The 115,343-nt window shown below is 61.0% G+C and carries 98 protein-coding genes and 7 pseudogenes (1 of these 105 running past the window's edge); 53 read left to right on the forward strand and 52 right to left on the reverse strand.

Going from position 1 to position 115,343, the window contains the following annotated elements; all coding sequences use genetic code 11:
* From ORL50_RS22040 to ORL50_RS22055, 4 genes are all read left to right on the forward strand, one after another.
* Positions 1-288 (forward strand): hypothetical protein (locus ORL50_RS22040; RefSeq protein WP_266018013.1); only part of this gene is annotated, 288 nt, incomplete at its 5' end.
* A 55-nt stretch (positions 289-343) separates the two neighbouring features.
* Entirely contained in the window at positions 344-1,633 is a 1,290-nt protein-coding gene (locus ORL50_RS22045; protein ID WP_266018015.1) for an NAD(P)/FAD-dependent oxidoreductase, read from the forward strand.
* 25 nt (positions 1,634-1,658) lie between these two features.
* A complete protein-coding gene (locus ORL50_RS22050; RefSeq protein WP_266018017.1) occupies positions 1,659-2,213 on the forward strand; it encodes a helix-turn-helix domain-containing protein in 555 nt (184 codons plus the stop codon).
* 22 nt (positions 2,214-2,235) lie between these two features.
* Positions 2,236-3,582, forward strand: a complete 1,347-nt coding sequence (locus ORL50_RS22055) for a glutamine synthetase family protein (RefSeq protein ID WP_266018019.1) — start codon at positions 2,236-2,238, stop codon at positions 3,580-3,582.
* A 281-nt stretch (positions 3,583-3,863) separates the two neighbouring features.
* Here the strand turns inward: ORL50_RS22055 and ORL50_RS22060 are convergent, their stop codons facing one another.
* From ORL50_RS22060 to ORL50_RS22110, 11 genes are all read right to left on the reverse strand, one after another.
* Complete coding sequence (locus ORL50_RS22060) at positions 3,864-4,658, reverse strand: ABC transporter ATP-binding protein (RefSeq protein ID WP_266018021.1); 795 nt, start codon at positions 4,656-4,658, stop codon at positions 3,864-3,866.
* A gap of 12 nt (positions 4,659-4,670) precedes the next feature.
* Positions 4,671-5,432: an ABC transporter permease gene (locus ORL50_RS22065; protein ID WP_266018023.1), complete on the reverse strand. Its 762-nt coding sequence runs from the start codon at positions 5,430-5,432 to the stop codon at positions 4,671-4,673.
* Positions 5,433-5,441: 9 nt separating this feature from the next.
* Positions 5,442-6,203: an ABC transporter permease gene (locus ORL50_RS22070; RefSeq protein WP_266018024.1), complete on the reverse strand. Its 762-nt coding sequence runs from the start codon at positions 6,201-6,203 to the stop codon at positions 5,442-5,444.
* A gap of 228 nt (positions 6,204-6,431) precedes the next feature.
* Positions 6,432-8,894 (reverse strand): TonB-dependent receptor plug domain-containing protein, encoded by a 2,463-nt coding sequence (locus ORL50_RS22075; RefSeq protein WP_266018026.1) that lies wholly within the window; start codon positions 8,892-8,894, stop codon positions 6,432-6,434.
* A 136-nt stretch (positions 8,895-9,030) separates the two neighbouring features.
* Positions 9,031-11,301: a TonB-dependent receptor gene (locus ORL50_RS22080; protein WP_266018028.1), complete on the reverse strand. Its 2,271-nt coding sequence runs from the start codon at positions 11,299-11,301 to the stop codon at positions 9,031-9,033.
* A gap of 274 nt (positions 11,302-11,575) precedes the next feature.
* Positions 11,576-12,634 (reverse strand): ABC transporter substrate-binding protein, encoded by a 1,059-nt coding sequence (locus tag ORL50_RS22085; RefSeq protein ID WP_266018030.1) that lies wholly within the window; start codon positions 12,632-12,634, stop codon positions 11,576-11,578.
* A gap of 36 nt (positions 12,635-12,670) precedes the next feature.
* Entirely contained in the window at positions 12,671-13,723 is a 1,053-nt protein-coding gene (locus tag ORL50_RS22090; protein WP_266018031.1) for an ABC transporter substrate-binding protein, read from the reverse strand.
* 20 nt (positions 13,724-13,743) lie between these two features.
* Positions 13,744-14,904: an LLM class flavin-dependent oxidoreductase gene (locus tag ORL50_RS22095; RefSeq protein WP_266018033.1), complete on the reverse strand. Its 1,161-nt coding sequence runs from the start codon at positions 14,902-14,904 to the stop codon at positions 13,744-13,746.
* Between the two features lie 304 nt (positions 14,905-15,208).
* Positions 15,209-17,077 (reverse strand): ABC transporter ATP-binding protein, encoded by a 1,869-nt coding sequence (locus ORL50_RS22100; protein WP_266018035.1) that lies wholly within the window; start codon positions 17,075-17,077, stop codon positions 15,209-15,211.
* The gene (locus tag ORL50_RS22105; RefSeq protein WP_266018037.1) at positions 17,070-18,851 is read right to left on the reverse strand and encodes an ABC transporter ATP-binding protein; all 1,782 of its coding nucleotides are present in this window, start codon (positions 18,849-18,851) and stop codon (positions 17,070-17,072) included. Before ORL50_RS22105 ends, ORL50_RS22100 begins: the two co-directional genes overlap by 8 nt.
* A gap of 62 nt (positions 18,852-18,913) precedes the next feature.
* Complete coding sequence (locus ORL50_RS22110) at positions 18,914-20,182, reverse strand: acyl-CoA dehydrogenase family protein (protein WP_266018039.1); 1,269 nt, start codon at positions 20,180-20,182, stop codon at positions 18,914-18,916.
* Between the two features lie 449 nt (positions 20,183-20,631).
* On the opposite strand from ORL50_RS22110, the gene ORL50_RS22115 reads away from it, so the two are divergent.
* The 7 genes from ORL50_RS22115 (at position 20,632) to ORL50_RS22145 (ending at position 29,101) form a co-directional block, all read left to right on the forward strand.
* The gene (locus ORL50_RS22115) at positions 20,632-21,687 is read left to right on the forward strand and encodes an ABC transporter substrate-binding protein (RefSeq protein WP_266018041.1); all 1,056 of its coding nucleotides are present in this window, start codon (positions 20,632-20,634) and stop codon (positions 21,685-21,687) included.
* A gap of 16 nt (positions 21,688-21,703) precedes the next feature.
* On the forward strand, positions 21,704-22,435 hold the full coding sequence (locus ORL50_RS22120) for a class II aldolase/adducin family protein (RefSeq protein WP_266018043.1): 732 nt from the start codon (positions 21,704-21,706) through the stop codon (positions 22,433-22,435).
* A gap of 181 nt (positions 22,436-22,616) precedes the next feature.
* A complete protein-coding gene (locus ORL50_RS22125; protein ID WP_266018046.1) occupies positions 22,617-23,804 on the forward strand; it encodes an LLM class flavin-dependent oxidoreductase in 1,188 nt (395 codons plus the stop codon).
* Positions 23,805-23,814: 10 nt separating this feature from the next.
* The gene (locus tag ORL50_RS22130; RefSeq protein WP_266018047.1) at positions 23,815-25,383 is read left to right on the forward strand and encodes an ABC transporter substrate-binding protein; all 1,569 of its coding nucleotides are present in this window, start codon (positions 23,815-23,817) and stop codon (positions 25,381-25,383) included.
* Positions 25,376-26,437 carry an ABC transporter permease gene (locus tag ORL50_RS22135; protein ID WP_266018048.1) on the forward strand — a complete coding sequence of 354 codons (1,062 nt, stop codon included), beginning with the start codon at positions 25,376-25,378 and terminating at the stop codon, positions 26,435-26,437. Before ORL50_RS22130 ends, ORL50_RS22135 begins: the two co-directional genes overlap by 8 nt.
* Positions 26,438-26,447: 10 nt before the next feature.
* Positions 26,448-27,293 carry an ABC transporter permease gene (locus ORL50_RS22140; RefSeq protein ID WP_266018050.1) on the forward strand — a complete coding sequence of 282 codons (846 nt, stop codon included), beginning with the start codon at positions 26,448-26,450 and terminating at the stop codon, positions 27,291-27,293.
* A complete protein-coding gene (locus ORL50_RS22145) occupies positions 27,290-29,101 on the forward strand; it encodes a dipeptide ABC transporter ATP-binding protein (RefSeq protein ID WP_266018051.1) in 1,812 nt (603 codons plus the stop codon). The genes ORL50_RS22140 and ORL50_RS22145 overlap by 4 nt, the downstream gene beginning before the upstream one ends.
* A 176-nt stretch (positions 29,102-29,277) precedes the next feature.
* On the opposite strand, the gene ORL50_RS22150 is transcribed toward ORL50_RS22145, so the two are convergent.
* The 6 genes from ORL50_RS22150 to ORL50_RS22175 all read right to left on the reverse strand — a co-directional run bounded on the left by ORL50_RS22150 (position 29,278) and on the right by ORL50_RS22175 (position 36,222).
* Complete coding sequence (locus ORL50_RS22150) at positions 29,278-29,652, reverse strand: RidA family protein (RefSeq protein ID WP_266018052.1); 375 nt, start codon at positions 29,650-29,652, stop codon at positions 29,278-29,280.
* Positions 29,653-29,685: 33 nt separating this feature from the next.
* Positions 29,686-30,387, reverse strand: a complete 702-nt coding sequence (locus ORL50_RS22155) for a DUF3726 domain-containing protein (RefSeq protein WP_266018054.1) — start codon at positions 30,385-30,387, stop codon at positions 29,686-29,688.
* Complete coding sequence (locus ORL50_RS22160; RefSeq protein WP_266018056.1) at positions 30,387-32,093, reverse strand: hypothetical protein; 1,707 nt, start codon at positions 32,091-32,093, stop codon at positions 30,387-30,389. The genes ORL50_RS22155 and ORL50_RS22160 overlap by 1 nt, the downstream gene beginning before the upstream one ends.
* Positions 32,094-32,119: 26 nt before the next feature.
* Positions 32,120-33,673, reverse strand: coding sequence for a BCCT family transporter (locus tag ORL50_RS22165; protein ID WP_266018058.1), 1,554 nt, complete (start codon positions 33,671-33,673; stop codon positions 32,120-32,122).
* A gap of 106 nt (positions 33,674-33,779) precedes the next feature.
* Positions 33,780-34,766 carry a dipeptidase gene (locus ORL50_RS22170; protein WP_266018059.1) on the reverse strand — a complete coding sequence of 329 codons (987 nt, stop codon included), beginning with the start codon at positions 34,764-34,766 and terminating at the stop codon, positions 33,780-33,782.
* A gap of 13 nt (positions 34,767-34,779) precedes the next feature.
* Positions 34,780-36,222 (reverse strand): aldehyde dehydrogenase family protein, encoded by a 1,443-nt coding sequence (locus tag ORL50_RS22175; protein ID WP_266018061.1) that lies wholly within the window; start codon positions 36,220-36,222, stop codon positions 34,780-34,782.
* A 92-nt stretch (positions 36,223-36,314) separates the two neighbouring features.
* Between ORL50_RS22175 and ORL50_RS22180 the strand changes: the two genes are divergently transcribed.
* The 4 genes from ORL50_RS22180 to ORL50_RS22195 all read left to right on the forward strand — a co-directional run bounded on the left by ORL50_RS22180 (position 36,315) and on the right by ORL50_RS22195 (position 40,350).
* Positions 36,315-37,196 carry a LysR family transcriptional regulator gene (locus ORL50_RS22180; RefSeq protein ID WP_266018062.1) on the forward strand — a complete coding sequence of 294 codons (882 nt, stop codon included), beginning with the start codon at positions 36,315-36,317 and terminating at the stop codon, positions 37,194-37,196.
* A 174-nt stretch (positions 37,197-37,370) separates the two neighbouring features.
* Positions 37,371-38,327 (forward strand): Bug family tripartite tricarboxylate transporter substrate binding protein, encoded by a 957-nt coding sequence (locus ORL50_RS22185; RefSeq protein WP_266018063.1) that lies wholly within the window; start codon positions 37,371-37,373, stop codon positions 38,325-38,327.
* Position 38,328: 1 nt separating this feature from the next.
* Positions 38,329-38,823, forward strand: a complete 495-nt coding sequence (locus tag ORL50_RS22190) for a tripartite tricarboxylate transporter TctB family protein (protein ID WP_266018065.1) — start codon at positions 38,329-38,331, stop codon at positions 38,821-38,823.
* Positions 38,824-38,841: 18 nt separating this feature from the next.
* The gene (locus tag ORL50_RS22195; RefSeq protein ID WP_266018067.1) at positions 38,842-40,350 is read left to right on the forward strand and encodes a tripartite tricarboxylate transporter permease; all 1,509 of its coding nucleotides are present in this window, start codon (positions 38,842-38,844) and stop codon (positions 40,348-40,350) included.
* A gap of 6 nt (positions 40,351-40,356) precedes the next feature.
* Here the strand turns inward: ORL50_RS22195 and ORL50_RS22200 are convergent, their stop codons facing one another.
* The 3 genes from ORL50_RS22200 to ORL50_RS22210 form a co-directional block, all read right to left on the reverse strand.
* Positions 40,357-42,798: a TonB-dependent siderophore receptor gene (locus tag ORL50_RS22200; protein ID WP_266018069.1), complete on the reverse strand. Its 2,442-nt coding sequence runs from the start codon at positions 42,796-42,798 to the stop codon at positions 40,357-40,359.
* A 103-nt stretch (positions 42,799-42,901) separates the two neighbouring features.
* Positions 42,902-43,870, reverse strand: a complete 969-nt coding sequence (locus ORL50_RS22205; protein WP_266018071.1) for a FecR domain-containing protein — start codon at positions 43,868-43,870, stop codon at positions 42,902-42,904.
* Positions 43,867-44,373: a sigma-70 family RNA polymerase sigma factor gene (locus ORL50_RS22210; protein ID WP_266018073.1), complete on the reverse strand. Its 507-nt coding sequence runs from the start codon at positions 44,371-44,373 to the stop codon at positions 43,867-43,869. The genes ORL50_RS22205 and ORL50_RS22210 overlap by 4 nt, the downstream gene beginning before the upstream one ends.
* Before the next feature lie 202 nt (positions 44,374-44,575).
* On the opposite strand from ORL50_RS22210, the gene treS reads away from it, so the two are divergent.
* Positions 44,576-46,642, forward strand: a complete 2,067-nt coding sequence (treS, locus tag ORL50_RS22215; RefSeq protein ID WP_266018076.1) for a maltose alpha-D-glucosyltransferase — start codon at positions 44,576-44,578, stop codon at positions 46,640-46,642.
* A gap of 406 nt (positions 46,643-47,048) precedes the next feature.
* Here treS and ORL50_RS22220 read toward each other — a convergent pair whose 3' ends face one another.
* Positions 47,049-47,837: an AraC family transcriptional regulator gene (locus tag ORL50_RS22220; RefSeq protein ID WP_266018078.1), complete on the reverse strand. Its 789-nt coding sequence runs from the start codon at positions 47,835-47,837 to the stop codon at positions 47,049-47,051.
* A gap of 82 nt (positions 47,838-47,919) precedes the next feature.
* Here ORL50_RS22220 and ORL50_RS22225 point away from each other — a divergent pair, with 82 nt between their 5' ends.
* Positions 47,920-48,918, forward strand: a complete 999-nt coding sequence (locus ORL50_RS22225; protein WP_266018080.1) for a bile acid:sodium symporter family protein — start codon at positions 47,920-47,922, stop codon at positions 48,916-48,918.
* Positions 48,919-49,476: 558 nt separating this feature from the next.
* On the forward strand, positions 49,477-50,577 hold the full coding sequence (locus tag ORL50_RS22230) for a polyamine ABC transporter substrate-binding protein (RefSeq protein ID WP_266018082.1): 1,101 nt from the start codon (positions 49,477-49,479) through the stop codon (positions 50,575-50,577).
* A gap of 60 nt (positions 50,578-50,637) precedes the next feature.
* Here the strand turns inward: ORL50_RS22230 and ORL50_RS22235 are convergent, their stop codons facing one another.
* Positions 50,638-52,809: an ATP-binding protein gene (locus ORL50_RS22235; protein ID WP_266018084.1), complete on the reverse strand. Its 2,172-nt coding sequence runs from the start codon at positions 52,807-52,809 to the stop codon at positions 50,638-50,640.
* A 361-nt stretch (positions 52,810-53,170) separates the two neighbouring features.
* Here ORL50_RS22235 and ORL50_RS22240 point away from each other — a divergent pair, with 361 nt between their 5' ends.
* Both ORL50_RS22240 and ORL50_RS22245 read left to right on the forward strand, forming a co-directional pair.
* Complete coding sequence (locus tag ORL50_RS22240) at positions 53,171-53,671, forward strand: Hcp family type VI secretion system effector (RefSeq protein WP_266018086.1); 501 nt, start codon at positions 53,171-53,173, stop codon at positions 53,669-53,671.
* Entirely contained in the window at positions 53,664-54,362 is a 699-nt protein-coding gene (locus ORL50_RS22245; RefSeq protein WP_266018088.1) for a DUF4225 domain-containing protein, read from the forward strand. The genes ORL50_RS22240 and ORL50_RS22245 overlap by 8 nt, the downstream gene beginning before the upstream one ends.
* A gap of 736 nt (positions 54,363-55,098) precedes the next feature.
* Here the strand turns inward: ORL50_RS22245 and ORL50_RS22255 are convergent.
* On the reverse strand, positions 55,099-56,010 hold the full coding sequence (locus ORL50_RS22255) for a LysR family transcriptional regulator (protein WP_266018090.1): 912 nt from the start codon (positions 56,008-56,010) through the stop codon (positions 55,099-55,101).
* A gap of 136 nt (positions 56,011-56,146) precedes the next feature.
* Between ORL50_RS22255 and ORL50_RS22260 the strand changes: the two genes are divergently transcribed.
* The 3 genes and pseudogenes from ORL50_RS22260 to ORL50_RS22270 all read left to right on the forward strand — a co-directional run bounded on the left by ORL50_RS22260 (position 56,147) and on the right by ORL50_RS22270 (position 58,672).
* Positions 56,147-57,157, forward strand: coding sequence for a zinc-dependent alcohol dehydrogenase family protein (locus ORL50_RS22260; protein WP_266018092.1), 1,011 nt, complete (start codon positions 56,147-56,149; stop codon positions 57,155-57,157).
* A 134-nt stretch (positions 57,158-57,291) separates the two neighbouring features.
* Positions 57,292-57,471, forward strand: a pseudogene (locus ORL50_RS22265) (hypothetical protein); the annotation flags it as partial.
* Between the two features lie 256 nt (positions 57,472-57,727).
* The gene (locus tag ORL50_RS22270) at positions 57,728-58,672 is read left to right on the forward strand and encodes an MBL fold metallo-hydrolase (RefSeq protein ID WP_266018094.1); all 945 of its coding nucleotides are present in this window, start codon (positions 57,728-57,730) and stop codon (positions 58,670-58,672) included.
* Between the two features lie 136 nt (positions 58,673-58,808).
* Here ORL50_RS22270 and ORL50_RS22275 read toward each other — a convergent pair whose 3' ends face one another.
* A complete protein-coding gene (locus ORL50_RS22275; RefSeq protein WP_266018096.1) occupies positions 58,809-59,045 on the reverse strand; it encodes a hypothetical protein in 237 nt (78 codons plus the stop codon).
* 195 nt (positions 59,046-59,240) lie between these two features.
* On the opposite strand from ORL50_RS22275, the gene ORL50_RS22280 reads away from it, so the two are divergent.
* On the forward strand, positions 59,241-59,582 hold the full coding sequence (locus ORL50_RS22280; RefSeq protein WP_266018185.1) for a YajG family lipoprotein: 342 nt from the start codon (positions 59,241-59,243) through the stop codon (positions 59,580-59,582).
* 93 nt (positions 59,583-59,675) lie between these two features.
* Here the strand turns inward: ORL50_RS22280 and uraH are convergent, their stop codons facing one another.
* Positions 59,676-60,086 (reverse strand): hydroxyisourate hydrolase, encoded by a 411-nt coding sequence (gene uraH, locus ORL50_RS22285; RefSeq protein ID WP_266018098.1) that lies wholly within the window; start codon positions 60,084-60,086, stop codon positions 59,676-59,678.
* Positions 60,087-60,096: 10 nt separating this feature from the next.
* Entirely contained in the window at positions 60,097-60,597 is a 501-nt protein-coding gene (locus ORL50_RS22290) for a GlcG/HbpS family heme-binding protein (protein ID WP_266018099.1), read from the reverse strand.
* Between the two features lie 146 nt (positions 60,598-60,743).
* Here ORL50_RS22290 and ORL50_RS22295 point away from each other — a divergent pair, with 146 nt between their 5' ends.
* Positions 60,744-61,415: a heavy metal response regulator transcription factor gene (locus ORL50_RS22295; protein WP_266018100.1), complete on the forward strand. Its 672-nt coding sequence runs from the start codon at positions 60,744-60,746 to the stop codon at positions 61,413-61,415.
* Positions 61,412-62,782: a heavy metal sensor histidine kinase gene (locus ORL50_RS22300; RefSeq protein WP_266018187.1), complete on the forward strand. Its 1,371-nt coding sequence runs from the start codon at positions 61,412-61,414 to the stop codon at positions 62,780-62,782. The genes ORL50_RS22295 and ORL50_RS22300 overlap by 4 nt, the downstream gene beginning before the upstream one ends.
* 22 nt (positions 62,783-62,804) lie before the next feature.
* On the opposite strand, the gene proP is transcribed toward ORL50_RS22300, so the two are convergent.
* Positions 62,805-64,307: a glycine betaine/L-proline transporter ProP gene (proP, locus tag ORL50_RS22305; RefSeq protein ID WP_266018101.1), complete on the reverse strand. Its 1,503-nt coding sequence runs from the start codon at positions 64,305-64,307 to the stop codon at positions 62,805-62,807.
* Positions 64,308-64,699: 392 nt separating this feature from the next.
* On the opposite strand from proP, the gene ORL50_RS22310 reads away from it, so the two are divergent.
* From ORL50_RS22310 to ORL50_RS22320, 3 genes are all read left to right on the forward strand, one after another.
* A complete protein-coding gene (locus ORL50_RS22310) occupies positions 64,700-64,927 on the forward strand; it encodes a hypothetical protein (RefSeq protein WP_266018102.1) in 228 nt (75 codons plus the stop codon).
* A gap of 143 nt (positions 64,928-65,070) precedes the next feature.
* Positions 65,071-65,907, forward strand: a complete 837-nt coding sequence (locus ORL50_RS22315; RefSeq protein ID WP_266018103.1) for an AraC family transcriptional regulator — start codon at positions 65,071-65,073, stop codon at positions 65,905-65,907.
* Between the two features lie 50 nt (positions 65,908-65,957).
* A complete protein-coding gene (locus ORL50_RS22320) occupies positions 65,958-66,554 on the forward strand; it encodes a LysE family translocator (RefSeq protein ID WP_266018105.1) in 597 nt (198 codons plus the stop codon).
* 115 nt (positions 66,555-66,669) lie between these two features.
* On the opposite strand, the gene ORL50_RS22325 is transcribed toward ORL50_RS22320, so the two are convergent.
* The 3 genes from ORL50_RS22325 to ORL50_RS22335 form a co-directional block, all read right to left on the reverse strand.
* The gene (locus ORL50_RS22325) at positions 66,670-67,230 is read right to left on the reverse strand and encodes a hypothetical protein (protein ID WP_266018106.1); all 561 of its coding nucleotides are present in this window, start codon (positions 67,228-67,230) and stop codon (positions 66,670-66,672) included.
* 83 nt (positions 67,231-67,313) lie between these two features.
* Positions 67,314-69,440, reverse strand: coding sequence for a TonB-dependent receptor family protein (locus ORL50_RS22330; RefSeq protein WP_266018107.1), 2,127 nt, complete (start codon positions 69,438-69,440; stop codon positions 67,314-67,316).
* Positions 69,441-69,550: 110 nt separating this feature from the next.
* Complete coding sequence (locus ORL50_RS22335; RefSeq protein WP_266018108.1) at positions 69,551-70,000, reverse strand: hypothetical protein; 450 nt, start codon at positions 69,998-70,000, stop codon at positions 69,551-69,553.
* 290 nt (positions 70,001-70,290) lie between these two features.
* Between ORL50_RS22335 and ORL50_RS22340 the strand changes: the two genes are divergently transcribed.
* Positions 70,291-70,716, forward strand: coding sequence for a universal stress protein (locus ORL50_RS22340; protein ID WP_266018109.1), 426 nt, complete (start codon positions 70,291-70,293; stop codon positions 70,714-70,716).
* 347 nt (positions 70,717-71,063) lie between these two features.
* On the opposite strand, the gene ORL50_RS22345 is transcribed toward ORL50_RS22340, so the two are convergent.
* The 5 genes from ORL50_RS22345 to ORL50_RS22365 form a co-directional block, all read right to left on the reverse strand.
* Positions 71,064-72,266 carry an NAD(P)/FAD-dependent oxidoreductase gene (locus tag ORL50_RS22345; protein WP_266018110.1) on the reverse strand — a complete coding sequence of 401 codons (1,203 nt, stop codon included), beginning with the start codon at positions 72,264-72,266 and terminating at the stop codon, positions 71,064-71,066.
* A gap of 145 nt (positions 72,267-72,411) precedes the next feature.
* Positions 72,412-72,783, reverse strand: a complete 372-nt coding sequence (locus tag ORL50_RS22350; protein ID WP_266018111.1) for a response regulator transcription factor — start codon at positions 72,781-72,783, stop codon at positions 72,412-72,414.
* A 308-nt stretch (positions 72,784-73,091) separates the two neighbouring features.
* On the reverse strand, positions 73,092-73,730 hold the full coding sequence (locus tag ORL50_RS22355; RefSeq protein ID WP_266018113.1) for a response regulator transcription factor: 639 nt from the start codon (positions 73,728-73,730) through the stop codon (positions 73,092-73,094).
* Complete coding sequence (locus tag ORL50_RS22360) at positions 73,727-75,310, reverse strand: sensor histidine kinase (RefSeq protein ID WP_266018114.1); 1,584 nt, start codon at positions 75,308-75,310, stop codon at positions 73,727-73,729. Before ORL50_RS22360 ends, ORL50_RS22355 begins: the two co-directional genes overlap by 4 nt.
* A 152-nt stretch (positions 75,311-75,462) precedes the next feature.
* Positions 75,463-76,479, reverse strand: a complete 1,017-nt coding sequence (locus ORL50_RS22365) for a GlxA family transcriptional regulator (RefSeq protein WP_266018116.1) — start codon at positions 76,477-76,479, stop codon at positions 75,463-75,465.
* Positions 76,480-76,746: 267 nt separating this feature from the next.
* Between ORL50_RS22365 and ORL50_RS22370 the strand changes: the two genes are divergently transcribed.
* From ORL50_RS22370 to ORL50_RS22380, 3 genes and pseudogenes are all read left to right on the forward strand, one after another.
* Positions 76,747-78,213 (forward strand): catalase, encoded by a 1,467-nt coding sequence (locus ORL50_RS22370; protein ID WP_266018117.1) that lies wholly within the window; start codon positions 76,747-76,749, stop codon positions 78,211-78,213.
* A gap of 41 nt (positions 78,214-78,254) precedes the next feature.
* Positions 78,255-78,818, forward strand: a pseudogene (locus ORL50_RS22375) (cysteine hydrolase family protein).
* A 131-nt stretch (positions 78,819-78,949) separates the two neighbouring features.
* Positions 78,950-79,903, forward strand: a complete 954-nt coding sequence (locus ORL50_RS22380) for an AraC family transcriptional regulator (RefSeq protein ID WP_266018118.1) — start codon at positions 78,950-78,952, stop codon at positions 79,901-79,903.
* 4 nt (positions 79,904-79,907) lie between these two features.
* Here the strand turns inward: ORL50_RS22380 and ORL50_RS22385 are convergent, their stop codons facing one another.
* Entirely contained in the window at positions 79,908-80,315 is a 408-nt protein-coding gene (locus tag ORL50_RS22385) for a helix-turn-helix domain-containing protein (RefSeq protein ID WP_266018119.1), read from the reverse strand.
* 250 nt (positions 80,316-80,565) lie between these two features.
* Between ORL50_RS22385 and ORL50_RS22390 the strand changes: the two genes are divergently transcribed.
* Positions 80,566-81,390, forward strand: coding sequence for an alpha/beta fold hydrolase (locus tag ORL50_RS22390; protein WP_266018120.1), 825 nt, complete (start codon positions 80,566-80,568; stop codon positions 81,388-81,390).
* A 15-nt stretch (positions 81,391-81,405) separates the two neighbouring features.
* Here the strand turns inward: ORL50_RS22390 and ORL50_RS22395 are convergent, their stop codons facing one another.
* On the reverse strand, positions 81,406-82,206 hold the full coding sequence (locus tag ORL50_RS22395) for a helix-turn-helix transcriptional regulator (RefSeq protein WP_266018121.1): 801 nt from the start codon (positions 82,204-82,206) through the stop codon (positions 81,406-81,408).
* A 105-nt stretch (positions 82,207-82,311) separates the two neighbouring features.
* On the opposite strand from ORL50_RS22395, the gene ORL50_RS22400 reads away from it, so the two are divergent.
* The 9 genes from ORL50_RS22400 to ORL50_RS22440 all read left to right on the forward strand — a co-directional run bounded on the left by ORL50_RS22400 (position 82,312) and on the right by ORL50_RS22440 (position 93,789).
* On the forward strand, positions 82,312-83,268 hold the full coding sequence (locus tag ORL50_RS22400; RefSeq protein WP_266018123.1) for a threonine dehydratase: 957 nt from the start codon (positions 82,312-82,314) through the stop codon (positions 83,266-83,268).
* 211 nt (positions 83,269-83,479) lie between these two features.
* On the forward strand, positions 83,480-84,784 hold the full coding sequence (locus ORL50_RS22405) for an Nramp family divalent metal transporter (RefSeq protein WP_266018124.1): 1,305 nt from the start codon (positions 83,480-83,482) through the stop codon (positions 84,782-84,784).
* Positions 84,785-84,997: 213 nt separating this feature from the next.
* Positions 84,998-86,728: a PAS domain-containing sensor histidine kinase gene (locus ORL50_RS22410; RefSeq protein WP_266018126.1), complete on the forward strand. Its 1,731-nt coding sequence runs from the start codon at positions 84,998-85,000 to the stop codon at positions 86,726-86,728.
* Entirely contained in the window at positions 86,713-87,102 is a 390-nt protein-coding gene (locus ORL50_RS22415) for a response regulator (RefSeq protein ID WP_266018127.1), read from the forward strand. The genes ORL50_RS22410 and ORL50_RS22415 overlap by 16 nt, the downstream gene beginning before the upstream one ends.
* A gap of 9 nt (positions 87,103-87,111) precedes the next feature.
* A complete protein-coding gene (locus ORL50_RS22420) occupies positions 87,112-89,226 on the forward strand; it encodes an EAL domain-containing response regulator (protein ID WP_266018129.1) in 2,115 nt (704 codons plus the stop codon).
* 175 nt (positions 89,227-89,401) lie between these two features.
* Positions 89,402-90,712, forward strand: a complete 1,311-nt coding sequence (locus ORL50_RS22425) for a sensor histidine kinase (protein WP_266018130.1) — start codon at positions 89,402-89,404, stop codon at positions 90,710-90,712.
* An 89-nt stretch (positions 90,713-90,801) separates the two neighbouring features.
* Positions 90,802-92,244, forward strand: a complete 1,443-nt coding sequence (locus ORL50_RS22430) for an ATPase domain-containing protein (RefSeq protein WP_266018131.1) — start codon at positions 90,802-90,804, stop codon at positions 92,242-92,244.
* Between the two features lie 24 nt (positions 92,245-92,268).
* The gene (locus ORL50_RS22435) at positions 92,269-92,631 is read left to right on the forward strand and encodes a response regulator (RefSeq protein WP_266018133.1); all 363 of its coding nucleotides are present in this window, start codon (positions 92,269-92,271) and stop codon (positions 92,629-92,631) included.
* Positions 92,632-93,489: 858 nt separating this feature from the next.
* Positions 93,490-93,789, forward strand: coding sequence for a hypothetical protein (locus tag ORL50_RS22440; RefSeq protein ID WP_266018135.1), 300 nt, complete (start codon positions 93,490-93,492; stop codon positions 93,787-93,789).
* A 47-nt stretch (positions 93,790-93,836) separates the two neighbouring features.
* On the opposite strand, the pseudogene ORL50_RS22445 reads toward ORL50_RS22440, so the two are convergent.
* The 3 genes and pseudogenes from ORL50_RS22445 to ORL50_RS22455 all read right to left on the reverse strand — a co-directional run.
* Positions 93,837-93,989, reverse strand: a pseudogene (locus ORL50_RS22445) (carboxymuconolactone decarboxylase family protein); the annotation flags it as partial.
* A gap of 23 nt (positions 93,990-94,012) precedes the next feature.
* A complete protein-coding gene (locus ORL50_RS22450) occupies positions 94,013-94,390 on the reverse strand; it encodes a c-type cytochrome (protein WP_266018137.1) in 378 nt (125 codons plus the stop codon).
* Positions 94,391-94,435: 45 nt separating this feature from the next.
* A pseudogene (locus ORL50_RS22455) lies at positions 94,436-95,264 on the reverse strand (helix-turn-helix domain-containing protein).
* A gap of 162 nt (positions 95,265-95,426) precedes the next feature.
* Between ORL50_RS22455 and ORL50_RS22460 the strand changes: the two are divergent.
* Positions 95,427-97,286, forward strand: a complete 1,860-nt coding sequence (locus ORL50_RS22460; RefSeq protein WP_266018138.1) for an ABC transporter ATP-binding protein — start codon at positions 95,427-95,429, stop codon at positions 97,284-97,286.
* Positions 97,287-98,198: 912 nt separating this feature from the next.
* On the opposite strand, the gene ORL50_RS22465 is transcribed toward ORL50_RS22460, so the two are convergent.
* From ORL50_RS22465 to ORL50_RS22480, 4 genes are all read right to left on the reverse strand, one after another.
* Complete coding sequence (locus tag ORL50_RS22465) at positions 98,199-98,741, reverse strand: DinB family protein (protein ID WP_266018140.1); 543 nt, start codon at positions 98,739-98,741, stop codon at positions 98,199-98,201.
* A 65-nt stretch (positions 98,742-98,806) separates the two neighbouring features.
* On the reverse strand, positions 98,807-99,172 hold the full coding sequence (locus tag ORL50_RS22470) for an avidin-fold protein (RefSeq protein WP_266018141.1): 366 nt from the start codon (positions 99,170-99,172) through the stop codon (positions 98,807-98,809).
* A gap of 83 nt (positions 99,173-99,255) precedes the next feature.
* Positions 99,256-100,500 (reverse strand): serine hydrolase domain-containing protein, encoded by a 1,245-nt coding sequence (locus tag ORL50_RS22475; RefSeq protein ID WP_266018142.1) that lies wholly within the window; start codon positions 100,498-100,500, stop codon positions 99,256-99,258.
* 126 nt (positions 100,501-100,626) lie between these two features.
* Entirely contained in the window at positions 100,627-101,181 is a 555-nt protein-coding gene (locus ORL50_RS22480) for a YdeI/OmpD-associated family protein (protein ID WP_266018144.1), read from the reverse strand.
* Positions 101,182-101,339: 158 nt separating this feature from the next.
* Between ORL50_RS22480 and ppk2 the strand changes: the two genes are divergently transcribed.
* Together ppk2 and ORL50_RS22490 are read left to right on the forward strand one after the other, a co-directional pair.
* Positions 101,340-102,161 carry a polyphosphate kinase 2 gene (gene ppk2 / locus ORL50_RS22485; protein WP_266018146.1) on the forward strand — a complete coding sequence of 274 codons (822 nt, stop codon included), beginning with the start codon at positions 101,340-101,342 and terminating at the stop codon, positions 102,159-102,161.
* A gap of 48 nt (positions 102,162-102,209) precedes the next feature.
* On the forward strand, positions 102,210-103,988 hold the full coding sequence (locus tag ORL50_RS22490) for a SulP family inorganic anion transporter (protein WP_266018148.1): 1,779 nt from the start codon (positions 102,210-102,212) through the stop codon (positions 103,986-103,988).
* 16 nt (positions 103,989-104,004) lie between these two features.
* On the opposite strand, the gene ORL50_RS22495 is transcribed toward ORL50_RS22490, so the two are convergent.
* The 3 genes from ORL50_RS22495 to ORL50_RS22505 all read right to left on the reverse strand — a co-directional run bounded on the left by ORL50_RS22495 (position 104,005) and on the right by ORL50_RS22505 (position 105,911).
* Entirely contained in the window at positions 104,005-104,373 is a 369-nt protein-coding gene (locus ORL50_RS22495; protein ID WP_266018150.1) for a DUF5064 family protein, read from the reverse strand.
* 132 nt (positions 104,374-104,505) lie between these two features.
* On the reverse strand, positions 104,506-105,012 hold the full coding sequence (msrA, locus tag ORL50_RS22500; RefSeq protein ID WP_266018152.1) for a peptide-methionine (S)-S-oxide reductase MsrA: 507 nt from the start codon (positions 105,010-105,012) through the stop codon (positions 104,506-104,508).
* A gap of 113 nt (positions 105,013-105,125) precedes the next feature.
* Positions 105,126-105,911, reverse strand: coding sequence for a helix-turn-helix transcriptional regulator (locus ORL50_RS22505; RefSeq protein ID WP_266018154.1), 786 nt, complete (start codon positions 105,909-105,911; stop codon positions 105,126-105,128).
* A gap of 133 nt (positions 105,912-106,044) precedes the next feature.
* Here ORL50_RS22505 and ORL50_RS22510 point away from each other — a divergent pair, with 133 nt between their 5' ends.
* The 5 genes from ORL50_RS22510 to ORL50_RS22530 all read left to right on the forward strand — a co-directional run bounded on the left by ORL50_RS22510 (position 106,045) and on the right by ORL50_RS22530 (position 111,945).
* A complete protein-coding gene (locus tag ORL50_RS22510) occupies positions 106,045-106,878 on the forward strand; it encodes a carbon-nitrogen hydrolase family protein (RefSeq protein WP_266018156.1) in 834 nt (277 codons plus the stop codon).
* A gap of 117 nt (positions 106,879-106,995) precedes the next feature.
* The gene (locus ORL50_RS22515) at positions 106,996-108,105 is read left to right on the forward strand and encodes a polyamine ABC transporter substrate-binding protein (protein ID WP_266018158.1); all 1,110 of its coding nucleotides are present in this window, start codon (positions 106,996-106,998) and stop codon (positions 108,103-108,105) included.
* Between the two features lie 66 nt (positions 108,106-108,171).
* Complete coding sequence (locus ORL50_RS22520) at positions 108,172-109,305, forward strand: DmpA family aminopeptidase (protein WP_266018160.1); 1,134 nt, start codon at positions 108,172-108,174, stop codon at positions 109,303-109,305.
* A 320-nt stretch (positions 109,306-109,625) separates the two neighbouring features.
* Positions 109,626-111,023, forward strand: coding sequence for an amino acid permease (locus ORL50_RS22525; RefSeq protein ID WP_266018162.1), 1,398 nt, complete (start codon positions 109,626-109,628; stop codon positions 111,021-111,023).
* Between the two features lie 49 nt (positions 111,024-111,072).
* Entirely contained in the window at positions 111,073-111,945 is an 873-nt protein-coding gene (locus ORL50_RS22530; protein ID WP_266018163.1) for an NAD(P)/FAD-dependent oxidoreductase, read from the forward strand.
* Here the strand turns inward: ORL50_RS22530 and ORL50_RS22535 are convergent.
* Positions 111,932-112,120: pseudogene (locus tag ORL50_RS22535) on the reverse strand (MFS transporter); the annotation flags it as partial. The gene ORL50_RS22530 and the pseudogene ORL50_RS22535 sit on opposite strands and share 14 nt — an antisense overlap.
* A gap of 106 nt (positions 112,121-112,226) precedes the next feature.
* On the opposite strand from ORL50_RS22535, the gene ORL50_RS22540 reads away from it, so the two are divergent.
* Positions 112,227-112,592 (forward strand): histone-like nucleoid-structuring protein, MvaT/MvaU family, encoded by a 366-nt coding sequence (locus ORL50_RS22540; protein ID WP_266018165.1) that lies wholly within the window; start codon positions 112,227-112,229, stop codon positions 112,590-112,592.
* 116 nt (positions 112,593-112,708) lie between these two features.
* Here ORL50_RS22540 and ORL50_RS22545 read toward each other — a convergent pair whose 3' ends face one another.
* The 3 genes and pseudogenes from ORL50_RS22545 to ORL50_RS22555 form a co-directional block, all read right to left on the reverse strand.
* On the reverse strand, positions 112,709-113,557 hold the full coding sequence (locus ORL50_RS22545) for a 3-hydroxybutyryl-CoA dehydrogenase (protein ID WP_266018167.1): 849 nt from the start codon (positions 113,555-113,557) through the stop codon (positions 112,709-112,711).
* Positions 113,554-113,952 carry a carboxymuconolactone decarboxylase family protein gene (locus tag ORL50_RS22550; protein ID WP_266018168.1) on the reverse strand — a complete coding sequence of 133 codons (399 nt, stop codon included), beginning with the start codon at positions 113,950-113,952 and terminating at the stop codon, positions 113,554-113,556. The genes ORL50_RS22545 and ORL50_RS22550 overlap by 4 nt, the downstream gene beginning before the upstream one ends.
* 32 nt (positions 113,953-113,984) lie before the next feature.
* Positions 113,985-114,335 (reverse strand): annotated as a pseudogene (locus tag ORL50_RS22555) (OprD family outer membrane porin); the annotation flags it as partial.
* A 300-nt stretch (positions 114,336-114,635) separates the two neighbouring features.
* Between ORL50_RS22555 and ORL50_RS22560 the strand changes: the two are divergent.
* Positions 114,636-115,001, forward strand: a pseudogene (locus tag ORL50_RS22560) (DUF2252 family protein); the annotation flags it as partial.
* Between the two features lie 298 nt (positions 115,002-115,299).
* Here the strand turns inward: ORL50_RS22560 and ORL50_RS22565 are convergent.
* Positions 115,300-115,343, reverse strand: partial view of an FdhF/YdeP family oxidoreductase gene (locus ORL50_RS22565; RefSeq protein WP_266018170.1) — the end only. Its footprint extends 2,263 nt past the window's final position; only the last 44 of its 2,307 coding nucleotides appear in the window; its start codon lies beyond the right edge, outside the window; the stop codon is at positions 115,300-115,302.

A 115,343-nucleotide genomic window follows, 5' to 3' on the forward strand; every position in this document is an offset into this window, starting at 1 on the left:
ATCGCCATCGCCGGCAAGCCGGGCTCCTACGGACTTGCGCCGAACCCAAATCCCGCGTACCCCCCGGCCCCTGTAGGAGCCTGGCTTGCCAGCGATGGCGTCCACCAGATCGCCATCGCCGGCAAGCCGGACTCCTACGGATTCGAGCCAATCCCAAATCCCGCATACACCCCGGCCCCTGTAGGAGCCTGGCTTGCCAGCGATGACGTCCACCAGATCGCCATCGCCAGCAAGCCGGGCTCCTACGGGCCCGAGCTGCGCCAAACCATCCCGTGCTTGCCTGTATGAAATAACTTGTGTAAATTTTCATGAAATTTAAATAATAAAATTTCATGAGGCCCGCATGTTTCACCAGTCCCCCCAGCACATCCCCAGTTATTACGCCCACACCTGCGCTGACCGGTTGGTGGACCGCGACCCGCTTGTGGGCGAGCAGGACACCGAGGTGCTGATCATCGGGGCGGGGTTCAGCGGGTTGCACACGGCCCTGCGCCTGGCGCTCGCCGGCAAGCGCGTAACCTTGCTGGAAGCCAGTCGGGTGGCGTGGGCGGCGTCCGGGCGCAATGGCGGGCAGGCCATTCTTGGCTGGTCTTGCGACATGCCGCCGCTGGAGGCCGCGCTGGGTCATGAGCGTGCGCGGCGGCTGTGGGACAGCATGCGCTGGGCGGCAAGGGAGCTGCGTGATCTGCCCGGTCGGCATTACTTCGACTGCGATTACCGCCCCGGTCACCTCTGGACCTCAGTGATGCCGCGACGGGTCAGCCTGCTCACGGAGTGGCAGCACGAGGCCAGCCATAAATGGGGCCACGACGCCTTGCAGTTTATTCCCCGGGCGGAGTTACCCAGCTGGGTGGCGAGTGATCGTTATCAGGCCGGGCTGTTCGACCCCGAAGGTGGGCACCTCAACCCGTTGAAACTCGCACTTGGCCTGGCCGCTGCCATCGAGCGGGCTGGCGGACGTATCCATGAACAGAGCAAGGCGCTCAATTATCGCCAGGAGCGCGACGGGTATGTGGTCACCACCGAGCGCGGACGCATTCGTGCCGATGTACTGGTGCTGGCGTGCAATGCCTACCTTGATCAGCTGGATCCGCAGCTGTCGAGTTGCGTGCTGCCGGTCGGCACCTATCAGGTGGCAACCGCGCCGCTGGCAGAGCAGCAGGCCATCGCACTGCTGCCGCGCAATGTGTGCGTGACCGACAATCAATTCGTCCTCGATTACTTTCGCCGCACGCCCGACCACCGCCTGCTGTTTGGCGGCGGCTGCACGTACCTGGGCGGCATGCCCAAGGATATTGCCGCCGCGACCCGACCGTTCCTGGAGCGAGTCTTTCCCCAGCTCAGGGGAGTCGAACTGGAGTTTGCCTGGGGCGGGCACATCGATCTGACCCTCAAGCGCACGCCCGACATCGGTCGCCGTGGCGATCTCTACTGGCTGCAGGGCTACTCCGGCCACGGGGTGCTGCCGACACTGGCGGGCGCCCGCGCGGTTGCCGACGCGATACTCGGCCAGCCCGACGACCTGGCGCTGTACCAGGGCCTGATCAACGAGCGTTTCCCCGGCGGCAAATACCTGGCCGCACCGCTGGAAGCCGTGGGCAAGGCCTGGTATCGCCTGCGCGACAGCCTGTGAACCGCACCATTTCCGGAGTTTGCTGATGGACATGCAAGAAGAGATATCGGCGCTGGCAATCCTGATCCAGGACCTGCGCAAACACAAAAAATACACGCTCAAGGAGCTGGCGGACAAAATCGGCCGCTCGGTGGGTTTCCTCTCCCAGGTCGAGCGCGGTTTGTCCCGGCCAACGGTGGCAGACCTGACAGCCATCAGCGAAACCCTCGGCGTGCCCACCACCTATTTCTACAGCCTGCCCAAACCCATGGCGCTGCCTTGGGTCACTCGCCCGGACGAGCGCCGCACCCTGTACTACGCCGATGGCATTACCGACATCCTGGTCTCGCCAAAAATGCGCGCTTCGTTCTCGATGCTCGAAAGCCGGCTGGAGCCGGGGGCGAGCAGCGGCGACCGGCACATGAACGACAGCTCGGAGCAGGGCGGTTATGTGCTCGAAGGCGAGCTGACGTTATGGCTCGATGACGCCCAGCCCGTGACGTTGCGCACCGGCGACAGCTTTCAACTGGCCAGTCACACCCACTGCCGCTACGGCAATCTGGGCGACGTGCTTACCCGCGTGCTCTGGGTCTACACCTGATAAAACAACAAGGAACACAATGATGGATGCTGTGTGCTCTGATCTGCTTGCTGAAGTCCGTGCGTTTCGGCAGCGTTTTCCCGACGTGCGTTATGTCGACTTGATCGCCCTGGATATCCCCGGGCACTTCTATGGCAAGCGCTACCCGATCGAGATGCTCGAAAAGGTCGCGGCCGGAAGCGTCCTTAAGCTGCCGCAGAACTGCGTGCTGTTGGGCACCCAGGGGGGCCTGTTCAAGATCGGCGACTACTGCTTCAACGACGGTGATCCGGATGCCGCTCGCCGGCTGGTGCCTGGAACGCTGAAGCTGGTGAACTGGGAAAAACAACCGCTGGGGCAGATGCTGATCACCTCGGACGGCACCGCCAAGCCCATCGAATTCGAGCCGCGTGAGGTCCTGGCGCAAGTGCTGCAACGGCTCAAGGGCAAAGGCATTTTTCCGGTAGTGGCCTTCGAACTGGAGTTCTATCTGTTCGATCGCCAACTGCGCGACGGCCTGCCGCAGTTTGCCCGCGACCCGCTCAGCGACGATGCCGATGATCAGCCGAACATGCACATCGAGCGCCTGTCGCGGTTTTCCACGGTGCTGGACGACATGGTCGAGACTGCACGGGAACAAGGTATCGAAACCACCGTGATCACGGCCGAGTTGGGACCTGGCCAGTTCGAGATCAACTTCGGTCATCTCGATGACGGCCTGCGCGCTGCCGACTGGGCTGCCCTGTTCTGTCGCAGCACCCGGGGTGTAGCGCTCAAGCACAACTACCGCGCCAGCTTCATGGCCAAACCCTATGTGCAGCATCCCGGCAGCGGCATGCATGTGCACGTCAGCCTTTACGATGAGGCCGGCAACAACCTGCTCGCAGCCCATGACCAGCAACCCTTGCGCCATGCAGTCGCCGGCTGCCTGGAAGTCTTGCCGCACTGCATGCCGATCTTCGCCCCGAACCACAACGCCATGCGCCGCCTCAGTGGCACGGTCAACACGGCCACCCACGCCAGCTGGGGTTATGAAGACCGCGACGCGTGCCTGCGCGTGCCGGATTCGGATGCCAGGAACTTGCGGGTTGAACATCGCCTGGCCGGCGCCGATGCCAATCCGTACCTGGTGCTGGCGGCGATTCTGGTGGGGATGGAGCAGGGCCTGGAGGCTGGCCGTGAACCGATCGCGCCGCTGAACGAAGATCGCAGCAGTGGCATCGATTTCCCCACGCAAATGCTCGAAGCCGTGCAGGCCATGCAAGGTCACGCAACCTTGCGCGAAGGCTTGGGAGCGGAGTTTGTGGATGTTTACTGTGAGAACAAGCGCCAGGATCATTTGGCATTCATGAACGAAATCAGCGCGCGGGAATATCGCTGGTTCATGTAGGGCATCCTTAAAAAACATGTGGATATATAAGGGCTTAGAAACCTTAGTAACTTTATGGTTAATTAAAACATCTTGTTACAGTGGGAAATATTAAGTAATATTCGTCCCGCGTTCACCACCACGGTTTATGCATTTTTAAGTCCCAGGCGTCCATCAGCTGCCTGGGATTTTTTTTTGCCCGGGATTTAATCCGTCCGGTCAGCGGATTTGAAATACAGGCGATTGGCGGCGTATCAGTTACACCGCAGCGGCCCGATCGCCAGCAAGCGGGCTCCTACTGATCAATGCCCCACCAGCTCTTCCAGCAACTGTTCCTTATACCCCTGCAATACCCTTGAAGCCCGGTCCCGGGGATGTGCCAGGTCGACTTTGATCTCATGCTTGATCCGCCCAGGATGAGCGTCCATGACAATCACCCGGTCGCCCAGGTACAGCGCTTCCTCGATGTCGTGGGTGACCATGATGACCGTGCACCGCTGTTGCACCCAGATGCGCTGCAACTCGTGCTGCAGGCGCACCCGCGTCAGGGCATCCAGGGCGCCGAGGGGTTCGTCGAGCAACAGCACCTTGGGTTTGTTGATCAGTGCCCGGGCGATTGCTGCGCGTTGCGCCATGCCGCCGGACAGCTGGTGCGGGTAGGCATTTTCAAAGCCTTCGAGGTTGACCAAGGCAATGTGCTCGGCCACCAGCCGGTGTTTTTCCGCCGGCGACAGGGGATGGTTCTTCAGCGCCAGGGCAATGTTCTGGCTCAGGGTCATCCAGGGGAACAGTCGGTGGTCCTGGAACACGATCCCGCGTTCCAGGCTGGTGCCGACCACGCGTTTGCCATCCAGCAGGATCTCGCCTTGATAGTCAGCCTCCAGCCCGACAATCAGCCGCAGCAATGTCGATTTCCCGCAACCGCTGGCGCCGACGATGCTGACGAATTCGCCGGGACGCACGTCGAGATTGATCTGCTGCAACACCGGCAGGGGGTGCCCTTCAATCCGGTAGGCCTTGCTCAGACCGCGGATCTGCAGGGCCCCGGTGTGCAGTGGGGTGCTGTGGGGAACAGCGTGTTGGGCGAATGCATTCATGGGTATCGGCCTTCAGCGAGTGTTGCGCCAGCGCAGCAAATGGCGGCTCAGGAGAGTGAATAGCAGGGTCATCAAGTAGCCGCAGAGGCCGATGCACAGCACGCTGAGGACGATGACTTCCATGCGTGAACCGGCCTCGGCGTTCATCATCAGGTTGCCCAGGCCTGCGCCGGAAGACAGGAACAATTCGCTGCCCACTGCCGTGACCCAGGCAAATGCCAGGGCATGCAACACGCCGGTGGCAATGCTCGGCAGTGCCGCCGGCAGCAGCACATGGCGCAAGCGTTGCCAGCGAGTCAGCACCAGCACCTGGCCGACCTCGCGATAGCGTTGCTCGACATGGCTGAAGCCCTGGTACGTGTTGAGCACCATCGGATAAAACGCCGCGAGACTGACGATCAGCACCTTGGAAAATTCACCGTTGCCGAACCACATCGCGATCAGCGGAATCCAGCCGAGCATCGGCACCTGGCGTATGGAATGAAACAGCGGGCCAATCAAGCGATTGGCCAGCGCCGACTGGGCCATCAACACGCCCAGCAGCACACCGAAGAACATGCCCAGGGCCAAGCCAGTGCTGGTGCGCGCGAGGCTGGCCCAGAGGTTCACCAGCAGTTCGCCGTTGGCCAGCATTTCGACGAGCGCCGAGCCGATTTGCGCCAATGGCACGAAGGCGTAGGCGCCAGCCGCACCCTGGCGCGACAGGTACTCCCAGGCGCCGAGCAACAGGAGTGGCAACAACAGGCCACGGGCTTTGCCAGGTAATCGAGACATCAGTGGCTCCTAGCGGGTCTGCCAGCGAAACAGCCGCTGTTCAAGTTGGCGAAAGGTGAAGTCCAGGGCGAAACCGATGATGCCGGTGACCACGATGCCGACCATCACCACATCGATGCGCAGCATCTGCCGGCTCATTTCGATCATCTGTCCCAGGCCACTGTCGGCGGCGAGCAATTCAGTCGCCACCAGCACTACCCAGGCACGAGTCAGGCTGATGCGGAACCCGGTGATGATCGGCGGCGCGGCGGCGGGCAGGGCGATCTCGCGAACGAAAGTCGGCCAGCGCAGGCGATAGACGTCGGCCACTTCGAAGTAGCTGCGGGGAATCGCCTTGACACCTTCGCTGGCGGCCAGGGCCACGGGGAAGAAGGCGGTCTTGGCAACGATGATGATCTTGAAGGTTTCGTCGATGCCAAACAGCAGCACAAACATCGGAATCAGGGCGATGCTGGGGATCTGGCGCAGGGTGTGGAACAGCGGTGCGCAGTAGACCTCGACGGTCTTCGACAGCGCCATCAGCACGCCGAAGGCGAGGCCTGCCAGCGATCCGATGCCAAATCCCAACCCCAGCCGGGACAGGCTGTTAAGCAGGTGATCAAGCAGTTCGCCGCTGGCGGACAGCTCTTCGAACGCCTGCCACACCTGGGCAGGTGGGACTAGCAAGTTGCGTGGGAAAATCCCGGCCTCGGCCACCGCCGCCCAGAGCAATAACAGGGCAGCGGGGGAGATGAGCCAGGTCAGGCAGTACAGCAGGCGTTGGGTGCGCATGGCGGTTCTTATTTCGGCGAAGTACCTGGGGGGTATCGCAAGAGGTGTGCCAGTGTCGTGGGATTGCGCTGTTGCGTTTGACGCCATCGCCGGCAAGCCAGGCTCCTACAGGTTTTGCGCGATCCCTGTGGGGGCTGGCTTGCCAGCGATTGCGTCAGCCAAGGCCGCGGCCATTGGTGCCCCATCAACACCCCATTGCTGCCCCAGCAACACTCCAGCAGCAGTCCCTCAGAACTCGTAGCTGACGCTGGTGTAGTAGAACGCTCCCTGCGCGCCTTCCGGACTGGTGATCGAATACTTCGGCACGCCATACAACTGCGCGCCTTCGGCCTTGTCCGGGTGGGTATCGAACAGATTGATCGCGCCTACCGACAGCTTCAGCGTCTTGTCGAAGGTGTACGACACATCCAGGTCGGTCACCCACTGCGGGCTGTAGATCTGGTCCAGGTTCGGGTTGCTGGCGTTGAGGCTTTTCCATTCACCGTAACGACGCTGGGCCACGGTCACTCCCCACTCCTCAAACAACCAGTTGGCACTCAGCACCAGCTTGGTTTCGGGCGTGCCGTCCTCGATCAAGCCCTGGGTGGTGCGCCCGACTATCTGTGCGCCCCTGATGCTGCCGACATCGCGCAACCCGGTGATTTTCGTATTGTTCTGGCTCAGCCCGCTGCTCAGGTTCAGGCGTCCCCATTGCTGCAGGTCGAGCTGGTAGTTGCCGGTCAGTTCGATCCCGTCGGTGCGGGTGTCGGCGACGTTGGTGTAGAACGCGGCGCTCTGGATATTCGCGTAGGGGGTGCCGGCGAAGATCGGCGAGACCACCGCGGCCGGCAGTTGGTCGGACAGGGTGATGCGGTTGTCGATGTCGATCCGGTAGGCATCCAGGGTCACCGAGGCATTGGGCAGTGGGCGCCAGACCAGGCCGAGGGAATAGCTGGTGGATTCTTCCGGTTTCAGCGAGGTGCCGCCCAGCAGTGCCGCTTCCGGGCTGTCGGCGCGCAGGGTGCGTTGCTGCACTTCGACGTAATTGCCACTGCCCGGAGGCTGCTCGACCACCTGCACGCTGAACGAAGACAAACCGCTCTGGACCAGCGATGGCGCGCGGTAGCCGGTGCTGGCGGTGGCCCGGGCAGCGATCTGCGGGGTGAAATCATAGCGCAGGGACAGCTTGCCGTTGGTGGTGTCGCCAAAGTCGGAGTAGTGCTCGGTGCGCACCGCGACGCCGGCCTGGAACTTCTCGGTGACCTGGCCTTCGACGTCGACATAGGCGCCCAGTACGTTGCGGTCCAGCGATGCCGCATCGACCTGGGTGATGCCCGAGTAGTACCCGGGAATACGCCGCCCGGTGAACGGGTCGACTGTGTTGAACAATGGCCCGTTCTGCCAGCCAGCGGCTTCGCCGGCGCTCAGTTGGTAGTTTTCCCGCCGCCAGGCCAGGCCGGCGGAGAGGGTCAGGGGTTTGTACAGCAGGTCGGTGGGGAGATCCCGGACCCAATCGAGGGTGACGTTGGTCTGGTCGGCCTCGCGCTTGCCGGTGTAGATGTTCTGCGGGCTGTTGAAGCCCCAGCTCGGGTTGATGGCGTTGCGGTCGTCAGACTCCAGGGTGTTGTTGCCATGGTTGACGGCGAAATCGAACTTGCCCAGTTGCTCGTCTTCGTAGCGCAGGCCGCCGGTCAGGGCATAGTCTTCCAGGGAGTAGCGAGTGACCGGCAGGCGTCCGTCCGGAAAGCGTTGCAACGCGGTGCTGCTGTAGTTGTTGCGCAGCGTCGTGGGCGGATCGAAAAAGCCCTCGGCGTCAGTGTTCTTGTGGGAGTAGGTGGCAAAACCGTAGGCCGTGAGTCCTTCGCCGATGCCGATTTCACTGTTGGCGGCAAAGTTGTACTGGTCCGAGACATTACCCGAGCCCCAGCGCCAGGTACGGTAGCGGTTGTCCTGCTCGCGTGGGGTATTGATGCTGGTGGAGCCGGGATAGAAAATCCGGTTATCCGGGTTGGTGTCGCTGGCCGGGTCCTGGCTGCCGGCGTCGAAACTCAAGGTGAGGAAGCCGTCGTTGGGCAGGGTGAAACCTTTCCAGCCGCTGAGCTTGCGCTGCAGCCCATCGCCCTTGTCGTAGCCGCCGAAGCGATAACCTAGATTGCCGCCTGTGTCCTGTTCCTTGAGCACGATGTTGATCACCCCGGCGATGGCGTCGGAGCCATATTGGGCCGCCGCGCCGTCGCGCAGAATCTCGACTCGCTGGATCGCGCTCAGGGGGATCAGGCTGAGGTCGACAGCGGCGGCGCCACGGCCATTGACCAGGCTTTGCCGGGTGACGTTGGCGCTGGTGTGACGACGCTTGCCGTTGACCAGCACCAGTACCTGGTCCGACGCCAGGCCGCGCAAGGATGCGCCTTGGGCGATGGACCCGGCGAACGCGCCCTGGGGCGCTTGCGGGTAGGAGAATGACGGCGACAGTGCGGTCAAGGCGCCGGACAGATCGCTGGCGCCGGTCTGTTGCAGCTGCTCGCCAGACAGTACGTCGATCGGCGCGGCACTTTCGAGCGCCGTCACATCACTGCGACGGGTGCCGAGCACCACCACCGTATCCAGGTGTTCATCGGCGGCGGTGGGCCTGGATTCGGCAGCCATCACGGGCACGGCAAAGCTGCCACTGGCCAGGGCGATAGCCGCGGCCAACAGGGTTCGTTGGAACATGCAGGAATTCCTTCTGAAAAAACGCGGCCCTCGTAGGAGCCCGGCTTGCCGGCGATGGCGGTCTTCAAGGCGGTGCATGGTTCAAGACCGATCGCCAGCAAGCAGGCTCCTGCAGGGGGTGTTGTATGCCGTGAGGTCAGAACCGGCTCGTGACGCTCAATCCGACCGTGCGCGGGTCGCCGTAGGTGATGACGTACTGGCCCAGGGTGCCGTTCGGGCGGCCATGCACCTGATAGCGGCGATCGGTCAGGTTGTTGACGAAGCCGGTGACGCTGAGTTTTTCATCCGGGCTGAACCACGTCAGGCGAGTGTTCGCCAGGGTGTAGTGCGGCTGGCTGAGGGTCTTGTCGGCGCTGCTCTGGCGATCGGCGAGGAAATATTCCTTGTCGCGATAACTCACGTCGCCCCCGGCCACCAGCTTGCCGCCGATCTCCAGCGGGAAGGTGTAGTCGGCGCCCAGGGACACCACGTTGCGCGGTGAGCGCACAAAGCTGTTGCCACTGTAGTCACCGGTTACCGCCCCGGTATTGGGGTTGGTGTTCTTGAAGTCGGTGTATTCGGTGTCGAGGAACGACACCGCCGCCCGCAAGTGCAGGTAGTCAGTCGGCTGGGCTTCGAGCTCGAGTTCCGCGCCCTTGACCGTGCCCTTGGCACCGTTGGTCAACGCCGTGGTCAGGACGCCGTTGTTGACCGTCAGCAGGTTCACCTGAATGTCCGAATAGTCGTAGTAGAAAATGTTCGCGTTGGCCGTCAGGCGATGATCGAACCACTCGGACTTGAGCCCGATCTCGTAGGCGTCGAGCTGTTCCGGATCGACCGTGGTCAACTGCGCCAGGCTGGTGGAAAGCCCGGTGTTGAAACCGCCGGAGCGGAAGCCATGGGCATACCGAAAGAACACCCGCACGTTGTCATTGATCCGGTACTCCGGCGTCAGGTCGTAGGTCCAGGCTTCCCAGGTCTTGTCTTCCTGGCGATTGCCATTGGTGCCCGCACCGCCCAGCGGCACCAGCGGACCGTTGGCGGTGATGCGCGTCAGTTGGGTCAGGTCGAGATCGATGTCTTTCTTTTCCTGGGTCCAGCGCAAGCCACCGGTGACGGTGAAGTTGTCGGTGAAATCGTAGGTCAGGTTGCCAAACAGCGCATAACTGTCGGTGGTGTGATCGAAGTTCAGGTCGCGGAAATCGGTCACCCCGCCGATCTGGTTCGAACCGGTGCCATTGGGTGTCGGGCCGGGGGTGATGATGCGCTGGGCGGAACTGTCGAGGTCCTCATGGAAATAGTGCGCGCCTGCCAGCCAGCGCAAGGTTTCCTGCTGGGGCGAGGCCAGGCGGAATTCCTGGGAGTACTGCGAGTATTTGTTGTCGGAAATTGCTGCGCCGTTGACCTCGTAAGGCGTGTAGTCGGCGTCACTGGTGGATTGCCCGCGGATGTAGTCGTAGGCGCTGATCGAGGTCAGGGTGTAGTCGCCCAGGTTCCAGTTGAACGTCAGCGAGGTGCCGTCGTGATTGAGCTTGGCATCTTCGTCGACGTTGAGTGCAGTGTCACGTCCGTTGGGCCGCTGATAACCGACGTTGTAATAACGCCCGACCGCCAGCGAACCGTTGCTGCCATCGCCTTTGTACTCGCGGCTGTGCACCTTGAGCAGGGCCTCCAGGTCCGGGTTCAACTGGGCGAGGAACTGCAGGCGCACGGCTTTTTTGTTGACGTCGCCGTAGGTGTGATCATCGACCAGATTCTTCTGGAAGCCGTCACGTTCCTCGGAATACAGCGCCACCCGTGCCGCGAGTTTCTCGTCGACCAGGGCACCGCCCAAAGCGCCACTGACGATCCGTTCGTTCTTGGTGCCGACGCCGAGCGTGCCATAACCATCGGTATCGAACGTCGGCTTCTTGGAGATCACGTTGACCGCGCCGGCGGTGGTGTTCTTGCCGTACAGCGTGCCTTGCGGGCCGCGCAGAATTTCAATGCGCTCCAGGTCAAACAGCGGTCCGCCACCGGCGATTGGAGCGTTGAGGTAGACGTCGTCGGCGTAGATGCCCACCGGGAACACCGTCGCGGCGCCCGTGTCACCGGTGCCCAGGCCGCGGATGTACCAGCGCGGGCGGCCATCGCCATCGGGATTTTTTGCCGACGCGTTCGGCACGAATGTGGTGATGTCGCCCATGTTGCGCACGCCATCGACGACGAGGTTGGTGCCCTGTACCGCCGACACCGCTACCGGAACCTCTTGCAGGGTTTCTTCCCGGTGTTGCGCCGTCACGGTCACGGTCTTCAACGACGGCTCCGTGGCGCTCTGGTTGCTGTCGACTGGCACTGCTTCTGCGGCCAGCAATCCCTGGCTTGCCCCACCCCCGGCCAACAGCAAGGATAACCAGATACCTTTGGTGATTGGATTAAGTTTATGCATTTGAATCTCCCCCGATAAAGTTTCACTAAGAGGGATAGAGCAGAGATCGTGCCAAGTGGATTTTTGGTTTTGTTAGTTTTATTAAGACATTGATAAACAAAGGTATTGTGCTGTTTATAAGTTCTATTTAACTGTGATCCTTAAGCGCGGCGTTAGTTGGATCCACAGCCTGTCGATAATTCAGCAGTTAGTTGCTTGAGAGGTGTTGCTGGAGCAGCAGGGGGTAGTTTTTCATGTAGGAGCGAGCTCGCTCCTACAAGGGCACGCTGATGCATCAAACCGCCAGGCGCGAAGTCGAACCAATCACCTCTTCCAGCACGCTGAACTCGATCCACTCACGCACATCGAACCGGCGCGGAATGAAATCCCAGCGGTGCAGGAAGTCGGTGAAATCCTGCAGTGCCTCGATCGAGCGCGCATCCAGCGTAGTGCGCAAACGTCGATGCGCATCTTCTCCATACGCCGCTGCAACCCAGTACTCGCTGGTATTGAGTTCTCGCGCCAGGAAGCGTCGTGTTTCCTCCGGGTTGGCCCAGGCCCATTGCTCGGTACGCAGCACGGTATCGACGATTTTCACGCTGGCATCGAAATGCTCGTGCAGCAGGTGCGTGTCGACAGTCAGCGTGCGCGGGGTGCCGTTGTTGGAGCGAATCAGCGGGTCAGGGTGCGAGCCGGTATCGACCACCACCTGCAAACCGAATTCATTGGCCAGGTGCACCGCGTGCGCACCCTTGAGGAAAATCGCATCGATGTCGCCGCGCAGCAGACCGATCAGCTCGTTGTTGCGCTTGCTGAACCGGGTGACGCCCAGGCTGACCTCGGAGCCGAATACGTGTTGCTTCTGATCGTCGCTGTAGGTACCGCCGTAGGGGTAGTCCACCAGCTCGACATCGGCCACTTCCAGGCCTTCGAGTTTGAGTGCGTTTTCCAGCCCGCGCAGGGCCTGGGCGCGGGTGAAATCGATTTGCACATTGGCCCATTTCGGCAGGCCGAAGCGGCGGTTCTTCAAGTCGCGAATGCTCTTCACACCGCTTTCGGCAGTGGTCAGGATCAACTGCACCTCATCGCTCCAGGACAATCCCAGCACCCGGGTTTGCACGCCACTGGCGTAGGCCCAGATGGCCGGGATGTTGCCGCCGTGGCGTACCGAGTTTTTCAGGTGATGGTCGTAATGGGCTTCGCGAACTTCGCGTTCACTGGACTCGCGCAACGACTGGATGTTGGTGCCGAACGGCGCAAAGGCTTGCGCCAGCCGCCCGGACTGCACAGCGATGCCAAGCCCGGTAGGCACCGGGCTGTGGGTGTACCAGAGCGTATCAAGTGGTTTGGTCATAGTGATCTTCAGTTCCAATCCATGAAAGCTGGCGGGTTAGCCTGCCAGTGCGGTGGGGGTTTCCATCAGTGCTTGCAGCGGCCGTGGATCAATCCATTGGCGCACGTCGAAACTGGTCGGGATGAAGCGCCAGCGATGCAGGAAGTGGGTGAAGTCCTGCAAGGCGACGATGGCCTGCTCGTCGAGTTCGGTGCGCAGGCGCAAGTGCGCGTCGTCGCCGTAGGCAGCCCCCACCCAGTACTCGCTGCTGTTGGTTTCCCGGGCAAGATAGCGACGGGCTTCGTCCGGGTGAGCGTGAGCCCACTGTTCGGCGCGCAGCACCGAATCCAGGATGCCGGTGGCGACATCGAAATGCTGATCCAGCAGATTGAGATCCACGGCCAGCGTGCGCGGGGTGCCGTTGTTGCTGCGAATCAAGGGTTCCGGGTGCGAGCCGGTATCGATCACCGTGTGCAGGCCGAACTCATGGGCCTGGCGGGCGGCACTCGCGCCTTTGAGAAAGATCGCATCGACTTCGCCGCGCAGCAGCCCCAGCAGTTCCAGGTTGCGCCCCTCGACCCTCTGGGCACTCACCGGAGTGCCGTTGACTGTCTGCACCTGAGGGTCACTGAAGGTGCCGTCGTAGCGGAAGTTCACCAGTTGCACGTCGCCGACTTGCAGGGCCTCCAGTTTCAACGCGTTTTCCAGGCCGCGCAGGGCCTGGGCGCGGGTGAAATCGATCTGCGCGCCGGCCCAGTCCGGCAGCCCGAAACGCCGGCCCTTGAGGTCCTTGACGGTCTTGATGCCGCTGTCGGCGCGGGTCAGGATCAACTGCACCTCATCGGCCCAGGACAGGCCGATGACTCGGGTTTCCCGGCCCTGTGCGCGGGCCCAGATCGCCGGAATATTGCCGCCATGGCGCACCGAGTTGCGCAAGGTATGGTCGAAGTGCGATTCGCGCACGGCCTTGTCGCTGGACTCGCGCAGTGATTTCACTTCGGTGCCAAGGGCGCCGAGAGTGTCTTGCAGCCAGCCTTTTTGCACGGCGATGCCGAGCCCGGTGGGAACGGGGCAGCGGGTGTACCAGAGGGTGTCGAGTGGGTGGCTCATGAGCAGTTCTCCGGCAGCGCTCAGGCGCTGGCCTTCAGGTGAGGTTGAGGAGTGGCGAGCGCGCGTTGGTGCACCAGCGGCAGCACTTCCTGGCCGATGCGCAGGGCTTCCTCAAGGTGCGGATTGCCGGCGAGGATGAACGTCGAGAAGCCTGCATCGCGGTACTCGCAGAGGCGTTCGGCGATGTTCTGGTGGCTGCCGACCAGGCCCACGGTCGGTCCGGGTTTGGCCTTGGCGAAACCGGCCCACAGGTTGGGGCCAATGATCAGGTCATCGAAGCGGTCGACGTTCTGGTGGTAGGCCGTCTGCCTCGCACCACCGACCGAGTCGGAGCCGCTGGTGAAGCCCTTGGCAACCACGCTGCTCTTGCCTTCGAGCTTATCGAACTGGCGCCGCAGATCTTTCCAGGCCTGCTCTTCGGTCTCGCGGGCGAACAGGTCGACGCGCAAGCCGAATCGCACGCTGCGTCCTTGCTTGTCTGCCAGTTCACGGACTCGCTCGATGTGCGGCTTGAGCTTGTCGATCGGCTCGGCCCAGTTCAGGTAAACGTCGGCATGTTTGGCGGCGACACCCAGCGCGGCATCGGAAAATCCGGAGAAGTACACGCCGGGTTTGCGCTCGTTTTGCAGGCCAGGGGGCAGGGCGCCGTTCTCCAGTTGATAGATATCGCCATCGTAGGAGAAGCGTTCGTTCTGCCACAGGCCCTGGATGATGTCGAGGAACTCGCCGGTGCGCTTGTAGCGCAGGTCATGTTCGAGGAAATCGCCATTGGCGCGCTGGCTGGCGGGGTTACCGCCGGTGATGATGTTCCACTCCAGGCGTCCGCGACTGAGGTTTTGCAGAATGGCGGCCTGTTGCGCCGCGTAGGCGGGCAGGGTCCAGGTGGCCTGGAACGCGATCAGGAACTTGATCCGCCGGGTTTCCCGCGCCAGGGCGGCGGCAGCGATCCACGGCTCCGGGCCGGTGGGCAGCAAGGCGCCTTCGAAACCGGCGAGTTCGGCGGCCTTGGCGACCTGGGCGATGTAGTCGATGTAGGTGAAATCGTCCGGCTCGCCGTTAGGCAAGCGCCCAGGGGCGATGTTGCCGGGGCGATACTGCGGGTTGCCGCGGTTATGGTTGTCGGTGGTCAGCTGCGGACCGTCGGTGCCCAGCGGCAGACGCCAGAAAAATTCAGTGCTCATGGGATGCTCCTGATTCAAGTACGCGTTGCGCCGCGCTGATGCGAGGACGCCTTGGCAGGGGTGGTTGCAACGGACATGCCATGCTCGGTGACGTGGGTTGCGGACAGCGGGCGCGGGTGTTTGGTCGGCGGTGGGCAGGGCTGGGCCGCAGGGGGTGCTGCTGTAGCAGCAGTGGGTCAGCAGTGGTTGTTCGGGGTGCAGCAGGGAGGGTGTAGCGATTTGCAGATCGCCATCGCCAGCAAGCAGGCTCCTGCGGGTTGGGCGTGGCCTGCAGGAGCCGGGTTGCTGGCGATGGCGGTGCTGATCAGGCCGGTGCGGTGGCGACGATGTCGTCGATTGATGCACCTGCTTCGGCGCTGCGCAGGTAGGTCTGGTACAACGCCGCGTACGCTCCACCCTGGGCGATCAACTGGCGGTGTGGTCCCTGTTCGACCAGGCGACCATGGCGAATGACCGCAATGCGATCGGCATCTCGAATGGTTGCCAGGCGGTGGGCGATGATGATCGCGGTGCGGCCCTCGCACAGCCGGCGAAAGGCTCGCTGGATGCGCCGTTCGGTGTGGATGTCGACAGCCGAGGTGGCTTCGTCCAGCACCAGCACAGCCGGGTCGGCGAGGTAGGCGCGCACCAGGCACACCAACTGGCGCTGGCCATGGCTCAAGTGCCCGCCCAGTGGCCCGACTTCGGTCTGGTACTGGCGCGGCAGGCGCTCCAGTACCTCGTCCGCTCCCAGCTCCCGCGCCGCTGCGATCAGCCGCGCGTCGTCGGCTTGCGGAGCGGCCAGGCGCAGGTTGTCGAGGATGCTGCCGCTGAACAACACATTGTCCTGCAGCACCACGCCGACATTGCGCCGCAGTTCGTGCTGGGTGAGGTGGCGCACATCAATGCCGTCGAGCTTGACCGCCCCCGACTGCACCTCGTAGAACCGCGTGAGCAACTGCACCAGGGTGCTTTTGCCATGACCCGAGGGGCCGACTATCGCCACCACTTCACCGGCGGCAATCTGCAGGTCGAGGTCATTGATTACCGGGGTAGTGCTGCTGGCATCGTAGGCAAATCGCACCTGCTCGAAGCTCACTGCACCGCGGGCCTTGCCCAGGTGTTGCGGGGTGGAGGTGTCGTTGATCTGTGGTTGCGTGTCGAGCAGCAGGAAGATCCGTTGCGCCGAGGCCGAGCCGGTGGCGTAACGCTCGAACAGGTCGGAGAGTTCCTGCAGCGGTCCGAGAAACAGGAACACGTAGAACAGGCTCTCCGCGACCTGGCCTACCGTCACCTGCTCTTGCGCCAGGCCATAGCCCCCCACCAGCAACAACAGCGCCATGCCGGCAGAACTCAGCAGCGCAGTGAATGGCGCAAACCAGCTGGAGCGCAGGCTGCCGCGAATCAGCGCCTGGTTGAAATCCTCCAGCAGGCCACGATAACGCCGCAGATTCGGTGCTTGTTGCACGCATTGCTGCAACATTCGCGCACCGCTGACGCTCTCCACCAGATGGGCGGTGAATCGACTGCGATTTTCCGCGACTTTGGCCCAGTTGCGCTGGGAAATGCGCTTGAAACTCCAGGTCGCCAGCACCAGCAGCGGTACGGTGGCCGCCAGGCTGAGAAAGAATCGCGGGTCGATGCGCCATAACATCACCGCCGCCAACCCACAGCGCAGCAGCGCGCCCAGCAATTCCGGCGGGCCCTGGATCAGCAATGGTTCAAGGGCGTCGACGTCGCGGTCGGCGCGGGAAATGATGCGCCCGGCCTTGGTCCGGTCGAAGTAGCCGACACTCAGGCTCTGCACATGGGCAAACACCCGCACGCGCAACTCGTTGAGTACGCGGATCGCCGCGCTGCCGGCGATGAACTGCGAGACGCCCGCCAGCAGGAAGCGCCCCAGCCAACTGGCGGCCAGGCCCAGGCCGAGCCACAGCACCAGGCGCTCGTCCAGCAGCCAGTGATCGTGCTGCTGGATCAGCCCGCGGTCGAGCAACTCGCGCACGAACCACGGTCGCAGGAACACCGTAAACACCAGCAGTATCTCGATGCCGATGACCCCGAAGATAGGCCGGCGGATCGGTCGCAACAGTGGCAACAGCCGGCTGAACATGCTGCGGTCGAGGGCCTTCCTGGCAAGCACTTCTTCAATTTCAATATCGCTCAAGGCCTTGCCGGCGATTGGGTTAGCCATGGTCGATCCCCAGCAGGTCGCGGTAGTCCGGATTGGTGGTGAGTAACTCTTCGTGACGGCCACTGGCGCTGATTTTGCCGTCCTGCAGCATCAGCACGCGGTCTGCCAGGAGGATGGTCGAGAGCTTGCTGGAGATCACCAGCAGTGTGGTGGCCCGGCCCTGGTCGCGACGCAATTGGCGAATGTTGCCCAGCACCTGGCGTTCGCTGATGGCGTCGAGGGCGCTGGTGGCATCGTCCAGGCACAGAATGTCCGGCTCGCCGAGCAGTGCGCGCGCCAGGCTCAAGCGCTGGCGTTGCCCGCCGGACAGCGTCACGCCGCGATCGCCCAGGGGTGTGGCCAGGCCTTGCGGCAGGCGTTCCAGTACGTCCTCGGCAGCGGCCAGGCGCAATCCCTGGCGCAGCTGGTCATCGCTGGCGTGGGGGGCGGTCAGTCGCAGATTGGCCGCCAGGGTGTCGGAAAACAGAAAACTTTCCTGCGGCACCACGTGTACCCGGCGCCGCAGTTGCTCCAGGTTGACCTGGCGAATGTCATGCCAGCCGGCGCTGTCCGAACCGATCAGCACGCGTCCGCTACTGACGTCGCTGAGGCGTGGCAATAAGCTCGCCAGCAGGCTTTTGCCGGTGCCGGTAGCGCCGACGAGGGCGACAATTTCGCCGGGCTGCACGCTCAGCGAACAGTCGCGCAAAATGTCCAGGCCACCGCCGGGAGCACTGACGCTGACCCGTTCCAGTTTCAGCCCCAGCGGCGTGTCGGGGAGGCTGGCGCTGCCGCTGCGGATCGCCGCCGGTTCGTCGAGCAATTGCCAGATGCGCTCGGCGCTGGAGCGCGCATCGGCGAATGTCTGCATCACGCGGCCGATGCCTTCGATGCGAAATACCAGGGTGGTGGCAATCAGCAGCGAGGTCACCAGTTCACCGATGCCCAGCTGCGCGTTTGCCACCAGGTGCGCCCCGTACACCAGAATCCACACGTGTCCCAGCGCGACCACCGCCTGGGGCAGGGGAATCCGCGAACTGGAGTAGGCGAGGGCCTGGCGGGCATGCTCGGCGAACACGCCCACCTGCTCGGCGAAGCGCTGGATGCGGCTGTGCTCCAGGCCAAAGGATTTGATTACCCGCACGCCACCGATGCCTTCGCTGAGGTCCTGATTGACCCGGTCATAGGCTTCACCCACGGCGCGGTCGAGGCTGACCAGGCGATCGGTCTGACGCACGAATATCCACAGGCCGAACACCGTCAGCAATAGCGGCACCGCACCCAGCAGCGGGTTGTACCAGCTCAGCAGGCCAACGGTGGCCAGGACCACCAGCGGAGTTTCCACCACCTGGCGCCAGAAGCTGATCAGCGCATCGCGCACCTTGTCGGCATCGCGAGTAGTGCGGGTGATCATTTCGCCCATGCCGTGCTGCCAGTGATAACCCAGGTGCAGGGTTTGCACCTGCTGCAGAATTCGTTCGCGCAGGCGGGTCAGCAGTTCCTGGCTGAGCACCAGCGACAACACGCTGGCGGCGTATTGCAACACGCCCCGGCCCAGGGCCACGGCCAGCATCAGCCACAGCCAGGACCAGCCCAGGCTGGCGTCGAGACTGCCGTCGGCGTGGCGAACCACCGCGCGGCCGGCGCTGACGTCGTTGACCGCGTGGCCGATCAGCCATTGCTGCCAGACCAGTCCGAGGTTCACCGCGATGTACAACGCCGCCACGAGGGCGAAGCGCCAGGGCATCTCCCGGTAGATCGCCAGGCTGCGCAAGAGAGGGTGTTTTTCGATCATGAAAAAGCTCTGTGTGGTGTGCGCGGCAAGCCGCGCCGGATATTTCCAGGGGTATTTGCGGATCACCGAACCTCGGTGGTCGCACCCTGTTTTTCCTTGGCATTGAGGATCGCCGTGTACTCGCCCGGGTCCACTGCGTTGAGGTAGAAATTGCCCACGTGGTGCAGACGCCAGCGAATCGGATCGTGGGTGGTATGCACCCTCGCATTGCGCCAGAAGCGGTCCAGGTTCCATTTGCTCAACGACGAGCTGGCGCCGAGCAGGGAGAAAATATCGCTGGAGATCTTCAGTGAAGCCGCGTCGGAGTGAGCGCGGGCGGTGGCCACCGACAGGATCAGCTCGTCCTGCAAGGCTTTGTTGTCGGGGTCCAGTTCATGCTGGTCGAACACCCGGGCGGCGTCGCGCAGCAACGACTGGGCGCCACGCAGGGCCACGGCGTATTCACCAATCTGCTTGATGATGTGCGGCTCCTGATTGGCCTGGTCGACGCCGCTTTCCACCCATGGGCGGGCGTGGTGATTGAGATAGTCCACCGCCGCAGACAGTGCGCCTTCGGCAATGCCGGTGTCGATCGCCGCGTGGAGGATCTGCGGGAAGGTCAATCCGGTGCGTTTCATCGGCCCTTTGCGCTGGGAGACAAAACCTTCATCGAGTTCGATGTTGTCGAAAATCACCGTACCGCTGACCGAATTTTTCTGGCCGAACGCTTCCCAGTCGTCCACCAGCGTCAGGCCCGGTGTATTGCGATTGAGCAGCACCCCGGCGCCGCCGTCATCACTGGCAGCGGTCAGGGAGATCCACTCGGCCAGGTACGAACCGGTGGAGTAGAACTTGCTGCCATTGAGGATCAGCTTGCCGTCGGCGCGGCGTTCGACCCGGGTCTTGAGGGCGAATTTGTTCTTGCCGCCCACCTCCGCCAAGGCATTGCCAAAGCGTTTGCCGGCCAGCACGTCGCGAACCAGGCGGTCGCGAATTGCGTCAGGGTAGCCGCTGAAGATCCCTCGCAGCATCACGTTATGAATTTGCAGCAGTTGCCCGACACCGCCGTCGGCCACCGAAATCAGGCGCACGGTTTCCACAATGGTTTCCACCGACGCACCAAGTCCGCCAAATGCCTTGGGTACGCCAATGGCGGTCAAGCCACTTTCCGATAGCAGTTGCGCCTGACGCCGTGGCAGCTGGCCGTTCTGACTGGCGTCGGCGGCGATTTCCGCGATTTCCAGGGCGACTTCCCTGGCCACCGCAATGGCTTGGGCTTCGCTGTCCAACAGGCGGATTGGCGCCTGCTCTTGAATGAGTTGTCCGGCGGGATCGTGTTCAACTTTGCTCATTGTTATACCTCTGATAATTGGTTTGTTGAGTCGCGGGCGCCATCGCTGGCAAGCCAGCTCCTACAAAAGCTGCGTAATTCCCTGTAGGAGCCGGCTTGCCGGCGATGGCGTCAGAAAGATCGATGCAAGGCTCAAGGGCGCCATCGCTGGCAAGCCAGCTCCTACAAGGGCAGGCGTTATCAGGCCTTGAGCAAGTTCTGCGCCAAACGCCCGAACGCCCACTGCGCGGGGGGCAGCGGGCGGTGGGTGTTGCTGCAGCAGCACCCTCGGCGAGGCGACTGCTCGGCCAGCAGCAGTCACCGCGCAATTGTTGCTGGCAGGCCAGCAATCAGCGCCTGGCGGGGCTTCGGTGGCAGGCGCAACCCCGCGCAAACCGGGCTTTTCAGCTGTTGGCACGAGCGCTGCAATGGCTTGGCAACAGTCGCTTGCCCAACTCAACGGAGCTGCCCATGACGCTTGCTGCCAAACAATCCCTACCTGCTGTCCAGGCCGAACTGGAGCAGATCTGGTTCACCCGCTGCCCGGTGCCGACCGCTTCCGGTATTGCCTACAAACTCGGTTGGCTCAGCGAAGAATTTGCCGCTGATGGCCTGCCCGTATCGACCCTGCAGGAAGCCCGGCAACTGGGGCACCATCACTACGATCACGAACTGCCAGGCCTGTTTCGCGAAGGCGGCAACGTCCCGGCCCTGGCGGCGCGGGCGGCGGGCGCGCCGAGTCGCCTGATTGGCCTGACCTGGATCGAGGAATGGCAGACCATCCTGGTCCGTCCCGACTCCGGCATCCGTGGTCCGCAAGATCTCAAGGGCAAGCGCCTGGCGCTGCCGGCCTGGGGTGAGAACCGTCCTGGCAGCATCGCTCGCGCCATGAGCCTGCACGGCTACAAAGGGGCGCTAAGCCTGGCGGGGCTGGGCTTCGACGACGTGGAACTGGTGGAAGTTGCCCTGCAGAATCAGGAGCAGGCGGCAAATCCCCAAGAGGGTCTGCAACGCCTGTGGTCGGGCCTCGACTACCTGGTGCGCGGCGAAGTCGATGCGGTGTACGTCAAGGGCGCCTCTGCGGCCGATGCGGCGCGGCGCCTTGGCCTGGTGGTGGGTATCGACCTCGACCAGATCAGCGACCCGCGCTACCGGATCAACAACGGCACGCCGCGGCCAATCACCGTGCACCAGAGCCTGCTCGGCAACCATTTTGACTTGGTGGTGCGCTTCCTCGCGCAAACCCTCAGTGCTGCCGACTGGGCCGCCAGCAACCGCGACGCGCTGAACGCGATCCTTGAAGAAGAAACCCGGGCCGGCAGCGCCGGAGTCGCCGAGGCCTATCGCGGTGACTTCCATACCACGCTCGCCCCGGACCTGTCGGCGCAGCGCCTGGAGTTCCTCGATATCCAGAAAGATTTCCTCTACCTGCACGGGTTCCTCGAACGCGATTTTGCCATCGCCGACTGGGTCGATCCGCGCCCGTTGCAAGCCGCCCATGAACTGCTGGCCAAGCGCCGCGCCTGATTCGGAGAACACCGCCATGACCGTCCTCATCAACGAGCAACTGATCAGCGAAGAGCTGAAAAACTTCATCGACAAGGTGCTGGTCGAGGCCGAAGAAGCCTTTACCGTGTTCCGTGAAACCAACACCATCACCGCCAATGGCACCGTCGGCTTCATCGAGCGCGTACCGGGCCAGGAACTGCTGGTATCGGTGAACTACGGTGGTCCGTGGAATTACCGCAAGCCCCTGCAGGCCACGGTCACCGACTTCGCCGGCAAGGTGATCTACGGCAAGGGCAAGGGCGGATTGGGCCGCTACACCAAACTGTTCCAGCAACATCCTGACGTCACCACCGTGTCCCATGTGCACTCGCCCTACCTGGGCGCCTGGGCGCAAACCCACCGCACCTTGCCCTTCCATTACGTGCCGGTGCAGCGTTATCAGCTCGCCCGCGAACTGCCGGTGTACATCGACCGCCGCCAGCCGGAAGTGGATTTCATCCTCGACAAGATTGCCGAAAACCCCTTCAACCTGGCGATCCTCGAGGCCAACGGCGGCTCTACCGTGTGGGGCAAGCAGGGCCTGCGCGCCACTGCGAAATTCATCCTGCTGCTGGAGGAGGGGGCGCAACTGCAACTGCTGGCCGACGCCCTCGGCGGCTCCCGTGCTTATGGCCCTGGCGTGCTGACCCAGCAATGGAAAATGAGCGGGCTGTATGACCAGGCTACCGAACTGGGACTGGTGCCCGCCTTCGATCGAAGCAGCTAACCGGCGATTTTTTCGGCGGGTAAAACCCTGAATCCCCGGCCGGCGCAAACCCTGTAGGAGCCTGGCTTGCCAGCGATGGCGTCCGCGAGATCGACGCCAGGCTCATCGCCGGCAAGCCGGCTCCTACAAGGGCGCATTTACAGCGCTGCAAGCTCGCTACACCTCTCAAAGGAACACCCCTATGGCGGTAAAAATTCTCTGGTACCTCACCACCCCCGACGGGCCCTATCCGTGGGAGCCCGAGGGCCGCTGGAAAACCGATTTCGAACACCTCAAGCAGCTCGCCATCGCCAGTGATCGCCTCGGTTATTACGGCTCGCTGCTGGGCTCGAGTCCCAACGAAAGCCTGGCCGTTTCGGCGGCCCTGATCGATGCCACCAAGCGCCTGCGCTTCCTGGTCGCGCAACACCCCGGCGAACTTTCGCCGGCGGTGTTGGCGAAGTGGGCGCTAACGTTCGATCAGTTCTCCAACGGTCGCCTGCTGTTCAACGTGGTCAACGGCAATGACGCCGGTCTGGCGACCCTTGGCGTGCACTACCCGCATGACGAACGTTATGCCTTCAGCCTCGAATACTGGCGCGCGTTCCAGCGCTTCTATGCAGGCGACACCTCGGGGTTCGAAGGCCAGTACGTCAAGCTCGCACCGCGTTCGCCAGCTGCCGCCAATCACCCGCTGGGTGGCTGGCATCCGCCGCAGCAAAGGCCCGGTATCCCGCTGTGGGGCGCCGGGACGTCAGGGCCCGGTGTCGCGCATTCGGTGCAACTGCTCGACGTCTACCTGAGCTTTGCCAACACCCCGCCGAAACTTGGCGAGAAATTTCGCAAGGTCGCCGCTGAAGCCGCAAAAATCGGCCGCGAACTGACCTTCGGTACGCGCCTGCAAATCATCGTACGCGAAACCGCGGAAGAAGCCTGGGCCCACGCCGAAAAACTCTTGCAGCGCACCTCGCTGCAGACTGCGCGTACGGCCATCGAGCGCCAGTTGCCAGCGGGCGAAACCCTGGACAGCTTTCACAGCGAAGACCCGCAGATCCAGCGCAACGTCGAGACCATTCGTGCCGGTCGCCTGCCCAGTGCCCGGGACCTGGAGATCTACCCGAACGTCTGGCTCGGCCCGAGCCTGTTCGGTTTCAACATCCTCGGCCCGGCTGCCGGCACCTACCTGGTGGGCAGCGCCGAGCAGGTCGCCGAACGCATTCGTGAATACGAAGCCCAGGGCACATCGGCGTTCATCCTGTCCGGCTTTCCTTTGATTGACGAGGCGCACCGGGTCGCGGACCTGCTGTTTCCGCTGCTCGACCTGGATCACGGCTTCGAAGTGCCGGCCCTCGGCGTACACCCGCGGGCGCCAGCGGTCGAGCCGGTTTGAGGAGCTAACCATGAACGAATTTTCCCGACGCCAGTTCCTGGGCAGTGGCCTGGCCGTCAGTGGTGGGCTGCTGCTCGGCAGCAGCTTGCTCTCCGGTTGCGACAGCGGGGCACAGGTCAGCGGCGCGGCGGCGTTGGCGAGCACCCCGGTGCGCGGCGGGCGCTTGCGCGTGGGCATCATCGATGGCGACCAGTCGGGTAACCTCGATGCGCACAAACCCGTGGGCGGCGGGATCATTCGAGGCTGGGCGCTGTACAGCAAATTCTGGGAATGGAACACCGACGTCAGTACCCGCCTGGCCCTGGCCGAGTTCGCCGAACCCAATGCCGACGCCAGCGCCTGGACCATCCGGATCAAACCGGGCCTGGAGTTCCACCACGGCAAGAGCATTGGCGCCGATGACATGCTGTTCTCCATCCTGCGCCTGACCGATCCGCAACTGGCGTCGCCGTTTGCCGGCCTGGTCGGGGCGATCGACCGCAATGCGCTGCGCAAACTGGATGCACGCACCATCGAAATCCGCTTCAAGGAAGGCCAGAGTTTTTATCCGCTGGATGAAACCCTGATCAGTTTCGGCGGCATCGTCCCCACCGATTATCATCCCGTGAGCAATCCGGTGGGCGCCGGGCCCTATAAGCTCAAGAGCTTCATTCCCGGGCAGCGCTCGCTCTACCAACGCTTCGACAATTACTACAAGCCCGGCCAACCCTACGCCGATGAACTGGAGATCATCGAGTTCAAGGACCAGGTGTCCCGCGCCGCCGCGCTGCGTGCAGGGCAGATCGACGTGGCCAGTGGCGTGCAGGCGGAACACAGTGCGCTGCTCAAGGCTGATTCGCGGCTGCGGTTATACGCCTCGCCCAGCACTTCGTTCACCGGGTTCAATCTGAACCTGGCCAAGGCGCCGTTCCAGGACCCGCGGGTGCGCCAGGCGTTTCGTCTGCTGGCCGACCGTCGCGAGCTGGTGGATCGCGGCCTCAATGGTTTCGGGCGCATCGCCAATGACCTGTACTCGCCCCACGACCCCACCTACAACCACGGCATTGCCCAACGCCCGTACGACCTGGAACAGGCGCGCTCGCTGTTGCGTCAGGCCGGGCAAAGCGACCTGCGCGTCGAGTTGACCACCACTCCCGGGCCGGGTGTGAACGCGGCACTGGTGTTCGCGCAGCAGGCGAAGAAAGCCGGGGTCGAGATCAAGGTCAACCAGGTGGATGGCTCGGTGTTCAATGGGCCGCAACGGGAAAACTGGCTGCTGTCGCCGGGCTCCACACCGGCCCGGGGCTTCCTCGCCTCGGCGCTGCACAACGACGCGCCCCAAGCCATCTACAACCGCAGCAACTTTCACGATGAGCGCTTCAGTGCGTTGTATCGCCAGGCCCTGGCTCAGCCTGATCTTGCGCAGCGCAAGGTGCTGGTGCATGAAGCGCAGGCCATTCAGCACGAGCGCGGTGGCCTGCTGATCTGGGGTTTTAATGATGTGCTCGACGCGGCCTCGGTCCGGGTCGGTGGCCTGCAACCGGAACAGACGACTTTTGCCTCTTGGCGTTTTGACGAGATGTGGGTGAACCATGCCTGAGGCTTCCTGCAAGCAACCGCGCACTCCGGCCTGGCTGCCCTGGTTCGTCGGCCGCCTGGCCTACGGCGTGCTGACCGCATGGGTGATCAGCCTGGTGGTGTTCATCGCCACCCAGGCGCTGCCATCGGACCCGGCCCGGGTCATCTTGGGTCCCGATGCGCCGCTGGAAAGCATCCTGACCCTGCAACGCCAGTTGGGCCTGGACCGACCGATTCTCGAACAATACCTGCGCTGGCTGGGGCAGGCGCTGAGTGGGGAACTGGGCGTGTCGCTCGACTCCAATGCGCCAGTGGGCAGCATTCTGTTCGGCCGATTTGGCTATACCCTGGCGCTGCTCGCCGGGGTGATCGCCGTGGTGGTGCCGGCGGCGTTGTCGCTCGGGGTGTTCCTGGCGTTACGCCGGGACAGTCGCCTGGACCGCTGGAGCCTGTCGCTGCTGATCTTCCTCAAGGCCACACCGGGTTTCCTCCTGGCCATCGGCCTGGTGCTGCTGTTTTCCATGCCGCATATGGACGTGCTGCCCGCCGTGTCGATCCTCGATCCGGACAAATCACTCCTGCACCAATTGCAATTCCTGGTGCTGCCGGTGGTGGCTTTGAGTCTGTCGGCATTGCCGTATCTGACGCGCATGGTGCGGGCGTCCATGATCGAGGCGCTGGAGTCCGATTACGTGGTGGCCGCACGCCTGCGCGGTGTTCCAGAGTGGCGCATCGTCTGGCGCCATACGTTGCCCAACGCACTGATCCCGGCAATCCAGGGTGTGGCGCTGACGCTGCGCACGCTGATAGGCGGGGCGTTGCTGGCCGAGGTGATCTTCAGCTATCCAGGCATTGGTACTTCGCTGAATTCGGCGATCCAGATGCGCGATTTGCCGATGGTCCAGGCGATCGTGCTGGTGATCACCTTGGGCGTGGTCCTGATCAACCTGCTCGCCGACCTGCTGACCGTACTGCTCACGCCAAAATTGCGCACCGCGCGCCGCGTCACCCTGATCCAGCGCAGCCGCCGGGGCATTCTGCCGTGGTGGCGCCGCTCCCCATCCAAAGCGCCTTGAGAGGTACAACATGACTGATACCCGACGTTCGCGCTGGCGAATCTGGCTGGCGGAACCGCAAACCCGCAAAGGCGCGCTGATTACTGCAGCGGTGGTGGCGCTGGCGCTGTTCGGCCCCTGGTTGGCACCCCACAGCCCGACGCAGATGCTTGGCTCGGTGTACGGCGCCCCAGTTGGCGCGGCGGTGCTGGGCTACGACTTTCTGGGGCACGACGTGCTGTCGCGTTTGCTCAGCGGTGGCCTGTCGGTGTTGTGGATGTCCGTGGCGGCGGCTTCGATTGCGTTGCTGGTCGGCAGTGCGTTGGGGCTGCTCGCGGGATTTTCCCGGCGCCGGCTGGATCACCTGATCACTTGGCTGGCGGACGTGTCACTGGCGTTTCCCGACTTGATCCTGGTGTTGCTGATCGTCTCGATGCTCGGCCGCGAGCCGTGGTTGATCGTGCTCACCGTGGCCATCGCCTTCACCCCCGGGGTAATTCGCCTGGCCCGTGGCAGCGCGGTGGCGGTGGCGGGGCAGGAGTTCGTCGAGGCGGCGCAGATGATGGGTTACTCGCGGCGGCGCATTCTGTTCCGGGAGATCCTGCCAAACATTCTGACGCCGCTGCTGGTGCACTTCGGCAACATGTTGACCTGGGGCGTCGGGATGCTCTCGGGCCTGAGTTTCCTCGGCTACGGGGTGGCCCCACCGACCGCTGACTGGGGGCTGATGATCAATGAAAACCAGGCCGGGTTGCTGGTGCAACCCTGGGCGGTGCTGGCACCCGCCATCCTGATCGGTATTTTCGCCTACGGCACCAACATCCTCGCCGAGGGCATCGGCCGCAGCAGTTCACGAATCGGAGAAAAGCAGTCATGAATGGGCTTGCCGCGATCGAATCCCGTGCGCCGTTGAGCGCGGCGGGGGTATTGCAGGTTCGGGATCTGCGGGTGGAGTTGGCGGGGCAGATCGATGTGCTGTCCGGGGTGTCGTTCAGCCTGGAGCCGGGGGAGATTCTCGGGTTGGTTGGCGAATCCGGCTCGGGCAAGACCACCCTCGCCACGGCGTTGCTGGCCCATGCCCGACGAGGTGCGCGGATTGTTGGCGGGCACGTCGAGGTGGCCGGCCAGTCATTACTGACGCTGCACGGGGAAGCGTTGCGCCGGGCCCGTGGCAGCCTGATCGGCTACGTCGCCCAGGACCCGGCGACGGCGTTGAATCCAGTGCTGCGCATTGGCAGCCTGCTGCGCGAAACCCTCGCGGCGCACCAGGTTGAGCTGGACCGCGAAGCGCAACAGCAGCGCATCGTCGACACTCTGCGGGACGTGGGCCTGCCAGACGACCCGGCGTTCCTGCGGCGTTTTCCCCATCAATTGTCCGGCGGGCAGCAGCAGCGAGTGATGCTGGCGCTGGCGTTTGTCCTGCGTCCGCGCCTGATCGTGCTGGATGAGCCGACCACTGCGCTGGACGTCACCACCCAGGCGCATATCCTCGCCACCTTGCGCCGCTTGTGCAAAAACCTGGGCGTGGCGGCGGTGTATGTGTCCCACGACTTGGCGGTGATCAAGGAATTGGTGGACCGGGTGATGGTGATGTACGCCGGGCGAATCGTTGAAGTCGCCGACCGGCAGGCGTTGTTCGCCAGGCCGGCGCATCCGTACACCCGCGGTCTGCTGGCGGCGATCCCGGATGTGGCGCAGCGTCGCGATCTGCAGGCGATAGCGGGGCATGCGCCGGCACCGGGGCAGCGACCACAAGGCTGCGCGTTTGCGCCCCGGTGTTCGCGCATTATGCTTGAGTGCGCGCAGGCTGAGCCCGCCTTGCGCGACCTGGCTTCTGGCCAGCGAGTGGCGTGTTTTGATCCGTATCTTCAGAACCTGCAGTTGCTGGCCCATGCGCCGTTGCCGACTGTCGATGTGCCGGTGGAGCGGGCGCCTTTGCTGGAGGTCAGGGATCTCAACGTGGCCTACGATCGCCAGGTGTTGTTCGACGTGTCCCTGCGGGTGGCCGCCGGGGAATGCCTGGCCCTGGTGGGCGAGTCCGGTTCCGGCAAGACCAGCCTGGCTCGGGCGATTGCCGGGCTGGGGGAGAATGCCGAAGGCCAGTTGCTGTATGCGGGTAGGCCGCTGAGCCTGGCGGCCCGCCAGCGGGATGGCCGGCAACGGCACCAGATTCAGTACATCTTCCAGAATCCGTACCGTGCGCTGAATCCGCGACAGACCGTGTACCAAACGCTGAGCGCAGCGCTGCAGCACTTCTTCGGCATCAAGGGCGCAACAGCGCGCGAGCGCGTGAACGCGGTGCTGCAGCGGGTATCGCTGGCGCCATCGGTGGCCGACCTGTTCCCCCACAGTCTGTCGGGCGGCGAGCGCCAACGCGTGGCAATCGCCCGGGCGCTGGTGTGTGAACCGAAATTGCTGATCTGCGATGAAATCACCTCGGCGCTGGACGTGTCGGTCCAGGCGTCGATCCTGGGGTTGCTGCGGCAACTGCAGCTTGAAGGCCTGACCTTGTTGTTCGTCACCCACGATCTTGGAGTGGTGCGCGCCATTGCCGATCGAGTGCTGGTGTTGAAGTTGGGCAGGGTGGTGGAGCAGGGATTGGTGGACGCGGTGCTGGATCAGCCGCAAGCGGCCTATACGCGCACGTTGCTTGAGCATTCGCCGACGTTGGCGGGCCGTCCGTAGGAGCCCGGCTTGCCGGCGATGGCGGTCTTGCGGACGTCATCGCTGGCAAGCCAGGCTCCTACAATTATTCGGGTGTATGGGGGATTTGGGTTCGGCACACATCCGTAGGAGCCCGGCTTGCCGGCGATGGCGGCCTGACATTCACCAGCGCAATCGCCGACCAGCCCCCAGGGTATTCATTCAACGCAGGCGTACACCACTAATTCCACCAACATCTCCTCCCTTGCCAACCCCGCTACCACCACCGCGGCCCGGTTGGGGAAGGGCGCCTTGAAGTAGTCGGTGTACAGGCCATTCACCGTCGCCAGGTAGCTGCGGTCGGTGACGTAGATCAGCACCTGGGTCACGGCGTCCAGCGAGCTGCCGGCCGCTTCCAGGGTGTGGCGCAGGTTGTCCAGGGTCTGGCGGGTCTGGGCTTCGATGCCGCCCGGCACCACCTGACCCTCGCGATCGATGGGGATCTGCGCTGTGTACAGCGTGCCGTTGCCGACAACGGCCCATTCCAGCGGGGCGCGAGAGGCGAACAGATCGGTCTTGACTGCGTATTTCATGCAAATATTCCTGAAGCATTGGTAAAGAGGGGATCAGCCGTCGCTGCTTTCACCGGCACCGCGCCGTCGGGACTCTTCGGTGCTTTCCACCAGCACTCGCTCGCCGAGTTTTTTCAACAACAGCCACACTTCATCATCCACCTCCAGCCCTCCCGGCGGCTGCGGGCTTGGTCTGGCGGTGAGGCTCAGGCGTGGCAGCAGGGTGAAGTGGCGGGAGATCAACACATTGATACTTTGCTCATCGGCCATGGCCGGTTGCGGCAGATCATGCACCCGCAAGGACGGCTGGCTGTCGCCAGCACTCAAGGTGGCCACCAGTTCCTGCCGAGCATCGCGCCAGTACACGCAAAAATTCAGGCCTTGATCGGCGCAGCGTGCCAGGTAGCCGAGCAGCAGGATGCGGTTGTGGCAATGGCGAATGCGGATGAATGCGCTGCCACCGCGCAACGCTTTGCTCACTCCCAGCTCGACGGCCTGGGCGGCGCAGCGCAGGACGCTTTGACCGTGGGCATCGAGGGTCAATTGCGCGGCATCTTCGTAGTGGGTTTCGATAGGTCGATCGACCTCGTCATGCAAAAACGCCAAGGCTTTTTTCAGCGCGCCGATGCCGTCCAGCCCTTGCAGCTGCAGGCGGGCGATCATCTCGGCGGCGTCGTCGCAATCCCCTGGGGCAAAGCCCAGGCCTTCGAAGGCCTTGCGGCAGATCACCTGTACTTCATTGAACGAAACACGCATCAGACTTCTCCGTCCAGTGTGGGCATGACCGCGAAGTTCCAGTCGTCGTCGAAAGGCTGGCCGATCTCGCTGACCAGGGGCGCACCCTGGAATAAGGTGATGCGCACCCAGCGGCTGGATTTCGGATCGAACTTGCCAGCGCCGAAGAACGCCAGCTTGCAGCGCAACAGGTCGATGGGCAGCATGTTGCGATCCATCAGGTTGGCGCGGATCTCACCAAAAGCGCAGCGGGCCATCCCTTGCAGACGGCACACGGTGCCCTTGAAGTGCGGTCGGGCGAGCAGAAAGTGCGCAGTCAGCTGCTGCGGGTGTTGCTCCATGTAGACCAACAGTGCCGCGTGGCAACGCTGGATGTTGTGCGCGATACCCAGCTGCATTTCCTTTTCCGCACCAGGCTCCAGGGCACGCTCACCCAGGCGCGGCTCTTCTTTTTCAGCCGAGCGATACCAGAAGAAGTGATTGGCTGCGGGGCTGCCCAGATCAAAATCCAGGGCCCAGCGGTAGTGGTTCTCGATCAAGGCGCGCAGCTCGCTCAGCGGCATGTCGGCGTTGAGGCGAAAGCCTTCGCTGACGGCCATCTGTTCCGCCAGCGGATCGACCCGTTGCGGGTACAACTCCAGCAGCAGGCTCACCAGCAGTTCCTGGCAGCCTGTGCCGCCATAGGTTTGAGTCCAGGCCTGGACTCGCCGCCACAGGTCGGCACTTGCAGGCTGCGCGTCGAACCACTGAAGCAGATTCGCCAGGTCAGCCAGGGTGCGCTGATCGATGCTCGCCTGGCGCTGGTCGTCAGTCACAGTCTGCTGCACATGTCGGTGCGCGCGCTCCAGCAGCGATCGCAGGCGCGCAATGTGGGGCAGATCCGCCGCTTGCTCCATGACCTGGGCCAATGCGGTTTCCCGCGCCCATACCCACTGGTTGACCAACTGCGGATGATTGATCAGGAACGGCGCCATGCCCAGCCCCGTTGAGTTGCCGACACCCAGGTAACGTTGCAGGGCAACGTCCAGGCCCACCGCTCGTTGTGGATTGCGCGCCCGCGCCATGTGTTCGATCTGCTCGATACTGAAATGGCGCAGCAGGTACACGGTGAACATCTGCGCGCTGAACGGCTGGTTGAAATCCTCATTGCCTTGCAGGCAGCTGAAGTCGGCGATGCCGAACTTGCCGTTGCCGTACACGGCGGTGGTGCGATACAGGTAGCCCACTTCAGCCAGCTGCTGCGGTTGTGGCTGGACACCTTCGGCCAGGGCCGCGACGAACCGGTCGAAGTTGCGCAGGCTGCGATTGGCCCGGGACAGTACCAGGACTCGCGAGTCAAAACGCCCGGCCTCCTGCAGTGGCACGTTGCGGCGCAAGTCCTGCAGTTGCTGGTCATCGACATCACCGGCGAGCAGGACAAAACTCACGTCCCATTGGTCGGCGATCACCCGGTCACTGCGTTTTTCCGGGGGCAGGTAGGCCGATAAAATCACGCAGTGGTAATGCGCGTTTGGGGTGTCGATGCGATAAATGGCGGTGCCGAAACCTTCGCTGTCGAGGTCGAATTGGCTGCGCTGGATACGCCATTGCTGGTTCATCATGCGGCGCATGCTGCTGCGCACGAAACTCAGGCGGCTCTGGAACTGGCTGCCCAGGCGATCGAGGTCCATGACCTGAGCGGCGGGGCGCATTGCCGGCTGCGATGGTGCGCTAGGAGAGTACGACATCGTGACGCTTCCTGGATTATTCATGTTCAGACCGCCTGCTCGCGGGCCATGTGCCGGGCGATTTTCAGCGCATCCCAGAGCGACGGCAGGATCAGCAGCGACACTGGCACGGCGGTGATCACGATAAACGATTGCAGCGCGGTCACACCTCCCGCGCCAATGGTGATCAAGACCACGGCGGCCAGGCCCATGCCGATGGCCCAGAAGGCCCGCAGCCATTTTTTCGGCTTGTCGTTACTCGACATCGCCATGGCCACGGTGAACGCCATCGCATCACCGTTGGTGGCCACCGAGATGAAACTCAGGAACAGGAACAGCGCCGAAACCAGGCCGCCCAGGGGCAGGTTCTGCGTGACACCCAGCAGCAGCGCTTCAGGTTGCGCGCCATTGGCGGTGACGATGCCCGGCGATTGCAGTTCCATGCCGATGCCGGTGCCGCCGACCACGGTGAACCAGAACATGGTCACGATCGGCGCGATGATCGACAGCGTCATGATCACTTCGCGAATAGTCCGGCCGCGGGAGATTTTCGCCACGTACAGCGCGACCATAGGTGCATAGCCAATGAACCAGCCCCAGTAGAACACCGTCCACCAATCGAGCCATTTCGGATCGGCGCGGAACAGCGTCATCGGGATGAACTGTTCCACGTGCAGGGCAAACGCGCTCGGGAAGCCGCCGAGAATGAACGCAGTCGGCCCGAATACCACCATGAACACCGCGAGGCCAATCATCAGCCACACATTGATCTCACTGACAAAGCGGATGCCCTTGAGGCCGACCAGGCACGAGGTGGTGTACATCACCGTGACCAGGATGATGGTGATGGCCTGGGTGGTCAGGTCATTCTGGATGCCCCACACCGAATGCAATGCGCTGCTGATCTGCAGGCCCAGGAACCCGATCGGCCCAATGGTCCCGGCGACTACGGCGATAATTGACGTAGCGTCTGCGAGGGTCCCAATCGGGCCCTTGAGCGCACGTTCGCCGAGCAGCGGATAGAGCAGGGTGCGCGGTGCCAGGGGCAAGCCTTTGTCGTAATGCAAATGCATCAGGACAATCGACAGCAAACTGCCCAGCACCGCCCAGGCAAGGAACCCCCAGTGCACGAAGGACTGCGCCAGCGCGGCATGTGCTGCGGCCTCGGTATGCGCTTGCACTCCGGCGAACAGTGGCGGCGGGCTGGCGAAATGCATCATCGGCTCGGCAGCTGCCCAAAATGCACCACCGCCTGCGAGCAGGGCGCACATGATCACGGCGATCCAGTTGAAGGTACTGGTGTCGGGTCGCTGGTCAATGCCACCCAGGCGCACCCGCCCGCATTTGCTGAAGCAGATGAACAGGCTGACGGCGAACGTCAGCAGCATCAGGATTTGCCAGTACAGGCCGAAGAATCGGGTCGACCAGGCGAACAGCAAATTCACCAACTTCGAGGTGCCTTCGATGTCGACCAGCGCGGCAATCAGGAAGGCGCCAAGGAAGCCGCCACTGATCAGGAACAGCGGCCAGTCCAGGTCTTTTTTCGCTGACGCCGGGGCCAGTGGCTGGGCGTCGGCTTGCAGGGTAGTGGAAGTTTTCATGATGCCTCCAAAATACGCGCTTGAGGCTGTGCATCGCCGATCGGGGAGATGAACGGGAGGCTATTGTTGTTGTTTTTCATGGTGTCCTCACGGTGGGTAGCAGGGGTCAGGCGATTGCAGTGGTGGCGGTTTCCAGCAGGCGCAGCCAGTTCAGTCCCATGATGCTGCGTACTTCGTCCTCGGCAAAACCACGGGCGCGCAGGCCCTGGGCGATCACCGGGAAATCCCGGCTGTCGCGGAACCATTGCAGCGGTTGCGGCCAGTTGGCGTTGTCGGCCGATCCCTCGCCGTAGTCCTTGTCCTTGCTCCAGCGGCCATTGCGCATCCATTCCAGTACGCTCAGGGGTTGTTGCTGGCACAGGTCGGTGCCGATGCCGATGTGCTCGACGCCCATCAGGTCGGCGGTGTTGGCGACCATGTCGCAGAACGATTCGAGGCTGCAGCCGGACGCACCCCTGAGGTGGAACGGGTAGGTGCTGAAACCCAACAGGCCGCCGGACTCGGCGATGCCGCGCAGTACCGCGTCGGATTTATTACGTTTGGCGGCATGGAAACTCGACGGGTTGGCGTGCGAAACGATCACCGGCCGGCTCGACAATTCGATGGCTTCCAAGGTGCTGCGTTCGGCACTGTGGGACATGTCAATCAACATGCCAACGCGGTTCATTTCGCCAATCACCTGCCGCCCGAAACGGCTGATGCCGTTGTCTTCGCGTTCGTAGCACCCGCTGGCCAGCAGGCTCTGGTTGTTGTAGGTCAGTTGCATGACCAGCACCCCCAGCTGCCGGAAGATCTCGACCAGGCTGATGTCGTCTTCGATGGGCGAGCAGTTCTGGAAACCGAAGAAGATCGCGACGCGTCCTTCCTCGTGTGCCCGGCGAATATCGGCTGCTTCACGCACAGGACGGATCAACTCGGGCCAGGCCTCGAAACGGCGGTTCCATTCACCCAGGCGCGACAGGGTTTCCCGGGCATTCTCGTGGTACGCGATGGTGGCGTGAACGGCGCTCAGGCCACCCTCCTGCATCTGGCGAAAAATCTCTTCGCTCCAGTTGGAGTATTGCAAGCCGTCGATCATCAATAAGTCGTGCATGGTGCTCTCCGATTCAGGGCCGCACGTAGGTGGTCTTGACCACGGTGTAGAACTCGCGGGCGTACTGGCCCTGTTCACGCGGGCCGAAGCTGGAGTTTTTGCGCCCGCCGAACGGCACGTGGTAATCGGTGCCGGCCGTTGGCAGGTTGACCATCACGCAGCCGGTGCGGGCACGGCGCTTGAATTCGCTGGCATGGCGCAGGGACTGAGTGATGATGCCGGCGGTCAGGCCATACTCCGTGTCGTTCAACACCGCCAGCGCTTGTTCGAAATCGCTGACCCGGATCACGCAGGCAATCGGGCCGAACACTTCTTCGCGGTTGATGCGCATGTCGTTGTGGCTATCGATGAACAGCGCCGGGCGCATGTAGTGGCCGGCAGGCGCAAGCGTCAGCACTTCGCCGCCTTCGACCAGCGTGGCGCCTTCTGCCTTGGCCAGTTCCAGGTACTGAAGGTTCTGTTGCAGCTGGCGGGCTTCGGCGACCGGGCCGATGTGCACCCCCTGTTCGAGGGCGTGCCCGACTTTCAGCTGGCGCATGCGGGCGGTCAGTGCACTGACAAAACGGTCATGAATGCCGTCGCAGACGATTAGGCGGGACGAGGCGGTGCATTTCTGGCCGGTGCCGAAGAAGGCGCCATTCAAGGCGCACTCGACGGCGATTTCCAGGTCGGCGTCGTCGAGCACCACCAAGGCATTCTTGCTGCCCATTTCCAGCTGGCAGCGCACCAGGTTGGTTGCCGTTGCAACGGCGACCCGGCGTCCGGTCGACAGGGAACCGGTAAAGGTCAGGGCATCGATATCGGCTGACTGGATCAGGCTTTCGCCCACCACACTGCCGCTACCCATCACCAGGTTGAACGTGCCGGCGGGCAGGCCCTGGCGACTGATGATTTCAGTCAGGGCCCAGGCGCTGGCGGGCACCAGGTTGGCCGGTTTGAACACCACGGCGTTGCCGAAGGCCAGGGCCGGGGCGATCTTCCACGCAGCGGTGGCCATGGGGAAATTCCACGGGGTGATGATCCCGACCACGCCAACCGGCTCGCGCTGCACTTCGATCTCGATGCCCGGGCGCACCGAGGCCGCGGTTTCGCCGAGCTGGCGCAGCACTTCGGCGGCGTAGTAGTGGAAGAACTGCGCAGAACGATTGACCTCGCCAATGCCTTCGGCGAGTGGTTTGCCTTCTTCGCGGGAGAGCAGTTGACCGAGCTCTTCCTTGCGCGCCATCAGCTCATTGCCGATCGCCATCAGCCACTGTTGGCGCTGTTCCAGGCCGGTCGCGGCCCACAGGGGTTGGGCGTCACGGGCTGCGGCGATGGCGCTTTGGGTCTGTTCGGCGCTGGCCTGGTGATAATGGCCAATCAGGTCGTCGACGTCCGAAGGGCTGTGGTTGGCGATGATATCCACGCCTTCGCACCAGTCGCCAGCGATGTAGTTTTTATGAGTTTGCATTGCCATGGGGAACCTCCGATTGCGTGGTTCCTATCTTGCGAGTATTAGTGTGCAAACAAAAATTAATAATAAATATGAAATGATAAGGAAAACTTACCGTGTTGCCCGAGCTGAAAATTACCCAATTGCGCTATTTCGTGCTCGTCGCGCAGCTGAAAAGCTTCCATGGCGCGGCGAAACAGGCGTATCGCACCCAGCCCGCGTTGTCCCTCGCCGTGCGCGAGTTGGAACAGAAATTGGGCCAGGCGCTGTTTGAGAAGGGCGGCAAGACCGAACTGACGCCATTCGGTGAACATTGCCTGCCGCTGTTCCAGGACTTACTCGCGCACCACGACCGGATCGCCAGTGAAGTGAGCCTGCTGGCCCGGCACGAAATCGGCCAGGTGAGTATCGCGACCGTGCCCTCGGTGGCCAGCCGACTGCTGCCGCAGCTGCTGGCCCGCTTTGTCAGCGAGCATCCGAAAATCCAGATCAGTATCCAGGACGGCAACGCCGACAGCGTGCAGCAACTGTTGATGCAAGGTCAGGTGGATTTCGGCATCAGCAGTGTCTGGATGCCGGACGAGAACATTGATTTCCTGCCGATCCTCAGCGACCAGGTGGGGGTGGTGTGCCGCAAGGATCATCCGTTGGCGGCGGCTGGCGCAGAGTTGCACTGGTCCAGCCTGCAAGCCTATCCACTGGTGCGTAACGGCACTTCGCGCCTGTTGGAAAAGACCGAGGCCGCAGTGTTGCTGGAGAGCAGCCTGCTGTTTGTATCCAACATGATTTCGCTGATCGCGATGCTGGAAGAGGACATCGGGATTACCACGCTGCCGTCGCTGGCGTTCCCGGCGGGTAATAAACATCTGGTGTTTGTGCCGCTGGCCGAGCCAAGGGTGGAGCGGCAGATCGGCATCCTGAGCAGAAAGAACCGCAGCCTGTCGCCAGCGGCGGCGGAGTTGATGGAGTTTTTGCGGCTCAATATGCAGCTCAAGTAAATCGTTGAACCCGTCCCCCTGTAGGAGCTCGCTCGCGAAAAACCTGAGCGCGCTGCGGGGTGTCAGGCCCCCGCGTTATCGGCAACGCCCATCGCGAGCAAGCTCGCTCCTACAGGTGTACTACGCTGTGGTGAATCGCAGGCTATAAAAACAACAATTTTGGGAGAATCCTCAATGTTTGCTCCGTTCAGCCGCTGCATCGCCGTCGCCTTTACCACCGCCGTTCTTGCCACCCCGGCGTTCGCCCTCGACACCGTCAAGTTCATGGCCCCAGGTTCCGTCGGTGGCGGCTACGACCAGACCGCGCGGATTCTCGGCAAGGCCATGGTTGAAGCCGGCACGGCCAAGTCGGTTACTTTCGAAAACAAGGGCGGCGCAGGCGGCACGCTCGGGTTGGCGCAGTTCGCCAATAGCACCAAGGGCGATCCCAACGCCTTGCTGGTAGTCGGCGCAATCATGGTCGCGGGCATCGAGCAGAACAAAGCGCAAATCAGCCTCAAGGACGTGACGCCGATTGCCCGCCTGTTCACCGAGTACAACGTCCTCGCCGTGCGCAAGGAATCGCCTTACAAAACCCTGGACGACCTGATCAAGGAGTTCAAGGCCAAACCCACAAGCGTCACCTTCGGCGGTGGTTCCAAGGGCTCGATCGATCATATCGGCATCGCCGAATTGGCCGGCAAGCTGGATATCCCGGTGAACAAGGTCAACTACGTCGCCTTTGCCGGTGGCGGTGAAGTGGTGGCGCAGGCCCTTGGCGGCCAGATCAAGGTCATCACCGGCGGCTATGCCGAGCTCGGCCAGTACATTAAGAACGGCCAATTTCGCGTCCTTGCCATTGGCGCGCCGAACCGGGTCGAGGGCATTGATGCGCCCACGCTCAAAGAGAGCGGCTATGACGTGACCATCGGTAACTGGCGCGGGGTGTACGGTGGCGCCAACCTCACTGCCGAACAACGTACCCAAGTGACCGAGGCGGTCGTCGCAGCCACCAAGAGCAAGGTTTGGCAGGACAATGTGCAAACCAACGCCTGGTCGCCGAGCATCCTGACCGGCGACGAGTTCGGTAAATTCGTTGAAGAAGAACACGTGCGGTTGCGCGCGATGCTGGTCAAGGTCGGGCTGCTCTGAGATGGCCGGCACCCGCTCGATCCTGCCCGCGCAACTGGCGATCGGCATTGGCCTGATCGCCCTTAGCGCAGTGCTGGCGTATGGCGCCTGGCAGTTTCCGCCCGAGATGGGCTTTGTGATCCTGCCGGCGTATGTCTATCCGTATGCCCTGGCGGCATTCGTCGGCGGAGTCGGCCTGCTGTTGTGTTACCAGGCGGTTACCGGCGGGTTTCGCGAACTGGCGGATCACGACGGGGAGTCGGCCAAGGCGCTGCCGGGTGGCAGGGCCGGAGTGACCTGGGTAACGGTGGGGCTGGTGGCGGTGGCGCTGTTGATCAATGTGATTGGTTTTGTCCTCGCCGCCGCCTTGCTGTTCGTCTGCGCGGCCCGGGGTTTTGGCAGCCGCCGGCCAGTGCGCGACCTCGCTATCGGCATGGCCCTGACGTTGCCCATCTACTGGTTGTTCAATGCCGGGCTCGGGGTTTCCCTGCCGCCTCTGGTCAATGCCTGGATCTGAACACTGGAGGTCAGCACGGTGGACATTCTCTCAAGCCTGGCGATGGGTTTTTCCGCAGCGCTGACGCCGATCAATCTGATGTGGGGTTTTATCGGCTGCCTGCTCGGCACCGCGATTGGTGTATTACCGGGTATCGGGCCGGCCCTGACAGTCGCCTTGCTGCTGCCAATCACCGCCAAGGTCGACCCCACCGGCGCGCTGATCATGTTCGCCGGGATCTATTACGGTGCGCAGTTCGGCGGCTCTACCACCTCGATTCTCCTCAATACACCCGGTGAGTCGTCTTCCATGGTCACGGCCCTGGAAGGCAATCTCATGGCGCGCAACGGTCGGGCTGGCCCGGCCCTGGCCACGGCGGCCATAGGTTCGTTTGTCGCCGGGACCATCGCCACGTTGCTGCTGACGCTGTTCGCCCCAGTGGTGGCCAGGCTGGCGCTGAACTTCGGGCCGGCGGAGTATTTCGCGATTCTGGTGTTGTCGTTCACCACGGTGTCGGCCGTGCTTGGCGCTTCGATGCTGAGGGGCTTTGCTTCGCTGGGATTGGGTCTGACGATCGGCCTGATCGGCCTGGACTCGACCTCCGGCATCGCCCGCTACACCCTGGGAGTTCCGGAACTGGTGGACGGCATCGAGGTGGTACTGGTGGCGGTCGGCTTGTTCGCGGTGGGGGAGGCGTTGTATAGCCTGTTGTACCAGAAAGAGGAAACTTCCGGCCGGCATCGCCTGACCTCGTTATGGATGACCCGCTCGGACTGGAAACGCTCGGTGCCAGCCTGGCTGCGCGGAACCTTGATCGGTTTTCCATTCGGCTCGATCCCGGCCGGCGGCGCGGAAATTCCGACCTTCCTGTCCTATTCCACCGAACGCAAGCTGAGCAAATTCCCCAAGGAGTTTTCCGCCAATAAAGGCGAGGGCGCCATTGAGGGGGTGGCCGGTCCCGAAGCGGCGAACAACGCCAGCGCCACCGGCTCGCTGGTGCCGCTGTTGACCCTGGGCATTCCCACTTCAGCCACCGCCGCGATACTCCTGGCGGCGTTCCAGAACTACAACCTGCAGCCCGGGCCGATGCTGTTTGAAACCTCGGCCGACCTGGTCTGGACGCTGGTGGCCTCGCTGTACATCGGCAACGTTATCCTGCTGGTGTTGAACCTGCCGCTGGTGGGTTTGTGGGTCAAGTTGCTGCAGATCCCCAGGCCTTATCTCAACGCCGGAATCCTGGTGTTTGCCACCATCGGCGTGTATGGCATGCGCCATTCTTCGTTCGATCTGCTGCTGATGCTGGGAATCGGCTGGGGCGGGGTGCTGATGCGCCGGTTCGACTTTCCGGTGGCCCCGGTGATCGTCGGCATGCTGCTGGGGCCCATGGCCGAGAAACAGCTGCGCAACGCCCTGTCGATCAGCGAGGGCGACTGGCTGATCTTCGTCACGCAACCGATATCGGCTGCGTTCCTGGCGTTGACGCTGCTGGTGCTGGTGGTCCCGCCGCTGCTGCATGCCCGGGGCATCAAGCTGCATGAGGACGACTGATGTGCGCTAGAAGTTCGGGGTGTATTTCACGCTGAACATCAGGTTGCGTGGATCGCCGTAGTTGTTGTTGCCGTTGAGCTGGTTGTACCCCGCCGTGATGTAGCTCTTGTCGAACAGGTTGTTGGCGTTCACGGCCAGGCCGATCTCCGGGGTGAGCTGATAGCCGACTCGTGCACTCCACACGGTATAACCCGGCACATCGTAAGTGTGTTCGTAGCCCAGGGTATGACTTTGCGTGGTGAAGCCCAGGCCGGTGCTGAGGCGGTTGAAGTCGCCACTGAACTGGTAGTCGCTCCAGACCCGCAACATGTGCTTGGGCGTCCAGGTGCTGAAGGTTTTGCCTTCATTTTCCGGGTCGTCCAGGTACTTGGTGGTGTTGTAGGTGTAGCCGGCGAACAGTTGCAGGTTGTCCATGACTTCCCCGCTGATCTCCGCCTCGACCCCTTGGCTGCGGACCTTGCCTGAGGCCGTGGAGCAATACCAGCCGTCGCAGGCAAAGCCTGACGCCAGGTCGTTGACTGCGCGGTTTTCCTGGTCGTAGCGGAACAGCGCCAGGGACGTGTTGACCCGGCCATCCATCAGTTCACCCTTGAGACCGATCTCGTAGTTGCTGCCAATGACCGGCTTGAGCACCGAGCCGCTGACGGTGCGTGCGGTCTGGGGTTCGAACACGTCGGTGTAGCTGGCGTAGACCGCCCACTCGCGGTTCAGGTCATAGACGATCCCGGCGTAAGGCGTGACTTCGCCGTTCTCATTCATGGTGCTTGGCGCGTTGGTGGTGGCGACGTCGGAAAAGGCTCGCTGGTCTGCGGACTTGTAGCTGTAGTCGTACCAGCTGACGCGGGAACCGAGCACCAGGGTCAGCGGCTCAATCGGCTTGACCCGCCAGCTGCCGTAGAGGCCTTTTTGCCGAATATCGTATTCGCTCACGGTCGCGCGACCGCCGGCGGTGTTGAGCAGGCCTTCGTAGCTGATCTCGGGACGATGGTGGTCAATGCCGAAGATCGTATCCGTGCTGTCGTTGAAGGTACGGGCGAATTTATCGTCCGAATGCAGCTTGGAATAGTTGCTGCCGATCATGACTTCCTGGGCCATCGACAGGGCGTCGAAGCGTCCGGTGAGATTCATGTCCACGCCCACTTTGGTCGCATCGAAGTCGGTGACGAAATCGGCATACTGCACGCCGCTGCCATCGGCATTGATGCTGTCGTCAATGGACTGCAGCCGTTGGTTCTTGGCGTCATTGTTCTCCGTCATGCGCACGGCGCCGACCTTGAACGCCCAGTCGTCATTGAAGCGGTGTTCCAGGTCCGCATACAGCGTAGTGACGTCAATTTGCGAGTGGTTCCAGGTCGAGCCACCGAACGTGGAGCGGGGCACGTCGATCATGGTGCCGTCGGCGTAGCGCGGCAGGCCGCGGATCATCGGTCGCGACTCGGCATCGGTGCGACTGACCGCCAGGCCCAGGGTCGTGTCCTCGCGCAGATCGAAGTCCAGGGCGCCATACAGCGAGTGGGTTTTGCTCCATTCGTAATCGATGAACGAATGGCTGTCGTCCTCATCGGCCACCAGGCGTCCGCGCACCGTGCCGCTGTCGTTCAGCGGGCCACCGGCATCCAGTTGCAGGCCGTAGCGATCCCACGAGCCGGCTTTGCCGGTGAGGCTCACGGTCGGTGCGTTCTGCCCGCGCTTGCGCACCAGGTTGATCGCGCCACCTGGGCTGCCTGTGCCCTGGAGCAGTCCGGAGGCGCCGCGCAGGATTTCCAGGCGATCAAAGAAGATCAGGTCCTGGGTCGCCCAGTTGCCCAGGGCGTAGGTGTTGCGCGGGATCGGCACGCCGTCGTACTGCCAGTCATCGATCTGGAAGCCGCGGGAAGTCAGGATCATGCCTTTGCCCACGCCCTGCACGCCGACCAGTCCGGTGGTCTGGTTGGCGGCGTCCTTGAGGTCGGTCAGGCCCTGGTCGTCCATCTGTTTGCGGGTCATCACGGTGACCGACTGCGGGATTTCCTTGAGGGTGTGGGTGCCCTTGCCGATGGTCACGGCCCTGGCGGCATAGGAGCCGGAGCCTTCAGTCGTGGCCTCGATGCTGTTCTCAACGATGTTGGTGGCGCCCAGTTGTACTGCTGCGCTGCCATCGGCGGCGGGCTCGACGCTGAAGTTGCCTTGCCCGGTGACGCGCAATTGCAGGCCGCTGCCGGCCAGTGCCTGATTCATCGCCTGCTCCGGGAGCATACGACCCACCACCGCTGGCGCCTGCTTGCCCTGCACCAGTACAGGTTCCAGCGAGACGATATGACCGCTTTGGCTGGCAATCGCGTTCAACGTCGCCGCCAAGGGGCCGGCCGGCAGGTTGAAGGTCAGGGGTTGCGCCTGAGCCAGCACAGGGCTGGCCAGGGTTGCCAGGGCAACGGCGACGGAAAGGGCGTGGGGCCACGGGTTGAACACAGCGTTCTCCTGATGATGTGGAAAGTGTCAGGAGATAGGTGGGATGAAAAATGAAAACCGGACACGAATAAGAAGTATTTTCAAAAATATTTTACAGCGGCGGTTATCGGGCCCGAATAAATGTCAGCCATGGGCTGTAACTGTCCACCCGGATCGGCAGTGTTTCCGCGAGTGCGGCGAGGGTCCGGGTCGGGTCATCGAGGGGGAATACACCCTGGACCCGCAAGTGCCGAATGTCCGGTGCAACCCTGATAAATCCGCGCTGGTAGGGGCGCAGGGCCGCGACCACTTGATCGAGGGGTTCATCGAGCACGTTCAGGCGCCCGAGCAGCCAGTCGGCGCGACCGCGCTGGTCGCCCTCGGTTGGCGTGATGCGCGCCGTGGTGAGCAGGGCCGACTGACCTTCCTGCAGATCCCGGGTAGTGCCGTCCGGCAGACGCAGTTGCACCGAGTGCTGTAGCACCACGACCCGCGTGGCGTCCTGCTCCTGGGCCACCAGAAAGCGCGTTCCCAGCGCTTGCACCTGGCCTTGCGCGGTGCGCACGCGCAGGGGGCGTTGTGGGTCGGGCGCGACCTGGATCACCAGCTCGCCGTGACGCAGAATCACCAGGCGTTGCTGGGCGTCGAAGCGCAGGTCCACCGCGCTGTTGGCATTGAGGTTGAGGCGGCTGCCGTCTGCCAGGTCGAAGGCTTGGCGCTCGCCACGCCCGGTGCTGAGGTCGGCCAGCAAGGAATCCCCCAGCGGGCTGCGCGCGCCCAGCCAGAGACCGCCGCCGAGCAGGCCCAGCCCGGAGATAACCCGCAGCGCATCGCGGCGCGAGGCTTGGGGTTGCAGCAGGATCTGCCGCGCTTCGCTGGCCTGGCCCGGCACCCGGCGATCCAGGGCGCGCACCGGGTTGAACGAGGCGCCCAGGCGGTCTTGCAGTTTGGTCCAGGCCTGCAGGTGAGCCGGGTCCATGGCCAACCAGGCATTGAAGCGCGTTTGCAACGCGGCATCCGGGGTGCCGGCGCGCAGCTTGACCATCCAGTCGATGGCCTGCTCGCTGACCGGGTCCAGGCGCAATTTGCTCATGGCGTCATCTCGCTCAGGTAGCACTGGCGCAGGGCTTGTTTCATGTAGCGGCTCACGGTGCGCTCGGACAGTTGCAGTTTCTGCGCGATGGCCACGTAGCTCAGGCCGTCGAGTTGGCTGTAGAGGAAGGTCGCCTTGACGATCGACGGCAAGCCATCGATGGCCTTGTCGATCGCGACCAGCGCGTCAATCAGCAGCATCTGCTCTTCGGGGGAGGGCGCCAGTGCTTCCGGCAGCAGCGACAGACGCTCCAGGTAAGCCAGCTCCAGTTTGCGTCGACGGTGCCGGTCGAAGATCAGCCGGCGAGCAATGGTGGACAGATAGGCACGCGGTTGGTCGATGCTGTCAGGATCGACCCGGGCTGCCAGCAACTGGCAAAAAGTATCTGCGGCAGTGTCCTCGGCATCCGCATGATTGCGCAGGCGTTGCTGGATGTGCTGCAGCAACCAGCGGTGATGGTCGCTGAAAAAGAAGCCCAGCTTGCGGGTCGAGGAGGGTTGCACCGGTTGGCTTTCCAGATGTGAGTGAGAATCGCTCTCAATATTACCTGCGAGATGCTGGCCACTGCAATCACTCGATAGTGGCTTTGGTCGGCGCCAGGGATGCAACGAATGCCGCCCTGCGCCCTCATATGAAAACGAGCGGTGCCATTGGACTTGCAATGGCCGACTGCGATTTCGATTCCCGAACACAGGTGATTGTTATATGACGGCAGCGGAAAATAACCATGTGGCCTGGCTGGTCGAACAATCAATGCTGCACGCTGCCCGCCAGCGCGCAAAGCTCTATTCGGGGCAGGGCCGCCTGTGGCAACAGCCTTTTGCCCACACCCGGCCTCGGGACGCGTCGGCATTGTCGTCGGTCTGGTTCACTGCGTACCCGGCCTCCATCGTCACCCGCGAAGACGGTACCGTGCTCGAGGCCCTGGGCGACGAAACCCTGTGGCATGCGCTGTCGAAAATCGGCATCCAGGGTATTCACAATGGTCCGCTGAAAATGTCCGGTGGCTTGCGCGGCACCCAGCAAACCCCGACCATCGACGGCAATTTTGACCGCATCAGCTTCGAGATCGACCCGCAACTCGGTACCGAGGCGCAGTTGCAGGCGCTGACCCGCATGGCCGCCGCGCATAACGCGGTGATCATCGACGACGTGATTCCTTCGCACACCGGCAAGGGCGCGGATTTTCGCTTGGCGGAGATGGCGTACGAGGATTATCCGGGCCTCTACCATATGGTCGAGATCCGCGAGGAAGATTGGCCGCTGCTGCCGGAGATCGAGGAAGGTCGCGACGCGCACAATCTCAGCCCGCAACAGGTCGATGTGCTGCGGGACAAGCATTACATCGTTGGCCAATTGCAGCGGGTGATCTTCTTCGAGCCTGGGGTCAAGGAGACGGACTGGAGCGCCACCCCGGTGGTCATCGGCGTCGATGGCAAGCCGCGGCGCTGGGTGTACCTGCATTACTTCAAGGAGGGCCAGCCGTCGCTGAACTGGCTGGACCCGACCTTTGCGGCGCAGCAGATGATTATCGGCGACGCGTTGCACGCCATCGACGTGATGGGCGCGAAGATCCTGCGCCTGGACGCCAACGGCTTTCTCGGAGTGGAGCGCAAGCTGGACGGCACCGCCTGGTCGGAGAGCCATCCGTTGTCGATCACCGGGAACCAGCTGTTGGCCGGGGCGATTCGCAAGGCCGGTGGTTTCAGTTTCCAGGAGCTGAACCTGACCGTCGATGACATTGCCGCCATGTCCCACGGCGGTGCGGACCTGTCCTATGACTTCATCACCCGCCCGGCCTATCAACATGCCTTGCTGATGGGCGATACCGAATTCCTGCGCCTGATGCTGCGGCAGATGCACACCCTGGGCATTGACCCGGGCTCGCTGATTCATGCGTTGCAAAACCATGATGAGCTGACCCTTGAACTGGTGCATTTCTGGACGCTGCATGCCCATGACACCTACCTGTACCAAGGCCAGACCTTTCCCGGCAGCATCCTGCGCGAACACATCCGCGAGCAGATGTACGAACGCCTCGCTGGGGAGCATGCGCCCTATAACCTGAAGTTCGTCACCAACGGGGTCTCGTGCACCACGGCGAGCATCATCACGGCGGCGCTGGGAATTCGCGATCTGGAGGCGATCACTGCGGCCGATATCGCGCAGATCCGTCAGGTGCATTTGCTGTTGGTGATGTACAACGCCATGCAGCCAGGGGTGTTTGCGTTGTCCGGGTGGGATCTGGTGGGCGCCTTGCCGTTGCCGGCCGAACAGGTGGAGCACCTGATGGCCGATGGCGATACCCGCTGGATTCATCGCGGGGCCTATGACCTGGTCGATCTGAACCCCGATGCGCCACTGTCAGCGGGGCAGATGCCGCGGCCGAAGACCCTTTATGGCAGCTTGCCGACCCAGTTGCAGGACCCGGATTCCTTCGCGTCCCAGCTGCAGAAAATCCTCGCGGCGCGCCGCGCCTATGACATCGCCGCCAGCCGCCAGATTCTGGTGCCGGATGTTGAACATCCGGGGTTGTTGGTGATGGTGCATGAGCTGCCCGCGGGCAAAGGCACGCAGATCACCGCACTGAATTTTGGCTCGACGCCGATCACCGAAACCCTGCACCTGCCCAACATCGCACCGGGGCCGGTGGTTGATATCATCAATGAAAGGGTTGAGGGCGATCTGACGGCAGAGGGTGAGTTCACCATTACCCTGGACGCCTATGAGGGGCTGGCGCTGCGGGTGGTCAGCACTTCGCCGATGATCTGATCGCTCCCATAGGCTATGGCGCGACGCAACCCGTAGGAGCTTGGCTTGCCGGCGATGGCGGTTTTGCGGGCGTCATCGCTGGCAAGCCAGGCTCCTACGGTTGATCCGGGTGGATGCGGGAGTTGGGCTTGGCGCATATCCGTAGGAGCCCGGCTTGCCGGCGATGGCGATCTTGTGGGCGCCATCGCTGGCAAGCCAGGCTCCTACGGTTGATCGGGGTGGATGCGGGAATTGGGCTTAGCGCATATCCGTAGGAGCCCGGCTTGCCGGCGATGGCGGTTTTGCGGGCGTCATCGCTGGCAAGCCAGGCTCCTACAGGTGGCCGGGGTGTACGCGGGATTTGGGATTGGCACAAATCCGTAGGAGCCCGGCTTGCCGGCTATGGCGGTTTTGCGGCCAGCCAGAGCTAGCGGAAAAACTCCCCCGGCGTCTCGCCGAATTGCTGCCGGAATGCCGCGATGAACGCTGAGGTCGAATCGTAGCCGCAAGCCAGCGCCACATCAGTCACTCGCTCCCCCTGTTCCAGCGGGGTCAGCGCTCCCAGCAGGCGCAGGCGCTGGCGCCAAGCGCGGAAGGTCAGGCCGGTGTCGCGCATGAACAGGCGGCTGAGGGTCTTTTCCGTCACGCCGAATTTCTGGCTCCAGTGCGCCAGGGTCGTTTGCTGTTCGGGATGGGCTTGCAGGCTCTGGTAGATCTGCCGCAAGCGCAGATCCTGAGGCAGCGGCAGCATCAGATCGATCGGCGGCGCCTCGGCGAGCTGGTCCAGCAATACCTGGGTCAGGCGCCCATGGGCGCCGTCCTGTTCATATTCCACGGGGATTTTACTGAACGCCCGGATCAACTCGCGCAACAGGTCGCTGACCCCCAGCACATGACAACGCTGCGGCGCCCACTGCGTCACGCTGCAGTCCAGGTACAGGCTACGCATTTCCGTGCGCGGCGAACTGAACACCCGATGCGGCATGCCCGCCGGAATCCACACCGCGCGCTCGGGTGGCGCGACGAAACGGCCGACGCTGGTCTGCACCTCCAACACACCCTGAATCGCGTACGACAACTGCACCCATGGGTGACTGTGGCGGCGGGTCAATGCACGGTTGGGCAGTGATTCGGTGCGTCCGTATACCGGTCTTGGCAGGCTTGGAAGCCCGGGAACACTGCGCCTTACGCTTTTTTCATGTCCTTTAGGCGGCATCAGCTGGCTCATCGGCGTTAGTCGGTAATCAGCAGGCACGTTAGAGTCGAACCCACGTATTTGGCAACCCCTGGATGATCAGATGACCCGCCCGCGCTTCCTGCCCGACAATTTCACCCTCACCCTGATCGGCGTAGTCGTTCTCGCCAGTGTCCTGCCGGCCAGCGGCCAGGTCGCGGTGGGCTTTGGCTGGCTGACCAATATCGCCATCGCGCTGCTGTTCTTCCTCCACGGCGCCAAGCTTTCCCGGGAGTCGATCATCGCCGGAGCCGGTCACTGGCGCCTGCACCTGTTGGTGTTCAGCCTGACCTTCGTGCTGTTCCCACTGCTGGGCCTGGCGCTCAAACCCTTGCTTTCGCCACTGATTGGCGACGACCTGTACATGGGCATGCTCTACCTCTGCGCGCTGCCGGCAACGGTGCAGTCGGCGATCGCCTTCACGTCCCTGGCCCGGGGCAACATCCCGGCGGCCATTTGCAGCGCGGCGGCGTCCAGCCTGTTCGGGATCTTCCTCACACCCTTGCTGGTGACATTGCTGCTGAACGTGCACGGCGACGGCGGATCAACCCTCGATGCCATCCTGAAAATCAGCGTGCAGTTGCTGCTGCCGTTCATCGCGGGGCAAATCGCCCGGCGCTGGATTGGTGCCTGGGTGGGGCGCAACAAGAGCTGGCTGAAATTCGTCGACCAGGGTTCGATCTTGCTAGTGGTCTACGGAGCTTTCAGCGAGGCGGTGAACGAAGGTATCTGGCAGCAGATTCCGTTGTGGGAGCTGGCGGGCCTGGTGCTGGTGTGCTGCATCTTCCTGGCGCTGGTGCTAGTGGCCTCGACAGTGCTGGGTAAGGCTTTCGGATTTAACCTGGAAGACCGCATCACCATCCTGTTCTGTGGTTCAAAGAAGAGCCTGGCCACCGGAGTGCCGATGGCACAAGTGCTGTTCGCCGGCAGCACCATCGGCGTGCTGATCCTGCCGCTGATGCTGTTCCATCAGATTCAGTTGATGGTCTGCGCCGTGCTTGCTCAGCGTTATGCCAAGCGCCAGGAGACCGTTGCCGAATTGATGGGGCAGGTGGATCCGTGATTGCTGCTTTAACTTCCCGGGCTTCTATGGTCAGAGCAAATCAATCTAACCCCGAAGTTTGATTTCCCGGGGGTTTTGCTATCCTTGAAACTGTAGGTGAAGACGCAGACTGATGCGCAAGCGGATAGCGAGGAAACGCGGGGTAGCGTTCCGAAGGGTACACGGTTAGAAAGATCTCCGCGCTGAGATCCAGCCCTTATGCCGTGTGAAGCACTAGCGTACAAAGCGCTTGTGTGGGAGTCCTGATAAACCTTGTAAGCCGGAGACCAGCACTGGCCACCTACTCGAAAGTCGAAGCCCGCCCTGCGCGGGCTTTTTCGTTTTCTGCATTGCCTGCGCATTGCCACTGCAACGTCCATTTGCGGACATTCATTTTGGCCATTTCGATCCCCTTTTGGCCAACCCCCCACTGTGAACCAACCATACTGTCAGCAAGAATCGGTAGAAGTCGCCACGACGACCAGATTTCAGCTGCTTCTTGCCTTTGGCTTTTTTCAAGCCTGCTGCCGTGTACAGAACATAAAAACCAACGTACTGACGTCACACTTGGGGAAAACAATGCAAACGATCAAACGCATTCTCGGTGCCGGCCTCTGCGGGCTGACGCTGTTGGCCAGCGCGGTGCACGCCGAACAACGCGAGCTGAGGGTCTACAACTGGGCCGACTACATCCTGCCTTCGGTACCCAAGGATTTCGCCAAGGAAACCGGGATCAAGGTGACCTGGGACACCTTCGACACCAACGAATCCCTGGAAGCCAAACTGCTGACCGGCAACTCCGGCTACGACCTGGTGGTGCCGTCGAACCAGTTCCTCGAAACCCAGATCAAGGCCGGCGTGTTCCAGAAACTCGACAAGTCCAAGCTGCCCAACTGGAGTCATCAGGACCCCGAACTGCTCAAGCTGTTGAGCAAGAACGACCCCGGCAACCTGTATGGCGTGCCCTATATGGTCGGCACCGTGCTGATCGGCTTCAACCCGGCCAAGGTCAAGGCAGCACTCGGCGAAAATGCGCCGGTCGACAGCTGGGACCTGGTGTTCAAGCCCGAGAACATGGAAAACCTCAAGTCGTGTGGCGTCGCCATGCTCGACTCGCCGACGGAAATCCTGCCGCTGGCCTTGCACTACCTGGGCCTGGACCCCAACAGCCAGAATCCGGACGACTACGAAAAAGCCAAGGCGTTGATGATGAAGATCCGCCCGTATGTCACCTACTTCAACTCCGCAAAATACATGACCGACATAGCCAACGGTGACATCTGCGTTGCCATTGGCTACTCCGGCAGCTTCTATCAGTTCGGCAACCGCGCCAAGGAAGCGGGCAATGGGGTAGTCGTCGATTACCGCCTGCCGAAGGAGGGCGCGCCGATCTGGTTCGATACCTTCGCCATTCCCAAAAGTGCGAAGAACGTCGAGGAGGCCCACCAGTTCCTCAATAACTTGCTGGACCCGAAAGTCATTGCCCCGATCAGCGACTTCCTCGGCTACCCCAACGCCAACAAAGACTCGCTGGTGCTGATCAACAAAGACATTACCGGCAACCCGAACCTCACTCCCACCAGCGAAGCGTTGAAAACCCTGTATGTGGTGCAGCCACTGCCGCAGAAGCTGGAGCGGGTGCGTACTCGGGTCTGGACCAGTATCAAGTCCGACAAATAACCCCTCGACCTAGCTCGTTGGCAGTAAAACGGGGAGGGTGCCCAAGGCCAGAAACGGCTGCTAAATGCCGCTCTGGCCGGAATCGAGGAGCCCCCGCACCCGATGACTCAGGTCGTTGAGGCTGAACGGTTTGGCCAACACCTGGGTCGACGCATCCACCGCCACCATCCTCGATCCCGCAGCAAACCCGGTGATGAACAACACGTTAAGCGATGGATACCTGGCCCTGAATTCCGCAGCCAGGCTGATCCCGTTCATGACCCCGGGCAAGCCGATATCTGTGAGCAACAAGTCCAGACGGTCGAGCTTTTCCGCCTGCTTGATGGCTGACACGCTGTCCACGGCTTCGATCACGCGGTAGCCCAGATCGCCCAGGAACTCCGATGCCATCTGCCGGATGGCTTTTTCGTCATCCACCAGCAGGATCACTTCATTGTTTGCAGTGGGGTGAGTGGAATGCGCTTCGGCGGTTTTTTTGCGGCTGCGCGCAGGCGTCGAATGATCAACCGGAAAGTACATGGTGACGGTCGTGCCCACGCCGAGGCTGCTGTGAACCTTGATCTGACCGCCGGATTGCTGGGTGAAACCGTAGATCATCGACAGGCCCAGGCCAGTGCCTTCGCCGATTTTCTTGGTGGTGAAGAAGGGGTCGAAGATCCGCGACAGAATATCCGGGCTGATACCGGTGCCCGAGTCGGTGACCGAAATGCTGACATAGCTGCCCTGTGGCATGTTCTTGTCGAATGACGCTGCCGAATCGATGGTGCAACGATCGACCATCAGGCTCAAGGTGCCGCCATCAGGCATTGCATCCCGGGCATTGATGGCGAGGTTGAGCAACGCATTTTCCAGCTGATTGAGGTCGCAGCGGATGCGGTCGCTCGCTCTGAACGAGCACTCGACCACAATGCTGGGGCCTACCGAGCGCCTGATCATTTCTTCCAGGCCGGCGACGACGGTGCGCGGTTCGAGCAGTTCAGGTTCGAGTGATTGTTGTCTGGAAAATGCCAGCAGACGCTGAGTCAGGGCTGCTGCCCGCGAGGCTGAGGTCATGGCGACGGAATTGTAGCGGGTCAGCTGATTGTATTGCCCGGCGTCGATGCGACGTTGCATTAGTTCGAGGCTGCCGATGATGCCCGCCAGCAGGTTGTTGAAGTCGTGGGCGATGCCGCCAGTCAACTGGCCGACCGCTTCCATTTTCTGACTTTGCCGAAGCTTGGATTCAGCCATGGCTCGTTCATGCTGTTCGGCTTCAAGCTGTACGGTGCGCTGGGCGATTCGGTCCTCCAGCAAGTCATTCCAGTCACGCAGGGCGGACTCAAGTTGCACCCGGTCGTCGACGTTTTCCAGGGTGCCGTACCATTGTTCGCTGTGTCCGCCAGCGTCGAGGCTGCACAGGGCGCGCACCCTGAACCAGAGAAACTCGCCACTGTGTTTGTGCAGTCGAACTTGCAGGTCGAAGGGTTCCAGGGTTGCCAGCGAGTGATCCCATTGCTGGACCAGGGATTGACGATCGTCAGGGTGAGCGGCATGCGTCCATTCACGACCTTGGGTTTGCGCCGAACTGCGCCCGCTGTATTCGTACCAGCGCTGATCGATGGAAATCAGTGCGCCGTTGCTGTCGGCACTCCAGGGCCACAACGGATTGAGCTCCGCCGCGATCCGGTAGTGCTTCTCGCTTTCGCGCAGTTTCTCTTCAGTTGAGCGCATGACACGCAAGGTGTTGAAGCGCTTGAGGACCGCCCCCAGCAGGTTGCTGTATACCCGCAGGAAATCGATGTCGCTGTCGGTAAATTGCCGCGGGCAACGGCTATCGACTTCGAAAATCCCGAAGGGGCGCTGATCGGTTGCCCCGTGCACCAGCACGTTGACGAACGCTTTCACCCCATTCCGGGTCTGGAAATCGTGATAGCGGAAGCGTGTTTCGGTGGCGATATCCACCGAAATGACCGGCAGATCCGTGTCCAGGGAGTACCGCTCCGGGCTGCCTTCACAGGCTTGCACCTGGACCTTGCCCACCACATCCGGCGTCCAGCCTATCCCATTGCGCACCAGGAACGTGATGCCGTCTTCCTGCAGCAGCATGAACTTGGCCAGGTTTGTTTCCAGCGCGTCACCCACCAATCGACAGGCTTCGTCGAGGATGTGCTCAAGATTATCTGACACCAGGGCCAGCTCGCCAAACTCGGCAAGCACCTTGCGCTGGCGCAGCAATGTCTCCTCGATGTCCATGGGTATACCCGATCTGGTTTTAATATCCGAGGGGTGCGGCTGCGGGTAGGTTCAACCGGCTTGATCGAATGCGCGTGATTCGGCGTTTAATGCCTGATTATGGGGTTTGGGGAGCAATGGAACCAAAAACCAACGTAAGCCCTACCACCTCTGTTCAGAGACCTCTTCCCAGGCATCCGCTTCGATAAAGCAATTGCGCATCGTTTCGCGACATGCCCACAGATTTACCTGATCAGGTCTTTCACGGAGCTGCCGCTGGAGCTGGGTGCGACATATTTGGTATATCTTTTCGGAAATGCCCTACATTCGGCCTGCTCCCGTCTCAATAGACTGCCCACTCTGAGCACAAGGAGTGAAACGTATGGCTAATCACAGCTACATGACCATCACCGGAAAAAAACAAGGTCTGATTTCCGCTGGTTGTTCCAGCCAGGACTCTATTGGGAACAAGTGTCAAACTGGCCATGAAGACGAAATTATGGTGCTGGCTTATTCTCATAATATGGCCGCTGGTAATGACGGAACCACGTCAGGTGGCCGTGGTAAACATATGCCCGTCGTTCTTACAAAAAACATTGACAAATCTACGCCTTTGTTAGCTAGTGCTCTTCATGAAGGCGAAGAAATTGAGTGTAAAATTAATTTTTATCGAACTTCATCTGCTGGTTTTCACGAAAAATATTTTACTGTAATGCTAGGTGGCGGCCGTATTGCCAATTTAAGCGTTCAAGTACCGCATGCCATTCATATGGGCGACGCGCAGCCACAGGAGCTTATGGCCATTAGATATCGTGAGATTAGCTGGGTACACCACCAAGCAAGTACAAGCGCCTATAGCTCTTGGGGGAGCGAAGGTGAATGAACAGTCATGTGATATTCATGATGTAGCCAAAGCAGCTTCTGACCTAGTTGCATTAGGGTGTACGATTGGCGCTTCGAATTTCTATGATGGCGTTACCCAGCTTCAGTTCAGTTCAATTGTCTCTATTTATGTGAACGAAGTTATAAAGGATGTTAATGACGGTGTAGTAAGTGCTTGGGAGGGAGTGAAAGAGATAAGGGAGGAATATGCTGACTTATCTTCCAAGGCTCTTTTCTATGCTCAAAACGGCATCGGGGTTGGTGCCGGGGCCATTCAGGTTGAGGTAGGCATCGCGGTTACGGGGGCTTCATATGGTTTGGGAGCACCAGTAGGTGCGTTTTTTGTCGCACACGGCGTTAATAACATGTATGAAGGTGGGATGAATATCTATAACGGTCTTGCTGGCCCGGCAGCACAGGGGCCTACTAGGCGAGCCTATCAATCCTTTTTGGGGGATGATTATAAGGGGGATATAGCATATGGAACCATCGACTTAATTTTGTCTGCTGGTGGTATGATGCGGCCAATACGCAAGACGGATTCAGTACAACTCTTCAGGCGAGATCCTCTGAATTATGAGTCGGCATACCAACAAACCGGTAAGTTAGCTTTATTTTTCGAAGCCTTAGTTGATTCAATTACAATTAACTCTATGATTTCCGTAGAAAGACCTAAAATAAAAAACAAGTGAATGGCGATTTTGGCCACCATACATTACGTAGTCTGGGAATATAAAAACGCAAGCAAAAGGTGACGATAATAAGGAACACAACGCCGCTGACAACCCAATAGGGTGTGCCTTCCAGGGGGAACACTTTTGTTATCCCCCACACAACAATCATTGTATAGCCCATAGAACAGCCGATAACAACCAATCCCAAACTTACTAGATATCTTATCGTATACATGCCCTATAAAATCCCTTGGCTATAGATCCATAAACTAATATACCTTAAATTCATGGGGTAAGTGCAACGCTTGAAGCAAGAGACTGAGAACTCACCGCTGGTAGAATCCAGGCTCTCACACCAAAGGACCCAAGCAGCAAAGAAAAACCGAGACGCTGGTTTTCTCGAAGGTAAACTCAGATCTAATCAGTCATCGCCCAGGATGACCCCGCTCAGATCAATATGGGCACGACTGTCCCTCCCTCAAGCTAAGGCGCTTGCGCACCTAAATATCGTCGTCTGGATTACGCAGTGGCCGCAGCTCACCTCGGGCGACCTCTTCCGGTACCGCGAAAGAGTACCGTCCCAACATATTGATGTGCTCGAAGATCAGCGGCGACAGCCGAGACAGATCCTCGTCCAGCACCGGGTGGGAAGAAGGTTCTGAGCGGAGGTGGTAGAGCTTACGTTGGTTTTTTTTTGGTTCCATTGCTCCCCAAACCCCATTATCAGCTTGAGTACTAAAAGTGGCCTCAACTGTCATTCCAACCAAGCCGAATGCAGCGTCGGAAACCGACCCTGCAACCACACGATAAACGCCTCCACTTGCGGCGCCAGGTGCGTGCGGCTCGGGTACAGCAGGCTGACCGGGCGTGGTTGAGGGCGGTAGGGCTGGAGAATCTCCACCAGGGCGCCGCTGGCCAGATATTGGCTAACGGCAATGCCCGGCGCCTGGATGATCCCGAAACTCGCAACGCCGCATTGCACGTAGGCGTTCGACTCGGTAACGGTAATGCCGGGGTTGCTGATAAATGCCTGGTCGTGGCCCTTGACCGAGAAGTGCCACGGCAGCGTCCGGTTGTTCTGGCCGGAAAGAAAATTCACCCCGCGATGCGCGACCAGCTCATCGAGGTTGGTCGGCTCGCCGTGCTCACTCAGGTAAGTGGGGGCGGCACAGGTCACCATGGTAGCCATGCCAATGGGCCGGGCGATCAGGGAAGAGTCCGGCAACTCGCCGATGCGCAGGGCACAGTCAATCCCTTCGCCAACCAGATCGACAGTACGGTCGGTGACCCCAAGTACCATGCTCACGCCCGGGAAATCCGTGGTGAACTCCTTGAGGCTGGTCATGAATTCAACCTGGGCGAAGGCGGTGGGAATATCGATACGCAGCCGTCCGCCCAGCGTCGCGCCGGTTCGGTCGAACATCGAGGTCGCGGCAGAAATACTGCCGAGGATTTCCTGCACACGCTCATAAAATCGCTCGCCTTCTGCCGTAAGCGTCACCTTGCGCGTGGTGCGCTGAAACAAGCGCACGCCCAGCGACGACTCCAGCTCCTGGATGTACCGGGTGACCTGGGGGCGCCCGATGTCCAGGGATTCGGCGGCCTTGGTGAAACTCCCGAGCTCGGCAAGCCTGGCGAACAGTTGCATCGATTGCAGCAATTGCATGGCGCTTCTCCCAAGGCGTTTGTTGCTTTTTAACAGAACAATCATGTCATTTCATGCGCATTTATTGCGTTCCTTCAACAGGGAAAGATGCATGCAGGGCACAGAGGTGCCGCCACCCGCTGTTTGGAGATTCACAATGAAAGCCTGGCTACTGAAAGATTTCGGACTCGACAATCTGCAACAGGGTGAAGTCCCTACCCCCGAGCCCAAAGCTGGCGAGCTGCTGGTAAAGGTCGGCGCCGTGTCGCTGAACTTCCGCGACAAGGCCATCGTCGATGGCATTTATGAACCGCACAAGGTGCCGCAAGACCTGATCCCGGTAAGTGACGCCGCCGGTACGGTGGTCGCAGTCGGCGACGGCGTGACGCGCTTCGCCGTCGGCGACCGGGTCAACTCGCACCTGTACTCGCGCTGGCTCGATGGAGAGCCGGGGCCCCATGAACCGGATTACTGCTTCGGCTCGCCACTGCCAGGCGGGTTGGCCGAGTACATGATCATTCACCAGGACAGCGCAGTGCGTGCGCCCGACAACATGAGTGATGAAGAGGCCGCGACCTTGCCGATTGCCGCGCTGACTGCCTGGTACTCGCTGGTGGATTTCGGGCAGATTCAGCCAGGCCAAACCGTGCTGGTCCAGGGCACAGGCGGAGTCTCCATCTTCGCCGTGCAAATCGCCACGGCGCTCGGCGCCAGAGTCATCGCCACCTCCAGCAGCGACCAGAACCTGCAAACCGTCATGGCGCTGGGTGCCGTGGCAGGTATCAACTACCGGACCACCCCCGATTGGGCAGAGGAGGTGCTCAAACTCACCGACGGCAAAGGCGTTGATCTGCTGCTGGATGTGGCCGGCGGGGTAGGCATCAATCAATCCATCGCGGCCACCAAGGCAGCCGGGCGTATCGCGCAAATTGGTTTCCTGACCGGGCAGACCGTCGAGCTCAACCTGATGCCCTTGATCTTCCGCCAGACCACCTTGCGCGGAATTGCCGTGGCACCGCGCTCATCGTTTGACCGGATGAATGCGTTCTTGAGTGAACAGCGGATTCGGCCGGTCATTGATCGGGTCTATCCGTTTGCACAGGCACGGCAAGCCTACGAGCATTTGGCGAGGGGGGCGTTCGGGAAGGTGGTTATCAAGATTGATTGAGGACACGAAAGGCAGGCGCTGATCCTGTAGGAGTGAGCTTGCTCGCGATGACGGTCGAACATTCGAAATTGAGATCGAGATCGAGTGAGACGAAGCATGGCGAGCAGGTTGCCAGAGTAATTATGGGTCAAATGCTCCCCGACTACACCGGCCAAAAAGTCTGCGGCATCACCGTCCATTTCCTGCCCAGCGACGAGATCCAGGTCAGCACCTTCTGCTACGCCTACGGCAGCCCCGAGTCTCCGATCAAAAAGCACGCATCATCGTTTACGTCCATCGCCAGCAAGCTGGCTCCTACAGTGGGCTTGGGTTGATCCTGGGAGTGCACCCCGAACAAGCAATCGCGAGCAAGCTTTGCTCCCAGAATGGGATTTCTTTCCTGCAAGAACTTTGCGCACCGCTGCACAGTCCGCAGCAAATCCCCAAACCAACCAAGCTAAAGCATGCCCAATCTATACCTGCGTATGCTACCGAACCCTCTCCCTGCGCTGCACACTTGCTCTCCAGGCGAACCGCCGTTCTCACGCTCGAGACAGCGGCTTTTTGCCTCACCTGAACAGGAGAGCGATCATGCTTAAGTCTGTGAGCAACACCGCCGAATCAGCCCATCACGCCACCGCCTCTCTAGGCGCAGTCGGTTTTGAAGAGCTGGTGCCGTCGCGCTACGCATTGCGGGTCGGTGACATCGATGTGCTGGTGGTCAGCGATGGCGTGCTGCCGCTGCCGACTTCGACCATGTCCACCAATGCCGACCCCGTCGCCCGCGCGGCCTGGTTCAAGGACATGTTCCTGGGGCCGGATGCGTTCGATTGGGCGCTGAATGTGCTGGTGGTGCGCAGTGGCGAGCAGGTCATCCTGGTCGACGCCGGGCTGGGTGGGCAGTTCCCCGGGTTTCCGCGGGCCGGGCAGTTCCCGAAACGGCTGCAGGCGGCGGGTATCGACCTGGGGTCGGTGACCGACATCGTCATCACTCACATGCACATGGATCATGTCGGAGGGCTGCTGGTGGATGAGGTGAAAAACCGTCTGCGTGCGGATGTGCGCATTCATGTGGCGGCGATGGAGGTGGAGTTCTGGGAGTCACCGGATTTCACTTACACCGACATGCCGTCGCCAGTACCGGACGTGCTGCGGGCAACGGCCAATCAGTTCATCAACCTTTATCGCCACAACGTGCGCACGTTCGAAGACGAACATCAAGTGGCGCCAGGGGTGGTGGTCAAGCTGACTGGCGGCCACACGCCGGGGCACAGTGTGGTGTATGTGGATTCGGGCGGCGAGCGGTTGACCTTCGCGGGTGATGCGCTGTTCCCGGTGGCCTTCGAACACCCGGACTGGCACAACGGTTTTGAGCATGACCCCGAAGAGTCAGTGCGCGTCAGGGTGCGCCTGATGCGCGAGGCGGCGGCCAGCGGTGAGTTGCTGGTGGCGACTCACTTGCCTTTTCCTTCGGTGGGCCGGGTGGCTGTCGAGGGTGATGCCTTTCGCTGGGTGGCGGCGTTTTGGGATTATTGACTGCTTGTTGGGCTGGAGCTTGGAACCGCAGTGGCCCGATCGCGAGCAAGCTTTGCTCCCACAGGTGTTGAGCAAGCTTTGCTCCCACAGGTATCGAGTAAGCTTTGCTTGCACATAAAGGGGGCGCTCGCCGAATTTACGGCCAGGTGTCTGTTAACCGCCGCTCCAGCTCTTCGAGGTCCGCCATGCCCAGCACTCGGGTGGTATTGAGGCCACGCAGGTAGCCACGCAACTGATTGGCAGTGTCCCGCGCCAGGTCCGGGTCTGGCGCGGGATCGCCCAGCAGCACGCTTTCATACTGCACCAGATATTCGGACACCCGTTCACGGTATTCGGGCAACACGGCGTCGCGGATAAAGTCAAAAGTTCTCAAGTAGCGACCCTCATCGATCTTGTTAGGTGGCCTGCCCACCTGCACGGCGGACAACTATTGCTAGAAGTAATAGTGACCATCACGAAAGGCAAGTTCTACTTTGCAGGGAATACCCGGAAAATCACCGCCATCGAACACGGCGACGCAGTTCTGCTGCTGAATTCACCGACATTTTTTATTTTCAGGACGAGATCGATGCGCGCTCTTTTGGTTTCTTTCATGGCGTTCGCCGCGCTGCTGCTGGCCGGTTGCGCGTCTGCGCCGAACGACCCGACGCTGACATTGCAGACCAGCAAAACCCCGGCGCAGTACGCCGACTGCGTCGTGCCCAAACTGCAAGGCAGTGCGTTACACCCGACCGTCTCGCAGACGCAGCGCAGCTACCGGATCGTCGTGCCGAGCAAGATCTCGGCGGACAACGTGCTGGAAGCCTACAAGGCCGGCAACGGCGGCAAGGTGTTCATCTACGAGCGCCACTTGCTGGCTTCGAACCTGCTGCCTTCCAGTTTTGAACGAGCTGCACAGGACTGCATCTAAGGTGTAACGCTTTCTACAGAGCTCCTTTGGTTGGCCGCAACCAGCCATTTTTTAACCCCGCACCTCATTCGGTCGCGGGGTTTTTTTTGCGTTTCAGTTACCGCGGTAGGTGGAAAAACCGTAAGGGCTGAGCAGCAGGGGGATGTGGTAGTGCGGCACGGTGCCGTCCACTTCGAAGATCACCGGCACTTCCGGGAAGAAACTGGCAATTTTGTGCGCCTTGAACCACTCGCCGGTCTTGAAGGTGACGCGGTAGGTGCCTTTGCGCAGCTCCTGACCTTCAGGATACAACCCGGTGACTCGGCCCTGCTCGTTGGTTGCGGCGCTGTTGAGCATGTCCCAGTTCTTGCCGTCCTGTTTTTCCAGGGTGACATTGACGCCAGGGGAGGGCAGGCCGTCCTGCAGGTTCAGCACGTGCACGCTCAGCGGGTTGGCTGCGGCCGATGCCAGGGTCGACAGGGCGCTCAGGACCACGCCGGCGAAGAGCGATTTTAATACAGTCATGGTGATTTCCTTAGTGTTTAACGGTAGGCAAAACTTTGTTTATGGCGGCCAATGCACAGCCTTCGTCGAATTGCGCGCCACCCGCGCCGGCCACTCCGATGGCGCCGATGACTTGGCCCTCGAATGCCAGTGGCACACCGCCGCCGAGCAGTAACAGTTCACTCAGGGTGTTGAGATTTTCCGCATCCGGAGTGCTGCGTGCCCGCTCTGCGAGCAGTCGCGTCGCGGTCTTGGTCGATAGTGCGGTGTAGGCCTTGCGTTGAGCGGCCAGCGTGTTGTGCGGGCCGACGTTGTCGTCGCGCTGCACCGCAACCAGGTTGCCACCACGGTCGACGACGGCGGCAACGGCCGTGCGGCCATCGGCGTGACAGGCGTCCAGCGTGGCATTGAGCAAGTCATTGGCCACCGCCAGGGTGACGTCCAGCCGCGGCGCTGGCTGCGGGGCGGCGTGGGCGAATACCGGGCTCAGGGCGAGCGTGATCAGCAAAGAAGTCGATAGACCGGTGCGCATGCGTGTTCCTTGATCGGGACGGGTTGAGTCGTTGGTCTGCATGATGCCCAGCCGGTCCGCACAGGATGATTGCTCGATCATTACCAATATGTAATGTGCGAACCCGGCGAAGCGGGCTAGCCTATGCGCCAGTCCTGGAGGAAAAAATGCGCATCCTGGTGGTAGAAGACGAAGCGAAGACAGCGGATTACCTGCGCAAGGCCCTGACGGAGTCGGGCTACGTGGTCGAGGTCGCCCTCAATGGGCTGGACGGCCAGCACCTGGCGCAGGAGAGCGAGTTCGACCTGATCATCCTCGACGTCATGCTGCCCGGCCTGGATGGCTGGCAGTTGCTGCAGATCATCCGGCGCAAATGGCAGACCCCGGTGTTGTTCCTGACCGCGCGGGATTCGGTGGAGGATCGGGTCAAGGGCCTGGAGCTGGGCGCCGACGATTACCTGGTCAAACCCTTCTCCTATGCCGAGCTGCTGGCGCGGGTGCGCACGCTGCTGCGTCGGGGCCCGCCGCGGGAGGTCGAGCATTTCATCGCCGGCGACCTGAGCCTGGATCTGCTGCGGCGCAAGGTCACGCGCAATGGCGAGCGCCTGATCCTGACCAACAAGGAATTCGCCCTGCTGCACCTGCTGCTCAGTCGTGAAGGCGAGGTGCTTTCGCGTTCGCTGATCGCCTCGCAGATCTGGCAGATGAACTTCGACAGTGACACCAATGTGGTCGACGTCGCGATCCGTCGACTGCGAGCCAAGGTCGACGATCCTTACCCACTCAAGTTGATCCATACCGTGCGCGGTATCGGCTACATGCTCGAGGTGCAATCCTGAAACTGTTCCCCCACGCCCTCAGCCTGCGCCTGGCACTCATGTTCGCGCTGGTCAGCGCGCTGTTGCTGGGTGCGATCGGCTTCTACCTGTATCAGTCCCTGGAGCGGGAGATTGCCTGGCGCGACGACCAGGCCTTGCTCGGGCGCCTGGAGCGCATGCAGGCATTGATCAACGACAGCGACAGCATCGAGCAACTGCGCAGCCGGCCCAAGCTCTACGAAAACATGCTGGGTAATCGCGACAATCTGCTGTGGATTGTTGATGACAGAGGCCAGGTGTTGATCGAAATCAACCCTGTGCACATGAGCCTGCCAAGGCTGCCTGCGACACCCCAGGCGCAAGTCGCGGACGGTGACGCTGCCGAGCCCGTACGCCTGGCCTGGAAGGATGTCGCCCAGGGTGACCGAGGACTCACTCTGATCGCCGGCAAGTTGCTGAGTGAGCGCGAGCAGATGCTGGGGGCCTATCGCTTCAAGCTCTGGCTGGCCATGTCGGTCGGCGCGCTGCTGGCGTTTGTCCTCGGCTGGTGGGTGAGCCAGCGCGGCTTGCGCCCGGTGCGCCTGCTGGCCAGGCGTGCTGCCGGGATCGACGTGCAACACCTGCATTTGCGCCTCGATGAGTTCAGTGAACTGCGTGAGCTGCAGGTGTTGAGTCATGCGCTGAATCAGATGCTTGCGCGCCTTGAAGATGGATTCGCCCAGCTGTCACGTTTTTCCGAGGACCTCGCCCATGAGATGCGCACTCCACTGAGCAACCTGATGGGCCATACACAGCAGACCCTGCGGCACAGTCGCTCAATCGAGGACTACCAGAACCTGCTGGTGTCCAATCAGGAAGAATACGAGCGCCTGGCGCGGATGATCGACAGCATGCTGTTTCTTGCCCGCACCGAGCAGTCGGATGCGGCGGTGACGGCCACGCAGATTGACCTGCATGAGCTGATCGAGCAGCTATGTGAGTATTTTGAAGGGGTGGCGCAGGAGCGCGATGTAGCGCTGGTCAACCAGGCCCATGATCGATTGGTGGCGGACCCAGGCCTGGTCCGCCGGGCCCTGGCCAACCTGCTGGCCAATGCCCTGCGTTACGCCACGCCCGATTCTGCAGTGACGATCAGCAGCCTATTGCTGCCGGACCGAGTGGAAATTACGGTACATAACCAGGGCCCGCCGATTGCGGCGCAACATCTGCCGCGACTGTTCGAGCGCTTCTACCGCTGCGACCCGTCGCGCAATCAGCCGGATGATTCCGGTGGGTTGGGGTTGGCCATCGTTCGTTCGATCATGCAACTGCATGGCGGTTGGGTGACCGTTGCAAGTGACAAGTCCGGTACGCGTTTCAGCCTGGGTTTTCCGCTCGCCGACACTTGAGCGAATCACCCAGGCAAAGCCGTTAGTCAATCCGCGGGTGCTGCTGCACCAGGCGCTCACGCTTGGCTTGCAGCTCGGCGATTTCGGCGTCGATGTCCTCGATTTTCTGCTCGATGTTGTCGTGATGCTCCTGCAACAGCTCCTTTGCCTCCTCCAGGTCAGAAGCCGCTGGCGCTGCACCGCGCAGGGGTTTGTTGGCGGTCTCTTTCATCGTCACGCCGGTGACCAGCCCGACCACCGCAATCACCATCAGGTAATACGCCGGCATGTACAGGTCCTGGGTGCTTTCCACCAGCCAGGCGACGATGGCCGGTGTCAGGCCCGCGATCAGCACCGAGACGTTGAAGGCGCTGGCCAGCGCGCTATAGCGGATGTGCGTGGGAAACATCGCCGGCAGGGTGGAGGCCATGACCCCGATGAAAAAATTCAGCAGCACGGCCAGCATCAGCAAGCCGGAAAAGATCAGGCCGAGCTTGCCGCTGTTGATCAGCATGAACGCCGGGATCGCCAGGCATAACAGGCCGATGCTGCCGCAGATGATGAAGGGGCGGCGGCCGATCTTGTCGCTGATCAGCCCGATCAGCGGCTGCACGAACAACATGCCGACCATGATCGCGATGATGATCAATACGCCATGATTTTCGCTGTAGTGCAGGTTGTGCATGAGGTAGCTGGGCATGTAGGTGAGCAGCATGTAGTAGGTGACGTTGGTCGCCGCCACCACGCCGATGCAAGTCAGGAGGCTGCGCCAGTGCTTGGTCGCGACTTCCTTGAACGATACTTTCGGCCCGCGCTCCAGGCCCTCGCGATCGTCCTGCTCCAGTTGCTCGACATGCTGCTGGAATGCCGGGGTCTCTTCCAGCGCATGACGCAGGTAGAGCCCGATCATGCCCAGGGGCAGGGCGAGGAAGAACGGCAGGCGCCAGCCCCATGACTCGAACTGTTCTTCACCGAGAATGGTTGAGATCAATACCACCACCCCGGCGCCCAGGACGAAACCGGCGATCGAGCCGAAATCGAGCCAGCTGCCGAGGAAGCCGCGCTTGCGGTCCGGCGCATATTCGGCGACGAAGATCGAGGCGCCGGTGTATTCCCCGCCGACGGAGAAACCCTGGGCCATCTTCGCCAGCAGGAGCAGTATCGGCGCCCAGATGCCAATCGAGGCGTAGGACGGTATCAGCCCGATGGCGAAGGTGCTCAACGACATGATCACGATGGTGGCAGCCAGGACTTTCTGCCGGCCGTATTTGTCGCCCAGGGTGCCGAAAAACAAACCGCCCAGGGGCCGGATCAAAAAGGGCACCGAGAAGGTCGCCAGGGCGGCGATCATCTGCACGCCAGGGTCGGCTCCGGGGAAAAATACCTTGCCGAGGACATAGGCGACAAAACCGTACACGCCGAAGTCGAACCATTCCATGGCGTTGCCCAGTGCGGCGGCTGTTATCGCCTTGCGCATCTTGGTGTCGTCGACAATGGTGATGTCTTTCAACCCGATCGGATTGACGTTTTTATCAGATGATTGCATGCGAGCCACTCTGTAACTGATCAGTCTTGATGCAAGCCGCCCTCCCTGTGTAGCGCGGAATAGACGGGTTTGCCTTGGCCATGCCATCTTTTTGATGTCATGGCCTCTTGCAGTTCAGATACATCGAGACACTAAATAATTCACAGCTGGGCGTTATTTTTTGCTTGCGGCGCAACGTGGTGCGCAAAACGCCCTAATCGCTTACGCCCCTGTAGGAGCGAGCCTGCTCGCGATGGTCGTCAACGTAAACGCGAGAATCGCGGATGAGAGCGGTGTTGTTGAGTTTTTCGCGAGCAGGCTCGCTCCTACAGGATTAGAGGTGTTTACGAACTAAAAACTGACCATGCGGTCAGGATAATCAGCAGCACTTCTTTCATTCCGAGGACCACATGATGCGCAATTTCACTGTGCAATACCTGTTCAACGGCGAATCCCGCTCTCACGTGTTTGAGCTCAAGCAAGCGCAATTACCTGCCCACGATGCAGCCATGCATCTGTTGGAACTGCATTTGGGGGATGCGGAAAACGGCTTGATCATGCCCCCAGCGGATGCAACTCCGGAAGAGATCCTGCAACAAGCCGAGGTGGTTGGGCTGACGCAGATTCAGGTCCTCGACTAGGCGCATTCCCCTTGGAAATGCAATGCATTGCATAAAATTAATGAATTTCTATGATCAAGGCGCTGCACAAATTCTTCTAAACATGCCTCGCCAATGCACGGTAAGTTAACCATCCGCACTGCCTTGACCCCCTGGAGCCGCCCGTGAATAAACGCAACTGGATCGAGCTGTCCCAGGATGCCGATACCGGGATTGAATCGATTCGGGCGCATTTCCAGGGGCATGCCTACGACCCGCACTGGCACGACAGTTTTCTGGTCGGAGTGACGGAGCAGGGCGTGCAGCAGTTCAATTGTCGGCGAGTGCGGCATTTCAGTACGCCGGGCAAGGTGTTCCTGCTGGAGCCGGGGGAAATCCACGACGGTCACGCGCCGACGGAGGAGGGGTTCACTTACTCCATGCTGTACCTTGATCCGCACTGGCTGGAGCGTGAATTGCTGGCCTTGTTCGAGCAGGCGCCGAGCAACGGTCAGCCGGGTTTTGCCGACACCCTGAGTCAGGACCCGCGCCTGGCCACAGCCGTCTCCCAAGCTTTTTATGCGCTGCACGCCGGCGAGCTGCGCATGGTCCGCCAGAATGCCATCGACGCCTTGCTGGCCTCGCTGACTGATCACCTGGAGTGGCGTAAGCGGCAGGCCCTGGACCCGCGCCTGCCGCTGGTGGCCCAGGTGGCACGGGATTATCTGCACGCGCATGCCTTTGAGGACATCGGGCTGGATGATCTGGCGCGGACCTGTGGGGTGGATCGTTTTCGGCTGAGCCGGGCGTTCAAGGCCGCTTTCGGCTTGGCGCCGCATGCTTATCTGATCCAGCTGCGCCTGGCCAGGGCGCGACAGCTGCTGGCGCGAGGTGAGTCGCCGGCCCAGGTGGCCAGTGCCCTTGGTTTCGCCGATCAAAGCCATTTAGGCCGCTGGTTTCGCCGCGCCTACCAGCTCACGCCTGCAGATTACCGCAAGCGCTGCTCAAACCTTCCAGACTGAACTGCGCGTTGCCGCGACCATGGCCTCCTGATCATCAAGGAGTGTTCGCCATGGAGTCACTGCTGCCGTTCCTGCTGTTTGCATTCGTCGCCTCGATCACGCCGGGGCCGACCAATATCCTGGTGTTAAGTCACAGCTCACGGCGCGGGCTGGTTGCGACGCTGCCGATGATTGTCGGCGCCTGCGCGGCGGCGGCGCTGATTGTGCTGGCGGTTGGGATTGGGGTCGGCGAGACGCTGCTGCAGTATCCGCGAGTGCAGCAAGCCATGGCCTGGGGCGGAGTGCTCTGGTTGAGTTGGCTGGCCTGGCAGATATTGCGCAGCGCACCGCCGTCCCTGGCCGCTACCGGCCGGCCTGACGAGGGATTCGGGGTGATGAGCGCTGCGGCACTACAGCTGGTCAATCCGAAAGTCTGGATGATGGCTGTGGCGGTAGTCAGCGTGTTTGCCAGTGACGGCGACGAGGCCTTGCAGGTGCTGAAGTTGTCGATAGCTTTTTTGCTGGTGTCCGTGCCCTGCATGACCCTGTGGGCCTTACTCGGCGTTGGCAGCGCCCGGGCCTTTGCTTCGCCCCGGGCGTTCAGCCGGATGAACACGGCGTTGGCTTTGTTGCTGCTGGTATCGGCATGGGTCACCGTGGTGGTGTAGGTCGTACGTGCCGGCGATGGCGATCTTGTGGGCGCCATCGCTGGCAAGCCGGATCAGCTTTCACCGCAGAACCATACGCCCGGCGTGAAGCCTTCAAAGGCTAGGCAAAGCCAGCCTAAGTGGACAGTGAAATGGCCAGGTCGAACGCAGTGATGGGCACATAGATCAGGGTGATGATCGAATACGCCTTACGTGACCTGGCGAGGAATGCGCAGACCGGCAGGATGATCATGATCACATCCAGCGCTCCCCATAACGCGATCGGCGAGGCATGGAACAACGCCACGTTGACGCACAGCCCGAGCAGCAGGTAAGTCGACAGCGACAGCAGCGCATAGCGGCCGTCCTGTTCGAAATAGATACGCAGGCCGTGCTGCTCGTCTTCACTGCGGCTGGGCACCAACAGTGCGGCGGCGACAAACAGCGATAACGCCAGGAGCACCAGCAGCAGGAATTCGAGGAACGAGAAGGTGGTCTTGACCGCTGGCAGCGAGTTCACCGCCCACCAGAAATCCAGTTGGGTGGCGAACAGCATCACTGCCCAAACAAGGGGCACCCAGTCCGGTTTGGCAATCCGGCGGATGCGGAACACGGTCAGGGCACCCAGGAGCAGGCGGGTAACGGACAACCCCAGGATCATGGAGAGCACCGTGGCTACGATGGCGAAGTTGCTCATCACACCTCCCTCTGATACGGCCGATCTACGCAACATGGAAAAGTTTTCGCAAGCGTAGACCAGCCCTCAGCGGCGTGCAGGTCTCAACGCAAGCTCCAGGACACCCCGGCATACACGCCCAGGCCTTCGCCTGGCGTCGACCGTGCGGCATCCAGGCCCTTGTCGTCGTAGCCCGGTGTGACGGTGGCGGCGTAATGTTTGTTGGTCAGGTTGCGCAGGTCCAGCCAGGTTTGCCAGTCGTCCTTGGGCGAGTTGTAGCCGACGGTTGCACCAAATAACGCATAAGGGTCGGCGTAATAACTGTTGGCGTAATCGACCGCCACCTTGGACACCCACTGCGTGTTCAGCCCGGCGAAGAAGCCCTGGGGCCAGTCGTAGCGCAGTTCGCCCTGGTAGTAATGCATCGGCAGGCCCGGCAGGCGGTTGTCGCCGAAGCGGTCGTCATCGCGGTAATGGAAATCACTGAAGGTGTAGCTTTGGCGCAGGCTCAGCTGGCCACCGTCTTCCCGGGACCAGAGGTTGCTCTGCAGGCCGGCTTCGACGCCCTGGTGCGCGGTGGGGCTGGCGTTGAGCTCGTAAGGCGTGGTGGCATTGGCGTCTGGCAGCACAGAAAGCAATTCGTGGTGCACCTGGGTGTAGTACCAGGCGAGGCTCCATTGGCCCAGCCGGCTGTCGCCGCGGCCGCCGAGTTCCAGGGTGGTTGCGGTCTGGTTTTGCAGCTTGACCGGGTCGCGTTGAGTGCCCGTGGCCGCGCCGCTGCCCGCCGGGAAGCGCTGGTTGGCGCTGTAGATCAGCGACCAGGGATGTGGTCCTTCGACGGATCGGCTGAGGTTGCCGAACAGTTGCAGGTCAGGTGTCACCTGGTAACGCAGGCCCAGGCGCGGGGCGTAGTCCCAGTCATTGAGACTGGTCTTGCCGCCACCGTCCGGGTAGGTCACGGCGCTTTCGCGGCGGGTATAGATGGCCGCGAGGCCGGTGGTCAGCCACAGGTCGTCGGCGATCTGCAGGTCGTTGCCCGCGTGCAGCACAGTGTCCGAACCCTGGTAGGTGAAATTGCGCATGGCGGTGCCGGGCGCGTACCCGGCGGTGTTGCCGGTGGGGATGCGCACCGATTCGCTGGCGCCGGCGTTGGGCAGGTGTTTGGTCACCCGCAGCCCGACAGTGCTTTGGCTTTCCAGGCCCCACAGCGTATCGCGCCGCTTGTAGTCGAACGTGCCGCTGACATCCGAGTACGCCACCTTCAAACGGTTAGGGCCTTCGCGCAGGTCCATCGGATAGTCGTGGTAGACCAGCCCGGTCTGGATGCTCGAGTCGTCATCGATGAACCAGGTGGTCTTGTTGCCGATAAAAGTGCTGCCCGGCTGGTCACGGCTGTCGTTTCGCGCAACATACGCCGGGTTGGCGGCCCGTGAGTCATGCTCGATGGAGTACTTGGTGACACGGCCGGCGAGGTCGTTGTCTGTCTGGCGGTGCCGCAGGTAGAAGCGCGTTTCCAGGTTCGGGTGGAAGCGATAACCGAAGTTGGCGATCACCCCCTGGCTTTTGCTGGCGGTGTGATCCTGATACCCGTCGGCGCTGGCGTCGGTCACTGCCACGTAGTAGTCAACGGCGCCCAACACTTGCCCGGAACTGATCTGGCGCTGCTGATAGCCGTGGCTACCCATGGCGTAGCGCACCTGCAATTTCGCAGCGTCGTAGCCGGTATGGCTGACGTAGTCGATAGCCCCACCCAAGGCCAACGCACCGCGATCAAAGCCGTTGGCGCCACGCAGCACTTCCACATGATCGAGCCACAGCGGCTCCAGCAACTCATAAGGCGTGCCCCCCGGACCGGTCAACGGCAGGCCGTCGAGCATGGCGTACAACCCCGAAGCGTGGGCGCCCGGTGCGCGGTTGATCCCCGAGCCGCGGATCGAGATTTTCACCCCTTCGTTGCCCGCAGACTGCGCATAAATCCCCGGCTGGTACGCCAGCACATCCTGATTACTGGCAACTCGACCCTGCAGCGGACGGCGCAGGTCGACCACATTAGTGCCGCCGGGCACTTGGGCCAGCCGCTCCCTGGCGTCCTCGACCGACTGGTCTGCGCCGCCTTGGCCGTCGGCTTCGATCAACACCTGTCCCAGCTCCATGCCCTGGGCTGCAGCGCTGACCGGGCAGGCAAGGGCCAGGCCCAGCAGGGCTGCCGGGAAGGAATTGGGTGAGGGCATAGGGAAACTCCGGGTGAATGCGGCGGGCAGTGAGAAGTGCGACGCAGCCAACGCCGAAGGGAGCACATAACTGCCGAAAAACTAACGCCGCCGATTCCCTCGCCGGATGATCAATTCACCGTGTTCCCTCGTTTGATATCACCGCAAAAAATATCGAGGTTGCCACTGTCCGGCGCAGTCCGCACGACGACCGAGTACTCGCCGGCCAGCAACACGGGCAGCTCCACCGGCGCACTCCTTGAAAATATCCAGCCGCGAATGGCCTGGCGCTCGGTGTTGACCTGATCGTTCATCGTGTAGGCGACGGGGCCGGGCTGCTCGCAACTGCCTTTGTTGATAAAGGTGTAAAGGCGCAACGGCAGGGATGCCCCGGTCGGAACGCCACTGATGATGAAATTGAATCCGGTTTTCTTGCCCCAGCTGGCCAGGGTGACGTTGCCGATTTGCCCGGTGTTATGCCGGGTAGCCTGCAGCGCCACGGACACTCCCTTCTGGGCTGGAGTGGTGCACCCGACCAGGGTGATGGTGATCAGCAATGCCAACGAGTTTCTGAATTTCATTTCGAATCTCCAGAGTGGAAAAACTGCACTGGTAGATTAGTACGTCCAGGAATTAAGCGAGCACGGACGAAAAACGCCGCTGCCGGACAGATCGCGCATGGATTTTTTCCGCTGGGCAATCTGGAAAATCAGGTGTCGCTGTAGTGCGGATAGTAGCCAACCCAAGTGTGGCGATTGCTGCGTGGGGCGCACTCATACAGTGCTCACAAGTCAGTTATCGGGGGATTTGGCCGTTGCTAGACTCGCGATCTCTGCAGTTTTCTTATCCAGCAATCAAAACGGGATCAATGATGTTCAGTGAAATCCTGGTGGCCATCAATGGCAATGTCCAGAGCGACAAGGTCCTTCAGTTGGCCATGAGAGTGGCCCATGACTCGACGCGGGTGCATGTGGTGAGTGTGATCGCGCTTGAGTTCAGTGCGCCTGATCTCGAGTCCCGGCAGGCATCTCCGGCTTCGTGGGCAGAGCAGCTGCACTGCGAAGAAATTGTCGAAAAGGCCCGGCGGTTGCTTGAGGCTCGGCATATTGAGTGCACGGCTGAGGTTGTTGCGGGTGACCCTGAGCACGCCATCTGCAACCATGCCAGAGAGCTGGGCTGCGATTTGATTGTGATGGGGCATCACCATATGTCGACGTTTGAGCGGCTGGTGGGAAACTCGGTGGCGTATGAGGTTTTGCAGAATGCTCCTTGTCCGATTCTGATTGAGGTGGGGTAAGTGTCGCCACTTATCCTGTGGGAGCAAAGCTTGCTCGCGATGGACGCTGACGCGTACCTACTGAATAAATACGTCCCGTGTAGGAGCCGGCTTGCCGGCGATGGACGTCAACGATAACGCGGGAAGTCTGATTCACCGCAGCACCCTCAGGCTCATCGCGAGCAGGCTCGCTCCTACAGGTCCTTGGGCCGGGTAAATAAATCTGACCCCATTTTGAAGTGTTGCCACTTATCCTGTGGGAGCAAAGCTTGCTCGCGATGGACGTCAACGATAGCGCCGGAAGTCTGATTCACCGCAGCACCCTCAGGCTCATCGCGAGCAGGCTCGCTCCTACAGGTTCGTGAGTTTTAGGCCACCGGGATCAACGGATCGGCGGCCGCCAGCGCAGCGGCACGATCAGCTGCCGGCGGGTAGATCCACACTGTGTTGATCTGCGTCTTCAGTTCCTTGGCTTCCTGCCCGACCAGTTTCAACTGACGATCCCAGCCTTCGGTAAACACCGCGCCCCAGGCGCCCAGGTCCAGGCAGGTCACGTATTTGGGCTGGCTGTAGGTCATCGGCGCCACACCCAGCAGGTCAGCGGCAACGTTGTTGCCGGCGTAGCGGCCCAGGCAGATGGCATGCTGGCAGGACATGCCGGCAAAATTGCCCAGGGTATCGGTGGCGGCGTAGGCGACGTCGCCGGCCGCGTAAATGTCGGCGTGCCCGCGCACTTTCAGGTTGCCATCCACGTGCAGGCGACCTTGCGGATCGCGGGTGCCGGCCACGTGTTCGGTCAGGGGACTGGCGCGAAAGCCCACGGTCCAGATCACCGTGTTCGACTCGATGCGCTGCCCGTCGGCCAGGGTTACGCCACCGGCATCCACCGAGGCGACTGTGGCGTTCAACACCCACTCGATGCCCAGGTGCTCGGACGCTTCTATGATCGACGGACGAATGCCATCCCCCATCGATGCCGCAATCTGCGGGCCGCGATCGACCACAATGACCCTGATCTGCGCGTCGTCACCCAGCGCCGCCCGCAGGCGTGCGGGCATTTCGGTAGCGGTTTCGATCCCGGTGAAACCGCCTCCGGCCACTACCACCGTGTTGCGGGCGGTCGTTTCAGGGAGGTCCTTCAGGGCCTTGATGTGCGTTTCGAGGCGGCTGGCTTCTTCAATCTGGTCGACGTCAAAAGCGTGCTCGATCATGCCCTCGAGGGCCGGGCGAATCACGCGGCTGCCGGCGGCCAGCACCAGGCGGTCGTAGGCCAGAGTGCCGCGGGTGCCAGCGGGGTCGAAGTAGGCCACCTGTTTGTTGTTGGTATCGATGCTGTCGGCCACTCCCTTGATAAATTTCACCCCTGTGGCCTCGAACAAATCACCCAGCGGCGCCTGCATGGTGTGGACATTCGGCTCATAAAAACGCGGACGAATGCGCAGCTCGGCCTGGGGGGCCAGGACGCTGATCTGCACGTCGGTACGATCGTGCTTGTCCAACAGGCGGGCGGCGCTCAAGGCGCTCCAGACCCCACCGAACCCTGCGCCAATAACTAGGATGTGTTGTTTCATGGGATTGCTCCTGAAGACAGTCGATCGTTGAATGGGTGGCTGATCCGATTCGCTGCAGGAAATGGTATCGACGGGCAGGTGGCGCGGCACTTCTACCAAGGGTCAGGGCCGGCATGCCTTGGTGTGAGTGGGGTATACCGAAGTATTAGCGGCGATCGAGCACGGCTTCGATGCAGGCGAGCAATTGAGCGCAGGGAAAGGGTTTGGGAAACCAGGCGACAGGCTCGGGAGAGTGGGGTCCGACTTGGGGAGGTTGGCCCTGGTAGCCGGTGATGAAGATGACGGGGATCGTCAGGCCCCTGGCGGATAGGTCGTCGTACAGCTGAATACCCGACATGCCGGGCATCTGGATGTCGGAGATGAGGCAGGCAGTGCCTTGCACTGCGCTGGAGGAGAGGAACGCCTCGGCGCTGGCGAACACCCGAACGGTGTAGCCGTACGAACGCAATAAACTGTCCAGCGCAATGCGCACGGACTCGTCATCGTCGACAACGGCAATAATTGCGGAGTGGGACATTTCCATACCCGGATGAACGTGGATAGCCAATTGATGGCATCCGCCTTCACCGCAAGATACGCCGTCCTGCCGGGCGCAATAGTATACGTGGGTATAGCGCTGAAGCCGCGCGCGCCGCCAAATCTGTAGGAGCCCGGCTTGCCGGCGATGGCGATCTTGCGGACGTCATCGCTGGCAAGCCAGGCTCCTACAGGGATTCGGAGGGGTGCGGGATTTGGGTTCGGCGCAAATCCGTAGGAGCCCGGCTTGCCGGCGATGGCGATCTTGCGCACGTCATCGCTGGCAAGCCAGACTCCTGCAGGGGATCCTCACACCCCAAGCGCCTGCGCCATGCGCACCAGGTCGGCGAAGGAGCGGGCGAGCATCTTGCGCATGGCCTGGCCGCGGTGGATCTTCACCGTGATCTCGCTCAAGCCGATTTCCCCGGCGATCTGTTTGTTCATCAACCCCGACACCGCCAGTGCCATCACGGTCTGCTCCCTGGGAGTGAGCGTGGTGTAGCGGCTGCGCAGTTGCTCGGTGCTGCGCTCGGATTCGCGGCGCACCTTGTCCCGGGCATGGGCGGCGGAAACGGCGTCGATCAGGTCCTGTTCGCGGAACGGCTTGGCGAGGAAATCCACGGCACCGGCCTTCATCGCCCGCACCGTCATGGCGATGTCGCCATGCCCGGTCATGAATACGATCGGCAGGTTGATCCCGGCCTCTGCCAGCTCGCGCTGGAAATCCAGGCCACTGGTACCTTGCAGGCGCACATCGAGCACCAGGCAACTGGGAATGTCCGGGCGCGGGTAGTTCATGAACTCGGCAACCGAAGCAAACAGCGCCACCTGCAGGCCGATGGAGCGCAACAGGCTGCCGAGGGACTCGCGCAACGGCGCATCGTCATCGACGATGAACACCAGGGGCTCGTGGTTGGCGACTCTGTTCAGAGGATGATGTGCGTTCATGACGTTTCCATCGAGTGCGTGAGTGCAGTTCCGGCACTGTTGGTCGACTCCGGCAGCAGCACCGGCAGCGCAAACCGCAACGAGGTTCCGTGGCCGGGCGTGCTGGTGGCCCAGATGCGTCCGCCATGAAAATCGATGATCGAGCGACAGATCGACAGCCCCATGCCCAGGCCGCTGTCCTTGGTGGTGAAGAACGGGGTGAAGAGTGCATTCATCACCTCGGGGGCGATGCCCATGCCCCGGTCCGCCACTTCCACCATGGCTTCGTTATCCGCGACCCAGGTGCGCACGTGCAGCAGGCGATCACGCACCTTGACCGCATCCATGGCGTGGCAGGCATTGATGATCAGGTTGATGATGACCTGCTGCAGTTGCACCCGATCGACATCCACCAGGCGGCCATGCGCAGCCAGTTCCACAGTCGGACGAATCTTGTGGTGCGCCAGCTCCTGCTGCACCAGGCCCAGGGTCTCACTGACGATATCGTCCAGCGACTCGTGTTGGCGCAATGGATCACTTTTGCGCGAAAGGGCGCGGATCCGGCTGATCACGTCACTGGCGCGACCGGCGCTGGCGATGATCCGATCCAGCGCCTGCAAGGCTTCAGGCAGGTCCGGGGCAGGGCGATCGAGCCAACGCCGGCAGGCTTCGCCGCTGCTGGTGATCGCCGTCAGTGGCTGGTTCACTTCATGGGCAATGGACGCGGCGAGTTCGCCCAAGGAGGTGACGCGGGTGACGTGGGCCAGTTGCGCCTGGGCGCAGAACAGCGCGGCCTCGGCCTCTCGGGTGGCAGTGACGTCCATCAGCGCACCGATGTATTCGCAGCGTTCGTGCTGTTCAAACAGCGGGCTGGCGATCATGTGGATGTGCTTGATGCGGCCGTCGGGCATCAGCAGTCGGTGCCTGACTTCGATCAGCGCTTCCCCGCGCGCCGCCTTGGCGAACACCTCGTGGGCCAGCGGCAGGTCGTCGGGATGAGTTCGGGCCAGGACCATGGAAACCGTGGGCGACTCGCTGAGCGCACATTCGAAAATCCGCGCCGCTTCGTCCGACCAGGTCATGCGTTCGCTATCGCCGCGAAAGCCGACGCTGCCGGTGCGGCTCAAACGCTGGGCCCCCAGCAGATACACCTCGTTGTGGCGCAGGCGGTCCGCTGCGTATTTGCTGCGCAGGGCCAGGAAGGTAATCGCCGACAGCGCGGTCAGGCAGCGGAAAAAACCGGTGGTCGAGTCCCAGCGCTGATAGCCGCCGTTGTATAGAAAGATTGCGGTAAGCAACACAATGCACATCAGCGCGATCGAGATCACCACGTTGATCGAGAACAGATTGGCCGCCATCAACAGCAACGTGATGTACAGGATGGTCGGCGCCAGGTCGGTGTGAGTCTCGGAGTTGATCACCACGATCCCGCACGCCACCACCAGGCCGATCACCCAGCCCAGGGCGTTGACCAATGGATTGGGGCTGATGCTGATAGCGGGATCGACTCTGCGCAGGTGGGGTGTGCGGGACGTCTTGCGCAACAAACCGAAGAAAAATGGCAGCGCTTCGCGCGCACTGGCAGACCTGTTGTTGTTCATTTCGGTCATGCACTCCTGATGTCGGGGGGGGGCGGAGTCTGGGTGGCATATCGTAGAAGCAATCGGTCCTGCCCTGATAGGACATATACCCCTGAAAAACGGCCAAGCGCCTGCCTGCACGGCGATTTGGCCACGCCAGGTAAAGGCTGCCGTCAGCGGGAAAAGCGGCTGCGGTATTCGCGGGGGGATATCGAGAGATGACGCTGAAAGGTGTAGCGCATGCGCTCTTCGTCGCCAAAGCCACAGGACTGGGCGATTTGGTCGATGTTGCGCTGGGAGTCTTCGAGCAGGCGCCGTGCGGCTTCCATGCGGAACATTTCGATGGCCTTGGCCGGCGTGCGTCCGGTCTGGCGCTTGTACACCCGGGCAAAATTGCGCGGGCTCATCTGGGCCTGCCGAGCCAGCTTCTCGACGGTCAGGCCTGGCTCGCTGAGATTGGCGCTGATCCACAGGTGCAGCTCGTCAAAGCCGGCACTGTCGTCGGTCTGCGATTGCAGCAGCTGGCTGAACTGCGCCTGGCCCCCAGGTCGCTTGAGGAACACCACCAGTTCCCTGGCCACCTGCAGCGCAACTTCGCGACCGCAATCAGCCTCGACCAATGCCAGGGCCATGTCGATACCGGTGGTGACGCCTGCCGAAGTCCAGACCGTGCCCTGCTGGATAAAGATCGCATCGATGTCGACGTCGATGGTCGGGAAGCCGCTCTTGAGCATGTCGCACATCGCCCAATGGGTGGCGGCGCGCAGGCCTTCGAGCAATCCGGCCTGGGCCAGCAGGAAGGTGCCGCTGCACACCGAAGCGGTGCGCCTGGCCCTGGGCGAGGCTGCGCGCAACCAGTCCACCAGTGCCACGCCGTCGATCATCGCCTGGCGGATGTTGGGGGCGCCCGGCACGATCAGCGTGTCCACCGCGTGCTCGTTGAACAGGTGCAGGGAGGTGGTGTGCACCGACAGCCCTTCGGCGGTAGTGATCAGTCCACCTTCCAGGCTCGCGGTGTGCAGGGTGTAGCCCGGCAGTTCGCGTTCGGCCATGGCTTTGGACGCCGCCCAGAACACTGTCTGGGCGCCGGTCAGGTCGAGCAGGCCCATTTGCGGGTAGGCCAGGAATACCACGGCCCGCGGTTGGGACAGCGAATCGGTGGGATAGGGGTCTTGCTCGATCAAATTCATTGGCGCTTTGACGCTCTGTTCTTGCCGGTATTGGCGTTGCGATAGGACGTGGCCGAAAACCGGGATAACTCCGCGCCTGCGGCTTGTCAAGTTATCGCGATGGATGACGCTGCCCCGGCGCAAGGGGCTTTTGGTTGGGTGGCCGACTATTTGCCGTTTTTACGTAGCTCGCATAGGGGCTTTTTCCGATCATGCGTCCGGTCATGAGGCGTTCGACCAGGACTCGATCGGGTTGGATGGCTCCCAGTGTCCTGAGAGGTCACCCTGATGAATGATAAAAAACTAACCCACGCCACCGGCGCGCCGGTGATCGACAACCTCAATATCGAAACTGCCGGGCCACGTGGGCCCGCGCTATTGCAAGACATCTGGCTGCTGGAAAAACTCGCGCATTTCGACCGCGAGGTCATTCCCGAGCGGCGCATGCATGCCAAAGGGGCGGGCGCCTACGGGACTTTTACCGTCACCGCCGATATCACTCGTCATTCCAAGGCCAGCCTCTTTGCCCAGGTGGGCAAGCAGACTCCGGCGTTCGTGCGCTTTTCCACCGTGGCCGGGGAGCGCGGAGCGGCCGACGCCGAGCGCGACATTCGCGGTTTTGCGGTCAAGCTCTACACCGATGAGGGCAATTGGGACATCGTCGGGAATAACACCCCGGTGTTCTTCTTCCGCGACCCGCTGCGCTTTTCCGACCTCAACCATGTGGTCAAGCGCGACCCGCGCACCGGCCTGCGGTCACCAACCAATAACTGGGATTTCTGGACACTGCTGCCCGAAGCCTTGCACCAGGTCACGATCGTCATGAGCGACCGCGGCATCCCCGCCAGTTACCGGCACATGCATGGTTTTGGCAGTCACACCTTCAGCCTGATCAATGCCGACAACCAGCGAGTCTGGGCCAAGTTTCATTTCGTCTGCCAGCAGTCCATCACCAACCTCAGCGATGCAGAGGCGGCGCAGGTGGTTGGCAACGACCGCGAGAGCAACTTGCGCGACCTTTATGAGTGCATTGAGCGGGGTGAATTTCCCTGCTGGAAACTGTGCATCCAGACTATGACGCAAGACCAGGCACGCGTGCATCGACACAACCCGTTCGACCTGACCAAGGTCTGGCCTCATGCCGAGTTCCCGCTGCAAGAAGTGGGCGTATTGCGCCTGGAGCGTAACCCCGACAACCATTTCGCCGAGGTTGAGCAGGCGGCTTTTTCCCCGGCCAATGTGGTGCCGGGCGTGAGCTTCTCGCCAGACAAAATGCTCCAGGCGCGGCTGTTCTCTTACGGCGATGCGCAGCGCTATCGGCTTGGCGTGAACTTCAATCACATCCCGGTTAACGCGCCGCGCTGCCCCTTCCACAGCTATCACCGCGACGGCGCAATGCGCACGGATGGCAACCTGGGTTCGACCTTGTCCTACTTCCCCAACAGCTTCGGCGAATGGCAGGACCACCGGCAATTGCACGAGCCGCCCCTGGCGCTGGATGGCGATGCCGGCCATTGGGATCAAAGCGTCGTGGAGGATCATTTCGAGCAGCCTGGCAATCTGTTCCGGCTGATGACGCCCTTCCAGCAGCAGGCGCTGTTCGACAATACCGCCCGGGCGATGGGTGATGCGCCAGAGATGATCAAGCGGCGGCACATCGCCAACTGCACCCAGGCCGATCCCGCCTACGGTGCTGGCGTTGCCCAAGCGTTGGGCCTGAGCCTGGCCGTGGCGGATACCGCCGCCACCCTGTAAATCCTTGCACCCTGCGGCAACCTGTCAGTGGAGAAACTATCATGAGCAGTTCCGATTCCAGCAAGAAAGCCCTGGTGGTCGTTGATATCCAGAATGACTATTTCCCCGGCGGCCGATGGGCGCTGACCCACGTCGAAGACGCTGCGGGGCAAGCGGCGCGAGTCATCGACCGGTTCCGCGAACGCGGCGACCTGGTGGTGCATATCCGCCATTAATTCAAGGACGACAATGCGCCTTTCTTCCGACCCGGCAGCGAGGGCGCGCAGATTCACGAGAGTGCGAAAAACCGTGCGGACGAGCCCGTGGTGCTCAAGCACTACATCAACTCATTCCGCGAGACCGAGCTGAAAGCCATCCTCGACCGGCATGGCATCAATGAGGTGGTCGTGGTCGGAAACATGAGTCACATGTGCGTCGACGGCATGACCCGCGCAGCGGTGGACTTCGGCTACACCACCACGGTGTTGCATGACGCCTGCGCCACCCTCGACCTTGAGTTCAATGGGGTCAAGGTGCCTGCGGCGCAGGTGCACGCCGCATTCATGGCGGCCCTGAGTTTCGGCTACGCGCCGGTCATTTCCACCAGTGAATACCTGAACCGTTGATCCGCTGCAGCGGCCTTGCAGATGGACGGCCATGGTCGTCCATTTGCCTGCTGTTTTTGTGGTCTACGCTGATCACCTGGACCGACTGGCATGGAGGCTGCCAATAGCTGTCCGGGAGTTGAGGAACGTCGATGGTGCAGTTGATCTGCTCGCAATTCGATGAGTTCGAAGAAGCCCTGTATGGCGTGCAGGGCCGCTACGTCCTGCGGACCCGCCAGCAGCGGGACTGGCAACTCAAGGTGGTCGACCTCAACGGGGTGGCGCTGATGAGCGGCCGCGAAGGCGCTGGTACCGTGTACACCGGTATCGGTCTGCCCGGCTATTTTAATATTTTTGTGCCCCTGACCGGGCACGAGACCACGGTGGTCGACGGCCACCGCTTCGATCGTCGGCGCATTGGCTGGATGGTGCCCAATGCAATGTTTCATATCAACGCCACGCATCCCGCCAGTTGGCTGACGGTCGCCATGTCCTGCGAGCTGGTGCTGCACTGGGCGTCACTGCGCGAGGACGAATTCGATTTTTCCCTATTGCACCGCAACCTGGTGAGCAATGCCCAGCGCAACCTCGGGCCGCTGCTCTGGCTGGCGCAACGGCTGTTCCACATCGATGCACATTCTCCCGAAGCCTTGCACAGCGAGAGTGCCGAGCACGCGGCGCGCATGGAGGTGATGGACGTGGTGTTTCGCCTGCTGTTGCCCGTCGACCCGCCGCACGCCACGGCGCGACACAATCGTGATCACCAGGAAATCATCAGGCGCGCGCTGGAGTTGCTCGAAGTGCTGGAGGTCCAGACGGTCTACACCGAAGACATCTGCCAGGCGACCTGCGCCTCCGAGCGCACCGTGCGTAATGTGTTCAACCAATACCTGGGCATGAGCCCGCATCGATACTTGATGATTCGCCGCCTGCACGCCATCCGCGCGGCTATCCGCCATGCTGGTCCGCAGGACACCGTCACCAGCATCTGCGCGCGCTTCGGTGTGTGGGATTTTGGGCGGCTGGCGAGCCTCTACCGCCAGTATTTCGGCACGCTGCCGGCGCAGTCGCTGAAAGCCGCAAGGGCGGCGCGGCCGCATGGCTAGGCAGTCACGACAACGAGCGCATCAGGGTCTGGCTGGGGTATTCGCCAAACAGCTGGTGATAGTCCGCAGCCATGCGGCCACTGTCAGTAAAGCCGAAGCGCGCAGCCACCAGGCTGACCGATTCGATGTCCGGATTGGCGAGTGCCAGCGCTGCACGAACCAGATGCAGGCGGCGAATGTGCAGGTAGCGATTGGGCCCGATACCGAACACCTGCTGGAAAATCGAGCGCAGGGTGCGCTCGCTGACACCCGCCTTGCGGCACAGCTCGCCCAGGCTCAAGGATTGCACATCGCACTGCTGCAGCAGCGTCAGCACCCGGGCGGCACTGGCTTGACGCCTGGCCTGTTGCCAACTGACTCGCGCTGTAGGGGTAAGACTTGAACTCGGTAGCCGGGCCTTGTGTTTGTCCATTTCAACCTGCCATCAAGCTCGTTCAGGTTGATCCAGAGTGTCTCGATCAGGCGCAGTCGACTACGTAAAACAGGCAAGCTTTGGGTTAAACGGCGGGTTGATCACGCATATATGCCGCTGTGCAACGTGCCGAATTTACGTAGAAGTAAACGCCTGCGTTTGCGCAAGCTAAGGTTATTCCCAGCCAGGCCGCCGCGCCGTCTCCTGGCCCGAAATCCACCTGGAACAATCGAAAGGAGTGCACTCCACCATGAGTACTTTCACTACCAAAGAAGGCGTAGAAATCTACTACAAGGACTGGGGCAAGGGCCCGGTTGTGGTGTTCAGCCACGGCTGGCCACTGGACGCCGACAGCTGGGAATCGCAGATGTATCACCTCGCGGCCAACGGCTTTCGTTGCATCGCCCATGACCGTCGAGGCCACGGCCGCTCCAGCCAACCCTGGGATGGCAACGACATGGATCATTACGCCGATGACCTGGCGCAGTTGCTCGAGCACCTCGATGTGCGGGACGTGACCCTGTTCGGGTTTTCCACCGGAGGCGGGGAGGTGGCGAGGTACATCGGCAGGCACGGTACCGGCCGGGTAAAACGAGCCGGGCTGATTTCCGCAGTGCCGCCGCTGATGGTCAAGACCGACGCCAACCCCGGCGGCCTGCCGGTCTCGGTTTTCGACGGCATTCGCCAGGGCTTCCTGGCCAACCGCTCGCAGCTGTTCATCGACATCCCGAGCGGGCCTTTCTTCGGCTACAACCTCCCGGGCGCCGAACCTTCCCAGGGCGTGATCAATGCCTGGTGGATGCAGGGCATGCTCGGCGGACACAAGAACACCCTCGACAGCATCAAGGCTTTTTCGGAAACCGATTTCACCGAAGACCTGAAGAAGTTCGATGTGCCAACCTTGATCATCCATGGCGATGACGATCAGATCGTGCCGATCGATGCCGCCGGCCGGGCTTCGGCGAAGCTGATCAAGGACAGTAAGCTGATCGTCTACGAAGGTGCACCCCACGGCATTACCGACACGCACAAGGATCGGTTGAATGCCGATCTGCTGGCGTTTGTGCAGTCCTGAATGGGCGCGGGGTCTTCAACCCCGCCGCAGTTGCACCGGAGTCACTCCCAGCCGTTGTCGGAACGCCGTCGCCATATGCGCCTGGGAGTTGAAGCCGCAGGTCAGGGCGATCTGCGACAGGCTGGCAGCTGAATCGCGTAATAGAGCCCGAGCCTTGGCCAGGCGGCGGTCGATGAGGTAACTGTGCGGGCTTTTACCAGTGGCCTGCTTGAACGCCCGCATGAAAAAACCTTCGGACAGTTCAAGCAGGCCAGCCATCGCCTGTACGCTCAGCGGCCCGTCGAGGCCTGCATCAATGAACTCATCCAGCTGGCGCAGGCGGTTGGCGGTGATCGAGCCTGCCGGCTGCGCAGGCAATGCCGTGTGCGCCGTCGCGCGCTCCGCCAGGGCCAGTGCCCAGGCCTCCCAGTCGTTATCCAGTGCAGCGCGCAGCAACCCATTGCGCATGCCCAGCGCCAGGCTGATTGCCTGTGGATCGATGCGATTGTTGAAAGCCTGTTCGCCCGGCAACTCCAGGCCATCAGTGCGTACCACCCGCAGGTACTCACCACCCTGTGTTGACTCGGACAAGACGTCACAACCGGCGGGCACAAACGCCAGGCCGTTGGGGTGCGCGAGGAAGGGTTGCACCCGGTCACTGCCGATGGCGTGCACGCCGCACTGGCTGTCGAAGGCGAAGCCGATGGCTGCCTGGGTCGCCACATAGCGGGTTGCGTAGGCCGAGGCGGGCAACAACTCGATCGCCCACGGCCCGGCTTCGACCCGGCGGACCGGTTCGGTCTGGTGCGTTGATGGCAGGCGATTGTGCGGGTTCATGCCGAGCATAGTAGTGAAGAAAGAGGCAAAAAGTCAGGTCGGTTTTCTGAAAGCCGACGTATCGACCTTGCGCCTAGACTGGGCAAAACCACAGGGAGATTGCCCATGCACAGTTTGACTCGCGACGACATCGAACAAGCGGCCCGCCAGGTGTACCAGGTGATGCCCGCCACGGCCCAGTACGCCTGGCCGTTGCTGGCAGAGCGGTTGGGCTGCACGGTGTGGGTCAAGCATGAGAACCACACCCCCACTGGCGCGTTCAAGGTGCGCGGCGGCATCACCTTCATGCACTGGCTCAAGCGCACGCACCCGGACGTGAAGGGCATCGTCACTGCCACCCGCGGCAACCATGGCCAGAGCCTGGCGCTGGCGGCCAGTGCCCTGGGCTTGCGTGCATTGATCGTGGTGCCCGAAGGCAACTCGGTGGAAAAGAACCATGCCATGCGTGGCTTCGGCGGCGAGGTGGTGGAATGCGGCCGCGACTTCGATGATGCCCGCGTCGAGGCGGCGCGCCTGGCGCAGGAGCATGGGCTGTTACTGGTGCCGCCGTTCCACACCGAACTGGTCAAGGGCGTGGCGACCTATGCACTGGAGCTGTTCACGGCGGTGCCCGACCTGCACACCGTCTATGTGCCGATCGGCTGTGGCTCGGGCATCTGTGGAGTGATTGCCGCACGCGATGCGCTGGGGCTGGATACCCAGGTGGTGGGCGTGGTGTCCACCGAGGCTGACGCTGCCAGGTTGTCGTTCGAAGCCGGCGAGATCTGCGAAACGTCATCGGCCAATACCTTTGCCGATGGCCTGGCGGTGCGCAGGCCGATTCCCGAGGCGTTTGCCATCTACCGCGAGGGCGCGGCGCGGATTGTCGCCGTCAACGACGGGCAGATCGCCGAGGCGATGCGCATCTACTACACCGATACCCATAACCTTGCAGAAGGGGCGGGCGCTTCGGCGCTGGCGGCACTGGTGCAGGAGCGTGAGGCTATGGCGGGCAGGAAGGTGGGGGTGATCCTCTCCGGAGGCAACGTCGATCGCGGGGTGTACGCGCGGGTGATCCAATAAGCTGTATTCGCAGCAGCGGCAATTGTTGGGCTGGCCCAAGGGGATAACCGCAAAATCCGAGCGCCGCGTACCTCAGGCCAAAGCGCCAGCGCTCGGAAATCTTGCGGAAACATTTGCTAATACTCTCATTATCTTAGTAGTTGTACGACGTCGTACGTACTGTGTTGGAATGCGCCGGTTCTCACAAAAAAAATAAACGGAGATACCTTCCATGACGAGCATTCCTTCCGTCGAAGGCCAAGTCGCGGCGCCCGCGCAAAACCGCTTTGCCCGAATACTCAAGCTGCTGGGCCCGGGCATCATCGCCGTCTTGTCCTGGCTCGGCGCCGGTGATCTGATCACGTCCTCCGTGGCAGGGGCCAACTACGGCTATGCGATGATGTGGGTGCTGGCTGTCTCCCTGCTGTTGCGCTACCTGATCGTCAACATCATTGCCCGCTTCCAGTTGTGCAATAACCAGGGCATGACCATCCTCCAGGGTTATGCCCAGCTCAACCCGTTTTTCGCCTGGTTCATGCTGGTTTACGCCCTGTTGATGGGCCATCTGATGAACGCCTACATGATTAAGGGTGCCGGTGAATCCCTGGCCATGCTGTTGCGGATTGACCAGCCGTTGCTGTGCTCCCTGGCAGTGGTGCTGGCGGTGTGGCTGCTGGTGGGGCGCAACATCTACTCGATGATCGAAGGCGTGATGAAGGTGCTGCTGGCGATCATGACCCTGGCGTTCATCGCACTGGCGGTCATGTCCGGTCCCGACGTGACCGGCATCATCAAAGGCACCATCGGCTTCAGCATTCCGCCCGATGAGGGCGTGCATGGCGCCTTGCTCGTAGCGGTGTCGGTGATCGGCGCGGTGGCCGGCTCCATTGCCAACTTCGTGCACCCTTATGTGATGCGCCAGAAGGGCTGGATCGGCCCGCAGCACAAGCGCATCCAGCGTAACGATCTGTTGTTCGCGGTGTTCGTCGGCATCGTCATCAACCTGGCCATCTGGATCGTCGGCGCGGAAATCCTGCGGCCCAACGGCATCGAAGTGAAAACCCTGAGCGACCTGGGCAAGGCGCTGGAAATCTTCTTCGGCCCGATCGGCTGGTATGTCTTCTTCATCGGCGTCTTTGCAACCCTGTTCGCCAGCATCTCCGGTAAAACGACCGCCTTCCCGATGCTCATCACCGATGCCTTCCAGCACGTGCGCCCCAAGCGTCGCGACACGTACGGCAAAGAGTTTCACCACGATCCGATGCACAAGTGGTTCATGCTGTTCATCCTCGTGACTCCGCTGATCTGGTCACTGCCGGGCATGCCCGACTTCGTGACCCTGACCATTGGCGTCAGCGCGCTGAACATCATCGGTTTGCCGGTCATTTCCCTGGGCCTGCTGATCATGTCTAACCAGAAGTCGTTGCTGGACAAGCAGTACCGCAACAACCTGTTCGAGAACATCGCGCTGCTGTTTGCTACCGGCCTGGCGTTGTGGGTAGCGTTCCAGCTGGGTGTTGACCTGTTCAGCCTGTAGCGGCGGCGACCGTCGAGGGGGTTGATTGCCCCTTGGCGGTCCTCGGGATTTTGTTCTCGCCTGAAAGCCTGACGAAAGCTTTCAGGCGCACCCTCCAACCCAAGCTCTGCTATCGTAAGAAAGCCTCTAATCGCTCATTCGGGCGATTTTCCGTAAGCACGCTTTACGGCACCGTCATCACGGTCAGGTTTGCGAGTTAACGGGAAACGCACAATGGACACCCCGCCAGTAGACCGTCCACCCTCCGAGCCCCTGTCGCGCGCCGAAAAGATCGTCGAGTTTCGTCGGCAGAAAAGTCTGCTCAAGACCGGTGCTCTGCAAGACGCGATCTTTAACAGCGCCTACTTCTCCAGCATCGCTACCGATGAAAAAGGCGTTATCCAGATCTTCAACGTCGGCGCCGAGCGCATGCTTGGGTACCTCTCCGAAGACGTGGTCGACAAGATCACCCCAGCCGACATTTCCGACCCTGCCGAGCTGATCACCCGCGCCGCCGCCCTGAGCCTGGAACTCAAGACGGAGATCACCCCGGGCTTCGACGCGCTGGTGTTCAAGGCGTCCCGAGGCATCGAAGATATTTATGAGCTGACCTATATCCGCAAGGACGGCAGCCGTCTCTCGGCGATGGTGTCGGTCACCTCATTGCGCGACAGCGCCGAAATCATCATCGGATACCTGCTGATCGGTACCGACAACACTGCACGCAAGCAGGAGGAAGCCACCCAGGCATTGCTCGATCAACGCCTGCGCGACCAGCAGTTCTATACCCGCTCGCTGATCGAGTCGAACATTGATGCGCTGATGATGACCAACCCCCAGGGGATCATTTCCGACGTCAACAAACAGATGATGGCGCTGACCGGCCGCACCCGTGACGAATTGATTGGCGCACCGTGCCGCAACTTCTTCACCGACCCGGCGCGCGCCGATGCGGCAATCAAGCGAGTGCTCAGCGAAAATAAAGTCAGCGACTACGAATTGACGGTGCGCGCCTACGACGGCACCGAAACCGTGGTGTCGTATAACGCAGCGACTTTCCACGACCGTGACCGCAAGCTGCAGGGCGTATTTGCCGCCGCCCGGGATGTCACCGAGCGCAAACGCTTCGAGCGCACCCTGGAAGAAAAGAACGTCGAGCTCGAACATGCCAGCCTGATGAAATCCGAGTTTCTGGCAACCATGTCCCACGAACTGCGCACTCCATTGAACGCCGTGATCGGATTTTCCGAAGCGCTCAAGGACGGGATGGTGGGCGACATGACCGACACCCAGCGCGAATACATCAGCGATATTTTCACCAGCGGCCAGCACCTGCTGTCGCTGATCAATGACATCCTCGACCTGTCCAAGGTCGAAGCCGGCATGATGGCCCTGGAACTCGAGCCCGTGGAGTTGCAGGGCCTGCTCAGCAACAGCCTGCTGATCGTGCGCGAAAAGGCCGCCCTGCAGCGCATTCAATTGAAGCTGGAAACCGACGACGACCTCGGCACCTTCGAGCTGGACCTGCGCAAGACCAAGCAGATCGTCTACAACCTGCTGGCCAACGCGGTGAAGTTCAGCGCCCCGGGAGGCGTGGTCACCCTGGCGGTGAAGCAGGTGCCGCGGGACCAGGTCGGCACCCTCGACGGCGACTGGCCGGTGCATGGCTTTGAACTGCCGACCAGCGAGCATGAGCAATTTTTGCAACTGAGCGTCAGCGATACCGGGATTGGCATCGCCCAGGCTAACATGGACAAGTTGTTCAAGGCCTTCAGCCAGATCGACAGCAGCCTGGCCCGTAAATTCGAGGGCACTGGCCTGGGCCTGGCGATGGTCAAGCAATTGACTGAGCTGCAAGGTGGCAGTGTCGCAGTCGCCAGCCGGGCAGGGGCCGGAGCACGTTTCGTGGCCTGGTTGCCCATCCGTCGTACAACCACTGTGGAGGCGCCGTGGCCGAAATCCTGATCGTCGAAGACAACGCCGCCAATATGCGCCTGGCCCGGTTACTGCTTACCAGCGCCGGCCACAGCGTGATTTGCGCCGCTGATGCGGAAACCGGCCTGAAGCTGGCGCGCGAGCTGCAGCCCGCGCTGATCCTGATGGACATCCAGCTGCCGGGCATGGATGGCCTCAAAGCCACCTCGTTGCTCAAAAGTGACGTGGCGACTGCGGCCATTCCGGTGATCGCGCTCACGGCCATGGCCATGAAGGAAGACGCGGAAAAGACCCGTCAGGCCGGGTGCAACGCCTACATCATCAAACCACTACGCTACAAGGAGCTCTACCAGGTCATCGACACGTTGCTGCAAAACACTCTGCCTCAACAGCCCTCTACCTGAGCTCTCTACATGTCCGACACCGCCGCTACCCTGTTGATCGTCGACGATGAAACCCATGTGCGCAAACTGCTGCAGATCCTCCTGCAGAACCAGGGTTACCAGACCCTCACCGCCAGTTCGGGGGAAGAGGCACTCGCCATGGTTGCGCAACAGCCGCCTGACTTGATCCTGCTGGATATCATGATGCCCGGCATGGACGGCTACGAAGTCGCCCGGCACCTGAAAACCAACAAGGCTACTTCGAACATCCCGATCATCATGCTGTCCGCCCTGGGTGAGCACAGTGCGCGGATTTCAGGCCTGGAGGCGGGCGCCGAAGACTTCCTCAGCAAGCCGGTGGAAAGTGCCGAATTGTGGCTGCGGGTGCGCAACCTGCTGCGACTCAAAGCCTTCGGCGACTACCTGAAAAGCCACAGCCTGATGCTGGAAGAACAGCTGCAGCAGCGCACCATCGACCTGGAGCGTTTTCGTTCGGCGATGGATGCGTCAGGGGATGCGATTTTCCTGGTCAATCGCAGCACCATGCAACTGATCGAATTCAATCGACGTGCCAGCCAGGTGTTGGGCTTCAGTTCCGAAGAACTGCTGTTGATGACCCCTGCGGACCTCAGCGATGCCAGCATCGAAGAGCTGAAGCTTTTATATGACCAGATCATTGCGGGTACCGGGCCGATCGAGCCGACCGAGTCGCGCATCCGCTGCAAGGACGGCAGTTATCTGCCGGTGGAAATCCATCGCCAGGCCTACAAGACCGGCGACGACTGGATCATTGTCGGCATCGCGCGGGACATCACCCAGCGCAAGGAAACCGACCAGCGCATGCTGAAAATGGCCCACTACGATACGTTGACTGGCTTGCCCAACCGCAACCTGTTTTTCACCACCCTGGAGATGGGCCTCACCCAGGCGGCGCTCAGCCATTGGCAACTGGCGGTGGTCACCGTTGACCTGGACGATTTCAACAGCATCAACGAAACCTGGGGCCACCTTTTGGGTGATCAGATGCTCGCTGAACTGGGTCAGCGCCTGACGGGCTGCCTTAACGTCAGCGATACCCTGGGCCGCTTGCACGGTGACGAGTTCGCGCTGATCCTGATGATCCGCGAGGGCCAGGCGGACCCGCTACAAACCGTCGAGCGCATTCGCGAAGTACTGCGCCTGCCGTTTCAGCTCGACGGCCAGGACACTTCGATGACCGCCAGTATCGGCATTGCCCTGTACCCCAACGACGCTGACGACGCCCACAGCCTGATCAAGCACGCCAACACGGCCATGCACCGGGCGAAGAAGATCGGGCGCGATACGTATCGGTTCTATACCGCACAGATGAACGTGGAAGCGTCGGCGCGTCAGGAGATGGAAACCGCCTTGCGCGAAGCCGTCCAGCAGCAGGCGTTTGAATTGTTCTACCAGCCCAAGATCGGCCTGGTGGATGGCCAGGTCTGCGGGCTCGAAGCCCTATTGCGCTGGCCGCGTCCGGGGCAGGCGCATGTGTCGCCCGCAGTGTTCGTGCCGATCCTGGAAAGCATGGGGTTGATTACCCAGGTGGGTACCTGGGTGATTACCCGGGTCTGTCAGCAAATGGCCGAATGGCGACTTGCCGGGCAGGGGCCATTACAGGTCGCGGTCAACGTGTCCGGCCAGCAGATCATCGAGGGCGATCTGATCGCCAGCATCCGCCAGGCGCTGCTCGACAATCAGATTGATCCGCACTGCCTGGAAATCGAATTGACCGAAAGCTCGTTGATGGAAAACACCGCCCACACCATCGCCAGCCTGCAAACCCTTAAACAACTGGGCGTCAAAGTCTCCATCGATGACTTTGGCACTGGCTATTCCAGCCTGGCCTATCTGCGACGCTTCCCGATCGACAAACTGAAGATCGACATTGCGTTTATCCGCGAAGTCACCAGCAACCCTCAGGACGCCGCCATCGCCCGGACCATCATCGAGCTGGCGCACAGTCTCAGCCTGCAGGTGATCGCCGAAGGCGTGGAGACCCCCGAGCAGCTGGCGTTCCTCTCGCAAAACGGCTGCGATCAGGTGCAGGGTTACCTCTTCAGTCGACCCTTGCCGGTCCAGGAACTGGAAGTTTTCCTGCGCGAGCCAAGGGCCGTCATTTGATTGAAGTGGTGCTTGCAATAAAAATTTGAAACCTTTTATCGTAAGTTGCAATCCATCGCCCATAGGGGGCAATTTTGCGTTCGCCGCAAGGTGGGCAAATAGCAAAGGTTGGCTTTACAACAGACGACATTGCCCTGTGCACGAATGGGCAGTCTTACAACGAGCCGAACTCGACATGCCAACGAACTCTTTACCAGGGGCCGGTGCGGCTTCCCTGGCCTACGACACCCACCGTCTGGCCCTGATAGAAATCGGCGAGCGGATTCGCGACCTGGATGACACTCCAGCGCTGGCGTACGCGTCGGCGGAAATTCTTGGACGGACCCTGCAGGTCAGCAGGGTTGGCTACGGCACCATCGACCCGATTGCCGAGACCATCACCATCGAGCGCGACTGGAACGCACCGGGAATCGAATCCCTGGCCGGCGTCTTGAGCTTTCGCGACTACGGCAGTTACATCGATGATCTGAAAAACAGCCAGACAGTCATCGTTCGCGACGTTGCCGAGGACCCCCGAACCCGCGACAGTGCACAGCAGCTCAAGGCGATCAGTGCTTATTCGTTCATCAATATGCCCATCACTGAAAAAGGCCGGCCAGTGGCGCTGCTGTACCTGAACCATTGCGAGGTTCGCGAGTGGTCGGATGATGAGCTGGCGCTGATTCGCGAAGTCGCCGAACGCACGCGCATGGCCACCGAGCGCTGCCGCGCCAGGGATGATCTGCGCGAGCTGGCCGCTTCGCTGGAACACCAGGTGCAGGAGCGCACGGAACAATTGCGCCAGTCGCAAAAGATGGAGGCGGTGGGGCAATTGACCGGGCGTTTTGCCCATGACTTCAACAATCTGCTGACCGTTATCCGCTCTTCCTGTGACCTGCTCAAGCGCCCGGGCAGTTCTGAAGAGCGCCGCCTGCGCCTGGTCGAAGCGATTTCCGAGGCCGTGGAAAGAGGCAGCTGCCTCACCGGTCAGCTGCTGTCATTTGCGCGCCGCCAAGCGCTCAATCCGTCAGCGCTGGATGTGAATGCCAGCGTTATGGCGATTGGCGAGGCCATGACATTGCGGGTTGGGCCCGGGATTAACGTGGTCATCGACCTGCCTGACGAGTCCTGCTCGATACACGCCGATCCTGGTCAGTTCGAAACCGCGCTGGTCAACCTGGCCAACAACGCCAGTGAAGCCATGCGCGGCACTGGCGAGCTGGTGATTAGCGTGGTCCGGGCTGACGGTATTCCGGCAACCCGCGGGGATCCGTCCCTCGACGGCAAGTTCATCGCCATTTCGGTTGGCGACAACGGTTCGGGTATCGCACCGTTCTGCATCGAGAAAATCTTCGAGCCTTTTTTCACCACTAAAACAGTCGGGCAGGGTATCGGCCTGGGCCTGAGCCAGGTGTTCGGTTTTGCCAAGCAGTCTGGCGGTGAAATCCGCGTGGAGAGCTGCTTGGGCCAAGGCAGTGTCTTCACCTTGTATTTACCTTGCGCTTAAGCGAGCGCATGGATAGCCCGAACGCGAAAATGGCGTTAGCATCGTAGACCTTCGGCCTGATGGCCTGTTGTTCAGATCAGGGTTGCATAGTGGAAAAGCTAAAACGCCTTCAAAGCGGAATCGAGGGGCTTGATGCTCTGCTCAAGGGCGGGCTGGTCGCGGGGTCCTCCTATATCGTTCAAGGACGCCCTGGCTCTGGTAAGACCATCCTTGCCAACCAGCTCGGGTTCCATCATGCGCGCAATGGCGGCCGGGTCCTGGTCGCGACGCTGCTGGCTGAATCCCATGATCGCCTGTTCCAGTTCCTCTCGACCCTGAGCTTCTTCGAGCCGGCGCGGGTCGGCGCCGAAATCCAGTTTGTCAGCGCCTTTGACACCCTGGAAAACGAAGGGCTGGACGAGGTGGTCAAGCTGCTGCGGCGTGAGATCAGCCGGCAGAAGGCTACGGTAATGGTGGTCGACGGCTTGCTTAATGCGCGCTCCAAGGCCGACTCGCCGATGGACACGAAAAAATTCATCTCCGAACTGCAGGGCCATGCCGCCTTCGCCGGCTGCACCGTGCTGTTCCTCACCAGCTCCCGGCTGGATGACGGCAGCCCCGAACACACCATGGTCGATGGCGTCATTGAAATCGGCGAAGAGCTGTTCGGCACCCGATCCGTGCGCCGTATCCAGATGCGCAAGACCCGCGGCAGCGGGGCGCTGAGCGGCCTACACGAGTGCGAAATCACCGACAACGGCCTGGTGGTCTATCCGCGCCTGGAAAGCCTCTACAGCCATCCGTCGATGCCCGACAGCGCGGACCTGACGCGCATCGCCAGTGGCATTGGTGCGCTCGACGGCCTGATCGGCGGCGGCCTGCACAGTTCCTCCGTGACTCTGGTCATGGGGCCTTCCGGAGTGGGCAAAACTACCCTGGGCCTCAAGTTCCTCGCCGAGTCGACGGTGGATGCACCCGGGCTGCATTTCGGTTTTTATGAAAGCCCGCAACGGCTGCGGCTCAAGGGCCAGTCGCTGGGCATCGACATCAAGGGCATGGAAGAAAGTGGCGCGCTGAGCATCGCCTGGCAGCCCACCACCGAGGGTTTGCTCGACAGCCTGGGCGCACGCCTGCTGAGCATCGTCGAGCAGAAGGGCATCAAGCGCCTGTTCATCGACAGCCTGAGCGGCATGGCACGGGTGTCGACCACGCCGGCGCGCATCACCGATTTCTATAGTGCGCTGATGAGCGAACTGCGCGCCCGCGGGGTGACGGTATTTGCTTCGTGGGAGATGCGGGATCTGTTCGGTTCCGAGGTCAGTACGCCGACGCCGGACCTGTCGAGCATCGTCGATAACCTGATGCTGATGCGGTTCTCCGAAAATCAGTCTGAACTCCGACGACTGCTTTCGATTCTTAAAGTACGAGACAGCTTCTATGACCCCTCGCTACTTGAAGTGGTTATCCATGCACACGGCGTTGAACTGAAGAAGGCCTCACGACATGCGACGGCAGTCCCCAATGATTCAACGCTGCCCGGTTCAATCTCCTAAGTCTGTGAGTCGGGTTGAATTGACATGACCACCATCCTGGTCGTCGACGACGAATATTTGATCGCTGACATCCTCGGCTACGCGCTGGAGGATGAGGGGTTCATGGTCGTAAAGGCCAGCAATGGCCAAAAAGGACTGGAAGTGCTGGACCGCGAGCGTCCTTCGCTGATTATCACCGACTTCATGATGCCGGTGATGGACGGTCTCGAATTCGCCAAGGCGGTGCGGGCGCTGCCGTCGACCAGTCATTTGCCGATCATCCTGATCAGCGGCGCCCAGGCTCATATCGGCATGCAGCGTTCGGACCTGTTCGATGCGGTGCTGAAAAAGCCGTTTAATATCGACCTCGTCATTGCCAAGGCCCGGGAGCTTCTGGCATTGGAGTGACCGGCCTGGCAGGGCCGGGGGGGGAGCCTGGCTTGCCAGCGATAGCGCCCGCAAAACCGCCATCGCCGGCAAGCCGGGCTCCTACGGATTTGTGCCGAACCCAAATCCCGCGTACACCCCGATCACCTGCACGAACCTGGCTTGCCAGCGATGGCGCCCGCAAAATCGCCATCGCCGGCAAGCCGGGCTCCTACGGATTTGCGCCGAACCAAAATCCCCGCGTACACCCGGATCACCCGTAGGAGCCTGGCTTGCCAGCGATGGCGTCCGCAAAACCGCCATCGCCGGCAAGCCGGGCTCCTACGGATTTGTGCCGAACCAAAATCCCCGCGTACACCCGGATCACCCGTAGGAGCCTGGCTTGCCAGCGATGGCGTCCTCGAAATCGCCATCGCCGGCAAGCCGGGCTCCTACGGATTTGCGCCGGGCCCAAATCCCGCATACACCCTCGATCACCCGTAGGAGCCTGGCTTGCCAGCGATGGCGCCCGCAAAACCGCCATCGCCGGCAAGCCGGGCTCCTACGGATTTGCGCCGAGCCCAAATCCCCCATACACCCTCGATCACCCGTAGGAGCCTGGCTTGCCAGCGATGGCGTCCTCGAAATCGCCATCGCCGTCAAGCCGGGCTCCTACGGATTTGCGCCGGGCCCAAATCCCCCATACACCCTCGATCACCCGTAGGAGCCTGGCTTGCCAGCGATGGCGCCCGCTAAACCGCCATCGCCGGCAAGCCGAGCTCCTACGGATCTATGCCGGGTCCAAATCCTGCGTACACCCCGAGCACGAACCTGGCTTGCGAAAAACGACTACGCTGAACAGGTCACCACCATCATCACGTCTCTACGGGGAGCATGGGAATGACCGCCAAACCAGCTCATCCCCGCTCATCCTGGGTCATATCCTCGCTGCTCGCCATTAACCTGGTGCTGACCACCGGGTGTTCCGGCAGGACCACTTCAGCTCGCTATGCTGCGGCGAACGTGGGTTCCAGCTGCTATGCCAAGGCCCTGCCCACCGCAGGCGAAGGCGGTCTGGCCTGGGGCAGCACCTTGAGCATCGCGCGGCAGAAATCGTTGAACAATTGCATCCGCTATGCCGGCAGATCCGGCGGCACGCCGACGACCTGCAAAGTGGTGTTATCGGAGTGTCGGAACTAATTCTTCAGGAGCAATGGCCGTTGCTGCATCCAGGCAGCAACGGCCCATCATTGCGTACCACGCCCAGCAAACACCTCCTTGAGCACCGGCACCGCCGACATCGCCTTCGGCCACCCGACATAGAACGCCAGGTGAGTCACCACTTCCGCCGCCTGTTCCCGGGTCAGGCCGTTGTCCATGGCGCGGTTCAGGTGGAAGGGCGCGCGGGGGTTTTATCTGCTCGTCAGCGATTACTTGATATCGCTCCGGTCATGTATTGATTCAAATCTCGGAAATCCTGAACCCTCCAGGTGAACGGCGGCAGCCTGACTCCATTTTCTCGCAAGGTCCTTGGGATCAGGTCGCCATTTGGACGCAGTATTATTGACGAGACAATAACGCCCGGATAATCATCCAGCCGTTTCTTGAAGGCGGAAGTGGTCAGGTCAGGTGTGGGCGGATTGCTTTTATGCGCCAGTGGGCCCGTTCCTTTTAAATCGGCGCCGTGGCACATGGCACATCTTTGTTGAAAGATAGTTTTGCCATTCAGATTGTCTGCCAAAGATACTAATGGCTTAGTTAGCGACAAAATTGCCAGCGAAGCGATGAGCAGTAATTTCATTGTTGTGTGGCCTTGTTATCTAAAAGGGTAACTGTCGGCACTGGTCTAGCCCTTCGGCGTCGCAACCGCCGACCACTGATCGTAAGCGTCTTTCATCTTCTGCCAGGTCGCCGCGTCGGCGGGAATAAGGTGCTCGATGCGCAGTGACGCAACGGTGATATCGAGCGGCATTCCGAATGTGGTGAAGGTCGACAAAAACCGCAGTTCGGCGTTTCCGGCGCGCACTCGAGTCAGTATCAAGGGGGAGGGTGTTGACGCCGGGGGGGCTTCCGTCGGGCCAGACAGGTCTTGCAGAAGGCGAGTTAGACCGGGATTGCCGATGGCTTCCCTTGCGGCGCGTTGCCACGCAATGGCGCGTATCTCCTGTGCATTCACCAGGCAATCACCCAGACCGCCGGGACGCAGCAGCGTATCGAGCAGGTTGAGACCCGACTCGCCAGCGCTTGCAACTCCGGCCATCTCGAACAGCAATCCCGCACTGGCATTGGCTGCAGTAATGTCCCAGTTGCTGTTGATGACTATGGCCGGCGCCGGGTTATTGGCTTGCAGGATAATGCTCGATCGCCGTGTGCACAACCGCCAGCGCCGGAGCGTCGAGCGCAGAAGCCACGTAGCGGGGCGCATAACCAGCCGCCACAAACACCGCGTTGCAGTGTTCGAGGGGGACGTCGAGGGCTGTTAATAGCGCATGCAAAGTGCCGGGGCTCGCCTTGGCACGACCTGTCTCGACACAGCTGAGGTGACGCTGAGACACGCCGACCAGCAGGGAAAGATCCAGCTGGCTGAGCCCTGCCTGCTGACGCAAGCGTCGCAGCTGCTCGCCAGCAGCAGTGCTGGATACCGGCTGCGCAGGATGAAAGGAATAGTGACCCATGAATTCAACTCTGCCTGTCCATGTGGAGAGTGTCGATGACCTGTCAGGTCATTGTGCGGCGAGCGACTTTATCATTACTGAGCCGACGCTATCTGCCACAAAACCCTCAAAGCCACCGTTCAATGGCAGAATCCCCGTAACTTGATCGTTTTGGAGAACACTATGCTTCGTGCGTTTGAACGAAGGCTCGACCCTTTTCCTCCTGACGAGGTACCGCCGCCACCCAACGGCCTGGCGCGGTTCCTGTGGGCGTGCACGCGGGGCGCCCGCGGGTACATCCTGGCGTTTGCGCTGCTGAGTGCCGGGGTGTCGATTTACGAAGCCTGGCTGTTTGCGTTCCTCGGGCAAGTCGTGGACCTGCTCTCCATCTGGCAGGCTGGCGGTGATGCGGCAGCGCAGGAAAGTCGGGTGCTGTGGGGCATGGGCATCGTCATGGTGAGCAGTGTCGGGCTGGTGGCGTTGCGCACGATGGTGCAGCACCAGATCCTGGCAATCAACTTGCCGCTGCGGCTGCGCTGGGACTTCCATCGCCTGATGCTGCGGCAAAGCCTGTCATTTTTTTCCGACGAGTTTTCCGGCCGGGTTACGACCAAGGTCATGCAGACGGCGCTAGCCGTGCGCGACGTGCTGTTCACGCTTATCGAGATCGCCCCCGGCATCGGGGTTTATTTCATCGCGATCATCGCACTGGCCGGCGGCTTCGCGTTGAAGCTGATGCTGCCTTTCGTGGCGTGGATTCTGCTGTTCGGGCTGGCCATGCTGTACTTCGTGCCGCGCCTGGGCAAAGTCGGGCAGGAGCAGGCCAATGCGCGGTCGATGATGACTGGGCGGATCTCGGACGCGTACACCAACATCACCACGGTGAAGCTATTTTCCCACTCCAACCGTGAAGCGCATTTCGCCCGTGCCGCGATGGAAGATTTCAAGCAGACCGGCTTTCGCCAGATGCGCCTGGTCAGCCAGTTCGAAATCGTCAACCAGGCGTTGGTAGTAGCGTTGATCATGGCCGCAGGGGGTTACGCCCTGTGGCTGTGGCACCAGGGACAGGTCGGCGCCGGGGCGGTGGCGGCAATTACCGCCATGGCGCTGCGGATCAATGGCATGTCGCACTGGATCATGTGGCAGATGACTTCGCTGTTCGAGAGCATTGGCACCGTCCAGGATGGCATGGCAACCCTGACCCTGGGCACCAAGGTGCAGGATGCGCCGGACGCAGAAGTGCTGGCGACGTCCGGCGGCGCGGTGACTTTCGATAACGTGCGCTTCAACTATAACGGCGAACGCCAGGTGCTCGATGGCCTGAGCCTGAATATCCGCCCGGGCGAAAAAATCGGCCTGGTGGGCCGTTCTGGCGCTGGCAAATCCACGTTGATCAACCTGCTGCTGCGCTTCTACGACGTCGACAGCGGGGAGATTCGTATCGACGGCCAGAACATCGCCAAAGTGACGCAAGACAGCCTGCGCAGCTCCATCGGCATGGTCACGCAGGATACGTCGCTGCTGCACCGTTCCATTCGCGACAACATCGCCTATGGCCGTCCTGACGCGACTGACGCACAAATCCATCGCGCCGCAGCGAATGCCCAGGCCCATGAGTTCATCAGCCAGCTGAGTGACCGGCAAGGCCACACCGGCTACGACACCCTGGTGGGCGAGCGCGGCATCAAGCTGTCGGGCGGCCAGCGCCAACGCGTCGCAATTGCCCGGGTGATGCTCAAGAACGCGCCGATCCTGCTGCTCGACGAGGCCACCAGCGCGCTGGATTCGGAAGTCGAAGTCGCCATCCAGGAAAGCCTTGATGAAATGATGCAGGGCAAGACGGTGATCGCCATCGCCCACCGGCTGTCCACCATCGCGGCCATGGACCGGCTGATTGTCATGGATGACGGGCGCATCATCGAACAGGGGACTCACAGCGAACTGCTCGGAAAGAACGGCGTCTATGCGCGGCTGTGGCAGCATCAAAGCGGCGGGTTTCTGGGCGAGGACAAGGGCGTGGTAGAGGTTATGGATCAGGAGTGAGGGGGAGGCGGGCGCTGCCAGACGCTTTGATGTCCGCTGGAAAACCGGGGCCGCTTCGCGACCCAACGCAGGCTTCGCCAGCTGCTACGGGAGTTGTGGTGGATGGGCTTTTTGTAGCAGCTGCCGAAGGCTGCGTTCGCTCTGCGCAGCAGGCGCTGTGTTTGGCCTTGGAACGCTGGGGGCCGCTTCGCGACCCAACGCAGGCTTCGCCAGCTGCTACGGGAGTTGTGGTGGATGGGCTTTTTGTAGCAGCTGCCGAAGGCTGCGTTCGCTCTGCGCAGCAGGCGCTCTATCGGGCGATACGGTTTGGCCTTGGAACGCCGGGGGCCGCTTCGCGCCCCAACGCAGGCTTTGCCAGCTGCTACAAGGTTCGTGGTGGATGGGCTTTTTGTAGCAGCTGCCGAAGGCTGCGTTCGCTCTGCGTAGCAGGCGCTGGGTTTGGCCTTGGAACGCTGGGGGCCGCTTCGCGCCCCAACGCAGGCTTCGCCAGCTGCTACAAGGGTTGGGGTGGATGGGCTTTTTGTAGCAGCTGCCGAAGGCTGCGTTCGCCTGCGTAGCAGGCGCTGGGTTTGGCCTTGGAACGCTGGGGGTCGCTTCGCGACCCAACGCAGGCTTCGCCAGCTGCTACAAGGTTCGTGGTGGATGGGCTTTTTGTAGCAGCTGCCGAAGGCTGCGTTCGCCTGCGTAGCAGGCGCTATATCGGGCGATGCGGTTTGGCCTTGGAACGCCGGGGGTCGCTTCGCGACCCAACGCAGGCTTCGCCAGCTGCTACAAGGTTCGTGGTGGATGGGCTTTTTGTAGCAGCTGCCGAAGGCTGCGTTCGCCTGCGTAGCAGGCGCTATATCGGGCGATGCGGTTTGGCCTTGGAACGCTGGGGGCCGCTTCGCGCCCCGACGCAGGCTTCGCCAGCTGCTACGGGTGGTGCTCCGACGGGATGAGGGCGACCAGATCCGTGTCACCTACGTCCACGCCCGCCTGTGAAAGCAAGGTAGTGACTTGCCCGCGGTGATGCGTTTGATGGTTGAAGAAATGCATGACCAGGGCATAAAAGTTCTTGTCAGCCGGAACTCCCTTCATGTTCGCGTACTTGAGCACGTGGTCCAGATCCGCCTCTGCAATGGAGCGCGACCACTCGACAATTAGCTGATCGAGCCACACGCGTTGTGCCGATAGCTCGCGGATATTTGAGTACAGCAGGTGGTTGAGGCTTGCAGGGGCGGGGAGCTGAAGAATGGGTTGCAGGGCCAGGTAGTTCGCCGGGTGCCTGGCGAAGCGCTGGAGCCAGACCGTATCGCCGGCTACCAAGTGATTCAACGTGCCGAGAATTGAACCGAAAAAGGCTTTCCTGTCCGTTGACAGTTCATCATCTGGCAGGCTTCTGGCGGCCTCATAGATCTTTGCGTTCATCCACTCGTTATAGGTTGCCATCAGGCAGATGTGGCTGGCGCGACTCATCGTGCTTATCCTTTCTTGCATTGTTCCGGCCAGCCAAAGCGCATACTTTGCGCAGCGTTGAAAGACTACGCGGGAAGTTCGACGTAGCTGGATTCACCCCCACCAGTGGCACCCGACAACCAACCCCATACGAAGTCAAGGGTGGTAAGGCCTTCGTGATCAACGCCTACCGTGCCACGAGACCAGCCAGCAAGCATTTCGCCCTCCGTTGTCAGGCATTGGAAAAGCAGCTCTATGCTATCCGGGCCTGTCGCGCGCCCAACTTGATGACCCAAGCGGATCCGCCCGCCTTCATAAGTCCCCGAAATCGCATTTTGCTGGACCTGATAATGAAACACGGTACCCGAACCCGAGAGTCCTTGAGCGTTGTTTGCCACGGTAAATCGGCGATTGTTCAAGCGCTCGCAGATTTGAGAGAAGTGGGTGTGCATGATGTAGCGTCCTTTTTGAAGGTATCCAGCAGAGCGTTGAACAATACGCCTGAGCCCATTAGGCTGAACGAACAAGCGGCGAGTTACTTCAACGCAGCTACCACTGCATCGAAGAATACCATCGGGTCGATCGGCTCTTTATCCACCGGCTTGGGCTGGGCACCGAAGGTGACAATCACCACGTTATTGGCGGGGTTGACGTAGATGTTCTGGCCCTGGATACCCACCGCCGCATAGGCGCCGTCTTTCACCGACGGCTCGGTCCACGCCGTCCACCACATGTAGCCGTAGTCCAGTGATTTGCCGCCTTTGAGGGTGGTCGGCAGCGTCGCCTCCTTGACCCAGCCCTCGGGCAGAATCGAAGCGCCATTGATCTTGCCGTCGTTCATGAAAAACAGCCCGAAGCGTCCATAATCGCGCAGCGTGGCGCTGATACCGCTGCCACCGATTTCCACGCCGTCAGGCGAATCGAGCCACCACCGCGCATCACTTTCCATGCCGAATGGCTGCCAGATCTTCTGCGATAGATAATCGGCCAGCGGCATCTTCACAGCGCCACGAACAATTTCGCCGAGTACCTGCGTCTCGCCAGTGCTGTAATTGTTGGCCGTGCCGGGCTCAGCCGCTCGCGGCAAACTTGCCATCAATGCCATGGCCGAATGCGGTTTCTGCGATATTTGCGCCTTGAGTAGCGCTCGGCGATCAGACGCTGGATCGGTGTAGGTCTCGTTCCACTTCACGCCCGAAGACATCATCAACACGTCGCGCACGGTCACGCCTTCATAGGCGCTGCCCTTGAGCTCGGGAACGTAATCCACCACTTGCGCATCGAGGCCCTTGATAAGGCCATCTTTTATCGCTGCAGCTGCCAGCGTGGAGGTGATGGATTTGGCCATCGACATCGACATCCATCGGGTGTTCTCGGTGTTGCCACGCTGATAGGTCTCGAACACGATCTTGCCGTCCTTGAGCACGAGCATCGCGGTAATGCTGTCGAGTGCGACGAAGTCATACAGGTCGTACTTCTTGTCCCCGACGGTGAAGCGAACATTGGGCAGCTGTTTGTCCGATTTCGGCAGCGGATACGGGTGATCGCCGGCTTTGATCTTGTGGGTAGGGAACAGCCGGTCGATGTTGCGGTAAGTACTGACCGCCAGATCGGGGAGCATGGCGCCGTCGTAGATCTGCTCCACGGTGCCAATCGGTTCCTGGGCGTGGGGGTAATCGTCAGCCCATGCGCCCGAGGTGATGCCTGCAGCGAGCAGACCCAGCGAGAGAAGCAACGACCGACCAGGCGCAGCCGGACGAAAAATAGCGGATGAGTGCATAACCTATCCTTTTTGGTTTTTCCATTCACGGACGTTCAGATACGCTCGCGTTTGAACCATAGTCTAGTCATCGGGATTACGCCGCACGAACGGAAGGACGATGCCGCATTCAACAGAATGCTCCATTCATGAATTGTCTGCCTCGGGCGCACGGAAGGCCTTGCTGTAGTAGCCAGACTGATCGAAACAGCAAACATGCTTCTTGCCGGATGCAAGCATCTCGCAGGCATCACCGATGCGCTTGGCGCGTGTCTTCAGCTGCTTGGCTGAAGTAATCCAGTGTATCCAGTCTACTCGGGCGAGGGTCGTCGTATCGTTCCAGACGTGTCGAGCCTCAGGAGCGGTTGCCAGTGCCTGCTGAAAATCTGCCGGGATGTCAGGCTCGGGCTCGTTCTTCACCGGGGCCAGTTCCAGCGTAACGACATCGCCAACGGCCGCGCCTGCGGCTTCGTATAGCTCTCTACTGACCTGCAGCCAGTGGCTCAGCTGACCATCCGGCTCAAGGGTGGCCTGGAAAGGGTGCCCATTGAGTGTGCCTTCAACCGTCGTCCGCCCGCGCCTGGGAAGCTGTTCACTGGCGTCTCTTGGCAAGACGACAAACGCCCACGAAGTATCATCACCAGGCTTTGCCGGACGAAGAAGCTGTGCCTCGAATCGGGATTTCACATCGATGGTGGTCATTCCAGCCTCCAACTTTCTTCCACGTGTTAATGCATTTTAAGCGCTATCGCTATATCAAGGATGCTCCTCATGATCCAACAGTCTGTGGCCGCTAGGTAGAGGGCTGACACTTGGTCTAACCTCAGTTGGCCGTGATTGCCAGTTGTGAGGTCCAGGTAATGGCCAAGCAAAAAAACAAAGACATTAAGCGTAAGACTGCAGAAAGTCCGAAACTGAAGAATAAGGATTATCTGCAGCAACTGCGCAGTCTGCACGTGGAACTGGTGAAATTGCAGGAGTGGGTAAAAGCCAAGGGCATCAAGATCTGTATCGTCTTCGAAGGGCGCGATGGCGCTGGCAAGGGCGGCACGATCAAGGCCATCACCGAACGGGTGAGCCCCCGGGTCTTTCGGGTGGTGGCGCTCACGGCGCCGAGTGATCGAGAGAAAAGCCAGATGTATGTGCAGCGCTACTTGCCGTACCTGCCTGCGGCTGGCGAGGTGGTGATTTTCGATCGCAGTTGGTACAACCGGGCGGGCGTCGAGCGGGTCATGGGGTTCTGCACCAAAGAGCAGGTCGCCAGTTTCCTGAAGACCACGCCGCTGGTGGAGCGGGCAATCGTCGACTCAGGTGTGATCCTCCTCAAATACTGGCTGGAAGTCAGCGAAGACGAGCAGACCCGGCGGCTCCAGGCGCGCATCAATGACGGACGCAAAATCTGGAAACTGACCCCGATGGACCTCAAGTCGTACAGTCGCTGGTATGACTATTCACGGGCTCGTGACGACATGTTCCTGGCGACCGACACTGAACATGCCCCATGGCTGGTCGCCCATTCGAACGACAAGCGGCGGGCGCGCCTTAACATCATCTCCGATCTGCTGAGCCGCATCCCGTACAAGGAGGTCGCGCGCGAGAAAGTGATTTTGCCCAAGAGGCAGAAGCCCGGTGGTTATCGCGACCCGGATTATCCGCACCGGCAAGTCAGCGAAAAATTCTGACGGGCATGTAACGCGAGTCTGCGCTGGACACCTATAGGCCACAGCTCTATGAGCGATTCGCAATCTTCGCCTCCCGTCCTGGAACCGGGCCGTATTACCCGCCGGGATGCCGGCGACGCGACCGGCTGGAGCCGCTGGTTTCCTGGACTGCGCACGTTGCGCGGATACCAGGTTGCCTGGTTGCGTCACGACATCATGGCCGGCCTGGTGCTCACCACAATGTTGGTACCCGTGGGCATCGCCTACGCCGTGGCATCGGGCGTGCCGGGCATTTATGGCCTCTACGCGACCATCGTTCCGCTACTCGCATATGCGTTGTTCGGGCCTAGCCGGATACTGGTGCTGGGCCCGGATTCTTCGCTGGCCGCCGTCATCCTGGCTGTCGTCCTGCCGCTGTCGGGTGGCGACCCGCATCGCGCTATCGCTCTTGCGGGCATGATGGCGATCGTTTCAGGCGTCGTGTGCATCCTGGCGGGCATCATGCGTTTGGGCTTCATTACGGAGTTGCTGTCCAAACCAATCCGCTACGGCTACATGAATGGCATCGCGCTCACCGTATTGATCAGCCAGTTACCCAAGTTTTTTGGTTTTTCGATTGAGGCCGACGGCCCGCTGAGAAACATCTGGGCTATCGCCACCGCGGTAATGGAAGGCAAGACCAACTGGACCGCGTTCATGATCGGTGCAGCCACCCTGGTGGTGATCCTTGCGCTCAAACCCTACAAGCGGGTGCCAGGCATTTTGATCGCAGTGGTCGGCGCGACGATCGCCGTCGGTGTGCTGGACCTTGGTGCCCGCGCCGGGGTATCGGTGCTCGGCGCTCTTCCACAGGGTTTGCCTGCGTTCGCCATCCCCTGGATCACCCGTGCCGATATCGTCCCCGTGCTCATCGGCGGTTGTGCCGTGGCGCTGGTTTCGTTCGCCGACACCAGCGTGCTGTCGCGAGTCTATGCGGCGCGCACCCGTACCTACGTGGACCCGAACCAGGAGATGGCAGGGCTCGGTTTTGCCAATCTGGCGGCCGGTTTTTTCCAGGGCTTTCCAATCAGCAGCAGTTCTTCGCGTACCCCCGTGGCCGAAGCCGCGGGCGCCAAAACCCAATTGACCGGCGTTGTCGGCGCGGTGGCAGTTGCGCTGCTGCTGGTGGTAGCACCGAACCTGCTGGAAAATCTGCCCAGCAGCGCATTGGCAGCGGTGGTGATCGCGTCGGCCATCGGCTTGATTGAGGTCGCCGACCTGCGGCGAATTTATCGTATTCAGCGCTGGGAGTTCTGGCTGTCGATTGCCTGTACCGTGGGCGTGGCTGTATTTGGCGCGATCGAGGGCATCGGGCTGGCCATCGTGATCGCCGTCATTGAATTTCTATGGGATGGCTGGCGGCCGTATTCTGCAGTGCTGGGGGAGGCCAAGGGCGTCAAGGGCTACCACGACATCCAGCGTTATCCCGACGCGAGCCTGATACCTGGCCTGGTCCTGTTTCGCTGGGATGCACCGCTGTTTTTTGCCAACGCCGAACTGTTCAACGAGCGCGTGCTCGACGCAGTGGCGGCATCGCCCACGCCCGTGCGCTGGCTGGTCGTTGCAGCGGAGCCGGTCACCAGTGTCGACGTGACCTCTGCCGACATGTTGGCTGAACTGGACGACACCTTGCACGCGGCGGGCATCAAGTTATGCGTGGCCGAGATGAAGGACCCGGTCAAGGACAAGCTGAAGCGATTCGGGCTGTTCGCCAGACTTGGCGAAACAGCATTCTTTCCAACCATAGATGATGCAGTCAGCCGCTATCTGGAGATTGATCCCGTGAGTCGGCAGGCCGAGGCTCGCTGAGTAGCGTTGGAGTCACTCAGCGACGGTCGTTCTCAGCGTTATCCAGATTGATCGGCTCGCCCGGCTGAACACCGAGTTTGGCGCGGATATCTTCGAACATCGCGTCGTACTCATCGTGCCCGCGCATGATCAGACTGGCGTTGGCGGGCAGTCCATGCTTGACCGCAGCCTTGGCCACTCGACTGGCAAAGTTGAAGGCCGTATCCCGGTGCATATCAAATTCTTCGGTAAAGCTGCTTCCCGACACCACCCCAGCCATCTTGAAGTGCATCAGCATGCCTTCCTTGGGGTCGTGTCGAACTTCATAGAAGACATCGATATTGTATTCCGGAACGCCGGGGGTGCCCTCGGGATTGCTACGATTCAAATGACCGGGCGTGAACATGGGAGGCTCCTTTTTGGGCGATAGGCAGCCCAAGTGGCTGGTATTCTCTGCATGCAGTCGCATCAGTTAACAGCTTAGGTGAAAGGTTGGGGTTACCTCTCAGATTTGCTGCCCGGTAGTCGGACTCGGCGATCAATCGCGTTTAGGTAATTTCCAGTCTTTACGAATGAAGTGGCAGGTATAGCCGTTCGGAATACGCTCCAGATAATCCTGGTGCTCCGGTTCCGCTTCCCAGAATGCTCCAGCCGGTTCGATCTCGGTCACCACCCGACCTGGCCACAGGCCTGACGCATCGACGTCGGCGGCGGTGTCCTCGGCGACGTCGCGTTGCTGTTCGCTGAGGTAATAAATCGCCGAACGGTAGCTGGGGCCGCGGTCGTTGCCTTGACGGTTGGGGGTGCTGGGGTCGTGTATCTGAAAGAAGAACTCAAGAATCTGTCGGTAGCTGATCACGGCAGGGTCGAAGACGATCTCGATGGCTTCGGCGTGGTTGCCATGGTTGCGGTAGGTGGCATTCGGCACATCGCCGCCGGTATAACCGACGCGCGTCTGCAACACGCCGGGGTAGCGCCGCAGCAGGTCCTGCATGCCCCAGAAGCAGCCGCCAGCGAGAATGGCAGTTTCGGTTTGACTGGTCATGGTAAGTCCTTCCTCTCGGAGACGTTGGGTATGACTATGTTATGGAGGCAGGTTGGCTGATTCCAAGGCGCGCTGCGCAAACAGGTGATGGCAGCCGTCCGGGCCTGGCGGCTTCAGCTCTGCGCGTTCAGAAACAGGGAGAACAGCTCAGACTGCGATTTGATCCCGAGTTTGCTGTACATGTGCTTGCGATGGACCTTCACCGTCTCGGCGGAAATTGCCAGCTTGCGCGCGATTTCCTTGTTCGAACAGCCGCTCAGCATCAGCCGGCCGACCTCCAGTTCGCGGGCCGAGAGCGGGGTGTCCAGCTGCCGGTCAGTGGTATCCAGCCAGCTCTGCCAGCTGGGTGTTGGCGAAGTGGTCTGCTCCAGTACTTCGCGCTCGAACGCCATGCGCTGGCGCATCAGCGGGGCTACCCAGGACTGGATCAGCGTAAGCAGAGCCATCTGTTCTGGACTGAAAAGGCCCTCACTGCCCAGCGAAAGGCTGAGGGTGCGTTCCGCGTCAAGCTGGACGTTGATATGCACTTCGTCGGCAACGACATTGAGGCGGAAGTAGCGTTGGTAGTAGTCGGTCTGTTCGAAGCACTCCGGCGCCACGTCGGCTAGCCAGAACAAACCGTTCTGCGGTGCTTCCCGGTTGGCCAGGTAGAAGGGGTCGAGCAGATACAGGCCTTTGAGGTAGTCCTGGAAAAGCGGGTCCGGGCCGCCATCCTTGCCTGGGCATTCGGCGAGTACCTGCGGGCGGCCATCGCTGAAAACCAGCACCACCCAACTGTCGACCGCAATGTAGCGATCCAGCAGACGCACCAGCGCGAGCCAGAAATTGGGGCGGTCAAGGCCCTCGATCAGTTTGCCTACCGCCTGGTGCCAGGCGATGTCCTGCAATGTAATGCTCACGCTTCTACCCATTCGGGGTTACCCCATCGATGTAATTACTTTCCGTTGAACGGCTCTCCATACTTTATCCAGCCCTGGCGAGTGCTGTTTGGTTTGGCAATTGTGAGCCCATTTATACGTGAAAGGACTACCGATGAAGATTGAACTCGTACAACTTGACGGTCGCGACGGTGACACCGCTTATAACCTGCAGCGCACCTTGCAGGCTATCGCTACCTGCGCAGTGGACACCGATCTGCTGATATTTCCCGAGACGCAGTTGATGGGGTTCGCCAGTGCGCAGCAGCTGGCCAAGGTCGCCGAGCCATTGCACGGGCCAAGTGTCCAAGCCGTCCAGCGCGCTTGCCGCGAACGCGATGTAAGCGTGGTCGTGGGCATGGCGGAAAACGACGCAGGCACTTTCTACAACACCTCTTTGTTGATCACCCCGCAAGGGATCGCGCTGACCTATCGCAAGACTCATCTATGGCCGTCGGAGCGCGGCCTGTTCCAGCCGGGCGATCGCTATGCGACTGCGGTCTGGAATGGCGTGCGCGTCGGCCTGCTGATCTGCTACGACATCGAACTGCCGGAAAGCGCTCGCGCCCTCGGCCAACTTGGCGCCGAGCTGATCCTGGTGACTAACGGCAACATGGACCCCTACGGCCCCGTCCACCGCACCGCGATCATGGCTCGAGCCCAGGAAAACCAGGCATTCGCGGTGATGGTGAATCGGGTCGGGGAGGGCGATGAAGGCCTCGTCTTCGCCGGTGGCAGTGCGGCGATAGATCCCTTTGGGCGCACGCTGTTTGAAGCAGGGCGTGAAGAGTGTCGGCAGGTGGTTGAGCTGGATCTCGATTTGCTGCGCACCGCCCGCCATGAGTACGACTACCTCAAGGACCGGCGCCTGCACCTGACCGGCGAACAGGTCGAGCACGCTGATGGTCGACGCGAACTGCTGATCCCTGTCCACACGCGAGGGGCGTGAGTACACCAGGCTTCGTTGCGTTTTGCTGCACGTTACCCCTGCCACAACAACAATCACAAACCTGCAGGAGCAGTGCGCGTGTCCCTGGACTCGGCACTTGTGCTCTGGAGTATCCCGATGAAATCCACTCGCTACATGCAATGGGTGCTGGCCACGTTTTTCAGCGTCGGCCTGGTCTGCGCCAAGGCCGACGAGCCCGCCAAATCCAGCGTGCACGTCTACAACTGGTATGACTACATTGCGCCGAACACGATGAAAGACTTCGAGAAAGAAGCGGGTATCAGCGCGGTATACGATGTGTTCGACAACAGTGACGTCATGCAAAGCAAACTGATGGCCGGGCGCAGCGGTTACGACGTGGTCGTTGCCAGCGCCGACCTGCTACCGAACCTGATCAAATCCGGTGTGCTGAAAAAACTGGATCGCTCAAAGCTACCCAATTGGTCGCACCTCGACCCTGACATCCTCGCCAAGTTGCAAAGCAACGACCCCGCAAACAGCTACGCGGCCCCTTACCTGTGGGGCACCACTGGCATCGGCTATGACGCGGACAAGGTCAAATCGATACTCGGTCCCGATGCGCCAGTTAACTCCTGGGACCTGATTTTCAAGGAGGAAAACCTCGCCAAACTGAGCCAGTGCGGTGTCGCCATGCTGGACGCGCCCGGCGAGGTCATTCCCATCGCGTTGCACTACCTCGGTCTGCCCTACAACAGCCAGAACCCGGAGGACTACAAAAAAGCCCAGGCGCTGCTGCTCAAGCTGCGCCCGCATATCGTCTACTTCGACTCTTCCAAATTCATCTCAGACCTGGCCAATGGCAACGTCTGCGTCGTGCTGGGCTGGGGCGGAGGGGTGGCCGATGCGCAGAAGGCGTCCGAACTGGCGGGTAACCAGCGCAACCTCGTGTACAGCATTCCCCGCGAAGGTGCGCCGGTGTGGGTAGAGAGCCTGGTGCAACTCAACGATGCCCCCAACCCGGAGCAAGGCTTGGCCTTCATCAACTACATGCTGCGCCCCGAAGTCATCGCCCAGGCATCCAACTACTTGAGCTATCCCAACGCCAACAAGGATGCGACTGCGCTCGTCGAGCAGAAGATCCGCGACAACCCCGGGGTGTACCCGTCGAAGGAGGTGCTGGACACATTGTTTCCGCTGGAACCCCTGCCGCTGAAGATGGAGCGCGTACGCACCCGCACCTGGAACACCGTCAAGACCGGCACTTGATTGGCGCACTGGCTGTCACGCTGCCCACCAACGCCATTTTTATAAAGCCCATTCAAAGTGAAAATCATGAACGACATGACGAAACTACGTGCCCGCGATCTCAACATCCAGTTCGGCCAACTGCAGCCCGGCCCGCTCAATGCCATCACCGATGTGCCAGGCGTACGGGTCGGCCACAGCAATGTGCGCGGAAAGTCCGCCAACGGCCGCGATATTCTCACCGGCGTCACCATTATTGAACCGCGAGCCGGCTCGACCAGCCAGCAGCCGTGCTTTGCCGGCGTCCACGTGCTCAATGGCAATGGCGATGCCACGGGCTTGGAGTGGATTCGCGAAGCGGGGTTGTTGACCAGCCCGATCGCGTTCACCAACACCCATAGCCTCGGTGTGGTGCGCGATGCGTTGATTGTGCTGGACCGTGAGCAGCAACCCGATGACGGGCGGCTCTACTGGAACATGCCCGTCGTGCTGGAAACCTTCGACGGTTTGCTCAACGACATCAACGGCTTTCATGTGAAGCCCGAGCATGTAGCCCAAGCCCTGCACTCGGCGGTCGGTGGGCCGGTCACCGAGGGCAATATTGGCGGCGGCAGCGGCATGATCTGTCATGAGTTCAAGGGTGGCATCGGTACGGCTTCGCGGCGGCTGAGCAGTGCCCAAGGCGGTTGGACCGTCGGCACTATCGTTCAAGCCAACCACGGCATCCGCAACGAGTTGCGGGTCGATGGTTACCCGGTAGGACGGCACATGGAAAAGGCCGATTCACCGTTTTTAAAAGCCTCGCTGCCGCACCCGGGCATGGGTTCGATTGTGGTTTGCCTGGCCACCGACGCGCCGTTACTGCCGCACCAGTGCACACGCCTGGCTCAACGCGCCAGCCTCGGCCTGGCGCGCACGGGCGGTGGCAACGAAGATCACAGCGGCGACATCTTCATCGCTTTCGCGACCGGCAACGACATGCCGCCCGCCGCATACGAGAGCAAGAAAGCGCCGACCTGCGACAACCTGCGCATGGTCAACAACGATCACATCAGCGAACTGTTCCTGGCCGCTACCGAAGCGGTCGAGGAAGCGATCATCAATGCCTTGTTGGCTGGCGAGACGGCTGAAGGTAACGGGCATGCCGTGCCGGGGCTGGATAGCGAGACGTTGCTTAAAGCCTTGCGTCAGGCGGGTTGGCCGGGGGCGGTGAATGGTTAAAGGGCAGTTATGGCCCCATGGCGAACATCTGTGAATGGCCGGTAGCAGCCCTTGAAGACGGGCTGCTTTCGACCCATAGCTACCTCTGGCAAAGTCGTAATTACCAAACGCAGCCCCAAGCGGGTTAGCCGCACGTCGGCGAGCTTCTAATTCCTCCTTTCGCAAAGCCTTCTCCTCGCCTTTCCATATTCGTTTTCCCATTCATACATTTGTACAGTCGAGCTATTCGCGGCGTGGAAATTGACGATTTTCACGCGTGTCGTGCGTGCATACCCTTCGGAATAGGCAGTGTCGATTACTAAAACAAGAGGAGACGAGCAATGCCTATTCAGTCAGAACACGATCCACGCTTGAAGCGTGCACTCAAGACGCGACACATCAGTATGCTGGCCCTTGGCGGGGTCATTGGCGCGGGCCTTTTTGTAGGATCCAGCGCCGTCATTGCTTCAACTGGCCCTGGTGCTTTCATCACCTATGCCATAACCGGTCTAATCGTCGCCCTGGTGATGCGCATGCTCGGTGAGATGGCTGCTGCGCATCCTTCAAAAGGCTCGTTCGTGGACTACGCCCGCATGGCCTTTGGTCGCCCGGCAGGCTACATGACGGGTTGGCTCTACTGGTATTTCTGGGTCATCGTGGTTGGCTTCGAAGCTGTTGTTGGCGGGCAGATCATCAATGGCTGGTTCCCGGACCTCCCGGTCTGGGTAATAGCCCTTGGGCTGATGGCAAGCATGACCCTGCTGAACCTGATGTCGGTGCACTCCTTCGGCGAAGCTGAGTACTGGTTCGCCGGCATCAAGGTTGTGGCCATCGTGGTGTTCCTGGCAGTGGCTGGTATCTATGTCTTCAACCTCTGGCCGGGGTCGACGGCAAGCTTCAGTAACCTTACTCAACATGGCGGCTTCCTGCCCCATGGCGTGACATCCTTGTTCACCGGTGTGGTCGTAGTCATCTTCTCCATGACTGGTGTGGAAGTCGCCACCCTGGCTGCGGCCGAGTCCGAAGATCCATCGCGCAACATCCGCAAGGCCGTTAATACCGTGATGGTCCGCATCCTGGTGTTCTTCGTACTGGCAACCTTCTTCATCGTGGTTGCACAGCCCTGGACCGACATCGTCCCAGGCAAGTCTCCGTTCGTGACCACCCTGGAGCACATTGGCATTCCGGGTGCCGGCGACATGCTTACCGTTGTGATCCTGGTAGCCGTGCTTTCGGTACTGAATGCTGGGCTGTATACCTCGTCGCGTCTGCTGTACGTGCTTGCTTCCAATGATGAAGCACCACGCTGGATTGCCGCAGTAAGCAAAAGGGGCGTGCCGGTACGTGGTGTGCTTGCCTCGACCCTGGTGGGCTATGGCTGTGTGGTCATCGCGGCACTCTGGCCCGATACCGTATTCCAGTTCCTTATCAATTCCTCCGGCACGGTGTTCCTGTTTGTTTACCTGGTGATCTGCCTTTCGCAGATCAAGCTTCGCCGCAAGTGGGTGGCCGAGGGGACGCTGAAGTTCGCCATGTGGGGGCACCCTTGGCTGCCGCTGCTGGTTACCGCTGCGATCCTCGCCGTGCTGGTCAGCATGGCCTTTGACCCATCGATGCAGATCAGCCTTTTGCAGTGCCTGCTCGCGATAGCTGCGATAGCTGCCTCATACGTACTGCTGCGCGTGTCTTCACGTCAAAGCAGCGCCACCGCCAAGGCCGGTTCGGCAAGCACTCTCTAGTGCACTAAGCCGTTTCAGATACGACCCATGTTCAGGGTAGGAAGCCAAAATGTCAGCGAAATTTGATTTGACCCAATTGCCCAACCAGCCGCTTTGGTTCGAGGCCAGCCAGCCTCGGGAACGCCTGGAAAAAACAGAGCAGGCCGATGTCGTCATTATCGGCGCGGGGTACACCGGTCTATGGACGGCTTACTATCTGCTCAAGAGTGATCCGTCCCTACGCGTGGTGCTGCTGGAAAAGCACCAGGTCGGTTTCGGGGCCTCTGGGCGAAATGGCGGGTGGGCTTCGGCGATCTTCCCTATTTCCCTCGACAGAGTGGCGCAAATGTACTCCCACCAGGCTGCCCTGAATCTTCAGGGCGCCATGAACGATACGGTCGATGAAATCGGTCGTGTTCTCAGCCTGGAGGGAGTCGAGGCGGACTACGCCAAGCAGGGCTTCCTGTCTCTGGCCCGAAGTGCACCTCAGCTTGAACGGGTACGGGCAACGGTGGAGGCTTCGACGCGCTTCGGTTTACCGGACCAGTGGCAAGCTTTGGATGGGCAGCAAGCCAGTGCCCGGCTCGGTGCCCAAGGTGCGTTGGGAGGGCTGTATACCGAGCATTGTGCGCTCATTCACCCTGGGAAACTGGTGCGTGGGTTGGCGAAGTTGGTTGAGAAAATGGGGGCGAAGATCTACGAGCGCTCAGCCGTTACGGAGCATGCACCAGGCGTCGTCAAAACTGCGCACGGTTTGGTAAGGGCAGAGTTCACTGTACGTGCCACGGAGGCGTTCACCTCGCAACAACCCGGTTACTCACGCTTCGTCATCCCGCTTTACTCGCTAGTGCTGGCCACGGAGCCGTTACCCCGTGACCTGCTTGCCAAGCTGAACCTTGACCATCGCCTGGCCTTCAATGACATGCGTCACCTGCGCGTCTAGCCAATTGAACAATCGCCACCATCAGGCCGCCGCCGGCCTCTGCATGATCAGGCAAGGCATTTGCAATCCAGCTCCACCAGCCCACGGGTGCTGCCGTCGCGATAAGGCCCCAAAGTCCGAGCAATACCGCTACAGCGATAACCCAGGTGCCTGCAGGAATCAGGGCTGCTGCGATATTCGTGGAAGTAAATTTGTTCAAAAAATGAAGTAGGACGCTGAGTCAAAATTTTAATTGCTCTTTTTGATGTATTGTTAGGCAACTAACTACCTAGGGAACGACCATGTCCAAACTCGCAGAATTTCGCCAGCTCGAAAAACACCTCGCCGAACAACTCCAAGCGCTCGAAGCCCTCAAAGGCGACGCTGGCCTTAAGAAAGAAATCGAATTTGAAACCAAGCTGCGCGCTCTGCTTGCCGAGTACGGCTACAGTCTGCCGAACCTGATCAATCTGCTTGATCCGAAGTCTGGTCGTCGTGCACCAGTCGCTGAGACCCAAGCCAGTACTCGGAAGCCACGCCAGGTGAAGATCTACAAAAACCCCAACACCGGTGAAGTCGTCGAAACCAAAGGCGGCAACCACAAGACTCTTAAAGAGTGGAAAGCTGAGCACGGCTCCGCGACGGTTGAGTCCTGGCTGACCAAGTGAGTCAACAGGGCCCTCTGAGTGCCTATTTCATACGTACTTTAGGCATGGTGCGTTCCGCGTGTCTTCGACGAGGCGCAGCCATACTGCGCCTACCTTTTTGCCAATCGCCGACTCGGCTAATACTGATAAAATCCTCTCCCAGTTTTTCTTCCTAGTAAACCACCCGCCACCATTTCTTTCAGTAAGGGAGCTGGACGGTATTTGCTGTCGTTAAACCCGTCGTGAAGCGACTCGGTGACGGCTAGCAGCGTATCGAGACCGATCAAGTCAGCTAGTGCGAGTGGCCCAATCGGCTGGTTGCATCCGAGTTGCATCCCCAAATCAATGTCTTTCGCGGTAGATAGCCCTTCCTGAAGAACCAGGATTGCCTCGTTGATCATTGGAACCAGAATTCGATTTACCACGAAGCCGGGACGATTTCCGGCGTTAATCGCGGTTTTACCAAGGCGATCCGACAGGGCAATCATTTGGGCGTGGGTGGCGTCGGAGGTATGCAGCCCCCGGATTATTTCGATCAGTCCCATCATTGGTACAGGGTTGAAGAAATGCAGGCCAATGAATCGTTCCGGCCTATTCACGCTTGCGCCTAACTGGGTGATCGAAAGCGATGATGTGCTTGTCGCGATGACGCAGGTCGGGCGCACGTAATGTGAAATCTGTTTGAGTATCCGCAGCTTTAAGTCCAGGTTCTCTGTGGCCGCCTCCACAACGACATCTGCACCATTCAACAGCGAGTAATCAGTCGAGGTCTGCACTCGTGCTATTGCGTCTTCTGCCTGCGCGCTCGATAGCGTTTGCTTTGACACTTGGCGTTCAAGGTTCCGCTTGAGGGCCGAGAGCCCGCGCTCCAAAGCTTCGTCATTGATATCAAGCATGAGCACGCGATAACCCGCGACAGCAGATACTTGCGCGATTCCGTTGCCCATGGTGCCGGCACCGATGACGCCAACAGTTTGAGTGGTCATTCAATTACACCTTCAGTAGAAATATGGCTGATAGCATCGATAACAGCCTGGGCTGCTCGAAAAGCTTCTGCTGACGCAGGAACACCTGCATACACGGCACAGTGGAGGAGAACCTCACGGATCTCCTCCACGGTACAGCCATTGTTAATTGCCCCTCGTACATGCCCGGCGAGCTCTTGAGGCGCTTTGAGTGCAGTCAACGCTGCAAGCGTTATGAGGCTTCGGGTTTGAAGAGACAGACCAGGCCGAGTCCACACGCCACCCCATGCATGGTCGTTAATAAAGTCTTGGAGGGGTTGCCTGAAGGCGGACGCATCGTTCATAGCATTATCGACAAAATCATCACCCATTACGGATTTTCGGATATCGATTCCGCTTAGCTTTTGATCAGTCATCTGGCTTCCTTGGTAAGGGGGGGAGGGATTGGTTAAAGGAATTTCACGGGGTAATTGATGATCACTCGGTTGTCATCCATGCTGAAATTGCTGAAATCTCGCCGTAGCGTCGAGTTGCGCCATTTGAGCGAAAGGTTCTTAAACGCACCGCTTTGAATGACATAGGCGATCTCGGATTCACGTCCCCACTCCTTGCCGTTTTCCGTACTGCCGATGTGGACGTTGTCACCCGAGATGTACCGGTTCATCAACGTCAAACCTGGAATGCCCCAGCCGACAAAGTCGTAGTCATGTCGCAGTTGCCAGGACTTTTCTCCGGCGTTGTCATAGCTAGTGATAAAGCTGTCGTTCGCCAGGGAGCCGCCACCTGCACCGTTGAGGCGCTAGCACCATCAGCAAATCCCTCGGCGAAGACCGTCATGGAGGCTGTGGAAAACAGCAACCCAATAGCACCTAGTACAGCTACAGCAGAAAGTTTGGGCCGTGCAGAGCGGATAAGGATATTCATTGTTGTTATTCCTTTTTTCTGCGCGCAGGTATCCTCACAACGGAAATGCTGCGTCGAATGATCGAGAGTGAAAGGGGTGCTATTAATCAGCGCTTTGAACGAGAAAGCAGTGCCGTCTTTAACGTGGCTCTACTAGGCGATTCAAGTTCGTTAAGTGCCTTTGGCGTCAACGAGTAAGCGAGTCGTCGAGGGCGCTCGTTTTCTTTCGCCCGGCTTGGGAAATCGGATGCTGGCGACACGTGTGTTAGATCATGGATTTTTCATTCGCGAGCTGCTCCCTCAAGACATGAAGCTGGAACTGGATCAGTTGAGCCAACGAGATGCAATGCTTGCTGCCGGTTACCTGGCGAGAGTGGTTGGAATTGCTCATGCAAGGCAGATGGACAAGGCTACTCGGTCTTCTTGGATTGGCGACCTGCAAGCTTGCCGATCAAAGACACTCGATGCACCTTCTTGGCTTTGGTCGAGCGTTGTTCAGTTGGTCGGAAGTCATGAGAAAGGTTACTTGGAGCATTGTCGTCGTTATGCGCTTGAACATTAATTGAAGTGTCGGGCGCGGTAAGTCTTTGCAAAATCGCACGTGCCGCGTCAAATCGATGTGGCAGAAGCTGGCTAGGGGCTCGCCCTTAATAACAGACCTTCACAGCGCTGATCTTTCGACCTTTTGCGCCCGGGTAACAGTTCGCCGCTCGTTGCTCCCACTACGTCTACGCCGCTACCTATTTTTTCGAAGTCGTAAACAAGGTCATTACTGTTCATCTCGCTTTCGTTCCTTGGTCGTCACTACAAATGTCGTGGGAATGGATCTCGAAATTTCTGTGAGAGATACCGCAAATTCCTCAATACAGTCGTACTGAACTCATCCGCACCGGCACCGATTTAG

It is taken from the genome of Pseudomonas sp. RIT-562, from assembly GCF_026241895.1.
GTDB classification, from domain to species: Bacteria; Pseudomonadota; Gammaproteobacteria; order Pseudomonadales; family Pseudomonadaceae; genus Aquipseudomonas; species Aquipseudomonas mandelii_F.

Bases quoted from the DNA above. Each gene is read 5' to 3' on its own strand.
- ORL50_RS22190 (WP_266018065.1), top strand. From the start codon at position 38,329: ATGGCCGGCACCCGCTCGATCCTGCCCGCGCAACTGGCGATCGGCATT.
- ORL50_RS22075 (WP_266018026.1), bottom strand. From the start codon at position 8,894: ATGTTCCAACGAACCCTGTTGGCCGCGGCTATCGCCCTGGCCAGTGGC.
- ORL50_RS22130 (WP_266018047.1), top strand. From the start codon at position 23,815: ATGAACGAATTTTCCCGACGCCAGTTCCTGGGCAGTGGCCTGGCCGTC.
- ORL50_RS22120 (WP_266018043.1), top strand. From the start codon at position 21,704: ATGACCGTCCTCATCAACGAGCAACTGATCAGCGAAGAGCTGAAAAAC.
- ORL50_RS22065 (WP_266018023.1), bottom strand. From the start codon at position 5,432: ATGTCTCGATTACCTGGCAAAGCCCGTGGCCTGTTGTTGCCACTCCTG.
- ORL50_RS22270 (WP_266018094.1), top strand. From the start codon at position 57,728: ATGCTTAAGTCTGTGAGCAACACCGCCGAATCAGCCCATCACGCCACC.
- ORL50_RS22395 (WP_266018121.1), bottom strand. From the start codon at position 82,206: ATGAACCCGCACAATCGCCTGCCATCAACGCACCAGACCGAACCGGTC.
- ORL50_RS22380 (WP_266018118.1), top strand. From the start codon at position 78,950: ATGGTGCAGTTGATCTGCTCGCAATTCGATGAGTTCGAAGAAGCCCTG.
- ORL50_RS22510 (WP_266018156.1), top strand. From the start codon at position 106,045: ATGAAGATTGAACTCGTACAACTTGACGGTCGCGACGGTGACACCGCT.
- ORL50_RS22045 (WP_266018015.1), top strand. From the start codon at position 344: ATGTTTCACCAGTCCCCCCAGCACATCCCCAGTTATTACGCCCACACC.
- ORL50_RS22360 (WP_266018114.1), bottom strand. From the start codon at position 75,310: ATGAACAACAACAGGTCTGCCAGTGCGCGCGAAGCGCTGCCATTTTTC.
- ORL50_RS22085 (WP_266018030.1), bottom strand. From the start codon at position 12,634: ATGACCAAACCACTTGATACGCTCTGGTACACCCACAGCCCGGTGCCT.
- ORL50_RS22550 (WP_266018168.1), bottom strand. From the start codon at position 113,952: ATGACTGATCAAAAGCTAAGCGGAATCGATATCCGAAAATCCGTAATG.
- ORL50_RS22530 (WP_266018163.1), top strand. From the start codon at position 111,073: ATGTCAGCGAAATTTGATTTGACCCAATTGCCCAACCAGCCGCTTTGG.
- ORL50_RS22340 (WP_266018109.1), top strand. From the start codon at position 70,291: ATGTTCAGTGAAATCCTGGTGGCCATCAATGGCAATGTCCAGAGCGAC.
- ORL50_RS22470 (WP_266018141.1), bottom strand. From the start codon at position 99,172: ATGCACACCCACTTCTCTCAAATCTGCGAGCGCTTGAACAATCGCCGA.
- ORL50_RS22125 (WP_266018046.1), top strand. From the start codon at position 22,617: ATGGCGGTAAAAATTCTCTGGTACCTCACCACCCCCGACGGGCCCTAT.
- ORL50_RS22220 (WP_266018078.1), bottom strand. From the start codon at position 47,837: ATGCCGCCTAAAGGACATGAAAAAAGCGTAAGGCGCAGTGTTCCCGGG.
- uraH (WP_266018098.1), bottom strand. From the start codon at position 60,086: ATGACTGTATTAAAATCGCTCTTCGCCGGCGTGGTCCTGAGCGCCCTG.
- ORL50_RS22460 (WP_266018138.1), top strand. From the start codon at position 95,427: ATGCTTCGTGCGTTTGAACGAAGGCTCGACCCTTTTCCTCCTGACGAG.
- ORL50_RS22260 (WP_266018092.1), top strand. From the start codon at position 56,147: ATGAAAGCCTGGCTACTGAAAGATTTCGGACTCGACAATCTGCAACAG.
- ORL50_RS22165 (WP_266018058.1), bottom strand. From the start codon at position 33,673: ATGAAAACTTCCACTACCCTGCAAGCCGACGCCCAGCCACTGGCCCCG.
- ORL50_RS22435 (WP_266018133.1), top strand. From the start codon at position 92,269: ATGACCACCATCCTGGTCGTCGACGACGAATATTTGATCGCTGACATC.
- ORL50_RS22135 (WP_266018048.1), top strand. From the start codon at position 25,376: ATGCCTGAGGCTTCCTGCAAGCAACCGCGCACTCCGGCCTGGCTGCCC.
- ORL50_RS22335 (WP_266018108.1), bottom strand. From the start codon at position 70,000: ATGAAATTCAGAAACTCGTTGGCATTGCTGATCACCATCACCCTGGTC.
- ORL50_RS22080 (WP_266018028.1), bottom strand. From the start codon at position 11,301: ATGCATAAACTTAATCCAATCACCAAAGGTATCTGGTTATCCTTGCTG.
- ORL50_RS22310 (WP_266018102.1), top strand. From the start codon at position 64,700: ATGCGCAATTTCACTGTGCAATACCTGTTCAACGGCGAATCCCGCTCT.
- ORL50_RS22515 (WP_266018158.1), top strand. From the start codon at position 106,996: ATGAAATCCACTCGCTACATGCAATGGGTGCTGGCCACGTTTTTCAGC.
- ORL50_RS22050 (WP_266018017.1), top strand. From the start codon at position 1,659: ATGGACATGCAAGAAGAGATATCGGCGCTGGCAATCCTGATCCAGGAC.
- ORL50_RS22365 (WP_266018116.1), bottom strand. From the start codon at position 76,479: ATGAATTTGATCGAGCAAGACCCCTATCCCACCGATTCGCTGTCCCAA.
- ORL50_RS22480 (WP_266018144.1), bottom strand. From the start codon at position 101,181: ATGACCACCATCGATGTGAAATCCCGATTCGAGGCACAGCTTCTTCGT.
- ORL50_RS22070 (WP_266018024.1), bottom strand. From the start codon at position 6,203: ATGCGCACCCAACGCCTGCTGTACTGCCTGACCTGGCTCATCTCCCCC.
- ORL50_RS22390 (WP_266018120.1), top strand. From the start codon at position 80,566: ATGAGTACTTTCACTACCAAAGAAGGCGTAGAAATCTACTACAAGGAC.
- ORL50_RS22320 (WP_266018105.1), top strand. From the start codon at position 65,958: ATGGAGTCACTGCTGCCGTTCCTGCTGTTTGCATTCGTCGCCTCGATC.
- proP (WP_266018101.1), bottom strand. From the start codon at position 64,307: ATGCAATCATCTGATAAAAACGTCAATCCGATCGGGTTGAAAGACATC.
- ORL50_RS22100 (WP_266018035.1), bottom strand. From the start codon at position 17,077: ATGGCTAACCCAATCGCCGGCAAGGCCTTGAGCGATATTGAAATTGAA.
- ORL50_RS22105 (WP_266018037.1), bottom strand. From the start codon at position 18,851: ATGATCGAAAAACACCCTCTCTTGCGCAGCCTGGCGATCTACCGGGAG.
- ORL50_RS22520 (WP_266018160.1), top strand. From the start codon at position 108,172: ATGAACGACATGACGAAACTACGTGCCCGCGATCTCAACATCCAGTTC.
- ORL50_RS22155 (WP_266018054.1), bottom strand. From the start codon at position 30,387: ATGCGTGTTTCGTTCAATGAAGTACAGGTGATCTGCCGCAAGGCCTTC.
- ORL50_RS22330 (WP_266018107.1), bottom strand. From the start codon at position 69,440: ATGCCCTCACCCAATTCCTTCCCGGCAGCCCTGCTGGGCCTGGCCCTT.
- ORL50_RS22290 (WP_266018099.1), bottom strand. From the start codon at position 60,597: ATGCGCACCGGTCTATCGACTTCTTTGCTGATCACGCTCGCCCTGAGC.
- ORL50_RS22540 (WP_266018165.1), top strand. From the start codon at position 112,227: ATGTCCAAACTCGCAGAATTTCGCCAGCTCGAAAAACACCTCGCCGAA.
- ORL50_RS22255 (WP_266018090.1), bottom strand. From the start codon at position 56,010: ATGCAATTGCTGCAATCGATGCAACTGTTCGCCAGGCTTGCCGAGCTC.
- ORL50_RS22060 (WP_266018021.1), bottom strand. From the start codon at position 4,658: ATGAATGCATTCGCCCAACACGCTGTTCCCCACAGCACCCCACTGCAC.
- msrA (WP_266018152.1), bottom strand. From the start codon at position 105,012: ATGACCAGTCAAACCGAAACTGCCATTCTCGCTGGCGGCTGCTTCTGG.
- ORL50_RS22425 (WP_266018130.1), top strand. From the start codon at position 89,402: ATGCCAACGAACTCTTTACCAGGGGCCGGTGCGGCTTCCCTGGCCTAC.
- ORL50_RS22400 (WP_266018123.1), top strand. From the start codon at position 82,312: ATGCACAGTTTGACTCGCGACGACATCGAACAAGCGGCCCGCCAGGTG.
- ORL50_RS22185 (WP_266018063.1), top strand. From the start codon at position 37,371: ATGTTTGCTCCGTTCAGCCGCTGCATCGCCGTCGCCTTTACCACCGCC.
- ORL50_RS22110 (WP_266018039.1), bottom strand. From the start codon at position 20,182: ATGAGCAAAGTTGAACACGATCCCGCCGGACAACTCATTCAAGAGCAG.
- ORL50_RS22160 (WP_266018056.1), bottom strand. From the start codon at position 32,093: ATGTCGTACTCTCCTAGCGCACCATCGCAGCCGGCAATGCGCCCCGCC.
- ORL50_RS22385 (WP_266018119.1), bottom strand. From the start codon at position 80,315: ATGGACAAACACAAGGCCCGGCTACCGAGTTCAAGTCTTACCCCTACA.
- ORL50_RS22055 (WP_266018019.1), top strand. From the start codon at position 2,236: ATGGATGCTGTGTGCTCTGATCTGCTTGCTGAAGTCCGTGCGTTTCGG.
- ORL50_RS22150 (WP_266018052.1), bottom strand. From the start codon at position 29,652: ATGAAATACGCAGTCAAGACCGATCTGTTCGCCTCTCGCGCCCCGCTG.
- ORL50_RS22495 (WP_266018150.1), bottom strand. From the start codon at position 104,373: ATGTTCACGCCCGGTCATTTGAATCGTAGCAATCCCGAGGGCACCCCC.
- ORL50_RS22115 (WP_266018041.1), top strand. From the start codon at position 20,632: ATGACGCTTGCTGCCAAACAATCCCTACCTGCTGTCCAGGCCGAACTG.
- ORL50_RS22420 (WP_266018129.1), top strand. From the start codon at position 87,112: ATGTCCGACACCGCCGCTACCCTGTTGATCGTCGACGATGAAACCCAT.
- ORL50_RS22345 (WP_266018110.1), bottom strand. From the start codon at position 72,266: ATGAAACAACACATCCTAGTTATTGGCGCAGGGTTCGGTGGGGTCTGG.
- ORL50_RS22350 (WP_266018111.1), bottom strand. From the start codon at position 72,783: ATGTCCCACTCCGCAATTATTGCCGTTGTCGACGATGACGAGTCCGTG.
- ORL50_RS22090 (WP_266018031.1), bottom strand. From the start codon at position 13,723: ATGAGCCACCCACTCGACACCCTCTGGTACACCCGCTGCCCCGTTCCC.
- treS (WP_266018076.1), top strand. From the start codon at position 44,576: ATGACGGCAGCGGAAAATAACCATGTGGCCTGGCTGGTCGAACAATCA.
- ORL50_RS22355 (WP_266018113.1), bottom strand. From the start codon at position 73,730: ATGAACGCACATCATCCTCTGAACAGAGTCGCCAACCACGAGCCCCTG.
- ORL50_RS22140 (WP_266018050.1), top strand. From the start codon at position 26,448: ATGACTGATACCCGACGTTCGCGCTGGCGAATCTGGCTGGCGGAACCG.
- ORL50_RS22145 (WP_266018051.1), top strand. From the start codon at position 27,290: ATGAATGGGCTTGCCGCGATCGAATCCCGTGCGCCGTTGAGCGCGGCG.
- ORL50_RS22405 (WP_266018124.1), top strand. From the start codon at position 83,480: ATGACGAGCATTCCTTCCGTCGAAGGCCAAGTCGCGGCGCCCGCGCAA.
- ORL50_RS22205 (WP_266018071.1), bottom strand. From the start codon at position 43,870: ATGAGCAAATTGCGCCTGGACCCGGTCAGCGAGCAGGCCATCGACTGG.
- ORL50_RS22545 (WP_266018167.1), bottom strand. From the start codon at position 113,557: ATGACCACTCAAACTGTTGGCGTCATCGGTGCCGGCACCATGGGCAAC.
- ORL50_RS22525 (WP_266018162.1), top strand. From the start codon at position 109,626: ATGCCTATTCAGTCAGAACACGATCCACGCTTGAAGCGTGCACTCAAG.
- ORL50_RS22235 (WP_266018084.1), bottom strand. From the start codon at position 52,809: ATGGACATCGAGGAGACATTGCTGCGCCAGCGCAAGGTGCTTGCCGAG.
- ORL50_RS22280 (WP_266018185.1), top strand. From the start codon at position 59,241: ATGCGCGCTCTTTTGGTTTCTTTCATGGCGTTCGCCGCGCTGCTGCTG.
- ORL50_RS22295 (WP_266018100.1), top strand. From the start codon at position 60,744: ATGCGCATCCTGGTGGTAGAAGACGAAGCGAAGACAGCGGATTACCTG.
- ppk2 (WP_266018146.1), top strand. From the start codon at position 101,340: ATGGCCAAGCAAAAAAACAAAGACATTAAGCGTAAGACTGCAGAAAGT.
- ORL50_RS22175 (WP_266018061.1), bottom strand. From the start codon at position 36,222: ATGGCAATGCAAACTCATAAAAACTACATCGCTGGCGACTGGTGCGAA.
- ORL50_RS22465 (WP_266018140.1), bottom strand. From the start codon at position 98,741: ATGAGTCGCGCCAGCCACATCTGCCTGATGGCAACCTATAACGAGTGG.
- ORL50_RS22410 (WP_266018126.1), top strand. From the start codon at position 84,998: ATGGACACCCCGCCAGTAGACCGTCCACCCTCCGAGCCCCTGTCGCGC.
- ORL50_RS22370 (WP_266018117.1), top strand. From the start codon at position 76,747: ATGAATGATAAAAAACTAACCCACGCCACCGGCGCGCCGGTGATCGAC.
- ORL50_RS22240 (WP_266018086.1), top strand. From the start codon at position 53,171: ATGGCTAATCACAGCTACATGACCATCACCGGAAAAAAACAAGGTCTG.
- ORL50_RS22095 (WP_266018033.1), bottom strand. From the start codon at position 14,904: ATGAGCACTGAATTTTTCTGGCGTCTGCCGCTGGGCACCGACGGTCCG.
- ORL50_RS22325 (WP_266018106.1), bottom strand. From the start codon at position 67,230: ATGAGCAACTTCGCCATCGTAGCCACGGTGCTCTCCATGATCCTGGGG.
- ORL50_RS22475 (WP_266018142.1), bottom strand. From the start codon at position 100,500: ATGCACTCATCCGCTATTTTTCGTCCGGCTGCGCCTGGTCGGTCGTTG.
- ORL50_RS22440 (WP_266018135.1), top strand. From the start codon at position 93,490: ATGACCGCCAAACCAGCTCATCCCCGCTCATCCTGGGTCATATCCTCG.
- ORL50_RS22490 (WP_266018148.1), top strand. From the start codon at position 102,210: ATGAGCGATTCGCAATCTTCGCCTCCCGTCCTGGAACCGGGCCGTATT.
- ORL50_RS22225 (WP_266018080.1), top strand. From the start codon at position 47,920: ATGACCCGCCCGCGCTTCCTGCCCGACAATTTCACCCTCACCCTGATC.
- ORL50_RS22230 (WP_266018082.1), top strand. From the start codon at position 49,477: ATGCAAACGATCAAACGCATTCTCGGTGCCGGCCTCTGCGGGCTGACG.
- ORL50_RS22450 (WP_266018137.1), bottom strand. From the start codon at position 94,390: ATGAAATTACTGCTCATCGCTTCGCTGGCAATTTTGTCGCTAACTAAG.
- ORL50_RS22170 (WP_266018059.1), bottom strand. From the start codon at position 34,766: ATGCACGACTTATTGATGATCGACGGCTTGCAATACTCCAACTGGAGC.